106 protein-coding genes and 2 tRNA genes (2 of these 108 running past the window's edge) are annotated in these 112,339 nt (G+C 71.6%); 54 read left to right on the top strand and 54 right to left on the bottom strand.

Going from position 1 to position 112,339, the window contains the following annotated elements; genetic code table 11:
• Positions 1-743: the 5' portion of a pentapeptide repeat-containing protein gene (locus ACQP2Y_RS41825; protein WP_433721859.1), read on the bottom strand. It extends 34 nt beyond the left edge of the window; only the first 743 of its 777 coding nucleotides appear in the window; its start codon is at positions 741-743; its stop codon lies beyond the left edge, outside the window.
• Positions 744-952: 209 nt separating this feature from the next.
• Between ACQP2Y_RS41825 and ACQP2Y_RS41830 the strand changes: the two genes are divergently transcribed.
• From ACQP2Y_RS41830 to ACQP2Y_RS41845, 4 genes are all read left to right on the top strand, one after another.
• Positions 953-2,065, top strand: a complete 1,113-nt coding sequence (locus ACQP2Y_RS41830; RefSeq protein WP_433721860.1) for a lamin tail domain-containing protein — start codon at positions 953-955, stop codon at positions 2,063-2,065.
• 70 nt (positions 2,066-2,135) lie between these two features.
• Complete coding sequence (locus ACQP2Y_RS41835; protein WP_433721861.1) at positions 2,136-3,026, top strand: DUF2199 domain-containing protein; 891 nt, start codon at positions 2,136-2,138, stop codon at positions 3,024-3,026.
• 32 nt (positions 3,027-3,058) lie between these two features.
• A tRNA-Met gene (locus ACQP2Y_RS41840) sits at positions 3,059-3,132 on the top strand.
• An 83-nt stretch (positions 3,133-3,215) separates the two neighbouring features.
• Positions 3,216-4,094 (top strand): alpha/beta hydrolase fold domain-containing protein, encoded by an 879-nt coding sequence (locus ACQP2Y_RS41845; RefSeq protein WP_433721862.1) that lies wholly within the window; start codon positions 3,216-3,218, stop codon positions 4,092-4,094.
• A gap of 404 nt (positions 4,095-4,498) precedes the next feature.
• On the opposite strand, the gene ACQP2Y_RS41850 is transcribed toward ACQP2Y_RS41845, so the two are convergent.
• From ACQP2Y_RS41850 to ACQP2Y_RS41860, 3 genes are all read right to left on the bottom strand, one after another.
• A tRNA-Met gene (locus ACQP2Y_RS41850) sits at positions 4,499-4,572 on the bottom strand.
• Positions 4,573-4,690: 118 nt separating this feature from the next.
• Positions 4,691-7,657 (bottom strand): UPF0182 family membrane protein, encoded by a 2,967-nt coding sequence (locus tag ACQP2Y_RS41855; protein WP_433721863.1) that lies wholly within the window; start codon positions 7,655-7,657, stop codon positions 4,691-4,693.
• A 107-nt stretch (positions 7,658-7,764) separates the two neighbouring features.
• On the bottom strand, positions 7,765-8,793 hold the full coding sequence (locus ACQP2Y_RS41860) for a YlbL family protein (RefSeq protein WP_433721864.1): 1,029 nt from the start codon (positions 8,791-8,793) through the stop codon (positions 7,765-7,767).
• Positions 8,794-8,882: 89 nt separating this feature from the next.
• On the opposite strand from ACQP2Y_RS41860, the gene ACQP2Y_RS41865 reads away from it, so the two are divergent.
• Positions 8,883-10,142: a zinc-dependent metalloprotease gene (locus tag ACQP2Y_RS41865; protein ID WP_433721865.1), complete on the top strand. Its 1,260-nt coding sequence runs from the start codon at positions 8,883-8,885 to the stop codon at positions 10,140-10,142.
• A 271-nt stretch (positions 10,143-10,413) separates the two neighbouring features.
• Here ACQP2Y_RS41865 and ACQP2Y_RS41870 read toward each other — a convergent pair whose 3' ends face one another.
• Both ACQP2Y_RS41870 and ACQP2Y_RS41875 read right to left on the bottom strand, forming a co-directional pair.
• Positions 10,414-11,010, bottom strand: coding sequence for a hypothetical protein (locus ACQP2Y_RS41870; protein ID WP_433721866.1), 597 nt, complete (start codon positions 11,008-11,010; stop codon positions 10,414-10,416).
• A 366-nt stretch (positions 11,011-11,376) separates the two neighbouring features.
• Entirely contained in the window at positions 11,377-11,910 is a 534-nt protein-coding gene (locus ACQP2Y_RS41875) for a M48 metallopeptidase family protein (protein ID WP_433721867.1), read from the bottom strand.
• A gap of 474 nt (positions 11,911-12,384) precedes the next feature.
• On the opposite strand from ACQP2Y_RS41875, the gene ACQP2Y_RS41880 reads away from it, so the two are divergent.
• The 4 genes from ACQP2Y_RS41880 (at position 12,385) to ACQP2Y_RS41895 (ending at position 16,310) form a co-directional block, all read left to right on the top strand.
• Positions 12,385-12,546 carry a DUF5679 domain-containing protein gene (locus ACQP2Y_RS41880; RefSeq protein ID WP_015625326.1) on the top strand — a complete coding sequence of 54 codons (162 nt, stop codon included), beginning with the start codon at positions 12,385-12,387 and terminating at the stop codon, positions 12,544-12,546.
• 240 nt (positions 12,547-12,786) lie between these two features.
• Positions 12,787-13,815, top strand: coding sequence for a hypothetical protein (locus ACQP2Y_RS41885; RefSeq protein ID WP_433721868.1), 1,029 nt, complete (start codon positions 12,787-12,789; stop codon positions 13,813-13,815).
• Positions 13,816-14,426: 611 nt separating this feature from the next.
• On the top strand, positions 14,427-15,773 hold the full coding sequence (locus ACQP2Y_RS41890; protein ID WP_433721869.1) for an ABC1 kinase family protein: 1,347 nt from the start codon (positions 14,427-14,429) through the stop codon (positions 15,771-15,773).
• Positions 15,774-15,782: 9 nt separating this feature from the next.
• Positions 15,783-16,310, top strand: a complete 528-nt coding sequence (locus tag ACQP2Y_RS41895) for a GNAT family N-acetyltransferase (RefSeq protein WP_433721870.1) — start codon at positions 15,783-15,785, stop codon at positions 16,308-16,310.
• Positions 16,311-16,789: 479 nt separating this feature from the next.
• On the opposite strand, the gene ACQP2Y_RS41900 is transcribed toward ACQP2Y_RS41895, so the two are convergent.
• From ACQP2Y_RS41900 to ACQP2Y_RS41910, 3 genes are all read right to left on the bottom strand, one after another.
• A complete protein-coding gene (locus ACQP2Y_RS41900) occupies positions 16,790-17,152 on the bottom strand; it encodes a WhiB family transcriptional regulator (RefSeq protein WP_360545029.1) in 363 nt (120 codons plus the stop codon).
• 139 nt (positions 17,153-17,291) lie between these two features.
• The gene (locus ACQP2Y_RS41905; protein ID WP_246595442.1) at positions 17,292-17,573 is read right to left on the bottom strand and encodes a hypothetical protein; all 282 of its coding nucleotides are present in this window, start codon (positions 17,571-17,573) and stop codon (positions 17,292-17,294) included.
• Between the two features lie 137 nt (positions 17,574-17,710).
• The gene (locus ACQP2Y_RS41910; RefSeq protein WP_433721871.1) at positions 17,711-19,855 is read right to left on the bottom strand and encodes an ATP-dependent DNA helicase UvrD2; all 2,145 of its coding nucleotides are present in this window, start codon (positions 19,853-19,855) and stop codon (positions 17,711-17,713) included.
• 81 nt (positions 19,856-19,936) lie between these two features.
• On the opposite strand from ACQP2Y_RS41910, the gene ACQP2Y_RS41915 reads away from it, so the two are divergent.
• Entirely contained in the window at positions 19,937-20,179 is a 243-nt protein-coding gene (locus ACQP2Y_RS41915; protein ID WP_360545033.1) for a mycoredoxin, read from the top strand.
• Between the two features lie 52 nt (positions 20,180-20,231).
• Here the strand turns inward: ACQP2Y_RS41915 and ACQP2Y_RS41920 are convergent, their stop codons facing one another.
• From ACQP2Y_RS41920 to ACQP2Y_RS41935, 4 genes are all read right to left on the bottom strand, one after another.
• Complete coding sequence (locus ACQP2Y_RS41920; RefSeq protein ID WP_433721872.1) at positions 20,232-21,113, bottom strand: phytanoyl-CoA dioxygenase family protein; 882 nt, start codon at positions 21,111-21,113, stop codon at positions 20,232-20,234.
• Between the two features lie 104 nt (positions 21,114-21,217).
• On the bottom strand, positions 21,218-22,216 hold the full coding sequence (gene nudC / locus ACQP2Y_RS41925) for an NAD(+) diphosphatase (RefSeq protein WP_433721873.1): 999 nt from the start codon (positions 22,214-22,216) through the stop codon (positions 21,218-21,220).
• Complete coding sequence (locus ACQP2Y_RS41930; RefSeq protein ID WP_433721874.1) at positions 22,213-23,532, bottom strand: M16 family metallopeptidase; 1,320 nt, start codon at positions 23,530-23,532, stop codon at positions 22,213-22,215. Before ACQP2Y_RS41930 ends, nudC begins: the two co-directional genes overlap by 4 nt.
• Positions 23,529-24,824 carry a M16 family metallopeptidase gene (locus ACQP2Y_RS41935; RefSeq protein ID WP_360547032.1) on the bottom strand — a complete coding sequence of 432 codons (1,296 nt, stop codon included), beginning with the start codon at positions 24,822-24,824 and terminating at the stop codon, positions 23,529-23,531. Before ACQP2Y_RS41935 ends, ACQP2Y_RS41930 begins: the two co-directional genes overlap by 4 nt.
• 170 nt (positions 24,825-24,994) lie before the next feature.
• Here ACQP2Y_RS41935 and ACQP2Y_RS41940 point away from each other — a divergent pair, with 170 nt between their 5' ends.
• The 4 genes from ACQP2Y_RS41940 to ACQP2Y_RS41955 are packed head-to-tail and all read left to right on the top strand — an operon-like array spanning position 24,995 to position 29,140.
• Complete coding sequence (locus tag ACQP2Y_RS41940) at positions 24,995-25,348, top strand: effector-associated constant component EACC1 (RefSeq protein ID WP_433721875.1); 354 nt, start codon at positions 24,995-24,997, stop codon at positions 25,346-25,348.
• Positions 25,349-25,352: 4 nt separating this feature from the next.
• Complete coding sequence (locus ACQP2Y_RS41945) at positions 25,353-26,624, top strand: YqgE/AlgH family protein (protein ID WP_433721876.1); 1,272 nt, start codon at positions 25,353-25,355, stop codon at positions 26,622-26,624.
• Positions 26,621-28,696: an SIR2 family protein gene (locus ACQP2Y_RS41950; protein ID WP_433721877.1), complete on the top strand. Its 2,076-nt coding sequence runs from the start codon at positions 26,621-26,623 to the stop codon at positions 28,694-28,696. Before ACQP2Y_RS41945 ends, ACQP2Y_RS41950 begins: the two co-directional genes overlap by 4 nt.
• 57 nt (positions 28,697-28,753) lie before the next feature.
• Entirely contained in the window at positions 28,754-29,140 is a 387-nt protein-coding gene (locus ACQP2Y_RS41955; RefSeq protein WP_433721878.1) for a hypothetical protein, read from the top strand.
• Here ACQP2Y_RS41955 and ACQP2Y_RS41960 read toward each other — a convergent pair.
• Positions 29,121-30,338, bottom strand: a complete 1,218-nt coding sequence (locus ACQP2Y_RS41960; protein ID WP_433721879.1) for a radical SAM protein — start codon at positions 30,336-30,338, stop codon at positions 29,121-29,123. The genes ACQP2Y_RS41955 and ACQP2Y_RS41960 overlap by 20 nt on opposite strands.
• A 177-nt stretch (positions 30,339-30,515) precedes the next feature.
• On the opposite strand from ACQP2Y_RS41960, the gene ACQP2Y_RS41965 reads away from it, so the two are divergent.
• Genes ACQP2Y_RS41965 through ACQP2Y_RS41980 form a run of 4 tightly spaced genes read left to right on the top strand, consistent with a single transcriptional unit; the run spans position 30,516 to position 33,735 of the window.
• The gene (locus ACQP2Y_RS41965; protein WP_360545049.1) at positions 30,516-30,941 is read left to right on the top strand and encodes an RrF2 family transcriptional regulator; all 426 of its coding nucleotides are present in this window, start codon (positions 30,516-30,518) and stop codon (positions 30,939-30,941) included.
• A gap of 8 nt (positions 30,942-30,949) precedes the next feature.
• Entirely contained in the window at positions 30,950-32,011 is a 1,062-nt protein-coding gene (locus tag ACQP2Y_RS41970; protein WP_433721880.1) for an ABC transporter substrate-binding protein, read from the top strand.
• A 58-nt stretch (positions 32,012-32,069) separates the two neighbouring features.
• The gene (locus tag ACQP2Y_RS41975) at positions 32,070-32,852 is read left to right on the top strand and encodes an ABC transporter ATP-binding protein (RefSeq protein WP_433721881.1); all 783 of its coding nucleotides are present in this window, start codon (positions 32,070-32,072) and stop codon (positions 32,850-32,852) included.
• Positions 32,842-33,735: an ABC transporter permease gene (locus tag ACQP2Y_RS41980; protein WP_433721882.1), complete on the top strand. Its 894-nt coding sequence runs from the start codon at positions 32,842-32,844 to the stop codon at positions 33,733-33,735. The genes ACQP2Y_RS41975 and ACQP2Y_RS41980 overlap by 11 nt, the downstream gene beginning before the upstream one ends.
• On the opposite strand, the gene ACQP2Y_RS41985 is transcribed toward ACQP2Y_RS41980, so the two are convergent.
• Together ACQP2Y_RS41985 and ACQP2Y_RS41990 are read right to left on the bottom strand one after the other, a co-directional pair.
• On the bottom strand, positions 33,732-34,619 hold the full coding sequence (locus ACQP2Y_RS41985; RefSeq protein WP_433721883.1) for a hypothetical protein: 888 nt from the start codon (positions 34,617-34,619) through the stop codon (positions 33,732-33,734). The two genes, ACQP2Y_RS41980 and ACQP2Y_RS41985, sit on opposite strands and share 4 nt — an antisense overlap.
• Positions 34,620-34,653: 34 nt before the next feature.
• Positions 34,654-34,833 (bottom strand): hypothetical protein, encoded by a 180-nt coding sequence (locus tag ACQP2Y_RS41990; RefSeq protein ID WP_433721884.1) that lies wholly within the window; start codon positions 34,831-34,833, stop codon positions 34,654-34,656.
• Between the two features lie 128 nt (positions 34,834-34,961).
• Here ACQP2Y_RS41990 and ACQP2Y_RS41995 point away from each other — a divergent pair, with 128 nt between their 5' ends.
• Complete coding sequence (locus ACQP2Y_RS41995) at positions 34,962-35,693, top strand: lysophospholipid acyltransferase family protein (RefSeq protein WP_433721885.1); 732 nt, start codon at positions 34,962-34,964, stop codon at positions 35,691-35,693.
• A gap of 83 nt (positions 35,694-35,776) precedes the next feature.
• On the opposite strand, the gene cspE is transcribed toward ACQP2Y_RS41995, so the two are convergent.
• Positions 35,777-35,980 carry a transcription antiterminator/RNA stability regulator CspE gene (gene cspE, locus ACQP2Y_RS42000; protein WP_015625344.1) on the bottom strand — a complete coding sequence of 68 codons (204 nt, stop codon included), beginning with the start codon at positions 35,978-35,980 and terminating at the stop codon, positions 35,777-35,779.
• A 346-nt stretch (positions 35,981-36,326) separates the two neighbouring features.
• Between cspE and ACQP2Y_RS42005 the strand changes: the two genes are divergently transcribed.
• A complete protein-coding gene (locus ACQP2Y_RS42005) occupies positions 36,327-36,611 on the top strand; it encodes a hypothetical protein (RefSeq protein WP_433721886.1) in 285 nt (94 codons plus the stop codon).
• An 8-nt stretch (positions 36,612-36,619) separates the two neighbouring features.
• On the opposite strand, the gene ACQP2Y_RS42010 is transcribed toward ACQP2Y_RS42005, so the two are convergent.
• The 5 genes from ACQP2Y_RS42010 to ACQP2Y_RS42030 form a co-directional block, all read right to left on the bottom strand.
• Positions 36,620-40,216, bottom strand: a complete 3,597-nt coding sequence (locus ACQP2Y_RS42010; RefSeq protein WP_433721887.1) for an ATP-dependent helicase — start codon at positions 40,214-40,216, stop codon at positions 36,620-36,622.
• On the bottom strand, positions 40,213-43,929 hold the full coding sequence (locus ACQP2Y_RS42015; RefSeq protein WP_433721888.1) for an ATP-dependent helicase: 3,717 nt from the start codon (positions 43,927-43,929) through the stop codon (positions 40,213-40,215). Before ACQP2Y_RS42015 ends, ACQP2Y_RS42010 begins: the two co-directional genes overlap by 4 nt.
• Before the next feature lie 37 nt (positions 43,930-43,966).
• A complete protein-coding gene (locus ACQP2Y_RS42020; protein WP_433721889.1) occupies positions 43,967-44,986 on the bottom strand; it encodes a LacI family DNA-binding transcriptional regulator in 1,020 nt (339 codons plus the stop codon).
• A 362-nt stretch (positions 44,987-45,348) separates the two neighbouring features.
• Positions 45,349-45,897, bottom strand: a complete 549-nt coding sequence (locus ACQP2Y_RS42025) for a TIGR00730 family Rossman fold protein (protein ID WP_433721890.1) — start codon at positions 45,895-45,897, stop codon at positions 45,349-45,351.
• 1 nt (position 45,898) lies between these two features.
• Positions 45,899-46,675 (bottom strand): TIGR00730 family Rossman fold protein, encoded by a 777-nt coding sequence (locus tag ACQP2Y_RS42030; protein ID WP_433721891.1) that lies wholly within the window; start codon positions 46,673-46,675, stop codon positions 45,899-45,901.
• Positions 46,676-46,876: 201 nt separating this feature from the next.
• Between ACQP2Y_RS42030 and ACQP2Y_RS42035 the strand changes: the two genes are divergently transcribed.
• Complete coding sequence (locus tag ACQP2Y_RS42035; protein WP_212991198.1) at positions 46,877-47,044, top strand: hypothetical protein; 168 nt, start codon at positions 46,877-46,879, stop codon at positions 47,042-47,044.
• A 3-nt stretch (positions 47,045-47,047) separates the two neighbouring features.
• Here the strand turns inward: ACQP2Y_RS42035 and dapE are convergent, their stop codons facing one another.
• Complete coding sequence (dapE, locus tag ACQP2Y_RS42040) at positions 47,048-48,124, bottom strand: succinyl-diaminopimelate desuccinylase (protein WP_433721892.1); 1,077 nt, start codon at positions 48,122-48,124, stop codon at positions 47,048-47,050.
• Between the two features lie 122 nt (positions 48,125-48,246).
• Between dapE and ACQP2Y_RS42045 the strand changes: the two genes are divergently transcribed.
• The 3 genes from ACQP2Y_RS42045 to ACQP2Y_RS42055 are packed head-to-tail and all read left to right on the top strand — an operon-like array spanning position 48,247 to position 50,452.
• Positions 48,247-48,546 carry a type VII secretion target gene (locus tag ACQP2Y_RS42045; RefSeq protein ID WP_433721893.1) on the top strand — a complete coding sequence of 100 codons (300 nt, stop codon included), beginning with the start codon at positions 48,247-48,249 and terminating at the stop codon, positions 48,544-48,546.
• Positions 48,543-50,096, top strand: a complete 1,554-nt coding sequence (locus tag ACQP2Y_RS42050; RefSeq protein WP_433721894.1) for a hypothetical protein — start codon at positions 48,543-48,545, stop codon at positions 50,094-50,096. The genes ACQP2Y_RS42045 and ACQP2Y_RS42050 overlap by 4 nt, the downstream gene beginning before the upstream one ends.
• On the top strand, positions 50,093-50,452 hold the full coding sequence (locus ACQP2Y_RS42055) for a hypothetical protein (RefSeq protein ID WP_433721895.1): 360 nt from the start codon (positions 50,093-50,095) through the stop codon (positions 50,450-50,452). Before ACQP2Y_RS42050 ends, ACQP2Y_RS42055 begins: the two co-directional genes overlap by 4 nt.
• Here the strand turns inward: ACQP2Y_RS42055 and ACQP2Y_RS42060 are convergent.
• Positions 50,439-50,876, bottom strand: a complete 438-nt coding sequence (locus ACQP2Y_RS42060; protein ID WP_433721896.1) for a hypothetical protein — start codon at positions 50,874-50,876, stop codon at positions 50,439-50,441. The two genes, ACQP2Y_RS42055 and ACQP2Y_RS42060, sit on opposite strands and share 14 nt — an antisense overlap.
• Before the next feature lie 60 nt (positions 50,877-50,936).
• On the opposite strand from ACQP2Y_RS42060, the gene dapD reads away from it, so the two are divergent.
• Positions 50,937-51,884, top strand: coding sequence for a 2,3,4,5-tetrahydropyridine-2,6-dicarboxylate N-succinyltransferase (gene dapD / locus ACQP2Y_RS42065; protein ID WP_433721897.1), 948 nt, complete (start codon positions 50,937-50,939; stop codon positions 51,882-51,884).
• On the opposite strand, the gene ACQP2Y_RS42070 is transcribed toward dapD, so the two are convergent.
• The gene (locus tag ACQP2Y_RS42070) at positions 51,881-52,735 is read right to left on the bottom strand and encodes a LysR family transcriptional regulator ArgP (protein WP_433721898.1); all 855 of its coding nucleotides are present in this window, start codon (positions 52,733-52,735) and stop codon (positions 51,881-51,883) included. The two genes, dapD and ACQP2Y_RS42070, sit on opposite strands and share 4 nt — an antisense overlap.
• Positions 52,736-52,807: 72 nt before the next feature.
• Here ACQP2Y_RS42070 and ACQP2Y_RS42075 point away from each other — a divergent pair, with 72 nt between their 5' ends.
• The gene (locus ACQP2Y_RS42075; RefSeq protein ID WP_433721899.1) at positions 52,808-53,401 is read left to right on the top strand and encodes a LysE/ArgO family amino acid transporter; all 594 of its coding nucleotides are present in this window, start codon (positions 52,808-52,810) and stop codon (positions 53,399-53,401) included.
• Between the two features lie 42 nt (positions 53,402-53,443).
• The gene (locus ACQP2Y_RS42080) at positions 53,444-56,137 is read left to right on the top strand and encodes an alpha/beta hydrolase family protein (RefSeq protein ID WP_433721900.1); all 2,694 of its coding nucleotides are present in this window, start codon (positions 53,444-53,446) and stop codon (positions 56,135-56,137) included.
• Between the two features lie 79 nt (positions 56,138-56,216).
• Here the strand turns inward: ACQP2Y_RS42080 and ACQP2Y_RS42085 are convergent, their stop codons facing one another.
• Positions 56,217-56,738 (bottom strand): AAA family ATPase, encoded by a 522-nt coding sequence (locus ACQP2Y_RS42085; protein WP_433721901.1) that lies wholly within the window; start codon positions 56,736-56,738, stop codon positions 56,217-56,219.
• 75 nt (positions 56,739-56,813) lie between these two features.
• Between ACQP2Y_RS42085 and ACQP2Y_RS42090 the strand changes: the two genes are divergently transcribed.
• The 3 genes from ACQP2Y_RS42090 (at position 56,814) to ACQP2Y_RS42100 (ending at position 59,951) form a co-directional block, all read left to right on the top strand.
• On the top strand, positions 56,814-57,857 hold the full coding sequence (locus ACQP2Y_RS42090) for a MerR family transcriptional regulator (RefSeq protein ID WP_433732299.1): 1,044 nt from the start codon (positions 56,814-56,816) through the stop codon (positions 57,855-57,857).
• A gap of 40 nt (positions 57,858-57,897) precedes the next feature.
• Positions 57,898-58,962 (top strand): threonine aldolase family protein, encoded by a 1,065-nt coding sequence (locus tag ACQP2Y_RS42095; protein WP_433721902.1) that lies wholly within the window; start codon positions 57,898-57,900, stop codon positions 58,960-58,962.
• 134 nt (positions 58,963-59,096) lie between these two features.
• On the top strand, positions 59,097-59,951 hold the full coding sequence (locus ACQP2Y_RS42100; RefSeq protein ID WP_433721903.1) for an oxidoreductase: 855 nt from the start codon (positions 59,097-59,099) through the stop codon (positions 59,949-59,951).
• Here the strand turns inward: ACQP2Y_RS42100 and ACQP2Y_RS42105 are convergent.
• Positions 59,941-60,618: an alpha/beta hydrolase gene (locus tag ACQP2Y_RS42105; protein ID WP_433721904.1), complete on the bottom strand. Its 678-nt coding sequence runs from the start codon at positions 60,616-60,618 to the stop codon at positions 59,941-59,943. The genes ACQP2Y_RS42100 and ACQP2Y_RS42105 overlap by 11 nt on opposite strands.
• A gap of 64 nt (positions 60,619-60,682) precedes the next feature.
• Here ACQP2Y_RS42105 and ACQP2Y_RS42110 point away from each other — a divergent pair, with 64 nt between their 5' ends.
• The gene (locus tag ACQP2Y_RS42110; protein WP_433721905.1) at positions 60,683-61,003 is read left to right on the top strand and encodes a metalloregulator ArsR/SmtB family transcription factor; all 321 of its coding nucleotides are present in this window, start codon (positions 60,683-60,685) and stop codon (positions 61,001-61,003) included.
• The gene (locus ACQP2Y_RS42115) at positions 61,000-61,389 is read left to right on the top strand and encodes an SRPBCC family protein (protein ID WP_433721906.1); all 390 of its coding nucleotides are present in this window, start codon (positions 61,000-61,002) and stop codon (positions 61,387-61,389) included. Before ACQP2Y_RS42110 ends, ACQP2Y_RS42115 begins: the two co-directional genes overlap by 4 nt.
• A gap of 107 nt (positions 61,390-61,496) precedes the next feature.
• On the opposite strand, the gene ACQP2Y_RS42120 is transcribed toward ACQP2Y_RS42115, so the two are convergent.
• The gene (locus ACQP2Y_RS42120; protein WP_433721907.1) at positions 61,497-62,477 is read right to left on the bottom strand and encodes a hypothetical protein; all 981 of its coding nucleotides are present in this window, start codon (positions 62,475-62,477) and stop codon (positions 61,497-61,499) included.
• Between ACQP2Y_RS42120 and ACQP2Y_RS42125 the strand changes: the two genes are divergently transcribed.
• The 5 genes from ACQP2Y_RS42125 to egtD all read left to right on the top strand — a co-directional run bounded on the left by ACQP2Y_RS42125 (position 62,476) and on the right by egtD (position 67,557).
• Positions 62,476-63,216 carry a class I SAM-dependent methyltransferase gene (locus ACQP2Y_RS42125; RefSeq protein ID WP_433721908.1) on the top strand — a complete coding sequence of 247 codons (741 nt, stop codon included), beginning with the start codon at positions 62,476-62,478 and terminating at the stop codon, positions 63,214-63,216. The two genes, ACQP2Y_RS42120 and ACQP2Y_RS42125, sit on opposite strands and share 2 nt — an antisense overlap.
• An 87-nt stretch (positions 63,217-63,303) precedes the next feature.
• Positions 63,304-64,542, top strand: a complete 1,239-nt coding sequence (egtA, locus tag ACQP2Y_RS42130; protein WP_433721909.1) for an ergothioneine biosynthesis glutamate--cysteine ligase EgtA — start codon at positions 63,304-63,306, stop codon at positions 64,540-64,542.
• Positions 64,539-65,846 carry an ergothioneine biosynthesis protein EgtB gene (gene egtB / locus ACQP2Y_RS42135; RefSeq protein WP_433721910.1) on the top strand — a complete coding sequence of 436 codons (1,308 nt, stop codon included), beginning with the start codon at positions 64,539-64,541 and terminating at the stop codon, positions 65,844-65,846. Before egtA ends, egtB begins: the two co-directional genes overlap by 4 nt.
• Entirely contained in the window at positions 65,846-66,595 is a 750-nt protein-coding gene (gene egtC, locus ACQP2Y_RS42140) for an ergothioneine biosynthesis protein EgtC (RefSeq protein ID WP_433721911.1), read from the top strand. Before egtB ends, egtC begins: the two co-directional genes overlap by 1 nt.
• Positions 66,592-67,557, top strand: a complete 966-nt coding sequence (gene egtD, locus ACQP2Y_RS42145; RefSeq protein WP_433721912.1) for an L-histidine N(alpha)-methyltransferase — start codon at positions 66,592-66,594, stop codon at positions 67,555-67,557. Before egtC ends, egtD begins: the two co-directional genes overlap by 4 nt.
• A 3-nt stretch (positions 67,558-67,560) precedes the next feature.
• Here egtD and ACQP2Y_RS42150 read toward each other — a convergent pair whose 3' ends face one another.
• Entirely contained in the window at positions 67,561-68,307 is a 747-nt protein-coding gene (locus ACQP2Y_RS42150; RefSeq protein ID WP_433721913.1) for an SDR family oxidoreductase, read from the bottom strand.
• Positions 68,308-68,331: 24 nt separating this feature from the next.
• On the bottom strand, positions 68,332-69,294 hold the full coding sequence (locus ACQP2Y_RS42155) for an RNA polymerase subunit sigma-70 (RefSeq protein ID WP_433721914.1): 963 nt from the start codon (positions 69,292-69,294) through the stop codon (positions 68,332-68,334).
• Between the two features lie 120 nt (positions 69,295-69,414).
• Between ACQP2Y_RS42155 and ACQP2Y_RS42160 the strand changes: the two genes are divergently transcribed.
• Together ACQP2Y_RS42160 and ACQP2Y_RS42165 are read left to right on the top strand one after the other, a co-directional pair.
• A complete protein-coding gene (locus tag ACQP2Y_RS42160) occupies positions 69,415-69,597 on the top strand; it encodes a hypothetical protein (RefSeq protein WP_433721915.1) in 183 nt (60 codons plus the stop codon).
• A gap of 32 nt (positions 69,598-69,629) precedes the next feature.
• Positions 69,630-70,451 (top strand): tetratricopeptide repeat protein, encoded by an 822-nt coding sequence (locus ACQP2Y_RS42165; protein ID WP_433721916.1) that lies wholly within the window; start codon positions 69,630-69,632, stop codon positions 70,449-70,451.
• 72 nt (positions 70,452-70,523) lie between these two features.
• Here the strand turns inward: ACQP2Y_RS42165 and ACQP2Y_RS42170 are convergent, their stop codons facing one another.
• The 9 genes from ACQP2Y_RS42170 to ACQP2Y_RS42210 all read right to left on the bottom strand — a co-directional run bounded on the left by ACQP2Y_RS42170 (position 70,524) and on the right by ACQP2Y_RS42210 (position 81,451).
• Positions 70,524-71,477, bottom strand: a complete 954-nt coding sequence (locus tag ACQP2Y_RS42170) for an ABC transporter substrate-binding protein (RefSeq protein ID WP_433721917.1) — start codon at positions 71,475-71,477, stop codon at positions 70,524-70,526.
• Positions 71,478-71,506: 29 nt separating this feature from the next.
• The gene (locus ACQP2Y_RS42175) at positions 71,507-72,112 is read right to left on the bottom strand and encodes a GTP-binding protein (RefSeq protein WP_360547038.1); all 606 of its coding nucleotides are present in this window, start codon (positions 72,110-72,112) and stop codon (positions 71,507-71,509) included.
• Positions 72,093-72,473 (bottom strand): DUF742 domain-containing protein, encoded by a 381-nt coding sequence (locus tag ACQP2Y_RS42180; protein WP_433721918.1) that lies wholly within the window; start codon positions 72,471-72,473, stop codon positions 72,093-72,095. The genes ACQP2Y_RS42175 and ACQP2Y_RS42180 overlap by 20 nt, the downstream gene beginning before the upstream one ends.
• Positions 72,474-72,529: 56 nt before the next feature.
• Positions 72,530-72,955: a roadblock/LC7 domain-containing protein gene (locus tag ACQP2Y_RS42185; protein ID WP_125804641.1), complete on the bottom strand. Its 426-nt coding sequence runs from the start codon at positions 72,953-72,955 to the stop codon at positions 72,530-72,532.
• A 45-nt stretch (positions 72,956-73,000) separates the two neighbouring features.
• Positions 73,001-75,502 carry a nitrate- and nitrite sensing domain-containing protein gene (locus tag ACQP2Y_RS42190; RefSeq protein WP_433721919.1) on the bottom strand — a complete coding sequence of 834 codons (2,502 nt, stop codon included), beginning with the start codon at positions 75,500-75,502 and terminating at the stop codon, positions 73,001-73,003.
• 380 nt (positions 75,503-75,882) lie between these two features.
• Entirely contained in the window at positions 75,883-76,854 is a 972-nt protein-coding gene (locus tag ACQP2Y_RS42195) for an ABC transporter substrate-binding protein (protein ID WP_433721921.1), read from the bottom strand.
• Between the two features lie 59 nt (positions 76,855-76,913).
• Positions 76,914-78,800: an ABC transporter permease gene (locus ACQP2Y_RS42200; protein ID WP_433732301.1), complete on the bottom strand. Its 1,887-nt coding sequence runs from the start codon at positions 78,798-78,800 to the stop codon at positions 76,914-76,916.
• Between the two features lie 98 nt (positions 78,801-78,898).
• Positions 78,899-79,933, bottom strand: coding sequence for a quaternary amine ABC transporter ATP-binding protein (locus tag ACQP2Y_RS42205; protein WP_433721923.1), 1,035 nt, complete (start codon positions 79,931-79,933; stop codon positions 78,899-78,901).
• A 15-nt stretch (positions 79,934-79,948) separates the two neighbouring features.
• Entirely contained in the window at positions 79,949-81,451 is a 1,503-nt protein-coding gene (locus ACQP2Y_RS42210) for a GMC family oxidoreductase (RefSeq protein WP_433721925.1), read from the bottom strand.
• Positions 81,452-82,320: 869 nt separating this feature from the next.
• On the opposite strand from ACQP2Y_RS42210, the gene ACQP2Y_RS42215 reads away from it, so the two are divergent.
• The 4 genes from ACQP2Y_RS42215 to ACQP2Y_RS42230 all read left to right on the top strand — a co-directional run bounded on the left by ACQP2Y_RS42215 (position 82,321) and on the right by ACQP2Y_RS42230 (position 85,250).
• Positions 82,321-82,815, top strand: a complete 495-nt coding sequence (locus ACQP2Y_RS42215; protein ID WP_433721927.1) for a hypothetical protein — start codon at positions 82,321-82,323, stop codon at positions 82,813-82,815.
• A gap of 68 nt (positions 82,816-82,883) precedes the next feature.
• Positions 82,884-83,372 (top strand): hypothetical protein, encoded by a 489-nt coding sequence (locus tag ACQP2Y_RS42220; RefSeq protein ID WP_433721929.1) that lies wholly within the window; start codon positions 82,884-82,886, stop codon positions 83,370-83,372.
• Positions 83,369-84,040: a hypothetical protein gene (locus ACQP2Y_RS42225; protein ID WP_433721931.1), complete on the top strand. Its 672-nt coding sequence runs from the start codon at positions 83,369-83,371 to the stop codon at positions 84,038-84,040. The genes ACQP2Y_RS42220 and ACQP2Y_RS42225 overlap by 4 nt, the downstream gene beginning before the upstream one ends.
• A 532-nt stretch (positions 84,041-84,572) precedes the next feature.
• Positions 84,573-85,250: a hypothetical protein gene (locus tag ACQP2Y_RS42230; protein ID WP_433721933.1), complete on the top strand. Its 678-nt coding sequence runs from the start codon at positions 84,573-84,575 to the stop codon at positions 85,248-85,250.
• On the opposite strand, the gene ACQP2Y_RS42235 is transcribed toward ACQP2Y_RS42230, so the two are convergent.
• Together ACQP2Y_RS42235 and ACQP2Y_RS42240 are read right to left on the bottom strand one after the other, a co-directional pair.
• A complete protein-coding gene (locus ACQP2Y_RS42235) occupies positions 85,243-85,725 on the bottom strand; it encodes a 2'-5' RNA ligase family protein (RefSeq protein ID WP_433721935.1) in 483 nt (160 codons plus the stop codon). The two genes, ACQP2Y_RS42230 and ACQP2Y_RS42235, sit on opposite strands and share 8 nt — an antisense overlap.
• Positions 85,726-85,880: 155 nt before the next feature.
• Positions 85,881-87,161: a DUF4407 domain-containing protein gene (locus tag ACQP2Y_RS42240; protein WP_433721937.1), complete on the bottom strand. Its 1,281-nt coding sequence runs from the start codon at positions 87,159-87,161 to the stop codon at positions 85,881-85,883.
• A 109-nt stretch (positions 87,162-87,270) separates the two neighbouring features.
• Between ACQP2Y_RS42240 and ACQP2Y_RS42245 the strand changes: the two genes are divergently transcribed.
• Complete coding sequence (locus tag ACQP2Y_RS42245) at positions 87,271-88,125, top strand: aldo/keto reductase (RefSeq protein ID WP_433721939.1); 855 nt, start codon at positions 87,271-87,273, stop codon at positions 88,123-88,125.
• Here ACQP2Y_RS42245 and ACQP2Y_RS42250 read toward each other — a convergent pair.
• The 7 genes from ACQP2Y_RS42250 to fdxA all read right to left on the bottom strand — a co-directional run bounded on the left by ACQP2Y_RS42250 (position 88,122) and on the right by fdxA (position 94,731).
• Positions 88,122-89,321, bottom strand: a complete 1,200-nt coding sequence (locus tag ACQP2Y_RS42250; RefSeq protein WP_433721941.1) for an MFS transporter — start codon at positions 89,319-89,321, stop codon at positions 88,122-88,124. The genes ACQP2Y_RS42245 and ACQP2Y_RS42250 overlap by 4 nt on opposite strands.
• Before the next feature lie 10 nt (positions 89,322-89,331).
• Positions 89,332-89,979, bottom strand: coding sequence for an SIMPL domain-containing protein (locus tag ACQP2Y_RS42255; RefSeq protein ID WP_433721943.1), 648 nt, complete (start codon positions 89,977-89,979; stop codon positions 89,332-89,334).
• A 123-nt stretch (positions 89,980-90,102) separates the two neighbouring features.
• Positions 90,103-91,215: a S8 family serine peptidase gene (locus ACQP2Y_RS42260; RefSeq protein ID WP_433721945.1), complete on the bottom strand. Its 1,113-nt coding sequence runs from the start codon at positions 91,213-91,215 to the stop codon at positions 90,103-90,105.
• Positions 91,212-92,807: a hypothetical protein gene (locus tag ACQP2Y_RS42265; protein ID WP_433721947.1), complete on the bottom strand. Its 1,596-nt coding sequence runs from the start codon at positions 92,805-92,807 to the stop codon at positions 91,212-91,214. The genes ACQP2Y_RS42260 and ACQP2Y_RS42265 overlap by 4 nt, the downstream gene beginning before the upstream one ends.
• Positions 92,804-93,226: a hypothetical protein gene (locus ACQP2Y_RS42270; protein WP_433721949.1), complete on the bottom strand. Its 423-nt coding sequence runs from the start codon at positions 93,224-93,226 to the stop codon at positions 92,804-92,806. The genes ACQP2Y_RS42265 and ACQP2Y_RS42270 overlap by 4 nt, the downstream gene beginning before the upstream one ends.
• An 84-nt stretch (positions 93,227-93,310) precedes the next feature.
• On the bottom strand, positions 93,311-94,402 hold the full coding sequence (gene dapC, locus ACQP2Y_RS42275) for a succinyldiaminopimelate transaminase (protein WP_433721951.1): 1,092 nt from the start codon (positions 94,400-94,402) through the stop codon (positions 93,311-93,313).
• Positions 94,403-94,404: 2 nt separating this feature from the next.
• Positions 94,405-94,731 carry a ferredoxin gene (gene fdxA / locus ACQP2Y_RS42280; RefSeq protein ID WP_125804627.1) on the bottom strand — a complete coding sequence of 109 codons (327 nt, stop codon included), beginning with the start codon at positions 94,729-94,731 and terminating at the stop codon, positions 94,405-94,407.
• An 83-nt stretch (positions 94,732-94,814) separates the two neighbouring features.
• On the opposite strand from fdxA, the gene ACQP2Y_RS42285 reads away from it, so the two are divergent.
• Entirely contained in the window at positions 94,815-95,783 is a 969-nt protein-coding gene (locus ACQP2Y_RS42285) for a GNAT family N-acetyltransferase (protein ID WP_433721954.1), read from the top strand.
• 2 nt (positions 95,784-95,785) lie between these two features.
• Here ACQP2Y_RS42285 and ACQP2Y_RS42290 read toward each other — a convergent pair whose 3' ends face one another.
• Genes ACQP2Y_RS42290 through mshB form a run of 4 tightly spaced genes read right to left on the bottom strand, consistent with a single transcriptional unit; the run spans position 95,786 to position 99,350 of the window.
• Positions 95,786-96,250: a hypothetical protein gene (locus ACQP2Y_RS42290; RefSeq protein ID WP_433721956.1), complete on the bottom strand. Its 465-nt coding sequence runs from the start codon at positions 96,248-96,250 to the stop codon at positions 95,786-95,788.
• A gap of 19 nt (positions 96,251-96,269) precedes the next feature.
• Positions 96,270-98,003, bottom strand: coding sequence for a VanW family protein (locus ACQP2Y_RS42295; protein WP_433721958.1), 1,734 nt, complete (start codon positions 98,001-98,003; stop codon positions 96,270-96,272).
• Positions 98,004-98,055: 52 nt separating this feature from the next.
• The gene (locus ACQP2Y_RS42300; RefSeq protein ID WP_433721960.1) at positions 98,056-98,505 is read right to left on the bottom strand and encodes a hypothetical protein; all 450 of its coding nucleotides are present in this window, start codon (positions 98,503-98,505) and stop codon (positions 98,056-98,058) included.
• Positions 98,502-99,350 (bottom strand): N-acetyl-1-D-myo-inositol-2-amino-2-deoxy-alpha-D-glucopyranoside deacetylase, encoded by an 849-nt coding sequence (mshB, locus tag ACQP2Y_RS42305; protein ID WP_433732303.1) that lies wholly within the window; start codon positions 99,348-99,350, stop codon positions 98,502-98,504. The genes ACQP2Y_RS42300 and mshB overlap by 4 nt, the downstream gene beginning before the upstream one ends.
• Positions 99,351-99,456: 106 nt before the next feature.
• Between mshB and ACQP2Y_RS42310 the strand changes: the two genes are divergently transcribed.
• The 4 genes from ACQP2Y_RS42310 to ACQP2Y_RS42325 all read left to right on the top strand — a co-directional run bounded on the left by ACQP2Y_RS42310 (position 99,457) and on the right by ACQP2Y_RS42325 (position 103,370).
• Positions 99,457-101,214 carry a prolyl oligopeptidase family serine peptidase gene (locus ACQP2Y_RS42310; protein WP_433721962.1) on the top strand — a complete coding sequence of 586 codons (1,758 nt, stop codon included), beginning with the start codon at positions 99,457-99,459 and terminating at the stop codon, positions 101,212-101,214.
• The gene (locus tag ACQP2Y_RS42315) at positions 101,211-101,729 is read left to right on the top strand and encodes a Uma2 family endonuclease (protein ID WP_360545169.1); all 519 of its coding nucleotides are present in this window, start codon (positions 101,211-101,213) and stop codon (positions 101,727-101,729) included. Before ACQP2Y_RS42310 ends, ACQP2Y_RS42315 begins: the two co-directional genes overlap by 4 nt.
• Positions 101,730-101,754: 25 nt before the next feature.
• Positions 101,755-102,117: a Uma2 family endonuclease gene (locus tag ACQP2Y_RS42320; RefSeq protein ID WP_433721964.1), complete on the top strand. Its 363-nt coding sequence runs from the start codon at positions 101,755-101,757 to the stop codon at positions 102,115-102,117.
• Positions 102,118-102,452: 335 nt separating this feature from the next.
• A complete protein-coding gene (locus ACQP2Y_RS42325) occupies positions 102,453-103,370 on the top strand; it encodes an SDR family oxidoreductase (protein WP_433721966.1) in 918 nt (305 codons plus the stop codon).
• Here the strand turns inward: ACQP2Y_RS42325 and ACQP2Y_RS42330 are convergent.
• Both ACQP2Y_RS42330 and ACQP2Y_RS42335 read right to left on the bottom strand, forming a co-directional pair.
• Positions 103,361-104,272 (bottom strand): helix-turn-helix transcriptional regulator, encoded by a 912-nt coding sequence (locus ACQP2Y_RS42330; protein ID WP_433732305.1) that lies wholly within the window; start codon positions 104,270-104,272, stop codon positions 103,361-103,363. The two genes, ACQP2Y_RS42325 and ACQP2Y_RS42330, sit on opposite strands and share 10 nt — an antisense overlap.
• A gap of 90 nt (positions 104,273-104,362) precedes the next feature.
• Positions 104,363-105,913 (bottom strand): diguanylate cyclase, encoded by a 1,551-nt coding sequence (locus tag ACQP2Y_RS42335; RefSeq protein ID WP_433721968.1) that lies wholly within the window; start codon positions 105,911-105,913, stop codon positions 104,363-104,365.
• Positions 105,914-106,029: 116 nt separating this feature from the next.
• Between ACQP2Y_RS42335 and ACQP2Y_RS42340 the strand changes: the two genes are divergently transcribed.
• The 5 genes from ACQP2Y_RS42340 to ACQP2Y_RS42360 all read left to right on the top strand — a co-directional run.
• A complete protein-coding gene (locus tag ACQP2Y_RS42340) occupies positions 106,030-107,466 on the top strand; it encodes a TldD/PmbA family protein (RefSeq protein WP_433732307.1) in 1,437 nt (478 codons plus the stop codon).
• A complete protein-coding gene (locus ACQP2Y_RS42345; protein WP_433721970.1) occupies positions 107,463-108,842 on the top strand; it encodes a TldD/PmbA family protein in 1,380 nt (459 codons plus the stop codon). Before ACQP2Y_RS42340 ends, ACQP2Y_RS42345 begins: the two co-directional genes overlap by 4 nt.
• 828 nt (positions 108,843-109,670) lie before the next feature.
• Positions 109,671-110,144 (top strand): hypothetical protein, encoded by a 474-nt coding sequence (locus ACQP2Y_RS42350; protein WP_433721972.1) that lies wholly within the window; start codon positions 109,671-109,673, stop codon positions 110,142-110,144.
• A gap of 137 nt (positions 110,145-110,281) precedes the next feature.
• Positions 110,282-111,088: a hypothetical protein gene (locus ACQP2Y_RS42355; protein WP_360545185.1), complete on the top strand. Its 807-nt coding sequence runs from the start codon at positions 110,282-110,284 to the stop codon at positions 111,086-111,088.
• Positions 111,089-111,098: 10 nt separating this feature from the next.
• Positions 111,099-112,339, top strand: partial view of a fumarate reductase/succinate dehydrogenase flavoprotein subunit gene (locus ACQP2Y_RS42360; protein ID WP_433721974.1) — the 5' portion only. 649 nt of this gene lie beyond the right edge of the window; 1,241 of the gene's 1,890 nt are visible here — the first part of the coding sequence; the start codon lies at positions 111,099-111,101; the stop codon falls past the right edge of the window.

Genomic DNA, 112,339 nt, shown 5'->3' on the forward strand with positions numbered 1-112,339 from the left:
GCCTTCAGCTGCGCCTCGGTGAGGAAAAGCGTCCCGGTCAGGTCGGCACCGCGCAGGTCCGCCCCGCGCAGGTCGGCCCCGGTGACGTCGGCCCAGCGGAGATCGGCGCCGCGCAGGTCGGCACCGATCAGCAGAGCTCCGCGCAGGCTCGCGCCGCGCAGGTCGGCGCCCTTGAGCCGGCGACCGATGAGGTTGGCGCCGCGGTGGTCGGGGCGGCGCCCGCCGACCCCGGCCCGGGCCAGCTCACTGGCCTGCTGCAGCAGCGGGTTGACCCGCCGCCGGTGGGCGTCGACGTCCAGCGCGAGCAGCTCCTGCGGCGTGCCGGTGGTGAGGGCCGTGGTCTCGTCGAGAGCCGTGCGCAGTTTCGGGTGCAGCCGGCGCGCCGCTGTCAGCTCGAGCGCCTTGGTCACGTACCAGAGCAGCTCGTGCAGCTGGCGCATGACCGGCAGCACCGCGAACATCTGCCCGGCGATGCCGGGCGTGCCGCGCCACTCACGGCCGCCGAAGGTCACCTGGGTGACCTGCTGGCCGGCGCCGAAGCAGTCGAAGACGACGCAGCCGGGGAACCCGCGCTCGGGGAGCCGGTCGTGAATGCCGCAGCGGAAGTCGTCGGCCAGATTCGGGCACGGCTTGCCGGCCGGCTTGTTGATGGCGAAGTCGGACGACTTGGCGAAGGCCGGCGCGACGCAGCACAGGCCGGCGCACTGCCCGCAGTCCGCCCGCAGCTGTTCGGGGGTCAACACGGCTCCGACCGTATACCGAGCCGCCTTTCGGCCGCCGAGTCCGACATGGCGGTTACCTGCCGTCACTGCGCCACTTGACCGAAAGTAACTCAGAGTTGCCACCCCCCTCATCCGTCCAGGTGATAACCGGGTCCGTCCGTACGGGTGACTACGCTTTGTCATCTTCACTACGCTGCGTAAATCCCCACAGCTACGAGGAGAACTTGCTGATGCGTGCACGGAAGACGGCGGTCATGACCGCGATCGGCTGCGTCGCCGCCCTCGGCCTGGCCGCCCCCGCGAGCGCCGCCGATGCGGCGCCGACGATCTCGGCACCGGCCAGCCGCAACGGCTACGGCCCGATCACCATCACCGGTACGGCCCCCGCGGGCTCGACGGTGGAGCTCTACGAATCGGCGTACGTCTTCAACGACTTCTACCAGTCGCCGGACTACGACCACGGCGGTTACGTGTCGACGATTGCTTCCGGCTCGGGCACGTACCAGCTGAGCCGCATCGTGGATTCCGGCTTCCGCTTCTACGTCGTGGCCAACGGCGTCGCGTCCAGCCGCATCTCGGTGGCCATGGGCATCGTGCCGACCATGACGATGAGCGCCTCGAACGGCACCGTCGACGTCACCGTGTCGGCCAACCCGACCCAGCCGGGCCTGGCGGTGCACATCCAGCGCAACAATGACGGCACGTGGACGGACATCGCGGGCGGCCAGACCGTCGGCGACGCCTCGGTCTACACGACGACGCTGACCGGTCAGGGCACCGGGACGAAGTCGTACCGCGCGGTGATCGACGCCGAGCCCGACAACAACCTGCTGGCCGGGCGCACCGAGACGGTGACGCTGAACGTCGGCAGCGGAAGCGGCAGCGGCGGCGGGTCCACCCCGACCACGCCCACCCCGACTCCCACCACGCCGACCCCGAGCACACCCACGACGCCCGCGCCCAAGGCCGGCGACGTGCAGTTCACCAAGATCGTCTACAACTCGCCGGGCACCGACAACGGCAGCAACACCAGCCTCAACGCCGAGTACGTCCGGCTGACCAACCGCACCAGCAAGACGGTCAACCTCAAGGGCTGGACGATCCGCGACGCCGCCGGGCACGTCTACACCGTCTCGACCGACCACAAGCTCGGTGCCGGCAAGACCGTCTACGTGCACAGCGGCAAGGGCACCAACGGCCGGCCGGACAGCGGCCACCGCTACTGGAACCGGACCGGCTACGTCTGGAACAACTCCGGCGACACGGCGTACCTGCGCAGCCCCAGCGGCAAGTCGATCGACTCCTGCCGGTGGACCAGCAACAAGAACCAGACCTACTGCTGAACCCCCGTACGCGCTGACGGCCCTCCGGCTTCCCCCGCCGGAGGGCCGTCGTGCTGGGTAGGGTGCCCGAGTGCCTGATCATCTGCCCGACTGCCCCTGCTGCGGGGGAGCCCTGTCCCCGGTCGACTTCGCGGTCCGCTCCACCTGGCCGGACCCGATGCTCGCGCTGACCCCGCCGGAACGCGAGGCGACCTGGGGCAACGAACACCTGCGGGCCGCCGAGGGCATCGGCGCGTTCGTCCGCTGCCTGATGCCGGTACGCCTGACCGGCGGCGGCACCCTCGAATACTCGGTGTGGCTGCGGGTCCCGGCGCCGATGCTGCGGCACGCGAGCGAGATCTGGGAGGCCCCGGAGTACGCGGACCTGCGGCTCGAGGGGACGGTGGCGAACGCCGTACAGCCGTGGGCGGAGATGCTGGGCGCGCCGGCCCGGGCCGAGGTCCGCGAGCCGGATTCGATCCCGTACCTGGTCGCCGACGAGGGCACCCTGATGCACCGGATCCTGCACGACGAGTGGGACCGCGACGACGTGCTGAGCCGGCTCACGTACGCCCTGCCGACCCCGGTCCGGCAGCGGATCACCACCCGCTGGTCGCTGGACCGCTCAGCGGGCCTGGAGCTGCGCCGGCACGAGGACCGGATCTACTTCACCGGCCCCGGCCGCACGGTGCACCTCGACCCGCTGGGCACGCCCGCCGACTCGCCGCCGGCCGACGTGATCCGCGAGCTCACCGCGGACGCGCCACGGGACCGCGACGGCGAGCTCACGGAGATCAAGGACGAAACCCACCGGTACGCCTTCTGGCGCCCCGCCCTGGGCGACGGCCGCATCCTGCACAACCTGCACGGCTACGTCGCGATCCCGGGCGACGTCCTGCACCTGGTCTGCGTCTACGACGACCCGGCCGACCTGCCCTGGGCCCAGCACGTGTGGCGTTCGGTCAGCCCCGAGAAAGGCTGACGGCCGGCCCCGTGCTAGCTTTATGAAGCCGACGCGGGGTGGAGCAGCTCGGTAGCTCGCTGGGCTCATAACCCAGAGGTCGCAGGTTCAAATCCTGTCCCCGCTACAAAGCAGAACGGCCCGTCAGAGATCATCTGGCGGGCCGTTTCGCATGAGAGCCTTTTGGGAGTCGGTTTGTCGAGTTGGCAGATGAAGGGCGTAGCGGCGTTCGTCCGCGTCGCCTACAAGCGCAGATTCGCCACCGAGGCCGCCGGCCGCGCGGTGCTGGCCAAAAAGAAGGGCCCCTCAGCCCCACCCCCGGGCATCCGCAAGCGCTGCGTCGTGGCCCACCGCACGGTCAACAACCATGACGTGTACGTGGTGCGCTCCCGCCGAGCCGCCACCGGCCCGTCGGAGCACGCCGTGATCTACCTGCACGGCGGCGCGTACACCAGCGAGATCGTCCGCGAGCACTGGGCGCTGGTGGCCCACCTGGCCGAACAGACCGGCCACGACGTCCACGTCCCGATCTACGGCCTGGCCCCGCAGCACCACGCCCTGGAAGCCCTGAACCTGGTCACCACTCTGATCAAGGACCTGACCCGGGAAGGCCGCCACTGCTACCTGGCCGGCGACTCAGCCGGCGGCGGCCTGGCCCTGCTGGCAGCACAGGCATTCGCCGACGACCCGCAACGCCCGGTGGCGGGCCTGACCACGATCGCCCCCTGGCTGGACCTGACCATGTCCAACCCGGACATCCCGGCTGTGGAACGCACCGACCCCTGGCTGACCCGAGCCGGCCTGCACCCGATCGCCGCCTCCTGGGCGGGCGACGTCCCACTGACAGACCCCCGCCTGAGCCCCCTGTACGGCCGCCTGGACGACCTACCACCGATCCAGGTCCTCGTGGGCACCCGCGACATAACCCTGCCCGACTGCCGAGCCCTGAGGGACCGCGTGGCCCCCGGAACCCCGCTCACGTACCACGAAGAACCCGAAGCAATCCACGTATACCCCCTGCTACCCGTCCCAGAAGCAAAAGCCGGCCGAGAAGCAATCGCGGAACACATCCGCAAAGCCCTGCGGTAACCACGGGGCCCAGGTCACGTTCCACAAGGCCTTGAGCACTGATTGATGGCCGAGTCCACCGCGTTGGGCCGTTGGCCCGCGATGAGCGTCCTGGCCGGCTTTCCCAGGGCCGCAGGTTCGAACCCACGCCGGCGCAGGTAGGCCCGTTCGGCGCGGGCGGCGTAAGCGCAGTCGCCTGTCGCTTCGCGAATGGCCGCTGCGATGCGGACCACCGCAATGCGGGGCGGCACGAAGGGCAAGGCCCCAGAAGCGGGGGTCTAGGGGCAAGGCCCCAGAAAAGCCCGCACCGGACGCAGGCAGAGTGGGCACCGCACCGTGGGGGTCTGGGGGGCTCGGCCCCCCAGGCAGACATGCGAAAGAGTCCCCCATCCGCGCAATATGCGGATGAGGGACTCCCAGACTCGTAGCGGGGACAGGATTTGAACCTGCGACCTCTGGGTTATGAGCCCAGCGAGCTACCGAGCTGCTCCACCCCGCGTCGGTAGGTAAACCCTAGCCTGCGGGGCGCTCCACATGCAAAACGACCCCCCGTAACCTGCCCCACACATGCGCGCGGCCCGCCGGTAACCCGGCGGGCCGCGCATCATGTCACCTGGTCAGCCGCTTGGTGTCGGGGCCGGCGCCGATGGTGCGCCGGACGGTGGTGTCGACGGCGGGCCCGAGGGTCCCGTTGTCGGCGTCGTGCCCGCTGCCTTCTGCGCGTTCTGGAAGTTGGTCATCGCCGTGTCCAGGGCTTGCAGGGCCTGGCCGTACCGGACGAAGTCGCCGGATGCCTGGGCCGTCTTGACGTCCGCGATGGCCTTGTCCAGGGCGGCCGCCGCCTGGGCCAGCTGGCCGGGCAGCACCGGCGGCTGCCCGTTGCCCGTGTTCGGGGGCTGGTTGTTGGCCGGCGGCGTGGTCGTCGGGGGCTGGTTGCTCTTGCCCTGGGCGACCAGCTTGTCCAGGCCGTCCTTGAGGTTGTTGGCCAGCACCACGTACGTGCCGCCGTCGCCGTAGGACATCAGGACCTTCTGGAGCAGCGGTACGGCGTCCTGTTGCCCGCTCTTGACGTACACCGGTTCGACGTACAGCATGCCGTCGCCGACCGGTAGCGAGATCAGGTTGCCGAACAGCACCTGGGACTGGTTGCTGTTGGACAGCAGGGTCAGTTCCGAACGCACCGTCGCGTTGTTGGTCATGCGCTGGTGCACCTGGACCGGGCCCTGGATCGCTGTCTGGTCCGGTAGTTCCAGGACTTCCAGCCGGGGTTTGTTGTCGACGTACGACCCGGAGATCAGCGCCGCCAGGTTGTCCCGGTTGTTCGGGGTGACCGCCGAGGTGAGCTGGAAGCGGGTGCTGTCCTGCCCGGGCAGTTGCACGTTCAGGTAGAACGGCGGCTGCTTGACGCCGCTGTCCGGGTCGTCGGGCACGTTCGGTACCTGCCAGAAGTCCTGGCCGCTGAAGTACTCGGCCGGCTGCGTGACGTGGAACCGGGCCAGCAGGTTGCGCTGGACCTTGAACATGTCGGCCGGGTAGCGGAAGTGCGCGGCGAGCGAGGCCGGCGTCTGGGCCTTGGGGGTGATCAGCTTGCCGCCGAACGCCTTGTTCCAGGCCTTGAGGACGGGGTCCTGCTCGTCGAACTCGTACAGGGTGACCGTGCCGTCGTACGCGTCGACGGTCGCCTTCACCGAGTTGCGCATGTAGTTGATGTTGTCCCGGGCGAGCGCGACCGTGCCCCGGTTGGTGAGCTCGTCGGTCGTCTCTTCCTGCAGGTTGATCCGCTGCGCGTACGGGTACGTCGCCGCGGTCGTGTACCCGTCGAGGATCCACTTGATCCGCCCGTCGACCACGGCCGGGTACGGGTCGCCGTCGATGGTCAGGAACGGCGCGACCTTCTCCACGCGGGAGCGGGGGTCACGCACGTACATCAGCCGCGAGTCCTTGTTGACCGCGTCGGAGAGCAGGAAGTTGCTCTCGGTGTTCTTGATCGCGAAGACCATCCGGCGGAAGAACGACCCGATCGGCACACCGCCGGTGCCCTCGTAGGTGTAGCGCTCCTCGGCGTTGTTGTTGTCAGGCTGCGGACGGTCGAACTCGGTCTTCTTGTTCGCGTCCGGCTGCCCGACGATCGCGTACTCGGTCGACTGCTCACCGAAGTACACCCGGGGCTGGTCGACCTTGATCTCCTCGGAGCCCGAGGCGCAGCCCGGCTGCTGGTCGTCGCCGAGGAAGCCGGAGACGAAGTACGGCAGACCGCCGCAGACGACCTGGTTGGCGGGAGCCGCCACCATGCCGTACCCGTGGGTGAAGACCGTGTGCCGGTTCAGCCAGTTCTGCTGCTGGGTGGTCAACGCGTTGTCGTTGATCTCGCGGACGCCGACCACGTAGTCCTGCGGCTTGTTGTTGGTCAGCGTGTAGCGGTCCACGTCCAGCTTGGGGCCGAAGTCGTAGAAACCCCGGACCTGCTGCTGCTGGGTGTAGGCCTCGGAGACCAGCTGCGGGTCGATCAGCCGTACGTTCTGCGCGCTGGTGTCGGACGCCAGCGTCGCCGGCGGCACCGTGGTGGACGCCGCGTACGGCCGGATCTCCGTGCCGGCGATCCCGAACGCCGCCCTGGTGGCCTCGATCGACCGGGCGATGTACGGCGCCTCCTTGTCCGCCAGGCTCGGCTTGACCTGGAAGTTCTGCACCGCCAGCGGGTAGATGCCGCCGATCGCCACCGCGGAGATGGCCAGCAGCGCCAGCGAGACGCCGGGCCACACCAGATTTCGCATCACCGCGTTGGAGAACACGACGATCGCGATGGCCACCACGATCGAGATGTAGGCCAGGATCTCCTTGGCCGGCAGCAACGCGTTGACGTCGGTGTAACCGGCGCCGTAAAGGCCGGGCGAGACGTGCTGCTCCAGCAGCAGCGCCCGCTGGTCCAGGATGTACGCGACCGCCTTGAGCAGCACGAAGAACGCCACCAGAGTCGTCAGGTGGGCCCGCGCCGCCGCGGTCATCCGGTCGCCGACGCCCTGCAGGCGCACACCGCCGAAGATGTAGTGCACGGCCAGCGCACCGAGCACCGACAGCACGATCGTGGTGAAGCCGACGCCGAGCACGTACCGCCAGAGCGGGTACTCGAAGATGTAGAAGCCGACGTCCACGTTGTGCTCGGGGTCCCGCACGCCGAACGGCTGGGAGTTCTGGAAGAGCATCCAGTCCTTCCAGCGGCTCTGCGCGGACAGGCCGGCGAAGAAGCCGATCACCACCGCGATGATCGTGATCCAGGTGCCGAGCCGCGGCTGGATCACCATCCGGTAGCGCTCGAGGGTGGCCTGCTCGGCCGAGTGCGGCCGCAGCAGCGGCCGGAGCCGGTAGGCCAGGTAGAGGTTCGCTGCGATCACCAAAGCCATCAGCAGTCCGATGGCCAGGAACAGCAGCAGCCGGGTCACCAGTACGCCGGTGAACACACCCGTGAAGTCGACCTCGTCGTACCACAGGTAATCGGTGTACGCGTCGATGCCCCAGCCGAGCAGCGTGAAAAGAAGGAAGACCCCGACGAGGACGCCGACGGTCACGCGACCGCGCCGGCTCATCCTCGGTAGAGGACTGTTACGCATGACCAACGTGAACCCCACAAAGTCGGACCGGTATTTCACATTACGGTGTTGCGTTGTTCCGTCCGGGGCAGGTGCGCCGATTGTTACTTCACGGGGCAGGGTTTCGGCGCGCCGCCAGAGGTGAAGGTCTGCAGGGCGGTCAGGGCGTCGTCCACCGTGGCCACCTCCGCCATGGTCAGACCGGGCACAGCGTTGCGCATCGCCTCGGCGCAGTTGTCGGCGGGCACCAGGAAGAGCTTGGCGCCCGCGTCCTTCGCGCCGACCAGCTTCTGCGGGATGCCGCCGATCGGGCCCACGTTGCCCTCGTCGTCGATGGTGCCCGTACCCGCGATGATTTTGCCGCCGGTCAGATCGGCCGGCCGCAGCTTGTCGATGATGCCCAGCGTGAACATCAGCCCGGCGCTCGGCCCGCCGATCTCGTCCAGGTCGATCTCGACGTTGAACGGGTGCGGCTGCTTCTTGTCGATGGCCACGCCGATGCGCGGGGTGTTGCTGCCCGCGGCGGCCTTGGTCTTGATGGTCGCGGTGGCGGCCTTGCCGGCGCGGGTGTAGCCGACCGTCAGCGCCGTGCCGGCCGGCTTGGCCTGGACCAGCTGGGTCAGCTTGTCGGGGCTGGTCACGGGAGTGCCGTCGACGGTCGTGATGACGTCGTCCTTCTGCAACACGCCGACCGACGGGCCGTCCTTGGTCACCTCGGTGACGAAGGTCTGCACCGGGTAGCCGAGCTCGCGCAGCGCCACGGTCACCGCGCTGTACTGCGACGACTTGAACTCCTCGGCGTTCTGCTCCTCGACCTGCTGCTCACTCTGGTCCGGCGGGTAGATCAGGTCACGCGGCACGACGGCCTGCTCGTCGCTGAACCAGCCGCGGATCGCCCAGACCAGCTCCACGCTCGGCTGGACCCCTACGGTGGTCAGCCGGAGCTGACCCGCAGAGGTCGAGGTGTCCGCCTTCGTCACCTGGATGACCTCTTTGCCGTTGTCCGAACCGAGCGTGTTGACGGTCGGCCCCGGCTTCAGCACGACGTAGGGCAGGGGGAAGGCCATGACACCAACTGCCAGCAGTGCGGTGATCAGGGCGCCGAGGATGACCGTGACACCGCGACGTCTCATGCGCGTGACCGTACCAACCGACCCTGAGTTCTCTCTGAGCTGACACCGGCATTGCTCACCAGGGGCCCTGACGCGCGTACGGTTGGGGTGTGCCTGATATCCCGTTCGGCTTCAGCCTGCCGGGCGCCCAGCCGCCCGACCCCTCCGACCCGCAGCAGATGCAGCAGTTCATGAATCAGCTGCAGCAGATGTTCGCCGCGCCCGGCAGTGGCCCGGTCAACTGGGATCTGGCCCGCCAAGTGGCGGCCAGCCAGCTGAGCGCCACCGGCGATCCCGCGGTGAACGTGTACGAGCACAATGCCGTCTCCGAGGCCCTGCGCCTCGCCGACCTGTGGCTCGACCCCGCGTCCGCGCTGCCCTCCGGCATCCGCGACGCCACCGCGTGGAACAGAAACGAGTGGGTCTACAACACCCTCGAAGTGTGGAAGAAGCTGTGCGACCCGATCGCGGGCCGCATGGTGGGCGCCATGGGTGATCTGGTGCCCGAGGAGGCCCGCGCCCAGCTCGGCCCGATGCAGTCGATGGTGGCGACCCTCGGCGGCGCCCTGTTCGGCGGCCAGCTCGGCCAGGCGCTCGGCCAGCTCGCGGCCGAGGTCCTCTCGGCCGGCGACATCGGCCTGCCACTCGGCCCGGCCGGCACCGCGGCGCTGGTCCCGGCCAACATCAAGACCTACGGCGACGGCCTGGAGCTGCCCGAGGACCAGGTCCGGCTGTACGTGGCGCTCCGCGAGGCAGCCCACCAGCGGCTGTTCCAGCACGTCCCGTGGCTGCGCGCGCACGTCCTGAACGCGGTCGAGACCTACGCGAACGGCATCACGGTCAACCGCGAGGCGATCGAAGAGGCGATGAGCCGCGTCGACCCGTCCGACCCGGAGTCGATGCAGCAGATGGCGCTCGAGGGCATCTTCACGCCCGAGGACACGCCGCAGCAGAAGGCCTCCCTGGCCCGGCTGGAGACGGCGCTCGCGCTGATCGAGGGCTGGGTGGGTCACGTCGTGGACAGCGCGGCGGGCGACCGGCTGCCGTCGGTGGCCGCGCTGGGCGAGGCGTTCCGGCGCCGGCGCGCGGCCGGCGGGCCGGCGGAGCAGACGTTCGCGGCGCTGGTCGGCCTGGAGCTGCGGCCGCGGCGGCTGCGCGAGGCCGGGGCGCTGTGGGCTGCGGTCACCGAGCACCGCGGCGTCGCGGGGCGGGACGCGCTGTGGGACCACCCCGACCTGTTGCCTACGGACGAGGACTTCGCCGACCCGCAGAAGTTCGCTCGGGCTCAGCTTGACTGGGACATCTCCGAGCTGGACAACCTGGGCGGGACGGACGAGTCCGGGTCCGGGTCCGAGGAAAAGAACGAATAACGAGCAAATTCCTGTCGTGCCTGGTTGCATGGCACTGACCGTCGCTCCCGCCGATTGCCGGGTGGTTGCATGGCTTCCATCCGGCTTTCTGCTGGCCTTTTGCTGGTTGCATGGTGGGGCTTGGGGGCGGGGATGACCCACGCGGCTCGTCAGGCTTGATATCCGCGTGGGTCATCCCCGCCCCCAAGCCCTGTTGTGGTCCCGCTTGATCGGTGCCGTCTTTCTCCGCCGCGTTCTCAGCGCCTTCTCGGCCGCCTTGTCAGCCGCCTTTTCAGCCGCCCAGGATGGCTCTGGTGTTTTCCCAGCCTTCGAGGGCCGGGTCCAGGGTTGCCAGGTCGTAGGGGCCTCGTAGCCGGCGCCACTCTGCGGTTGACTCGACGAGGCTGGGTTGGGGTGCGGTTCTGCGCACTGTCATCGGTGTTGCCGTGTCCAGGTCGGTGTCCGTGAGCCACTCCGGGACCGGGAGGTTTGTGGCGAGGGCCAGCAGGCCGCTCTCCTGGCCGGTGGGGGCCACTGCCACGGGTTTGCTGCTCAGGGGGCGTAGGAGCTTGCCCAGGATCATGCCGGGGACGTCTGCGGCGTCTGCGGCCAGGACTGCGGCTTGGTTGTAGCCGTCCTTCTCGGCCGCTCTGAGCACCGGAAGCACGGTGGCCGTGGGCACCTCGTAGATCGGCATGCCCGGCCAGGCGATCTCCCGGGCCAGGTCCAGATCGTCGGCGGTGGCCGCGATGGCCGGCTCTGCCTGGGCGAGCCGGGCCAGGAGGTCGACGACGTCTTCGGCCAGGGCGGCGCGCCACTGCTCCAGCCCGGTTCCGGGCGGGCTCCAGGTCACCGGATTCAGCAGCGCCACCACGACACGTTTGGTCACGACTCGAAGGCTAGCCCCGGCCCACCTCGGCCCCGGCACGCCCGTGGCCCGGCCGATGCCCGGCGGCCCGCCGCCCGGCCCATGCCCGCCGCCCGGCCCATGCCCGCCGCCCGGCCCATGCCCGGCGGCCGACCCAAGCCCAGCGGCCGACCCAAGCCCCGCGGCCCGACCCAAGCCTTGCGGCCTGGCGGCCCGACGGCCCGGTGCAAGCCCGGCGGCCCGCCCCAAGCCCCGTCGGCCTGGCGGGCCGGTGGCCAACCCGGCGGCCCGACGCAAGCCCCGCTGCCCGGCGGCCCGGCGGCCCGGCGGCCCGGCGCAAGTCCGGCAGCCCGGCGCAGGTCCGGAGGCCCGGCGGTCGTCTGCTGGTCAGTCGTCGGCGAGGACCAGGCCGGTTGCTGCCGAGATGCCCTCCAGGTAGCCGCGGGCGCGTTCGGCTTTCGGGTAGCGGTTCACCAGCTCCCAGAACTCTGTGTTGTGGCTGGGGACGACCAGGTGGGCCAGTTCGTGCAGGAGCACGTAGTCGATCACCCAGTCCGGCATCTCCTGGATGCGGTGCGAGATGCGGATCGTGGCGTCGTCCGGGGTGCAGGAGCCCCAGCGGCCGTTCTGGTTGGTCACCCAGCGGACGCTGGCGGGCACGATGTCCCCGGCGTGGTCCGGCAGGTAGCGGGTGATCAGGCGGCGGGCGCGCATCAGCAGTTCGCTGTCCGTGCGCCGGATGCGTTCCTCGCGGGCGGCCAGGCGCTCGAGCATCCGCGCCACCCACTCGGTCTCCTCGGCCCGGGAGAACCGGTCGGGGATCAGGACGACAACGCGCTCGCCCTCCCGGTACGCGGACACCGTGCGACGCCGGCGCTGGCTGCGCCGCACTTCGACGACAGGCTTGCGCGTCCTGGCCATTACCGGCTCGCGCGGCCCAGCTCGGGGTTCACATTGCGACGTTAATGTGTCAGGGCCAGGTCAGCGCAAGGGTACGAGAAACGACACGCTCCCAAAATGTGACCTACGCCCCAGTAAATCCGAAAAATATTTCTCCGCGCACGCCGGGGCCGCCGGAAACGCCCACGGTATCCGAAGAAACGACCATACTCCGGCCGACCCAAACGTCCTGTTTCAGGCGATCTGGAGTAAATCGTCGGCGTGTCTACCCGTATGTACCTAAAAAGAATCATCTCGCCCGGCACACTCAGGCCGTCGACGACACAGTCGACGCTGCGCTGACATGGAAAGGCCCCGACCTGGGTAGTGACCGCCCCGAGCGGGTGGCCACATTCACGTGGTCGCGGAGCGGTCCAGCGCCGAACACAGATCGCGGCCTGACGCCGCGAGCCAGGCACCGGGCCGACCCGGCTGACAACATGACGAGGAGGAATCGTGGCCGACAACACGTACAACGGCTACTGCGTGAAGTGCAAGGAGAAGCGCGACTTCCAGGGCACCGTCGAGGTCTCGAAGACCGGCATGAACATGGCCAAGGGCAAGTGCCCGGTCTGTGGCACGACGGTCAACCGGATCCTGGGCAAGGCCAAGGCCTGACCGCGCCTGACAAGCAAGGACGGGGGCGACCATTTCGGTCGCCCCCGTCGGCTTTCAGACCCGCTGTCACCCGTACGGGTCCGTAACCAGTTACCACCTCAACACGTTAAGTGATTGAGCCGCTCCCCCACCTGCCTGTGGATAACTAGCAGAATCCTGTGGATAACCCTGCCCTCAGGCGGTAGGACCCTGTGGACAACCAATCCGCTGTGCGCCGAGGTCGTGACACCGTGTCATGTCATGAGCCGTACGCCGCTACCCCGGCCCACCCTGCTGCCGGGGCTCCCCCGCATCTGGCGCACTCCGCACACGCTCCAGCTGGGCCTCGATCCGGCTCACGCCGTACTCCTCGATCTGCCGGAGCCGAGAGCGGCCCGCCTGCTCGACCTGCTCGACGGCTCCCGCTCGGAGCGGCTCGCCGTGGCCCGGGCCGGCGCGCTCGGGCTGCCTCCCGACGAGGCCGCCGCCCTGCTCGACACCCTGCACGCGGCCGGCCTGGTGGTGCCCGCCCAGAGCTTGTTCCCGCCGGCGATGCCGGCCCGGCTGACCGCTGAGGCCGCCGCGCTGGCCTTCTCCGGAGCGACCACCTCACCGGCCCGCACGCTGCGCCGCCGCGCCGCGGCCCGGGTCGTGGTCACCGGTCCCGGCCGTCTCGCCGCCGGCGTCGCGGTCGCCCTGGCCGCCGCCGGCGTCAACCACGTCCACCCCGACCTGTCCGGCACGGTGACCAGCCACGAGCTCCCGGGCGGCCCGCTCACCGAGGCCGACCTCAGCAAACCCCGGGCCGAGGCGGTGGCGGCCGCCATCGAGCGCGCGGCCCCCAAAACCAGAACCCGTCCGGTACGCCGGGGAGCAGCGTCACTGGTGATCCAGCTGGCCCACGATCACCCGGCCACCCGGCCGCCCGTCACCAGCGCCCATCGCAACCGTCCCCACCTCACGGCCACGATCCGCGAAGGCACGGTGATCGTCGGCCCGCTGCTTCTGCCCGCGGCCACGCCGTGCCCGACCTGCATCGCCCTGCACCGCGCCGACCGCGACTCCACCTGGCCACGGACCGCCCCCGACCCGACGCCGGTCACCGTCGAGCCGTGCAGCGTCGCCACCCTGCTCGCGGCGGTCGGCTACCTCACCGCGGAGGCCCTGACTTACCTCGACGAGGGCACCCCACAGACCCTCGGCGCGGAAGTGGCCATCACGGCCCCGGGCCACCTCCGCCGCCGCACCTGGCCACCCCACCCGTCCTGCCGATGCAGCCGCCCCCGCTGACCTACCCACCCCATCCCTCTGGCCGACGCACCCACCCCGCTGACCCGGACAACCCCGCCCGCCGAGACACCCGACCCCGGCCGCGCCCGGACAGCCGGCCCGGCCGGCCCAATCGATGCGAGTGGCCATCACCGCCCCGGGCCACCTCCGCCATGTCACCCGGCCACTCCGGCCCTCCTGCCGATGCACCGTCCCCGCTGACCAGACCACCCACTCCGCCCGCCCAGACGGCCGGCCGGATCGACGCGGAGTGGCCATCACCGCCCCGGGCCACCTCCGCCGCCGCACCTGGCCATCCCACCCGTCTGCCGATGCAGCCGCCCCCGCTGGCCCGGACCACCCACGCCGCCCGGCCGGCCCGATCGACGCGGAGTGGCCATCACCACCTCGGATCACCGCCGCCATCCACCCGGCCACCCACTCCACCCGCCGACACACCCACCACCGCCGCCCCGGGCGGCCGACACGGCCGGGCGCGACCATCGCCGGAAAGGAGGCGTGGGTCACAGCGGGACGTCATTGATGGGCAGTGATCGGACTTTTGGCACGTCCCGGCTCGAACAGGAGCCGTGGGAGCGGTTGATCCGCGCCGCGTCGGTCACAATGATCTGGTGACCGACATTCCGCGTCGTGCAGCGTCCCGCACCGCCAAGCTCGCCGCACTGCCCCTCGGCTTCGCCGGGCGGACCGTGCTCGGCCTCGGCAAGCGGGTGACGGGCATCGCGACGGACGTCATCTCCGCCGACATCCAGCAGCGCACCGCCGAGCAACTGTTCAGCGTTCTCGGTCAGCTCAAGGGCGGGGCGATGAAGTTCGGACAGGCGCTGTCGGTCTTCGAGGCCGCGATGCCTGAGGAGATGGCCGGTCCCTACCGGCAGGCGCTCACCAAGCTGCAGGAAGCCGCCCCGCCGATGCCGGTGGCCAACGTGCACAAGGCGCTCGCCGAGCAGCTCGGTGCCGACTGGCGGGACAAGTTCGCCGAGTTCGACGACAGCCCGGCCGCCGCGGCCAGCATCGGTCAGGTGCACCGGGCGGTGTGGAAGCTGCCGCCCAGCCGCAAGGGCGCCAAGCCCAAGACGCTCGACGTCGCGGTCAAGGTGCAGTATCCGGGCGCCGGCGAGGCGCTGCTGGCCGACCTCAAGCAGCTCAGCCGGCTGGCCGGCATGTTCAAGATCATTCAGCCCGGTATGGACATGAAGCCGCTGCTCGCCGAGCTGCGCGCGCGGATCACCGAGGAGCTCGACTACGCCCTGGAGGCGGAGGCCCAGACCGCTTTCGCCGCCGGCTACGCCGATGACCCGGAGATCTTCGTGCCGCGGGTGGTCGCCTCGGCGCCCCGGGTGCTGGTCACCCAGTGGGTCGAGGGCATCCCGCTGTCGAAGGTGATCAGCGAGGGCACCCCGGAGGAACGCGACGAGGCCGGCCGGCTGATGGCGACGCTGCACTTCTCGGCGCCGGCCCGGACCGGTCTGCTGCACGCCGACCCGCACCCCGGCAACTTCCGGATCCTGCCCGACGGCCGGCTCGGCGTCATCGACTTCGGCGCGGTGGCCCGGCTGCCCGACGGCCATCCGGAGCCGATCGGCCGCCTGGTCCGGCTCGCCCTCGACGGCGACGCCCACGGGGTGGCCGAGGGGCTGCGGGACGAGGGCTTCATCAAGCCGGACGATGAGCTGGACGCCGAGGCGGTGCTCGCCTTCCTGCGCCCGATGATCGAGCCGGTGGCGGTCGACGAGTTCCGCTTCACCCGCGCCTGGATTCGCGGCGAGGCGACCCGGCTGTCCAGCCCGAAGTCACCGGCCTTCCAGCTCAGCCGCAAACTGAACCTCCCGCCGTCGTACCTGCTGATCCACCGGGTGACGCTGGGCTCGATCGGCGTGCTGTGCCAGCTCGAGGCGCAGGCGCCGTACAGGTCGATCCTGCAGAAATGGCTGCCCGGCTTCGCCCCGGTCGCGTAACGCCTTGCGGTGACCACGCGCCTGATCCAGCTCGATGACGCGCCCGCGCTGAGCGCCGCCCTGCGGGACAACCGGGACTTCCTCGGCCCGTGGGAGCCGGTGCGCGACGAGAGCTACTTCACCGAGGCGGGCCAGCAAGAGGTGATCACCTCCCTGCTACGCGGCTTCGCCGAGGCCACGACCCTGCCGCACGTCATCCTCGACGGGCGTCAGGTGGTCGGCCGGATCACGCTCACCGGCACCGTCCGCGGCCCGTTCCAGTCCGCCAACCTCGGCTACTGGGTGGTCGCGACCGCGAACGGCCGCGGCTTGGCGACCGCCGCCGTACGCGAGATCGCCCGCATCGCCTTCGCAGATCTGAAGCTGCACCGCATCGAAGCGGGCGCCCTGCTGCACAACGCGGCCTCGCAGAAGGTCCTCGCCCGCAACGGCTTCATCCGCTTCGGCACAGCCCCGAAATACCTGAAGATCGCCGGCGAGTGGCAGGACCATGCCATGTTCCAGCTCCTGACTCCCGACCCCGACGACTCGGCCTGACCTGTGAGCAGACTGGTCGCTGCCGGCGTCATCGGGGACGGTCTACGCCGCAGGCTTCGGTAAGGGGTGCCGGGCGCAGCCTGGCGAGCGCGACCATGCAAGCACCTGGCAGGGAGCGAAGCGACCGGTCCCCGCGGGAGCGACGACCCGAACCCCGACGGACCGTGGCAATGAAGATCTTGATCTCAGAGCGAGCAAAAGACAGGGCGAGCAAATGAAAGGGGGCCCGCCCGCGGGTTGCGCGGACGGGCCCATCGGGTTCATTGCTCAGAGGCGTCCACCCAGTTCACGGGCAGCCCGGTGCCGGGCCTCCATCGCGATCTGACGGGCGGGTCGGTGTGCCTCAGGGTGAAGGTCGGCCTGAGGCCGACGCATTCGTGCGCGTGAGAGCGCTTCGTGGATGAGTTTCACCTTCGAGTGTCCATTCGGGTTCACGACTGTGTTTTCCGTCTCTGGTCAGGGGTTGGTGGGTGGAAGTCTCAGGCCGCGAGGCGGACCGAGTTGCGGGACTCGAGGCCGTTCGCGGCGAGCCGCTCGTCGACCTCGACCTGGAGCTCGGCGTCGCGAGCGACGTCGACCTTGCGGGGACGGCCACGGGGCCGCTTGCGCGGCACGACGGCGCCACGCTCAAAGATCTCGCCGCCCCAGACACCCCAGGGCTCGTTCCGCTCGACCGCGCCGGCGAGGCACTCGACGCGCAGCGGGCAGTCCCCGCAGAGCGACTTGGCCAGTTCCAGCTGGGCCGGGGAGTCCGAGAACCAAAGGTCCGGGTCGAACTTCCGACAGGGCAGGTTTGCCTCGAGCTCGACGCTCACGTCGAGTGGGGCCAGCGCCAGACTCATAAAGCCCGGTCACCTCTCTCTTCTTCTCGATCTTCTGGATCGCGATACAGGTCGTGCACCGGCCGGTGAGCCGGCAAAAAAGTAGGCCGCGGATCCCGGTTACGGGTTCCGCGGCCTCGAGGTGAGCCGGATGGTCTTTTCAGACCGGCCTTCCTCGAGGCGGGACACCGCTGGCACCAGCCGTCATGCGCTTGGCGACGCCATTGCTGCCCACGAACCCAGTGGTCCCGTTGCTTCCGTCGACATCAACCAGGATCCGGACCAGCTCGGCCTGGATCTGGACCTGGTGCGCCTGCGAAACGGGAGCCCGCTCAGCGGTCAGCAGCGCCACGGGGGCGGATGCCGGCAGCCACGAGACGGACGGAGCGCAGACAGCAGCAAGCAGCGTCGACGGTCGCTCGATCGTGTAGTTGAGCTTCACCGGTGCCACCTCCTCCATCGCCTTGCGCTCGAGTCGTGCTCTTCAGACCCTTGATGAGCATGGTTGTAACCCGTGCTCGTCAAGGTGTGCCCTGAGGCTAAGCCCGGCCGCGGGGCGAGGGCAAACGAATTAACGGACTAGTTTTCAAAGATTTCTGAAGTCGGCTCCGCGAGGCTCGCGCCACCCACCAGAGCGAACACCGCGGCGCCGTACTGGCCCAGCTTGCGGGGGCCGATTCCGGCGATGGCCAGCAGCTCCGGCGGGGTGGCCGGCTTGCGTTCGGCGATCGCCACGATCGTGGCATCTGTGAACACCACGTAAGCAGGAACTTTCTGCTCCGCGGCGGTGCTCGCGCGCCAGGCCAGCAGGCGCTCGTACAGCTCCTCGTCGAGGTCCGACGGGCAGGTCGGGCAGCGGCCCAGCTTGCGGTCGGCGCCGGCCATCAGCGTCGCCCCGCAGATCCGGCAGGAGACCACCGTGCTGCGGCGATTGACGGGTTTCCGACTGCCGCCCGCAACGCTTGCCTTTTCCAGCCCGGTGCGGGTGCTGCCCAGCTGCGGCAGGAACCGGCACGGTCGCCGCGCGCGGCCGCCCGGCGACCGGCTCTGGCCGTAGGACAGCCAGAGCCACTGCCGGGCCCGGGTCACCCCGACATAGAGCAGGCGGCGTTCCTCCTCCAGCTGCTCGGGGGTTTTCGCGTACGTCGTCGGCAGCGTCCCCTCCGCCAGCCCGACGAGGAACACGGCGTCCCACTCCAGGCCCTTGGCAGAGTGCAGCGAGGCCAGCGTCACGCCCTCGACCGTGGGGGCGTGCTGCTGCTCGGCGCGGTGGGCCAGCTCCGCGCAGAACGCCGACAGGGACACGTCGTGCTGCACCGCGCCGGCCTGGCCCAGCGGCAGCAGGTCGGGCGTGCGGGCGTACTCCTCGGCCAGGGCGACCAGCGCCGCCAGGGCCTCCCACTGCTCACGCTGCGCCCCGCCCGGCGGGGGCTGGCCGGGGGCCCAGCCGGTCGCCGAGAGCGCCTCGACGACGGCCTGGACCAGTGGGGTCTCCCCCGGGGTGGACCGCACGGCCGAGCGCAGCGCGATCATCGCCTGGCGCACCTCGGTGCGCTCGAAGAAGCGCTCGGCGCCCCGCACGACGTACGGCACCTCCAGCTCGGCCAGCGCCTTCTCGTACGCCTCGGACTGCGCGTTGGTGCGGAACAGCACCGCGATCTCGCTGGCCGGGGTGCCCGCGCCGATGAGGTCGCGGCACCGGCGGGCGACCGCGACGGCCTCGGCCGGCTCGTCCGGGAAGATCTTGAGGTCCGGCTCGGCGCCGGGCGGGCGCTGGCCGACCAGTTCGAGGCGCAGCTTGGCCTCGGTGCCGCGGGCCTGCTTGATCACCGCGTTGGCCAGGCCGACGACCTGGGGGGTGGAGCGGTAGTCGCGGACCAGGCGGACGACCACCGCGTCGCGGCGCTGGCGGGGGAAGTCGACCAGGTACGCCGAGGTGGCGCCGGTGAACGAGTAGATGGTCTGGCTGGCGTCGCCGACCACGGTGATGTCGTCGCGCCCGCCCAGCCAGGCGTCGAGCAGGCGCTGCTGGAGGGGGTTGACGTCCTGGTATTCGTCGACGACGAAGTGCCGGTATTGCGAGCGGACCTGCTCGGCGACGTCGGAGTGCTCCTCGATGCCCCAGACGGCGGCGCGCAGCATGTCCTCGAAGTCGATGACGCCCTGGCGGCGCTTGAGTGCCTCGTACGCCGCGAAGACCTCGCCCACCTTGGCGGCCTCGTACGGCGGCTCGCGCAGCGCCTTGGCCGCGGCGACGACGTATTCCCCCGGCTCGACCAGGGACGACTTGGCCCACTCGATCTCGCCGGCCAGGTCCCGGGCCGCCGTGCGGTCGGCGCGGATGCCGACCCGGTTGGCCGCGAGCGCGACGAGGCGGGCCTTGCTCTCGACCAGCTCGGGCATCGCCCGGCCTTCGAGCAGCCGGGGGGCGAAGTAGCGCACCTGGCGCAGCGCCGCCGCGTGGAACGTGCGGGCCTGCACCCGGCCGGCGCCGAGGGCGGTGAGCCGGGCGCGCATCTCGGCCGCGGCCCGGGCGGTGAACGTGACAGCGAGGATGTGCCGCGGGCTGATCTCGCCCTTGAGGGTGCGGTAGGCGATCCGATGGGTGATGGCCCGGGTCTTACCCGTGCCGGCCCCGGCGAGGATGCAGACCGGCCCGGCGGGGGCGGTCACGGCCCGCCGCTGATCGGGGTCGAGCCCGGCAAGCACGCGTTCGGCTGTCACAACCGGGAATCATGGCACCCCGGTCCGACGTTTCACGTGATGGCGTACCGCCATGTGATGTCTCCGAAAGGATCCCGCGCGATGTTGACCATGTACTCGACGTCCTGGTGTGGCTACTGTCACCGGCTCAAGTCGCAGCTCGACCGGGAGGGCATCCAGTACGACGTCATCGACATCGAGCAGGACCCGGCCTCGGCCGAGTTCGTGATGGGCGTCAACGGCGGCAACCAGACCGTGCCGACCCTGCGCTTCGACGACGGGTCCGCGCTGACGAACCCGTCGATCGTGCAGGTCAAGGAGCACCTGGCCGCCATCTCCGCCTAGCGGAGCCGGAGCGCGGCGGGGGCCGGTCGCGTTGCGACCGGCCCCGTCCGCGTCACGGGATCAGCGCGGGGACGCTCGAGTCGAGAAGGCCCTGGCGCTTGAGCTCGCCGTACAGCGGGGTGGTCTCGGGGTAGTGGCCCCAGGCGTGGTCGCCACTGCCGTCGCCGGCCCCGCCGAGCAGCTGCTTCTGCACCGGCGTGAACGACGCCCACTCGGGCGTGTTGGGCAGGTCCGCGACCTCGTCGCGGCCGGCCACCCAGCGGTAGGTGTAGCCGAAGAAGGCGCCCACCCGGGTGATCGGCGAGTAGTTGTCCGAGCGCGCGTGCCACAACCGCCGGTCGAAGACGACCAGGTCGCCCGGGTTGGCGGTGATCTGCAGCGCGCCCTCGGGCTGCGGCCACGGGACGCCGCGCGACGGCGGACCCGGCAGCCAGTTGGTCAGGTGGCTGCCCGGCAGGACGGTGAAGTTGCCCCGGCCGGTCTCGCTCACGTCGGACAGCCAGTAGGCCAGCTTGACCGACATCCGCGGGCGCGGGTCGGTCTCCAGCTCACGGTTCTGCCGGCCGCCGTCCTGGTGCCAGTGCCACCATTCCTTCTGCTGCTCGTGGATCTGCGGGTGCACATCCACGTGCGAGTGGTAGACGTGCACGTTCCAGCCGAGGATCGACCAGATGTACTTGAACGCCTTGGGGTGATCCAGCAGGAACGCCAGCTCCGGGTTGTTGGTGACCGCGGAGAGCTGGTGCAGCGCGCCGTTGGCACCGAGGCCGCCCTCGCGGGCCACCTTCTCCTTGGTGCGCAGGATCGCGGTACGCGCGATCGCGACCTCGTCCTCGGTCAGCACCGCCGGGATGACCAGGAAGCCGTCGCGGTCGAACCGCTCGCGTTCCTCGGCCGTCATCGGCGTCCAGGTCTGCTCAGCAAGCAGGGACATCTATCTACCTCTTCCTCCGTGTCTGCTCTACCAGACGCTGGAGTGTCCCCCGTTCGTTGCTAAGTGAGTGTGAAGAATCCTTTGATTAGAGAAATGTGAATCTCTTATCGGGGGAAATCGCCCAACCATCGCTCAACGAGATAAAACGCGATCGAGGACCGCATGGGCAGATTCATCCGTACGCCGCTCTCCGGCTCCACGTAGTCGCCGGCGATCATCCGGGTGATGTCCTCGCGGGTGAACCAGCGCGCCTCGTCGATCTCCTCGGGATCGACCGTGATCGGCTGCTCCCGGTCCGCCACCGCGGTGTAGCCCAGCATGAGCGAGCCCGGGTACGGCCAGGACTGGCTGCCCTCGTACTGCCAGGACCGCAGCCGGACGCCGACCTCCTCCTGGACCTCGCGCACCACGGCGGCCTCCGCGGACTCGCCCGGCTCGACGTAACCGGCGAGGCAGGAGAACCGGCGGACGCCCCCGGTCTCGGGCCAGGCCGCGTTGTGGCCCAGCAGGCAGCGGCCCTGCGCTCCCGGCACACCGTCGTGCACCAGCACGATCATCGCCGGGTCGGTACGCGGCCACATGGCCCGGCCCTCGGCATCCACCCGGGACCAGCCCGCCTCGATGACCGTGGTGGGCTGGCCGTTGCGCGGCGAGAAACGGTGGCTGGCATGCCAGTTACCCAGGGCCGCGGCGGTGGTCAGGATGCCGGCGTCCCGCGGGTCGAGGCGGTCACCGATGTCGCGCAGGGTGCGCGCCTCGGCGTCGTCGGACGCGGGCAACGGGGCGTCGATCGCGAAGATCGGCACACCGGCCGGGTCGACCCCGAGGAACAGGCGCTCGCCCTCGGGCGCCGCGTCAGCGCCGACGAGCACCAGCGTCGGGGTGCCGTCCGGGCGCTCGGTGATCAGCGCCCGGCCGCCCTTGCCGATGTCGATGACCAGCACCAGGCCGGTCTTCCAGGCCTCGGCCAGCCAGTCGTCGTCGGTGCGGTGGTGCGCCGCCCGGTCCAGGCTGGTCCGGGCGAGCGGCGGGACGGCCGGCCCCGGCTGCTCCCCCACGTCGGGTTGCTCACCGGTGCCGGACGCTGCCACGGGCTCGCTCACGCGGCCCCGCGTTCCACCGGGGTCAGGGCGGCCAGCGGTGCCTCGACCTTGTCGGCGTCGCCGAGCACCACCGTGACGGCCTGCGAGGGGGCCAGATACTTGGCTGCCGCCTCGGTGACCTGCTCACGGGTGGCCGCGGCCAGCGCTGCCGAGTGCTCGCTCAGGTAGTCCAGCCGCAGGCCGAAGCTCGCGTAGATGCTGGCCAGCCCGGCCAGCCCGGCCTGGGTGGACATGCCCAGCCGCAGGGTGCCCAGGGCATAGCGGCGGGCCTGCTCCAGCTCCTCCTCGCCCGGCGGCAGGCTGGCCACCCGGCCCAGCTCGTACAGGGTCTCGAGCATCGCCGGGCCGGTCACCTCGGTGGCCACCTCGGCCGCCACCACCAGCGCGGAGCCGGCGACGAAGTGCTCGATCGAGCTGTGCGGGCCGTACGTGTAACCCTTGTCCTCGCGGATGTTCTCCACCCAGCGCGACGAGAAGTAGCCGCCGAAGACCATGTTCGCCAGCTGGAGAGCCGCATACTCCGGGTCGGTGCGGGACACCGCCGGCAGCGCCATCCGCAGCGACGACTGCACCGCGCCGGGCCGGTCGACCAGCAGCAGCGGGCCGGGCTCCAGCTCGGGCGTGGGCGGCACGTTGCCGTCGCGGCTCGGGCCGATCCAGCCACCCAGCGCCTTCTCGGCGGCGTCGATCGCCTTCTCCGGGTTGAGGTCGCCGACCAGCACCAGCACCGCGCCGTCCGGGCGGACCCGGTCGGCGTGCAGGGCGCGCAGCTGCGCCGGGCGGACACCCTTGACCTGCTCCGGCTCCGGCGTCTGCACCGCGTACGGGTGCCGGCCGTACATCCGGTGCAGCAGCGCCGTACGGGCCAGGTGGGCCGGCTGGCTCTGCGCGACCTGGATGTGGTCGACCAGGCGGTCCCGCTCGGTGGCCACCTCCTCGGCCGGGTACGTCGGGTCGGTCAGCACCGCCGCCAGGATCTCCAGCATCCGGTCGAGGCCGGCGGCCAGCGAGTTGCCGGTGACGAGCAGCCGGTCCGGGTCCAGCCCGGCCGACAGTCCGCCGCCGACGGCCTGGAGCTCGGCGGCGATGTCGATGCTGGACATCGTGGCCGTGCCGGTGAACAGCGCCTGGGACAGCAGGGTGGCCCGGGCCAGCGGCGCCCGGCCGAACGGCACCCGCAGCCGCATCTCGATCAGCGGCACCGCCTGGCGCCGGATCGCGATGACCGTCAGGCCGCTGCTGAGCTTGCGTTCGGCCTGCTTGGGCAGCTTGAGCTTGGAGTCCGGAATCAGCTCCGGAAGTTCTCGCGCAGTCACTGGTTGGCTCCCGGGATGACCTCGATGGTGGAACGGCGCTCCGGCCGCAGGGTGGCCGCGGCGGCGACGATCTGCGCCTCGGTGACCTCACCGACCAGCCGGGGCAGCTCGTTGAGCAGCTGCGGGCGGCCGCGCTGGGTCTCCAGGACGGCCATCGGCAGCGCCCGGCCGAGCACGGCGTCGGTGTCGCGCAGCAGGTGGGTGGCCATCCGGGCCTGGGTGCGGGCGAGCTCGCCGGGTGCCATGCCGCCGGTGGCGAGCCGGTCCAGCTCCTCGTCGATGGTGCGCAGCACCTTGTCCGCGTCGCCGCCCGGGGGCATGTGCGCCTGGAGCAGCATCGCGGTGGGGTTGCGGACCTGGTACTCGTCGCCCATGAAGCCGATGTAGCCGCCGACGCTGGTGACCGTACGGTCGCGCTGCACCAGCCGCTCGACCAGCCGGGACGCGTCGCCGTCGGTCAGCACCTCGGCCAGCACGACGTACGGCAGGTAGGCCTCGAACTCGGCGATCGGGTCGGGCAGCCGCCAGCCGCTGGCCACCGCGGGCAGCGGGGCGAGCCGGTCGGTGTACGCCTCCCGGCGCTCGCCGTCGATGTCGGGCTCGGCGAAGTCGGGCAGGTCGGGCTTGCCCCGGGCCGGCACGTCGCCGAAGTGCCGCTCGATCAGCGTGGTCGCCTGGGCCACGTCGAAGTCACCGGCGACCGCGAGCACCGCGTTGCCGCTGGCGTAGTACTTGTCGAAGAACTCCTCGGCGTCGGCCACGGTCGCGTGGTCCAGGTCGCCGAACGAGCCGTACCCGTCGTGGGCGTTGGCGAAGGTCTCGAACATCACCGGCGGCAGCCGCAGCCAGGGGAAACCGCCGTACGGCCTGTTCATGACGTTGACCCGGATCTCCTCCTTGACCACGTCGACCTGGTTGCGCAGGTTCTCCTCGGTCAGGCGGGGACCGCGCATGCGGTCGGCCTCCAGGAACAGCGCACGTTCGAGAGCGCCGGAGGGCAGCACCTCGAAGTAGTCGGTGTAGTCGAGGTGGGTCGAGCCGTTGAAGCTGCCGCCGGCTCCCTGCACGTGCCGGAAGTGCGCCAGCTTCTCCAGATTCTCCGAGCCCTGGAACATCAGGTGCTCGAAGAGATGGGCGAAGCCGGTGCGTCCCTCCGGTTCGGAGCGGATACCGACGTCGTAGACGACCGCCACCCCGACCACCGGGGCGCTGCGGTCGGGTGTGAGGACCACCCGCAGACCGTTGTCGAGGGTGAAGCGTTCCACCGGATACTTCGTCGCGGGAATCTTCATTTTGCGCGCCACACCAGAGAATCTAACCCCCCGGAGCGGCGCGTGTCCGATCCGTGGTCCGGCGCCCTCGATCGGCGGTGCTAGCTTTCGCGTAGTGAGTCCGTGACGCGAGGTAAATGCTTCGATATCCTGTCGCGTCCGATCCACCACCACGACGGGGAGACAGACCAGTGCCGGTACGGCTGCGCCTGGAGTGCGATTCGACCGCCGACGCGGAGTCGCTGCATCGCTGGTTGCGCCGGGAGCAGGCGGTCCGCGTCGACGGCGGCCTGGCCCTGGGCGGCGGCGACGATCCCGAGCTGATGGGCACGCTGCTCGACGTGCTGACCCTGATCATCGGCAGCGGGCTGTCCGCCGGCCAGTTGGCCCTCGCCGTGGCCAGCTGGCGCGACTCTCGCCGGCCGGCGCCCAAGGTGACGATCACCCACACCGCGGCCGACGGCTCGGTCACCCGGATCGACGTGGCCGATCCCACGTCGCTGGCCGTCGCGCTGACCGAGCTCGAGCAGCGCGAGCAGAAGTAGTCGCATGACTGACGTCACAGACCCGGCCGCGGCCCAGCTCGTCCTCATCGGGGTGTCGGCCTACCGGCGGCTCTTCGAGCTGCCCGCCGCCCGGCGCAACGTGACGGACCTGCGTGACCTCCTCCAGCACGAGGACCTGTGGGGAGTGCCGCCGGAGAACTGTCACGTGCTGCTCGACCCGGAGTCCCCGGCCGAGGTGAGCCGCGCGATCCGGCGGGCCGCTGCGGCGGCCGGCAGCGACGGGATGCTGCTGGTCTACTTCGCCGGCCACGGACTGGTCGACGTGGACGACGACAACCTCATCCTCGGGCTGCCCGGCTGTGACCCCGAGGCGCCCTACGAGCGGGGCGTCCCGTACGACTGGATCCGCCGGGCCGTCGCCGACACCCGGGCCCGCCGCCGGGTCGTGATCCTCGACTGCTGCTACTCGGGCCGGGCCGGGTCAGAGCTCGGTGGCGACGGCAGCGGCACGGACGCGGTCGCCGACAAGGCCGAGACCGAGGGCACCTGCCTGCTGGTCTCCGCGCCGGCCAACCGCCCGGCCATGGCGCCGCGCGGCGAGGTGCACACCGCGTTCACCGGTGAGCTGATCCGGCTGCTGCGCGACGGTCTGCGGCCCCCGCCGCCCGAAGCCGTGCCGGCCACGCTGACTGTCCACACCGTCTGGCGCACGATCCGCCGGGCGATGCTGCGCCGCGGCTTCGAGCGTCCCGAGCTGCGGGCCCGGGACGCCGGCGGCGAGATCGCCCTGGTGCACAACCCCGCCGCGCCCCGGCACAACCTGGCCGGCAGCGTGCTCTACGCGGCCCCCTGGTTCGTCGACGAGGACCTCGGACAGCGCGCGATCCTGGTGCTGCGGCACAACCAGACCGGTGCGCTCGGCGTGTGCATCACCCAGCCCGCCGGTGACATCCCGGACGAGTTCCCGGATGCCTGGCGCGCGCTGCTGCGCAACCCCGCGATGCTGTTCCACGGTGGTCCGGTGGCCCGCGACGGCTACATCGTGGTGACGTTGCTGCGGGCCGGCGCGCCCAAGCCCCTGCGGTTCACCCCGATCCGCGAGCGGCTCGGCACCCTGGCGTTGTCGGCTGTCCCGGAGGACGTCGCCGCCACGGTCGACACGATGCGCGTCTTCGTCGGATACCTCGGCTGGCGCGCCGGTGAGCTGGAGGAGTTCCTCGACCGCGGGGCGCTGATCGCCAGCCGGCACACCGCCCGGCAGGTCTTCACCGAACGGCCCGGCGAGCTGTGGCAGTCCCTGCAGGCGGCCCGATGACCGACCCGGGCGAAGGACTCAGCGCGGGTGAGGTGCTGCTGCTGGACCGGCTCACCGCCGGGCTGCGGGACGTCGACCAGATCACCCTGCTGCTCGGCTCCGGCGTGACGGCCGGCGTCATCCCGCGGGTGCAGGGCGTCCTGGACATCGCGGACAGCTTCGCGGCCGGGCGCAACGACGACGGCGCCCTGGAACGGGCCCTGGAGCAGGCGCGCTCGGAGCTCGTCGGGGCGCGCCCGATCGACGTGTACCGCGCCTACCGGCGGGTCTTCACCGACTGGGTGTCGGCCGGGGCGTTCGACGTGATCGCGCAGCAGGCGGTGCTGAAGGCGTACGCGGCGCCGGACCCGATGGAGTCCCCGCTGGCCACCCACGGCCTGGGCCAGCGGCTCGAACGCGGAGTCGGCGAGGGTGTGGAGAACGACCGGTTCTCGTGGCAGCTGCCCCGCGGCGTCGAGGCGCTCGGGCACCTGCTCGCCCAGGTCCCGGAGGCCTTCGACCACCGGGTGCTGACCACGAACTTCGACCCGCTGCTGGAGATCGCGATCCGCTCGGCGGGCGGCCGGGCGGTGAGCCTGCCGCTGGACCAGCGCGGCACGACCGGGACGACCCGCGGTGCCGACGGCGCTGTCCGGGTCTTCCACCTGCACGGCTTCTGGCGACCGACGCTGCACGTCCGGGGCCCGCAACTGCTGCACGACCCGGCCCGCATCGCGGAGAACAAACTGCTCATCGCCGCGACCGCCGACCTGATCCGCGGCGACACCGTCTGCGTCATCGGCAGCAGCGACTGGTCCGGCACGCTGACCGCCGCCATCGCCGCGGCCGCGCGCACCCGGCCCGTACGCGTGCTCTGGGCCCTCAACGACCCCGACGCCGCCGGCGCGCTGAGCACCGCCGAGCGCCTGCGCGAGGCGACCGGCCTGCCGGTCGAATGCTTCCCCGGCGTCGACTCCGAGCGGCTCTTCCCGGCCCTGGCCGAACGCGCGCAGGTGCCGGTGCCGCCGCGGGCGACCGGCCTGCGGCACCGGGTACGGCACCACAGCTGGGAACGCCAGCTCGTCTCCCAGCCCGGCACCCAGCCCCCGCGCGACGTGCCCGGTCTGCTGTTGCAGCTCGAACGGCGGTTCGGCTGGATCAACCAGCAGCGCGGCACGGTCGGCCCGATCCGGCTGCTCTGGCCGGTCCGGCTGCGCCCGCGCGCCTCGGTGATCCACATGGTCCAGGCGTTCGTGGCGGGCGCGCTGGCCCGGCTCGGTGTCGAGGTCCGGGTCTGCATCGACGACGTGGGCTCGCGAGACATCGACGCGGCGGCCGCGTTCCGGGCCGACCTGGACCGCTGGATCGACCACACCGGGCACGGCGCGGTCCGCGAGTTCGTCAGCCTGTCGGAGTTCCTCGACCAGGTGCAGCGGCAGCCGGCGGACACCTCGCCGGAGTCGCTGTTGCGCCCGACGGACCCCTGGTCGGTGGCGCGCACCTTCTACGGCGAGCACAACCCGTCGCTGTACAGCCTGCTGGCGGCGGTCAAGGCGGTGCCCAATCTGACCTCGTGGGACGAGCTGGAGAAGAACGCGTGGCCGATCGTGCAGTCGGTGCTGCGGACGGACGCGAACAGGCTGCTCACACCGTTGACGCTGTGGCCGTACCTGAACAGCATGCTGCTGGAGAGCGCGACCAACGACGTCATGACGCTCGGCGGGCGCGACGAGGCGATCCTGTGGGCACAGTGGCGGCAGACGTTCGGCTTCGGGCCGGGGCATCTCTACAACCCGTACATCAAGAGCCTGAAGCACGACGCGCACATGCTGCGCTGGTCGTCCGAGGAGGAGCTGCGCCGGCACCTGCTCCGGACCCGGGAGCTGCCGGGCTGGGACGCCGAGGGCAGTTATGTGCCGTGGCTGTTCCAGAACGCGTTGCTGCTGCCCGGCTACCTCAACAACGAGCCGGTGCCGGAGACCGAGGACTTCCCGCTGGACTCGTGGGCGGCGTTCGTCGCGGCGATCGAGGACGGGCGCCCGGTGCTGGACCTGCTGGCGGCCCGGGTGACCGAGCTGTTTCTGCGGCCATGAGCACGGTTGCCCGTTCGGAGGTCGCGGTCTTGGCGCGGCCGAGTTAGCGTCTCAGGTATGACTGCCACAGTTGTGGAGCGCGTCGGGCACACCTCCGTCCCTTCGTCCGTCGAGGACGACGCCGCACTGTGCGTCACCGCTCTGGGCGTGGAGCTGACGGCGTACGTGGCCGGGGCGGCTTCCGTCGCGGAGTTCGAGTCCTGGTTCGCCGGTGGGCAGCGGCCGGCCGGGCCGGTCCGGCGCCGGCTGGCCGCCGCGGCCGAGCTGGTCAACGTCTTCGAGGCCGCCAACCAGAGCGCGCTGGCCGCGGCCTGGCTGCGCGAGCTGGATCCGACCGGGTACGTCCCGGCCCGGGTGTTACGGATCTCCGAGGGCGACGAGGCGAGTGTGAAGTCGCTGCTTGAAGCGGCCGCCATCTGGGCCCTCACGCCCGCGGCAGAGTAGCGCCGACCGCCTCGGCCCACGGCGCCTGCGATCCGTTGAGGTAGCGGCCGGCGTGCCCGGCCAGGTCCACGTGGGCCCGGAAGTGCTTGAGCACGGCACCGCGGACCCCGATCCGGGGCAACGCGAAGAGACTCTTCCCGCCGTCCGCCACGTTCTCCACCGCGAGCTCGCCCTTGGCGCTGATCAGCAGCGTCGAGTTCGGCGCCCGGTGGGTGCTGGTCAGCCGGATGTCGATCGCCATACCCTCCGCCGCGGTCCGCCGGACCAGGTCGTCCAGGACGTCCTGCACACCGGCCGGCGCGAGCAGCGACGCCCGCTGCGGGTGCGCCGCCTTGCCGACCGGCACGACGACGTGCAGCACCCAGGTGGTGACCCCGAGACCGACGAGTTGATCACGCAGCGCGAGCAGTGTCGCGAGATCGCCGTTGCGCGCAGTGACGACCGTCTGGACGCTGCACGGCACGTCCGCGCGGACCGCGCGCCGGATCGCGTCCACGGCGTAGACGGCCGAGCTGGCGCCCGGCGGCAGGTGCTGCCGGTTGGCCGGGCGCAGCGCGTCGTTGCCGGCCGGATCGGCGCTGTCCAGTGACACCCGGACGTGCACCTGGTGGCGGCGCAGGGTGGGCAGCAGCCGGCTGAAGTCGCCGACGCCGGAGGTGTCCAGCACCACCGCCTTGCCGGTCTCGGCCAGCCGGGAGATGAGCCGCTCGGCGCGCTCGGCCCGGGCCAGCGGCTCCCCGCCGGTGACCACCCCGACCATCGCCGGGGTCGCCGCGGCAGCGCGCAGCACCCGGGCGAACCAGGCCTCGTTCTCCTGCTCGCGATAGCCGGTCATCAGGTCGTCGGCGTGGCAGTAGAGGCAGCGCAGCGGGCAGTGGGCGGTGGCGAAGCAGTTCACCACCAGCGGCGCGGTGATCTGCGGGAGGACGTCGAGCTGCCCGACGACGGACCGGCCGAAGAACGCGCGGCGCGGGGTGTCCGGGTCGGTCTCGCAGATGCCCAGCTCGGCCAGCGCCCGGGTCTCGGCGTCGTCGCCGGCCCGGCCGGCCCGGACCCGGCGCAGGGCGTGCAGATGGGCCGGGTCGAGCGCGAAGAAATGGTCGCGGCGGGGCACGTACGCGATGGAGTCCCGCACCCGTACGCCGGGCGCCAGGCGGACGGTCGTGGACGTGCGGCGGCGCTCGGACAGGGCGAACACGGGGCGATATTGCCACAGTCAGTAGTCGTTCATGTTTCGCCGCACCGTCACGTCCGGTCGCCGGCTTCTCACCATCCGGTTCAGGCTTGACGACCGTCCCCTACCTCGTCCACTATTCCCATCCATCAGATAGAGAAAGCAGAGTTTGCGCTCCGCCGGACCGAGAGGACATGCCCCGTGTACGTCTCGGCACGCACCGACTACGCCGTCCGGGCCATGCTGGCGATCGCCGCCGACCACCCCCACCTGGTCAAGGCGGCCGCGCTGGCCGCGGCTCAGGACATCCCGCTCAGCTTTCTCCAGGGCATCCTGCTCGACCTGCGCCGCGCCGGCCTGCTGCACAGCCACCGCGGTGTCGACGGCGGCTATTCGCTGGCCCGCCCGGCCGAGGACATCACCGTCGGGGACGTGGTCCGCTCCGTCGGCGGCGCCCTCACCACGGTGCGCGGTCTGCCCACCACGACCACGACGTACCACGGTGTCGCCACCGGGCTCAAAGACGTCTGGCTCGCGGTGGAAGAAGCCATCGAGGGTGTCGTGAACCACCGCACGCTCGCCGAACTCACTGTTTCCGCGATTCCCACCACCTTGAGAACGAACTAGGAGTGAGCATGAGCTCCCGCACAGTCCGTGCGCTTGCCCTGGCCGCCACCGCCCTGTTGTCCGCCACCGCCCTGGCCGCCTGCGGCAAGAGCGACGACACCGCCTCCGCGTCGGGCGAGGCCCCGGCGCTGCGGCTCGGCTACTTCCCGAACATCACCCACGCGCCCGCCCTGATCGGGGTGAAGAACGGCCTGTTCCAGCAGTCGCTGGGCAGCACCAAGCTGGAACCGAAGACCTTCAACGCCGGCCCGGCCGCGGTCGAGGCGCTGTTCTCCGGGGCGATCGACGCCACCTACATCGGCCCGAACCCGGCCATCAACGCCTGGGCCACCTCGAAGGGCACCGCGATCAAGATCATCGCGGGCAGCACCTCCGGCGGCGCCGGCCTGGTGGTCAAGGAGGGCATCAACGCCCCGGCCGACCTCAAGGGCAAGAAGATCGCCACCCCGCAGCTGGGCAACACCCAGGACGTCGCGCTGCGCGCCTGGCTGAAGTCCAACGGCCTCAACGCCGACCAGCAGGGCGGCGGCGACGTCTCCGTGCTCCCGCAGGACAACGCGACGGCGCTGCAGGCCTTCGCCCAGGGCGCGATCGACGGCGCCTGGGTGCCCGAGCCCAACCTGAGCCGGATGATCCTGGAGTCCAAGGGCAAGCTGCTGGTCAACGAGAAGGACCTGTGGCCGAATGGGCAGTTCGTGACCACCCACCTGATCGTCAAGCAGGAGTTCCTGAAGAAGTACCCGGCGACGGTCAAGAAGCTGCTGCAGGGCCACCTGGCCGCGGAGAAGCTCATCGCGACCGACAACGCCGGCGCCCAGAAGGCCGCCAACGAGCAGCTCGGCGCCCTGTCCGGCAAGCCGCTCAAGGACGAGATCCTGGCCTCGGCGTTCAAGAACCTGACGTTCACCAACGACCCGGTCGCCTCGTCGCTCTACACCAGTGCGCAGCACGCCCAGGACGTCGGCCTGCTCAAGCCGGTCGACCTCAAGGGCATCTACGACCTCGGCCCGCTCAACGAGTTGCTCAAGGCCGACGGCCAGCCCGCGGTCAGTGACGCCGCAGCCTCCTGATCCGCCTCCGGCCGGGTCCGCCGACGCGGGCCCGGCCGGCTTCGACCTGGGAGTTCCCATGAGCATCCTGCAAGCCACGGAAGCCCGGACCGACCGCGACGTGGTGGTCCGCCTGGACAGCGTCTCCAAGCAGTACGGCTCCGGCAGCAACGCCCTGCTCGCCCTCGACCGGGTCTCTCTGACCGTGGCGAAGGGCGAATTCGTGTGTCTGCTGGGCGCGTCCGGCTGCGGCAAGAGCACGCTACTCTCGCTGGTCGCCGGGCTGGACGAGATCAGCGGCGGCACCCTCGACATCGGCGGCCGGCACGTCTCCCTGATGTTCCAGGAGGCGGCCCTGTTCCCGTGGCTGTCCGTCCTGGGCAACGTGGAGCTGCCCATGCGCCTGCGCGGCATGGGCCGCGCCGAGCGCCGGCAACGGGCCGAGGAGCTGCTAGAGGTCGTCCGGCTCGGCGGCTTCGGCCACAAGCGCCCGCACGAGCTCTCCGGCGGCATGCGCCAGCGCGTCGCCCTCGCCCGGTCGCTGGCCCAGAACGCCGACGTCCTGCTGATGGACGAGCCGTTCGGTGCCCTGGACGCGATGACCCGCGACATCCTGCACGACGAGCTGGAGCGGATCTGGCGCGAGCAGAACCTGACCGTTCTCTTCGTCACCCACAACGTGCGCGAGGCCGTCCGCCTCGGCGACCGGGTCGTGCTGCTGAGCAGCCGCCCGGGCCGGGTCATCGAAGACTACAAGATCATGCACGAGCGCCCCCGGCGTATCGACTCCCCCGAGGTCTCCGGCCAGGCCGCCGAGATCACCGACCGGCTCCGCGCGGAGGTCGCCCGCCATGCAAGCTGAGGTTCCCGTCCAGGACAACCGCACGGCCTCGGACAACGCGGCCGCGGACCGCATCACCGGGCTCGACGCGCTGGAGCTCGGCCCCCGGCGCAGCAAGGCGGCCCTCGGCGGCCGCGTCTGGCGCAGCGCCTGGCCCAAGTTGCTGGCCATCGCGATCGTCATCCTGGCCTGGCAGACCGTGGTCTGGGCGCAGTGGAAGCCCGAGTACGTGCTGCCCGGCCCGGCCACCGTCTTCGGTGACCTGGGCACGCTGATCACCACCGGCGACTTCTGGGACGGCGTCCGGCTGACCATGCTGCGGGCGGTGACCGGCTTCGCGCTGGCCGTGCTGATCGGCACCCTCGTGGGCGCCGCGGTGTCCCGCTTCGCGCCGCTGCGGGCGGCCATCGGCTCACTGATCACCGGCCTGCAGACGATGCCGTCGATCATGTGGTTCCCGCTGGCCATCCTGCTGTTCCAGATCAGCGAGAGCGCCATCATGTTCGTGGTCATCATCGGCGCCGCCCCCTCGGTGGCGAACGGCCTGATCAGCGGCATCGACTACGTGCCGCGTACGTGGCTGCGGGTCGGCCAGGTGCTCGGCATGAAGGGCTTCGCCAAGTACCGCCACCTGATCCTGCCGGCGTCGCTGCCCTCGTTCATCTCCGGGCTCAAGCAGGGCTGGGCGTTCTCCTGGCGCAGCCTGATGGCCGGTGAGCTGCTGGTGATCGTGCCCGGCGCGCTGTCCATCGGCGTACGGATGCAGCAGGCGCGCGACCTCAGCGAGTCCAGCCTGGTCATCTCGTTCATCATCGTGGTGCTGGTGATCGGCATCCTGATCGACGTGCTCTTCAACGCCGCCGACAACGCGCTGCGCAAGCGCTGGGGCCTGACCGGTAATTAGAGCGGCCGCACCGACTCGAGGACGTCGTCGATCACCGAGTCGAACTGCTTGTGCGTGCCGGGGATCGACACGTACAGCACGGCCGCGGTCGGCTTGCCGACGTCGATGACCGCCACCGCCGACAGCTCGTCGGTGGCGGTCAGCCCGGCCGCCTTGAAGTGCAGCCGGAACTCGCTGACCCAGGCCGGCCGCCCGCCCAGCGTGGTCATCTCGTCCCGCAACGGCTCGACCGTGTTCGGCTGCGGGTAGTACTCCGCGCGTACGTCCGCGGCGACCTGGCGGCCGACACACTTGAGATCAACCGTCACCGCGTCGTTGTCGGCCGCCGGGACCGCCGCCGACAAGATCGAGGCGTGGTACGAGCCGCCGCTGTACTGCTCCGTCACGAAGTGCTGGCCGACCCGGTAGGGCACCTCGAGCGTGCCGGCCCGCCAGGTGGTGTCCCACGGGACCCACGGGGCGCCGTACTTCTTGTAGGAGATGCCCGCGTCGGGGTCGGTCGTCCGTTCCCCGGGAGCCGCCGGCGGCGGGGCGCTGGGCCGCCCGGTCGGGTCCGCGCTGGGCGCCACGGTCGGCGCGGGGCACATCTGCGCCAGCGGCGGCCGCAGGTCGGTGGGGGCGGAAGCTTTCCGGTCGAACGGGTTGCCCTCCGAGCTCAGGGCCACGATCAGGATCACCGCCAGGCCGACCGCGAGGATCACACCGGCGATGCCACCGAAGATCAACATCTGGCGCCGGCGCCGTTCCGGCCCATCGGCGGGCGGCGACTCCGGCGGGGCGGGCGGCGGCACCAGCGGGGGTACGCCCGGACTGGTCACGGTGCCCGAACCCCACGCACCACCCGGCCGCGACCAGACGGCGGGGGTCTGTGTGCTCTCGGACATCATCCCAGTGAACACCACCGGGACGCGTCATGGGTTACCGGCCGAGTGCGGCTGCGGCCTCCGGCGGGAGGGTCTGCACCACGGAGGCCCCGGCATCGCCCGGCACGACCGGTCCGTACCACGGGGCGAATGCGACGACGAGCACCAGAGCGAGCCCGAAGACGGCCAACGCCAGCACGAGGCCCAGCTCCCGGCGGGCGGACACGGTCTGCATGCGAAAGCCTCCCCAGCGAAGTCGGACCCCTCCCGGGATCCGGCACAGTCATCTCTAAGACGCCGCTGGGGCCGGATCGGTTGCATTCCTGCCAGGCAACCTTCACCCTGCCCCGGTACCGTAATCGGATGGAAATCGTTTATCCCCCCGTCATCGGCCTCGCCAAGACGATGTTCCGTGTCCTTGACCTGCGGATCCAGATCGAAGGGGCGGAGCACATCCCCGCCACGGGCGGGGCGGTGCTGGCGAGCAACCACGCCAGTTACCTCGATTTCATCTTCTGCGGCCTCGGCGCCCAGCCGGCCAAGCGGCTGGTCCGGTTCATGGCCAAGAAGTCGGTCTTCACCCACAAGGTCAGCGGGCCGCTGATGCGCGGCATGCACCACATCCCGGTGGACCGCAGGGCGGGCACCGCGGCCTTCAACGAGGCGGAGAAGGCCCTCAAGAACGGCGAGGTCGTCGGCGTCTTCCCGGAGGCCACGATCAGCGAGTCGTTCACGGTGAAGGGCCTGAAGTCGGGCGCGGCCCGGCTGGCCCAGGCGGCCGGGGTGCCGCTGATCCCGATGGCGGTCTGGGGACCGCACCGGCTCTGGACCAAGGGCCACCCGAAAGATCTGACCAAGCGGCACGTGCCGGTGATCATCAAGATCGGCGAGCCGATCCGGGCGGCGGCCGGCGCCACCGCGGAGGCGACGACGGTGGTCCTGCGGCAGCGGTTGAGCGCGCTGCTGGACGCGGCCCAGCGGGAATACCCGGAGAAGCCGTCCGGGCCGGACGACCGCTGGTGGCTGCCGGCCCACCTGGGTGGCACCGCGCCCCGGCCCGAGGGCGTCGGTGACGCGACCCCGGCGGAGGCCTGAAGACGACCACCGCGCCGGGGCGGAAACGTCACCGGCGCCGACCCCCGAGGGGACCGGCGCCGGTGGTCAGCGTGTGGCTGAGATCAGAGCGGGCGGATGTTCGCGGCCTGCGGGCCCTTCTGGCCCTGGGTCACCTCGAACTCAACCCGCTGGTTCTCGTCCAGGCTGCGGTAGCCGGAAGTCTGGATGGCGGAGAAGTGGGCGAAGACGTCGGCACCGCCGTCGTCCGGGGTGATGAACCCGAAGCCCTTGTCCGCGTTAAACCACTTCACTACGCCGGTAACCATGCTCGTCTCCTCGACGGTCGATCGTTCCCGTCCATTATGGCCAGGAACGAGGTAGTAAGACCCGCACTTCGCGGGACTCGTGTCGCCGTACTGATCGCCCGTACCGGAGAAACCCGGGTTACGACAAAGAGCGCCTGGGGCAGACTCCCCACAGGCGCTCCTAGGTACTTGGGAACCAAACTGACAACGCGATGGAGCCTAGCACGACGAAGGGAGCGCACCGGTGATCGGCGTGCAAGTAGCACAGGAGCTCAGGGAAGCCGGTCTGATCTGGAAGCCGGGGCCGGGTGACCGCTTCGCGATCCCCGACCGTGACCTGGACGAAGACGTGTTTGTACTGAGCAACATGACCATTGAGGTGTACTCGTTGCCGGAGGGCCGGGTGATCGGTTTCAACGGCACCACGGAGTGGGCGATGGACGACGTGGAGCTGGACGAGGCACTGTGGTTGCCCCGCGAGGACCAGCTTCGGGAGCTGCTCGGCGGGACGCTGCGGGCCCTGCGCCGCACGGACCGCGGCTGGGATGTGGACATCACCCTGCTGGGTGAGGATCGGACGTTCACCGCGTCGACGCCGGAGGAGGCCTACGCGGCCGCCCTGCTGCACCTGCTGGCCGCCGCCACGACCTGATCCATCGTTCAGCCGGCCTGCTCAGGCACCTCTTCGATCAACGCGGCCAGGCCCTCCGCGTCCAGCAGGTCGACCGGCCGGACCGTCACCCCGTCGCGGACGTAGTGGAAGCCGGCCCGGACCCGCGACACCGGCACCCCGGCCAGGGCGGCCCAGGCGATCCGGTACGCCGCGAGCTGCACCGCCGCGGCCGCAGCATCCGCGGCAGTGGGCCGGCGACCGGTCTTCCAGTCGATGACGTCGAACCGGTCGCCCGGGTCGGCGAAAACCGCGTCCATCCGCCCCCGCACCACCACCCCGGCGACCGTGGTCGCGAACGGCACCTCGACCTCGACCGGGGTGCGCTCGGCCCACTCCCCGGCCAGGAACGCCTCCTGCAACGCGGTCAGCTCCTCATCGGCGGCCGCGTCGTCGTCGGCCGCGCCGGGCAGCTCGTCCACGTCGAGCAGGCGGGCCGAGCCGAACCGCTGCTCCAGCCAGGCGTGGAAGGCGGTGCCCCGCCGGGCGTAGGGGGTGGGGCGTTGTGGCAACGGGCGTCGCAGGGACCGCGCCAGGGCCTGCGGGTCGCGGCGCAGGACAACGAGCTGGGAGACCGAGATGTGTGGCGGCAGGGCGACTTCGAGCGGGCCGTCGTGGCGGGCCCGCTCGTCGCGTTCGGCGAGCAGGATCCTGGCCTCCCGCCGCCAGCGGGCGATGTCCGGATCGTCCGCGGCGGCATCCGCCTCCGAGGCGCCTTCGCCACCGGCCGGTTCGGTTTGCGCTCCTGGCCGAGGGCTCGCCGGCGAGGCGCCGCCACCGGCCTTCGGCGGGGCGCTGCTGGCAGCGCTCGGCGAGCTGCCTTCCTCCCTGCCCGGCGCGGCCTCCGCCGGGGCCTCGCTGACGGCCTTCGGCGGGGTGTTGCTGGCGGCCTCCGGCAGAGCGCCGGCGGCCGGAAGGCCGATGAGGTCGGCGGCCAGGCCGGCTCGTGCGGCGATCTCCGGATCGCCCTCGGCGAGCTCCACGAAGGCCTCGGCCGCCGCCGGGTCCGGGCTCACCATCATCCGGCGGATCAGATCCGCCGCCGCTGCCATCGCCGGCCGCCGGGCCCCCAGCGGATCCGACGGCCACTCCGCGGTGGCCACCAGCTCAGCGCTCGGGTTGGTCGCGTCGGCCGCCGGCTCCGGGGTCCACTCCTCGACCACGCCGGCACCGTCGAGGCAGGTCGCCCGGACCTCCTGGAGGAAGACGGACGGACCGCGCGGCTTCTTCACACCGTCGCCCCACCAGTAGCCGGAGCAGAGCAGCAGCCGCCGGGGCCGGGTCACCGCCACGTACGCCAGCCGGCGCTCCTCCCGCTCGTCGTGCTCACGCCAAGCCTTGCTGAACGTCGTCAGCGCCCCGGCCACGTCCTTCTGATCCGCCGCCGCGGAGAGGTCCAGCGCCGGCAGGCCGTCGGCATCGCCCCGCAGCGGGAACGGCAGCACCCCGATGCCCATCAGGAAGTGGTCCGAGCCCCGGGTCATCCCCGGCCACACCCCCTTGGTCAGGCCCGCGACCGCCACCACGTCCCACTCCAGGCCCTTGGCCGCGTGCGCGGTCAGGATCTGCACCGCGCCCTCGACCACGTCGACCTGGCCGGGGGTGAGGCCGCGTTCCTCCTCCTCGGCCGCTGCGAGGAAGGCCAGGAAGCCCGCGAGCGTGCCGCCGTCCGTGTCCCCCGCATACCGGGCCGCCACGTCACCGAGGGCGTCCAGGTGGCCGCGGGCCAGGCCCGCGTCGCCGGCGCCCCAGCCGCGGACGGCCACCTCGACGTCGAGGCCGATGGTGCGTTCGATGTCGGCGACCAGGTCCGGCAGCGGCTGGTCCAGGCGGTGCCGCAACTCGGCCATTTCCCTGCTGTACGCCCGCAGCCGCGCATATCCCTCCTGCGAGTACTGCTGGGGTGCGCCGAGGTCCGCCATCGCCTCGACCAGGGTGGCGTCGTCGAGCCGGTCCGCGACGATGTCCTCGGGCTCGTCGCCGGTCGTCGCGGACACCCGGGCAGCGGCGATGGCCCGGGCGCGGCGATGCAACGCCACCAGGTCACGCGGGCCGATCCGCCAGCGGGCCCCGGTCAGCAGGCGCAACAGTGCGGCGCCGTCCGTCGGGTCGGCGAGCACCCGCAGCGTGCAGACGACGTCGCGTACCTCCGGAGTGTCGAGCAGGCCGCCCAGGCCGACCACCTCGACCGGCAGGCCCCGGGCGCGCAGCGCCTCCTCGATCGCGGCGATCTGGCTGCGGACCCGGACCAGCACCGCGCTGGTCGGGCGTTTCTCCAGCGGGATGTCACCGGGCAGGGCGTCCGGCAGCCGGGCCGCGGCCCGCCAGGCGGCCAGCATGGAGTCGGCGATCCAGGCGGCCTCCTCCGCGTACGTGGGCAGCAGTGCACACGCGACCGTGCGCCCACCCACCCGGTCGGCCACCCGCTGCGCCGGGATCAGCTCGGCGACCCGGGCGCCGGCGGCCCGCAGCGGCCGGGACAACGCGTTCGCGACCTGGAGGATCTCGGGGCGGTTGCGCCAGCTGCGGGTCAGGTTGAGCACCCACGCCTCGCGCCCGCCCGGGCCAGTGAACTCGGTGGGGAACCGGTCCAGCGTGCCGGCCGAGGCGCCCCGCCAGCCGTAGATCGACTGGCACGGGTCGCCCACCGCGGTGACCGGGTGACCGCCGCCGAAGAGGGCGTTGAGCAGCACCACCTGGGCGTGGCTGGTGTCCTGGTACTCGTCCAGCAGCACGATCTTGAACCGGCCGCGCTCGATCGCCCCGACCTCGGGATGATCCCGCGCGACCCGGGCCGCGCGGGCCATCTGGTCGCCGAAGTCCATCGCCTCGATGTCGAGTTTGCGCTGGTCGTAGAGGCGTACCAGGGGCAGCAGGGTGAGCCGGTGCCGCTGGCGCAGCAGCATGTCGTTGACGTCCTTGTAGACCCGGCCGGGCAGCGACTGCACCTCGGCGAAGAACCGCCCGGTCCACGCGGCGAGATCATCGGGCGTGACCAGATGCTCGGCCAGCTCGCCGGAGAGCGCCAGCACGTCATCGGTGACGGTGCCGGGCGCGCGGTTCAGCCCGGTCATCTCCCCCGTGTACGACCGCACCAGCGAGTCCACGATCTGCCAGCGGGCCGCCTCGGTGAGCAGCCGGGCCGACGGCTCGTACCCGGCGCGCAGGCCGTGCTCGGTGACCACGCGGGCGGCGTACGAGTGGTAGGTCGAGACGGTCGGCTCGCCGGCCAGGGCATCCTGCTGGCCGAGGCGCCGGACCAGCTGCCCGAGCCGGGTCCGGACGCGGTGCGCCAGCTCACCGGCGGCCTTGCGGGTGAAGGTGAGGCCGAGGATCTCGTCCGGGTGGGCGTACCCGTTGGCGACCAGCCAGACCACCCGCGACGCCATCGTCTCGGTCTTGCCGGAACCGGCGCCGGCGACGACCAGGACCGGCTCGACCGGCGCCGCGATGATCGCGGCCTGCTCCGGGGTCGGCGCATGCAGCCGCAAGAGTTTCGCCAGCTCGACGGGGGTGTAACGCGGCCCGGAATCAGCCCGGCGGCGCGGCCGGGCGGGGAGGTCGGTGAAGAGGCTGGGCTGGGTCACGGCTCGACGACCTGCCGGCCCTGACCGGAGATGGGACAACTGGTCTTGACTGGGCAGACCCGGCACTTGTTGTTGGCGACGGCCGAGAAGGTGGAGGCGGCCATGGTGTCGGCGGTGCGCCGGACCATCGCGTACGCCCAGTTCGGATCGGTGGCCTCGGCCAGCGGCAGCTGCATCTGCTCGCGGGCCTCCTTGGTCGGGCCGAGCTGCACCAGGGCGGCCCCGCCGCTCTCATCACCGAACTCGTCGAAAGCGCCCGCGTCGACGGCGGCCTGATAGCCCGCGAGCTGAGCATGCTCCTCGACATCACCGGTGGTGACGGTGGTGCTCTTGCCGGTCTTGAGGTCGATGACGACCAGCCGGCCCTGCTCGTCCACCTCCAGCCGGTCGACCCGCCCGGTGAGCTGAATCGGCCGGCTCGGATCGTCCAGCCGCACGGTGAACTCATGCTCGATGGCGAGCAGCCGGCGCGGATTCTTGGCCAGCCAGCGCAGCAGCTTGTCCACCATGCCCTGGGCGCGTTCCTGCTCGGGGCCGGCCAGCCAGCGGGCGGCCAGCTCGATCGCGTCGAACCGGGCCGAGACGTACTCGACCAGCCGCTCCCGGTCGGCGTTGGCGTCCTCGGCCAGCATCGCGGCGGCGTGCACCAAATTGCCGACACCCTGGGCGGGACCGGCCGGGGCAGCGCCGCCGTGGCGTTCCAGCAGCCAGCGCAGGCTGCAGCGCAGGGCGCTCTCCATCGAGGACGGGGTGACCTTGACCGGTTCGCCTTCGTCGACCAGCGGCCGGTCGTCGGAGAGCGAGCGGAGACCCCACCACTCGTCGGGATGGGCGCCGGGGACGCCGGCGGCGGCGAGGCGGGCCAGCTCGGCCGCGGCGGCATGCCGCCGGGCCGGGGAGGCGTCGGGGGCTACGACAGCGGTACGGAGCTCAGCGACGAGCGCGGAGAGGGTGAGGGCGCGGGGCGGGCGGCCTACCGGGACCTCGACGTCGTGCTCGTCGACTACGGGCTCGGCGCTTTCCGTCGGCGTCCCGTCCTCGCCGGGATCGTCCGGGCCAGGATCGTCCAGGTTTCCACCGCCACGGCCGCTCCCGTCCGGGCCGACGTCAACCGGGCCGGGTTCATCCGGGCCTGGGTCGTCCGGGCCGGGGTCTTCGGGGCCTGGGTCGTCTGGGTCGGTGGGGCCGGGGTCCGGGGGCTGCTCGGGGTCGGGGCCGCTGCGGCGGTCCGGCAGGGCCAGTTCGGCCAGGAAGCGGCTCGGTTGTTCCTCGCCGTCCGAACCGCCGACGCTGGCCGAGGCCACCGCCGTCACGATCAGTTGCCGCCGGGCCCGGGTGGCGGCCACGTAGAACAGGCGGCGTTCCTCGTCGAGCAGTGCGGAGGTCTGGCCGACGACGGCTGCCGCGCCCGCGGCGGCGCGGCCGGCCAGGAAGTCCACCAGTCGTTCCGAGCCGAGCAGGCTTCCGCGGAGCCGCAGGTCGGGCCAGATGCCTTCCTGGACGCCGGCCAGTACGACCACGTCCCACTCCAGGCCCTTGGCCGCGTGGGCGGTGAGCAGCCGGACCGCCTCGCCGCGGTCGGCGCTCGGGGCGATCGAGTCGGCGGGCAGGTCCTGGCCGAGGACGTGGTCCAGGAAGACCTCGGTGCGCGCGCCAGGCAGCCGGTCGACGAACCGGGCCGCCGCGTCGAAGAGGACCACGATCGCGTCCAGGTCACGGTCGGCTGCTTCCGCGCGCCACTGCCGAGCCCGGCCGCCCTCGCCGCCGGGCTCCACCGGGGCGCCGCGGGTGCTGAGGGCGTACCAGCGTTCGGCGAGGCCGCTCGCTCGCCAGACCGCCCACAGCACCTGCTCGGCGGTGGCGCCCGGAGCGGCGGCGGCCTCCCGGGCGACGGCGATCAGCCGGGCCACGGTCTGCGCGGGCACGGCCCAGCGGCGTTCCACGACGTCCAGTCCGGCCTGGTCGCGCAGCGCGTCGACCAGCAGCTCACCGGACGGCCGGCGGTCACCGGCAGCGAGAGCCAGGGCGCGCAGACCCTGCCGCAACCGGCGTTCGGCGAGCGGATCGGCGCCACCGAGCGGCGAGTGCAGCAGCGCGACGGCCGCTTCCTCGTCGAGGACGTCCGGCTCGAGCGCACAGCGCAGGAGCAGCAGGAACGGCGCCACGGCGGGCTGGAGGTGCAGCGGGAGATCTTCGGAATGGGTCACGGTCGGCACGCCGGAGGCGGCGAGGGCGCGCTGGACGGACGGCAGCTGCAAGGTCGTCGAACGCAGCACTACGGCCATCCGGGACCAGGGCACACCGTGCAGAAGGTGCGCCTCCCGCAGCGCATGGGCAACGTAGGCGGTCTCGCTGGTCGGCGACCGGAACGTCCGCACGACAGCACCCTCGACGAGCCGCCCGGCGCCGGACTCCTCCGGACCGTCGTCGCTGCTCGGCTGCTGCTCACTCGCCGCATCGGCGACGCCGGCCGAGCCCTCGGCCGAGGATCCGCTGGAGGCGCCCGCGTCGGCCGATCCGACTCCGACTGCGCCCGGGCCAGTCGCCTCGCTCGCCGCAGCAGATCCGGTGCTGGCCGGCGTCTCACCCGACGCTGGGTCAAGCTCCCCCGAAGCGGGCGCGGCAGGGGGCGGCGGGTGCAGGAAGCGATGGCGCGACGCACCCCGCATACGCCGCGAGACCCGGGCCGTCGCCGCCAGCACAGCCGACTCGGCCCGGTAACTCGTGTGCAGCGTGATGACCTCGGCCAACGCCCCCGAAGCAGTGCGGAAGCGCTGCGGGAACGAGCTCACCGCCTCCGGGTCCGCGCCGCGGAAGCCGTACACGGACGAGTCCGGGTCGCCGAACGCCACCAGCGGGGTGCCGCCGCCCGCGACCAGGGACAGCAGCTCTATCTGGGCCGGGTCGGTGTCGGCCAGCTCGTCCACGTACACGTACGCCAGGCGGCGGCGTTCCGCGGCCAGCAGTTGCGGGTCGTCGGCCAGCAGGCCGGATGCCGCCCGGACCAGCTCCGCCGGATCGTAGGCCGTCGAGCCGCGGGTGGTCGCGTCGCGCAGGGCCAGCACCGCGACGTACTCCCGGATGAACCGGGCTGCTGCCGGCCAGTCGTCGCGGCCGAGGCGTTCACCCAGGCGGGCGAGCTCGATCGGGCCGACACCGCGCTCGGCCGCGCGTTGCATCAGGTCGCGGAGCTGCTGGGCGAAGGCACGGGTGGGCAGCGCCGGGCGTAGCGAGTCGGGCCAGCGGACCGTGTCCTCGGCGTCGGCCTCGCCGACCACGGCGAGCAGCTCGCGGATGATCAGGTCCTGCTCGGGGCCGGTGAGGAGGCGTGGTGACGGTTCTCCGCGGTCGGCGGCGGCGCGGCGGAGCAGACCGAAGGCGTACGCGTGGAATGTGCGTACCAGTGGCTCGTGATAGGTCGGTCCCGCGATGCGGGCCTCGATCCGGTCCCGGAGCGCGCCCGCGCCGCGGCGGCCGAAGGTCAGCACCAGGATGCGTTCCGGGTCCACGCCCTCGGCGATGCGGGCCGCGACCGCCTCGACCAGCACCGTTGTCTTGCCGGTGCCGGGGCCGCCGACCACCAGCAGCGGGCCGTCGGTGTGGCGGACGACATACCGCTGCAGCGGGTCGTCGCGCAGCGTGTCCGCCGGGGTGGCGGCCCGGCGGACGAGCCGGTACGCCGGCCGGCGCACCGCCGCGGGGGTCGAGGTCACGGCACCAATGAGACCACGCGGGTACGACGGAATCCCCTCAGGGCTGACCCATCGACGCCCGGAACCGGACCGGCATCGGCACCCGGCGCACCTCGGGCTCGGTCCGGCCGGCCGCGTCCAGCAGTGTCTCCACCGCCTGCCAGCCCAGCTGGTAGTGCGGCAGCGAGATGCTGGTCAGTTGGGGACGCAGCCAGGCGGCCAGGTCGGAGTCGTCGAAGGAGAGCACCGAGACGTCGCCGGGGATGCTCAGGCCGGCCTCGCGCAGCGCCTGGTACGCACCCAGCGCCACCCGGTCGTTGAGGCAGATCAGCACCTTTGGCGGCGGTTTCCCGGCCAGCGCCGCGCTGACTGCCTCGTACGCGGAGTCCGGCCACCATTCGCAGTCGATGGTCCCGGCCAGCTTGATGCCGGCCGCGCCGAAGCCCTCGCGGATGCCGGCCAGGCGCTCGCGGGCGGCGAAGACGTGGTGGGCCAGGTTGCCGACCAGGTGGATGCCCTCGCGGTGACCGGCCTCGATGACCACCTTGGCGGCGCTCCAGCCGGCCCCGACCTCGTCCGGGATGATCGAGTGGTGCGCCGGTTTCGCGGCCCGGGTCAGGCAGTTGAGCAGCACCACCGGCCGGCCCTTGAGCAGCTTGGGCACGCGTACGTAGCGGGTGAACATGCTCGCGTACACGAAGGCGTCGACCTGCCGGTCCAGGAAGTCGGAGATCAGCTTCTCCTCGATCACGGACTCGCCCTCGGTCTCGCCGATGAACAGCAGGTGGCCGTGGGCGACGGCGGCGGCGAGGGCGCCGTGGATGGCCCGGCCGGCGTACGGGTCGGAGGCGAGCGTGTCGGAGACCAGCGCGATGGTCTTGGTGACCTTGGTGCGCAGGCTGCGGGCCATCAGGTTGGGCCGGTAGTCCAGCTCCTGGGCCGCCCGGAGCACTCGTTGCCGGGCGTCCTCGGAGATGCGCATGTCCACGTGGCGTCCGGCGAGGACGAACGACGCCGTACTGCGGGACACGCCGGCCCGTTGTGCGACCTGCAGCAGGGTCGCCCGTTGCGGCGGCATGACCGAAGTCTTCCACGCGCCGGCCAACTGACGGCCGCCGATGCGCGCCTTTGGCGAAATCGGGACCCTTGACGGGCGGCGGACGGAGGAGCAACGTCACGCTAAACCCATCTAGCAGCTGGTTCCACCCGGAGCCCCCTGCCGGACCGGCAGCCCGTGTCGCACCGGTCCGGCAGGGCCGGGACACCGGACCTGCCTCGGCAGCATCGAAGCCGCCGCGCGGTCCCGGGGCGATGCGCGGGCGCCGCGCGCGAGCGGCGTGCCTCGGCGTGCCCCCGAGTCGCCCGGCGGGCTGCCGAGGTCCTGGTCACGCCGGGGCGGGTCTTCCTGCCCCGGCGTGACGTCTCCCCGGGATCCGTCGGTCACGACCGGGTGGCGGCCTCGACCGTGTCCAGCGCAGCTTCGATCGAGCTCACCACGGTCACCTGGGCCAGGGCCGGGCGGCGGACGAACTCCGTGTCGGCCAGGCCGGACAGCCAGCTCCACAGGCCGTCGTAGAAGCCCGTCGGGTCGAGCAGGACGATCGGTTTGCGGTGCAGGTCGAGGGTCGCGGTCGTCCAGACCTCGAAGAGCTCGTCCAGCGTGCCCAGGCCACCGGGCAGGGTGATGAACGCGTCCGAGCGTTCGATCATGATGTTCTTGCGGGCGCCCATGTCCGTGGTGACGACGAGCTCGTCCGACCGGGTGTCCGCGACCTCCAGGTCGACCAGCGTCTGCGGGATCACGCCCAGCGTGTGGGCTCCCCCGGCCCGGGCACCGTCGGCGACCGCGCCCATCATGCCGACGCAGCCACCGCCGGAGACCAGGCTGTGGCCGCGGGGGCCGAGGGACTTGCCGAGCTGGGTCGCGAGGTCGAGCCACTGCTGGTCGAGGGTGCTGGACGACGCGCAGAACACGCAGATCGCCGCCACGTCACCTGGTCCCGTTCTCGGCCAGTGCGGCGTCGGCGTCCACGATGAACTGCACGGCCTCCTCCACGTCGTCGGTCAGGATGAGCAGGTCCATGTCCTCCGGGCTGACCTTGCCGTCGACGAGCAGCCGGCCCTTGATCCAGTCGAGCAGGCCACCCCAGTACTCCGTACCGATCAGGATCACCGGGAAGCGGGTGACCTTCTTGGTCTGCACCAGGGTGATCGCCTCGAACAGCTCGTCGAGCGTGCCGAAGCCGCCGGGTAGCACGACGAACGCCTGCGCGTACTTGACAAACATCGTCTTGCGCACGAAGAAGTACCGGAAATCGATGCCGATGTCGACCCAGTCGTTGAGACCCTGCTCGAACGGCAGCTCGATGCCCAGCCCGACCGACATGCCACCGGCCTCGGTCGCGCCGCGGTTCGCCGCCTCCATCACGCCCGGCCCGCCGCCGGTGATCACCGCGTAACCGGCCTCGGCCAGGGCCGCGCCCAGGTCCGCGGCCAGCTCACACTCGGGGCTGTCCGGGGTGCTGCGGGCCGAGCCGAAGACACTCACCGCCGGCGGCAGGTCGGCGAGGGTGTCGAAGCCCTCGACGAACTCCGACAGAATGCGCAGCGCCCGCCACGCGTCCTTGGTCTTCCACTCACCGCGATGGTGCGAGTCGAGCAGTTTCTCGTCGGCGGTGCTCAAGGGCATCGATTCACGCCGGAGCGTGACGGCGCCGCGATGACGCTCCGGGGGTACGCGCCTGCGACCGTTGGTGCTGTCCGTCATGGCAACCACGGTAGTGCGGACGGTCCGTAACCGGTGAATAACCGGTTGGGTTTCGGCAAGAGGATTGCGACGAGGCGGCCTTTTTGCCAGATTGAAGCAACGGACGGTAGCTCTGGAGCGTCTGTACAGTTACCGAACCCCGCACGGCGCAGGCACGGCGCCCGGCTGACCGCCGGGCATCTGGGCAGAGGAGCCACCGTGATGACCCGTTACGAGCGTATGAAGATGCAGCGCCGCATGCAGCGGCGCATCCGGCTGGTGGTCGAGGAACGCCGGATGGCTCTCGCCCTTCCCCCGCCGGGGGCGGACCCGGCCTTCGACCCGGAGACCACCGTGGAGATACCCCGGCCCGCTGCCGACCCGGCCTGACCCCTACTCGTACGCGGTGAGCCATCGGTGCAGCGTGGCGGCACCATCGCGGATCTTGCCGATCTCGACATGCTCGTCCGGCGCATGGGCGAGCGCCGGGTCACCGGGCCCGTAGTTCAGCGCCGGGATGCCCAGCGCCGCGAACCGCGAAACGTCGGTCCAGCCCAGCTTCGCGGCCGGCTCGGCACCGACGGCGGTGAGGAACTCCCGCGCCGGCGCCGCACCGAGCCCCGGCAGCGCCCCCGGCGCCGAGTCGGTCACCTCGATGTCGAAATCCGCGAAGACCTCGTGCACGTGATCGAGCGCCTGCTTCTCGGAACGGTCCGGGGCGAAGCGCAGATTGACCTCGACCTCACACTCGTCCGGGACCACGTTGCCGGCCACGCCGCCGGCGATCCGTACGGCGTTCAGCCCCTCACGGTATGTGCACCCATCGATGGTCACCGTGCGCGGCCGGTAGTCGTCGAGCCGGCGCAGCACCTCCCCGGCCGCGTGGATCGCGTTCACTCCGCGCCACGCCCGCGCGGTGTGCGCCCGCCGACCGTGGGTGCGGATCTGCGCCCGCAACGTGCCCTGGCAGCCCGCCTCGACCACGCCGTACGTGGGCTCCAGCAGCACCGCGAAGTCGGCTCGCAGCCACTCCGGATGCTCCTGCGAGACCAGGTGCAGGCCGTTGAACTGCGACTCGATCTCCTCCGCCTCGTAGAAGAGGTAGGTGACGTCGTAGCCGGGCTCGGGCAGGGTCGCCGCCAGGTGCAGGGCCAGGGCCACGCCGGACTTCATGTCGGAGGTGCCGCAGCCGTAGATCAGGTCGTCGACCACGGTGGACGGGAAGTTGCCGTTGATCGGCACGGTGTCCAGGTGGCCGGCGAGGATGACGCGCTGCTCGCGGCCCAGCCCGGTGCGGGCCATGACCGTGTTGCCGTACCGCTCGGTGTGCAGGTGCGGCGACTGCCGCAGGACGTCCTCGACGCAGTCGGCGATGACCTTCTCGTCGCGGGAGACGGACTCGATGTCGACCAGCGTGCGGGTGAGCACGACGGGGTCGACGAGCACGTCAGGGGTAAGCGGGTTCGCCATGAGCGGCACATTACCGCCCGGACATGAAGCCGTACGCCGATGCGCGGAGCGAGACCGGACGCACACGGGCGGTGTTTTCCCACTAGGCTTTCGGGTCCGGAACCTGGGGAGGCGCACGGACGATGCAGGTCGACACGACACAGCTACGGGCAGCCGCGACGAAGCTGCGGGACGAGGTGGCCGAGCACCTGCGCCGGGCCGGGATCCAGGCCGGCGGACCCGAACGGGACTTCCGGGTCGCCGGGGCCTTCGACACGTACACGACAGCGGGCCCGTACCGGTCGGCGATCGCCGCCTGGGAGAAGGAGATGGAGGTTCTCGCCGAGGCAGCCCGGCAGCTGGCCGACGCTCTCGACGCGGCCGCCGCCGACTACGACGCGTCGGACGCCCGCGGCGCCGGCCGGCTGGCCGGCAGCCGATGAGCGACGAGCTGGACCGGCTGCAGGACCTGCAGGACGACATCCACGACGCGCACGGCGTGTGGGGCGCGAACGAGCTGGCGGACGCCTGCGCGGCCGCCGCGGCCGTGCCGACCTTCGGCGGGGACGCGGACGCGCTGCGCCTGATCTCGGACGACTGCCGGACGGTGGCGCAGTCGGTGGAGAAGGCCCTGGACGCGGCCGACGTGCTGCGCGAGCAGGGCATCAGCGACGTATGGGCCGGCGACACCCACGTCACCGCGAACGACGCGCTGCGGGCGCTCGCCGACGACATGTTCCGCGCGCTGACGGCGTTCCGGCAGATCAGCGACCAGGTACGGCAGCACGCCGACCTGGTCCAGCAGGAGCCCGGCGACCGCGGCAACGCGGCCTCGCTGGCCGAGATCGCCACCACGGTCGGCGCGATGAGCTGGGGCCCGGTGCCCAACCTCGAGTACGAGGGCGAGATCATGCGCGACCAGCACGCGCAGGCGATCGCGCACATCGACGGCCGGGTCGACAAGCACATCTCGATGCGCAACGCCGCGGAGGACTTCGCCACGGCCATGCACGAGATCGAGACGCAGGCCCGCACCGGCCGGCTCAGCGACTCGCCGCTGTCGGCGGTCGACGAGGTGGTGATCGCGGGCGCCGGCTGGACCCGGACCATGGTGCCGCTGACGCCGGTGCTGACCCCGGCGATGGACCAGCGGGCGGCCGAGGCGCTGGCGGGGCTGAACGATGAGGACCGGGAACGGATGACCGGGCTGCTGGCGACGGCTTACTCGCCGGAGCATCGGGCTTACCTGCTGAAGACGTTGGCGGCGGGGTATTCGGTGGCTGAGGTGGCGGGGTTCGACCAGTTGATCGCCGGGCACGGTGGCGATCCGGGGTGGCTGCGGGAGCATCTGAGTCCGCTGTCCCTGGACGTCGAGAACCCGATGCCCGGCACGCAGTCCAACCGCTTCGGTGCGGCGGAATGGCAGCAAGGTCCGCTGCCGACCTGCGTCGCCTCATCGACGGTGACGGCCCGGGCGCAGGTCGACCCGCTCTACGCCCTGCAGCTCACCACCGGCGGTCATCCCGGCGACCCGCAGTTCGACAATCCCGCCGCGTTCGCGGACCGGCTGCGCGACGAGCAGGTCCAGGTCTACGACGACGGCCGCGGCTGGTGGCAGGAGACGTTCCACAGCGCGGGTATGACCGACGAGCAGTCCGAGACGATCGCCAACGAGGAGATCGCACCGCGCACGGGCACCCGCTACGACGACGTGCAGACCCGGGACGCCGAGTCGCGGGCGAGCGTGCTGCCGCAGATCGAGCGCGCGGTGGACGAGGGCCGGCCGGTCCCGCTGTCGGTCGATGAGGGACCGGAGGGCCACCAGCTGCTGGTCATCGGGCATTCGGGCAACCAGCTGCAGATTTACAACCCCTGGGGCTACACCTACTGGATCACCGAGCGGGAGTTCACCGACGGTCACGTCGATGCCATCGACCCGGAGATCCCGCGCGAGCCGACCTCCGTGCGCCTGCCCGCGGCGGCCGGCCGATGAGCCGCGCCGGGTTGCGCACCGATGACGACCTGCTGACCGTCGACGTCGCCGAGGTGGTGGCCGCGGCCCTGCGCACGGCCGATCCGGCCCGGCAGCTGTTGATCGGCGCCGCCGTTCCGGCCGCCGTGCAGGTCGCTCGGGCGGGCGGGCAACCGGCGTCCGTCCAGTTCCTGGCCGAGGTCGTGCGGCGCGGTGGCATCGCCTTCGCCGCGGGTCTGCCCGAGCCGATGCCGACGCCGGAGCAGACCGAGGTGGTCCGTCCCTGGCTGGTGGTCGCGCACGGCGACGATCAGCTCTTCGCCGGCTGGCTCGACGCCGTTGCGGCGATCATCGAGGCCCGGCTCAGCCGACCGTGACTGTCCAGGTCACCTCGCGGGAGAGGCTCCGCGAGTCATCGTCGCGACAGCCTTGGAAGCAGTTGGCCAGCGTCACCCGCACCGTGCCGGGCGCCTCGGCGGTGTAGATGAAGTAGCGGGTGCCGGCGCCGCCGCCTGCTTCTGGACCGAAGACGCGGTCCCAGACGCTGCTCATGACCTTGCGGTCCTCGACGGCGGCCACGACGCCGTCCGGCGTGACGGTCGCCGACCACGCGTCGCCGACGGAGGCGCCGCGGTCCGGGACCGCCAGGGAGAAGCGGTCGCCCTCGTCGACCTCGACGGTCAGGTCTGCCTCGGTGATCTTGGTGCCGAAGGTCGCGCGCTCGTGCAGGGCCAGGCCGCCCCAGACCGCGGCGGCCAGCAGGATCGCTACGGCGAGCGACCACGACAACACCCTTCTCACCGGCCGGACCCTACTGAACCGGCGCCACGGGCGCTGCCCCCTCCTAGTAGGGTTCGCTGCGTGAGTACCGCGATTTCGACCTCGCCTGCCTGGGGCATCGGCCTCGCCACCGTCACCGCCGAGGGTCAGGTGCTCGACACCTGGTTCCCGAGCGGTTTCCTCGGTCTCGGCACCGTTCCCGAGCAGGAGCCCACGCTGCCCGCCGGTCTCACCGGGCCCAAGGCGCTGGCCGGGCTGGCCACGGTCGAGGTGCGGGTGGAGGTCGGTTCGCTGGCCGACCCGATCAAGGACGCCTCGGACGCGTACCTGCGGTTGCACCTGTTGTCGCACCGGCTGGTGCGGCCGAACGAGCAGAATCTCGACGGCATCTTCGGCATGCTGGCCAACGTCGCCTGGACGTCGGCCGGGCCGTGCCCGCCGGACCGGGTGGACGAGCTGCGCTTCATCGAGCGCGCCGCCGGCCGGCACCTCGCCGTCTACGGGGTCGACAAGTTCCCGCGGATGACCGACTACGTGACGCCTTCCGGGGTGCGGATCGCCGACGCCGACCGGGTACGGCTCGGCGCGCATCTGGCCAGCGGCACCACCGTCATGCACGAGGGCTTCTGCAACTTCAACGCCGGCACGCTCGGCACCTCGATGGTCGAGGGCCGCATCGTGCAGGGTGTGGTCGTCGGTGACAGTTCCGACGTCGGTGCCGGCTCCTCGATCATGGGGACGCTCTCCGGCGGCGGCAAGGACAAGGTGTCCATCGGTGAGCGCAGCCTGCTCGGGGCCAACGCCGGCATCGGCATCTCGCTCGGTGACGACTGTGTGGTCGAGGCCGGTTGTTACATCACCGCGGGGTCGAAGCTGACGCTGCCGGACGGCCGGGTGGTCAAGGCGCGCGAGCTGTCGGGCGTCAACGGCCTGCTCTTCTGGCGCAACTCGGTGACCGGCGCCCTGGAGGCCCGGCCGCGCAAGGGTACGGGCATCGAGCTCAACGCCGCCCTGCACGCCAACGACTAACGCAGCGCCCCGGCCGCGACGGCCTTGACCGCACTGGTCAGGGCCGTCAGTACCGTCGACTCCATCCGCCAGTACTGCCAGTAGAGCGGGATGTCCAGGTGCCGGCCCGGCGCCAGGTCCACACCGCGGCCCGCCGCGATGTCCTCGCGGGCCGTCTGCTCCGGCAGCATGCCCCAGCCCAGACCCAGCCGGATCGCCTCGACGAAGGCCTGCGACGCCGGGATGTAGGTGATCGGCGGTTCCAGGTCGCCGCGGCCCAGCGCCTCCAGGAAGCGGTGCTGGAGGCGATCCTTGCGGTTGAAGACGAGCATCGGCGTGGTGGCGAAACCGGTGAAGTGGCCCGGGGCGGCCACCGCCAGGTAGCGCATCGCGCCGAGCTTCTCCACGCGGCAACCCTGGACGGCCACGTGTTGTGCGGTCACCGCGGCCATCGCCGTACCCGCGCGCAGCAGCTCCGCGGTGTGGTCCTGGTCGTCCTGGTGCAGTTCGAAGCTCAGCGCCGGCTCGGCCGGCAGCGCGGCCAGCGCGGGCAGGAACCAGGTGTGCAGCGAGTCGGCGTTGACCACCACCGAGATCCGGGTCCGGCCGTCGCCGCCGGGCACGCCCCGGGCCGCCGCCAGGGCCTCGCGTTCGAGCAGCGCGATCTGACCGGCCAGCCGGACCAGCGCCTGTCCCGCCTCGGTGGCTTCGCAGGGTTTGGCCCGACGGACCAGGACCTGCCCGACGTCCTGCTCGAGGGCCTTGATCCGCTGGCTCACCGCGGACGGGGTGACGTGCAGCGTACGGGCGGCGGCCTCGAAGCTGCCGCCCTCGATCACCGCCTGGAACGTCGCCAGCTGCACCGCGTCCACGTACAGATTTCCTAATCTTCGTGAAGAATCTTTAGCTGGAGTACATCACGCATCCGTCCTAGCGTCGATGGTGTGCTCACCTCCACCGTCGCCGGCTTTGCTGCCTCGCTCGTGCTCATCGTCGCCATCGGCGCCCAGAACGCGTTTGTCCTGCGCCAGGGTCTGCGCCGTGAGCACGTACTCCCGGTGGTTCTGATCTGTGCCGTCTCGGACCTGATGTTGATCGCGGCCGGAATCGCCGGGCTCGGCGCGGTGGTGACCGCGCGGCCGACGGCCGTGACCGTCATCCGCTGGGCCGGGGCCGCGTTCCTGTTCACCTACGCCGTACTGGCCGCGAAGCGGGCATGGCGGCCCGGCACGCTGAAGCCGACCGACCAGGTCCCCGCCACCCTGCGCGCGACCCTGCTGACCTGCCTGGCTCTGACCTACCTCAACCCGCACGTGTACCTCGACACCGTGCTGCTGCTCGGGTCGGTGGCCCAGCAGCACCCGCACCGGTGGCTGTTCGGGATCGGGGCGGCGGTGGCGAGCGGGGTGTGGTTCTCCGCGCTGGGCCTGGGTGCGCACCGGCTGGCCCCGGTGCTGTCCCGGCCGGCAGCCTGGCGGGTGCTGGACGGCCTGATCGCCGTGGTGATGGCCGGCGTGGCCACCACCCTGCTTGTTTAGTCATCAATCGAACCATTTGCATGTATTCGGTATACACGGGGCATGCGAAGACTCCTCGTATCGGCGGCGCTGGCCGCGGCACTACTGGTGAGCGGGGCGGGGCAGGCCTGGGCCGCGCCACCCGCTCCGGCAGCCGACGACGGCTGGTCCGTGACCGACGGTCAGCTGACCTGGCGGTCCGGTGAGCGGATCCCGATGGGCGACGCGGCGGTCGAGTTCTACGCCGGTGACCGGCTGCTGGGGCGGCCGCGCGCGGCGGCCGACGACCGTACCTTCCGGTTGCCGCTGGAGCACGCCAAGGACCTGCGTGACCTCCAGGTACGCGCGGGTGGCAAGCGGCTCGACGTCGACGCCCCGGCCCCGGCGCGCAAGCGGGCGGCCGCGGTGCCGACAACCCCGGCGCTGCCCGCGAACAAGGTCGATCCCGGCGTCAAGGGGCCGTACCGGACTGTCACCGGCGAGTACTCGCTGGCCGGGGTCAAGCTGCCGGACTTCCCGGAGCCCGTGGAGATGCAGGGCGTCGTGGTCGCCCCGCAGGGAGCGCCCGGCAACCGCCCGCTCGCGTTGTTCCTGCACGGGCGGCACTACACCTGCTTCAAGGGCGCCGACGAGGAAGCGCTGACCGGCGACTGGCCGTGCGGCGCGGGCACCGAGCCGGTGCCCAGCCACCGCGGCTACCTCCAGGCCCAGCAACTGCTGGCCTCACAGGGCTACGTCACGGTCTCGATCTCGGCCAACGGCATCAACGGCCAGGACTTCGCCGCCGCCGACGGCGGCGCCCAGGCCCGCTCGTCGCTGGTCCGCCAGCACCTCGCCCGCTGGGCCGACTGGGCCGGCGCCGGACGGGCGAACGCCCCCGCCGTCGTGAAGTCCGCGCCGCGGGCCGACCTGTCCAAGGTGTTCCTGATGGGTCACTCCCGGGGCGGCGAGGGCGTCAGCCGCGCCGCGATGGACAGCCTGACCCCGCCGCCGGCAGCCGCCGACGGTTACCACGGCAAGGTCCGCTGGACGATCCGCGGCCTGCTGCTCATCGGCCCGACGATCTTCGGCCAGAACCCGGTGCCGGACGTGCCGTCCGCGACGATCCTGCCCGGCTGCGACGGCGACGTCTCCGACCTGCAGGGACAGATCTTCGTCGACGCCACCCGCGGCGTGAGCCGGGGCAAGGCACTGCACAGCTCCCTGTACGCGATCGGCGCCAACCACAACTTCTTCAACACCGAGTGGACACCGGGACAGTCGCAGGCACCGTCCTTCGACGACTTCTTCACCGGGGACGAGCCCGATCCGGTGTGCTCGCCCGGCACCGCGACGCGGCTCACGGCCCAGCAGGAGCAGACGGTCGGTGCGACGTACATCGCGGCTGCCGCGCGGCTCTTCGTCGGCGGCGATGACCGGGTCCGGCCGCTGCTCGACGGCACCGGCGTACGCGCCCCGTCGGCCGGCCCCGCCCGGGTGCTCAGTCACGCCATCGGCGCCGGACGCACGGCGGCGCTGATCCCCGACGAGTCCGTCAAGGTCACCGGCGGCCGGCTCTGCGAGCAGGTCACCGACGACGCCACCAAGGCGTGCCTGACCACGGAGAGCTGGTTCAGCCCATCGCCGCACTTCGTGCCGTTCGGCTTCGCCCGTGAGCCGGGCCGCTACGCCGTCGACCTGAAGTGGTCCGCCCCGGGTAGGGCGGTCACGCTGCGGCCGAGCCGGCCGGTCAGCGTCTCCGGCGCCCGTGAGCTGGCCCTGCGGCTCGTGGTGCCGCCCAACACGACCGGCAACCGGTTCGGCGTGGCCGTCACCGACACCGCCGGCCGCCGCACCGCCCTCGGTGAGGTACGCCTCGACGGCCTGCCCGGCAGCCAGAACACGACCTCGTACTGGGGTCAGGAGGTCCGGGTGCCGCTCAAGCACGTCCGCGGCAAGGTGGCCAAGCTGGAGCTGATTCCGCGCAGTGCCACCGGCGAGGCCTGGCTGATCGACGCGTGGGGCTGGCGGCCGGGCACTCCGGCGGCGCGGCCCGTCGCCCTGCCCCGCATCGACATCGGCGAGCTGAACGTCGTCGAGGGCGACTCGGGCAGCCGCACGTACGAGGTGCCGGTCAAGGTGACCGGGCGCGGCAACGGTCAGGTGCAGCTGTTCCTGACCGACTCGGCCACGTACGAGACGAAGTCCTGGCTGGCCACCGTCCGGCCCGGCAGCAGCACGATCCGGGTGCCGGTCAAGATCGCCGGGGACACGCTCTTCGGCACCGGCGAGGCCTCCACCCTCAACGCCAAGGCCGTCCGCGGCACGGTGATCGGCGACTACCAGGGCGCGGTCATCGCCGCCAACGACGACCCCGCCCCGAAGATCACCGTCGAGCCGGTCGCCGACCGGGTCGCCGAGGGCGGAACGCTCACCTGGCGGATCCGGCTCTCCACCATCGCCGAGACCCCGATCTGGGTCGAGGCCGACATCGAGCCGCCGGCCACCGGGACCGAGCTGTCCAGCACGGACGTCGACCCGACCTGGTTCACCGACAACTCGGGCGAGGACCCGCTGCCGTCCCGGCCGCTGTCGGAGACCTATGTGATGCCGTGGACCGGGGTGCAGGCCGGTGAGCTGACCGCCGACCTGACCATCCCGACCGTCACGGACTCCGCGGACGAGCCGGACGAGGTGGTGCAGCTGCACCCGACGGTGTTCGGCTGGGAAGAGGAAGCGCCCGAGCTGGGCACGGTGACCGGAACAGTCACCGACTGACGCTGGTTCCGCTACCCCTCGGAGAACCTGACCATGTTCCCCGAGGGGTCGCGGAAGGCGCAGGCGCGGCGGAGCCGGTTCAGCTCGTCCACAGGGCCGCCCGTACGTCGTCGGCGAGGGCGCGGATGTCCACCGTACGAGCCGTGTCGACCCGGATGACCGGGCCCAGGGCCAGGGGTTCGGCGGCCGCCGCCCAGCCGGTCCACTCGGTGGCCAGCTTCTCCGCGTCGGCGTGCACCGCGTGCCGCTTGCGCGAGATGTAGCGGGAGTGGGCCAGCTCGGCGGGCACGTCGCACCAGATCTCGACGGTCGCCTTCGCACCCGACCGGGCGAGGCCGGCGCGGGCCTGCTCGAGGTCACGTGGCCGGAACCACCACGAGTCCACGACCACCATGCCGCTCACCGCCGCGGCCAGGGTCCACACCGTGTCCATCGCCACCGCGCCCAGCTGCGGCACCTCGGTCACCACCGCGTCGGCCAGGGCCTCCTTGATCCGATCCTTGCCGAGGCAAGCGGCGTCGAGCGCGGCCGCGAGCCGGGGTGCCAGGCTGCTCTTGCCCGATCCCGGCAGACCGTTCACCATCACCACGTCACGTGCCATGCCTGCACGATCGCACAGGCGCTTGACCCTCGAGCAGGTCGAGGCAGCAGGGTTCCAGGTGTGGAGAGCGACGACATGTACGGCATCGGGGAGATCTCGCGGGCCAGCGGGCTGAGCATCAGCGCGCTGCGGTTCTACGACGGCGCCGGCGTCCTGGTGCCGGCCGAGGTCGATGCCCTGACCGGCTACCGCCGCTACAGCGACGAGCAGCTGCGGGCCGCCCGCCTGGTGGCCGGCCTGCGCCGGGTGGGGATGCCGGTCGCCGGGATCACCCGCGCGGTCGCCGAGCTGAGCAATCCCCCGGCGGTCCGCAAGCTGCTCGACGAGCACCTGCGCCGGCTGGAGGACGGCCTCGCCGACGCCCGTCGTGAGCTCTCCCGCGTCCACGCCCTGCTGGATCCCGAGGAGACCACCATGACCCGGATCACCCTGCCCGCCGCCGCCCTGGCCGCCGCGCTCGACGCCGTCCGTTTCGCCGCCTGCACCGACCCCGAGCTGCCCATCCTCGGCGGCGTGCTGTTCGAGACCGAGACCGCCGCGCTGACCGTGGTGACGACGGACCGCTACCGGCTGGCCGTCGCCGAGGCTGCCGCCGCCGTCTCGGGGCCACCGGCCAGGCTCGTCGCTCCCCTGCCGTTCGTCGACGAGCTGCGCCGGCTGCTCAGCCGCGACGACGAGGCGGTGCTGTTGCTGACCCCCGAGCTGCTCGGGGCCGAGGTCGGCGGCCGGCGCATCGAGGGCAAGCCGCTGGACGTCGGCTTCCCCGACCACCACCGCCTGGTCGACCTCGGCGCGGCCGGCAGCCGCCAGGTGACGGTCGACGTGGCGGCCCTGCGCGCGGCGGTCGAGGAGGTGCCGGCCGTGTCGCGTGAGCACAACGGCAAGCCGTTCGACCTGACCGTGCTGGCGGTGGACCCGGCCGGTTCGCTGCGGGTGGCGGCCGAGGCGGAGTGGGCGGCCGATGAGGAGGCGCACGTGGCGGTCAACCGCGAGTTCCTGCTCCAGGCCCTCGACGCCGGCGGCGCGGGCCAGCTGGTCCTCGAGCTGGACGGACCGATCAAACCCCTCGCCGTACGAGGCAGCGGCACGTTCTCGATCCTCATGCCGGTGCGCCGCTGACCCGCCTGACACGAGCACGGGAACACGACACACTGGCCCGGTGGATGACGACATCAGCGCCCGGCGTGCCGCCTGCACCGACTCCCTGCTCGGCAACGGGCTGGTGCGGCCGCCGGAGCTGCTCGCCTCGATCGACCCCGAAGCCCGCCCCGACCTGTACGGCGAGGGCGGCGTGGTGGCCGAGCTCGAGGAGCACGTCGCCGCGCTGCTGGGCAAGCCGGCTGCCGTGTTCCTGCCCAGCGGCACGATGGCTCAGGGCGCCGTCCTGCGGGTCCACGCCGATCAGCGGACCAGCCGCACGATCGTCTGGCATCCGTACTCGCACCTCGAACGGCACGAGGGGCAGGGCTACGCGCGGCTGCACCAGCTCGTCGGGCGGCCGGTCGGCGACTTCGAACGGCTGATCCGCCGCAGCGACCTGCTGAGCGTGGCCGAGCCGGTGGCGGCGCTCGTGCTGGAGTTGCCGCAACGGGATCTCGGCGGGACGCTGCCGCCGTGGGACGACCTGGTCGCGCAGACCTCGTGGGCCCGCGACCGGGGAGCGGCCGTGCACCTCGACGGCGCCCGGCTCTGGGAGGCCGCCGCCGGCTACGAACGGTCGCCCGCCGAGATCGCCGAGCTGTTCGACACCGTGTACGTCTCGTTCTACAAGGGCGTCGGGGCGCTGCCGGGCTGCTGCGTCGCCGGGCCGGAGGAGGACATCGCCCAGGTGCGCGAGTGGCGTGGGCGGCTGGGCGGGACACTGTTCGCGATGTGGCCGGCGGCGTCGTCGGCGCTCGGGCTGCTGGACGCGACGCTGGCCGAGATGCCGGCCCGGCTGGCCCACGCCCGAGCCATCGCGGCGGCGCTGACCGCGGTGCCCGAGGTGCGGGTGGTGCCGGATCCGCCGCAGACGCCGATGATGCATCTGCTGTTCGCGACCACGGCGGAACGCTTCCGGATGAACGCCAAGCGGATCTCCGAGGAGACCGGGCTGTGGGTGTGGCCGAACGCGGTCGAGACGGGTGACCCGGAGGTGGTGCGGTGCGAGCTGTCGGTCGGGCGGGCGACCCTGCGGCACAAGCCCGAGACGATCACGGAGATCCTGGCCGGCCTCTGCGGCTGACGCCGCGCCCGGCTCCCGCGGTTGCGGCCGGTCGGCCTCGGCGGTTGCGGCCGGTCGGCCTCGGCGGCTGACAGCGGGGTCGGGCATTTCGGCGTCGCCTGGCGGAATCGGGTGGGAATCGTAGAGTGAGGGTCGTGACTGATGACACCTTTCCGCTCGGTGACCGTTCGGTGCGACGGATCGGCTTCGGCGCGATGCAGCTCGCCGGGCCCGGGGCCTTCGGGCCACCGCGTGACCGCGACGCCGCCCTGGACGTCCTCCGCAAGGCTGTGGAGCTGGGCGCCAACCACATCGACACCGCGCAGTACTACGGGCCGGACGTGGTCAACGACCTGATCCGGGAGGCGCTGCGGCCGTACCCGGAGGATCTGGTCCTGGTCAGCAAGGTCGGTGCGGCCCGCGACAGCACCGGGCGCTGGCTGCCCGCGATGGAGCCCGAGCAGCTGCGGGCCGGCGTGCTGGACAACCTGCGCTCGCTGGGGGTCGACCGGCTCGACGCGGTCAACCTGCGGCTGATGGACGGCGGCGGCGCGTTCGACGAGCAGCTCGACGCGATGATCGCCCTGCGCGACGAGGGTCTGATCGCCGGCATCGGGCTGAGCAACGTGACCCGCGAGCAGCTTGTGCACGCCGTCCAGCGCACCGAGATCGTCTGCGTGCAGAACTCGCTGAATCTGCTGGCCCGGGAGTCGCTGCCGCTGCTGCGGGAGTGCCAGGAGCTCGGCATCGCGTTCGTCCCGTTCTTCCCGCTCGGCTCGGCCTTCGGCGGGGTCAACCGGCTGCTCACCCACCCGGACCTGATCGCCGTCGCGGAACGCCTGGACGCGGAGCCCTCCCAGGTGGCGCTGGCCTGGCTGCTCGAGCTGGCCCCGAACGTGCTGCTCATCCCCGGCACCTCGTCGCTGGGCCACCTGATCGACAACATGACGGCCCGCCGGGTCCACCTGGACGACGACGCCCGCAAGATCCTGGACACGATCAGCGAGTGACCCCCGCGGCGGCGCGGATCTCGGCCGCCACCAGCTCCGGGTGCGACAGCATCGGGTGGTGGCCGGTGGGCAGTTCCACCGTACGGCGGGCCCGGGCGGCCTGGGAGCGCTGCAGCTCCGGCGGGGTCGCGCGGTCCTCGGCGCACACCAGGTAGGTGCTCGGGATGTCCTGCCAGGCCGCGGCGGTGACGGGTGTGGCCACCACCGACGCCGACTGGCGGGTCAGCCGGGCCTGGGCGCCCTCGACCGCCGCGGCGTCGCAGTCCTGCAGGAACAGCTCCTCGGTCAGCTCGCGGCGGACGCCGAAGGTGCCGTCGGCGGCGAAGTCCAGGAACGGGGCCGGCTCGCTGCCGGCGAAGGTCGCCAGGGACTCCCCGACCTTCGGCAGGAACGACGTGATGTAGACGAGCTGCCGCACATCCTGGGTGGCCGCCGCCTCGGTTGCGACGACTCCGCCGTACGAGTGGGCCACGATGATCGCCGGACCCGTCCCGCTCAGAATGTGCCGCACGGCGGCGACGTCATCCGCCAGACCCGCCTGCCCGGCCGCCGCGCCGCAGCTGGGCAGCGGTGCCGCGATGCTGGCCAACGGCAGCAGGGCAGCCACCCGGGACCACCACCAGGCGCCGTCCTCGACGCAGGAGCCGTGCACGAAAACCAAATCCATACCTCGACCCTAATGCGTCGGAGATTGTTGACATGTCGGGGATCTCCGACGCATTATGGGCGGCATGCCTGACGGTGACGTGTTCGCGGCGCTGGCCAACCCGGTCCGGCGCCGGCTGCTGGTCGCCCTCCGGGACGGCCCCCGTGCGGCCGGCGAGCTGGCCGGGCACTTCGAGCTGAGCCGTCCCGCCGTCTCCGAGCACCTCGCGGTCCTGCGCCAGGCCGGCCTCGTCCGCGAGGAGCCGCGCGGCCGGCACCGCTACTACCACCTGGCCGCCGAGCCGCTCGCCGACGTTCAGGAGTGGCTGCATCCGTTCGAGCGCTACTGGCGGGACCGCCTGGTCGCGCTGCGTGATCTCGTCGAGGAAGAGGGAGACGACCGGTGACCGACAAGACCGACATCGAACTGGACCAGTTCATCGCCCGGGAGCCCGCCGCCGTCTGGCGCGCGCTGACCGAGCCCGAGCTGCTGGCCCGGTGGTGGGCCGCGGGCGACATCAAGCCGATCGTAGGCCACCGCTTCACGATGGACATGGGCAGCTGGGGGCAGCAGCCGTGCGAGGTGCTGGAGGTCGAGCCGGAGCGGCTGCTGGTGTACACGTTCGCCGAGGGCAGCCTCGACACCACGATCACTTGGCGGCTCGAGCCGGAGGGCTCCGGGACCCGGCTGTTCCTGCGGCATGCCGGTTTTGTCGCGGGCAGCATCTCGCTCAAGGGCATGGGCAGCGGCTGGCCGGGCCTGCTCCGCCGCATCGAGCCCGCCCTGACCTGAGCCGCCGCGAGCCGGCCAGGCCTGCGCGACCGGGCGGCCGCGCGAGCAGGTCAGGCCGGCGCGAGCAGGTCAGGCCGGCACGAGCAGGTCAGGCCGGCACGAGCAGGTCAGGCCGGCGCCGGGACGGTTGTCGGGACGGCGGAGACGAGGTCGGCCAGCACCTGCCCGGCCAGCGTGCGCGGATCCGGCGGCGTCGGATAGCGCGCCGTGATCTCCCTGTTCAGAGCCTCGAACCGCCCCGGCAGCGCCGCCAGGAAATCGTCCAGCCCGCGCTGCACCGGCCCCTTGACCAGCGGCGTGAGCAGCCCGACAAGCGGCCGCAGCCACCCCACCCCGCGAGCACTCGCCCGGGTGGTCACCGACCAGCGGCCCGGCTCGGCCGCGGCCACCGTCAGCTCCCCGCTCCCCTGCGCCCGCGGGTGGGTCACCGTCGCGACCAGCTGCGGCTCCTCGTTCCCGTACGGCGGCAGCCGGCTCGCATCGACCGACATCCGCACGCCCACCACCCCACTGAGCAGCCCCCGCGCCCCGAGCCAGTCCGGCACCTCCAGCAGCAGGCCGACCGGCCCCGGGGACAGCTCGACCCGCGCCCGGGTGTCCGTGTCGGTGTGGTGCACCGTGAAACACGTCCGTTCCCGCTCGTCGGCTTCGAGCGTGATCGCGTACGTGTGCCAGGTTGTCGCCACCAGCCCGGTGGCCCGGGCCGCCGCGATCCGGCCGCGCTCCCACTCGGTCGCGGCCATCGCGTCGGCGTGCACCAGCCGGGCCGCGACCGCCGCCTCCTCCGCCGTCGGCGCCGGCACCTCGTCCTCGCGCAGCACCAGCCGGTAGGCCACCCCCGGGTACGGATGCCGGCCGTCGATCACGCGCAGCCCGCCGTGGGCCCGCTCGGTGACCGGATGCCGGACCACGCCGTCGACGAAGACCAGCGCGCGCCACCCGGCCAGCAGCTCGGGCAGGGCGGCGAGGAACGGTCGCGCATCGATCGCTGCAACTTCCGTCCGACCGCCGAGGCGCACCATGTCCGGATCGTAGACCGGGCGTATCCCGGTCGCGCCGGCCGGAGCCATCCGGTTACCGTCGGGCATGCGTTCTTCTGCGGAGTACGACCACCTCGTCGGCGAGGCCGCCGGGGTGCCGATCACCGGGTGGGAGTTCGCTTGGCTCGACGGCCGCGCGGTCGGCTCGGATCCGTCCTGGTCCTATCCGGATCTGGCCCGTCCCCTGCTGCGGCCGGCGCGCAGCCTGCTGGACCTGGACACCGGCGGTGGTGAGCTGCTCGTGGAGCTGGCGCCGCTGCCCGCGCACACCGTCGCGGTGGAGGGCTGGGCGCCGAATGTGCCGGTTGCGCGGGACCGGCTGGCGCCGTTCGGGGTGTCGGTGCTCACCGAGCTGCCGGGCGGGGAGAACGAGTTCGACGTGGTGCTGAGCCGGCACGGCCGGTTGCCCGCTGAGGACATCGCCCGCCTGCTCAAGCCCGGTGGGACACTGCTGAGTCAGCAGGTCGGCAGCGACGATCTGCGGGATCTGAACGCCGAACTGGGCGCCCCGCCGCCGTACGCGACGAGCTGGACGGCGACGGAGGCGGTCGCGGCGCTGGAGGCGGCCGGGCTGGTCGTGACCGACGTACGCGAGGAACGCCCCCCGCTGACCTTCCACGACATCGGTGCACTGGTCTACCAGCTGCGCGCGGTGCCGTGGCAGATCCGCGATTTCACTCCCCAGCGGTACGAGCGCGCCCTGCGCCGGATAGACGCGACGATCCGCACCCACGGCCACTACACCGCCACCGCGCACCGGTTCCTGGTGCAGGCGGCCCGCCCCTGAACAATCGGTAAAAGTGGCGCAGCCCACCTACCGGGACTGATCCGTTGTAGGTAATGTCCGGATGGATTGACTACTCGGGGGAGGGGCATGGCTACCTTCAGTGCGGAGCGCCCGTTGTCCGAAGGCGTCCTGCGGCATCTCGCCCAGGCCGCCGATCACATCTCCGGCATCTGCTTCAAGACCGGCCCACCTCGGCGCATCGGCGTCGAGCTGGAATGGACCGTTCATCGCTCGGATGCTCCGGCGGCCTATCTGGAAGCCGTGGACCTCCGCACAGCCCTAGGCACGTACGCACCACCCGCACTCGGCAATCCCCACCCCGGCGCATTGTTACCCGGCGGTGGCGCGGTGACCGTCGAGCCCGGCGGCCAGCTCGAGATCTCCTCGGCGCCGGCCGGCTCCCTCACCGAGTTGTACGAATCCCTCAGCGCCGATCAGGCGCACCTCACCGCCCTGCTCGCCCGTTCGGGCCTGGTCCTGGGCGACACCGGCCTCGATCCGCACCGGGCACCCCGGCGCATGCTGCAGACCCCGCGGTACGCCGCCATGCAGCGCAGCTTCGACGCCCGCGGCCGGCACGGCCGGACCATGATGTGCAGCACCGCCGGCCTGCAGATCTGTCTCGACGCCGGCACCGAGCAGCAGCTACCGCACCGCTGGGGAGCCCTGCACGAGGTGGGGCCGGCGTTGCTGGCCGCCTTCGCCACCTCAGGCCGGCACGCGGGCCGCGACACCGGCTGGGCCTCGGCCCGGATGGCCACCTGGTACGGCATCGACCCGCGCCGCACCAGACCGGTCGGCACCCCCGGCGATCTGGCCACCGGCTGGGCCGACTACGCCCTCGCCGCACCCCTGCTGTGTGTGCGCCGCGGCGAGGAGTCGTGGGACGTGCCGGCGAGGGTGACCTTCGCCGACTGGATCGACGGCGCCCTGCCCGGCCCGCCCCGGGTGGACGACCTGGACTATCACCTCAGCACGCTGTTCCCGCCGGTCCGCCCGCGCGGCTATCTCGAGGTCCGCTACCTCGACACACAGCCCGGCACGGAGTGGATCGCCCCGGCCGCAGTCATGGCGGCCCTGCTCGCCGACGACGAGACCACCGACGCGGCCCGGGCCGTCGCGGCGGCCACCGCCGGCCAGTGGGTGACCGCCGCCCGCGCCGGGCTGGCTGATCCCGACATCCGGCGCACCGCCACCGACCTGCTGGATCTCGCCTGCCGCAACCTCGACAGCACCGGCCTGCCGCCCGCGCTGCGGGACGTGGTCACCGACATCGTCGACCGGCGCCTGCACCGCGCCGGCACCCGGAAGGACGCGCACCGATGACTCAGGACCTGCGCCTCGCCGTCGCCGCCGAGCTGGAGCGCGCCCGCGCCCGCACGGCGCTGCTGACCGACGCCGTGGACGACGCCGACCTCGTCCGGCAGCACTCACCGATCATGTCCCCGCTGGTCTGGGACCTCGCGCACGTCGGCAACCAGGAGGAGCTCTGGCTGGTCCGCGACGTGGGCGGCCGCGAGCCGGTACGCCGCGACATCGACGAGCTCTACGACGCGTTCAAGCACCCGCGCAGTGACCGGCCCGCGTTGCCGCTGCTCGGTCCGGCCGAGGCCCGCGCCTACGTGGAGCAGGTACGCGACAAGGCCCTCGACGTGCTGGACCGGGTCCGGCTGGACGAGAGCCGGCCGTTGCTGGCCGACGGGTTCGCCTTCGGCATGATCGTGCAGCACGAGCAGCAGCACGACGAGACGATGCTGGCCACCCACCAGCTGCGGACCGGCGCGCCGGTGCTGACGGCCGATCCCCCGCCACCGGCCCGGGTGCCCGTCGCCGGCGAGGTGCTGATCCCGGGCGGCCCGTTCGCCATGGGCACCGACACCGAGCCGTGGGCGCTGGACAACGAACGGCCCGCGCACACAGTGGACGTGCCCGCCTTCTTCATCGACGCGGCCCCGGTGACCAACGGCCGGTACGCGGAGTTCATCGACGCGGGCGGCTACGACGATCCGCAATGGTGGAGCGAGCGGGGCTGGGCACACCGGCAGGCGGCCGGGCTGACCGCGCCGCTGCACTGGCAGCGTGACGGGGACGGCTGGGCGGCCACGGCGTTCGGGCGTACCGAGCGGATCGTGCCGGACGAGCCGGTGGTGCACGTGTGCTTCTTCGAGGCGGAGGCGTACGCGGCCTGGGCCGGGCGCCGGCTGCCCACCGAGGCCGAGTGGGAGAAGGCGGCCCGGCACGATCCGGCGACCGGCCGCTCCCGGCGCTTCCCGTGGGGCGACGAGGCGCCGGAGGCCCGGCACGCCAACCTCGGCCAGCGCCACCTGTCGCCCGCGCCCGTCGGTGCCTATCCGGACGGTGCCTCACCGCTGGGCGTGCACCAGCTCATCGGCGACGTGTGGGAGTGGACGAGTTCCGGCTTCCACCCGTACCCGGGCTTCGCCGTGTTCCCGTACGAGGAGTATTCGCAGGTGTTCTTCGGCGGCGACTACCGGGTGCTGCGCGGTGGCTCGTTCGGCACCGACCGGGCCGCCTGCCGGGGCACCTTCCGCAACTGGGACCACCCGATCCGGCGGCAGATCTTCAGCGGCTTCCGCTGTGCCCGCGATGCCGGGCCCGGCACCCACTGATGTGCCGGCACCTGGCCTATCTCGGATCACCCGTACCGCTGGCGGAGCTGCTGTTCGAGGCGCCGCACGCCCTCGCCCGGCAGGCGTGGGCGCCGCAGGACATGCGCGGCGGCGGCACCATCAACGCCGACGGCTTCGGCGTGGCCTGGTATCCGGGCGGCGACGCCGATCCGGTGCGCTACCGCAGCGCGGCCCCGCTCTGGTCGGACGCCGCCCTGCCGGCGCTCGCCGCCCACACCGTGGCGGGCGGTGTGCTGGCAGCGGTCCGCTCCGCCACGGTCGGCATGCCGGTGGTCGAGACGGCGGCCGCGCCGTTCGCCGAAGGACCGTGGTTGTTCAGCCACAACGGCGTCGTGCGGGGCTGGCCCGACTCGGTGGCCGGGCCGGCCGCCCGGCTGCCGGTGCGCGACCTGCTGACCCTCGACGCCCCGACCGACGCGGCGCTGCTCTGGGCGCTGGTCCGCGACCGGCTGCGGTCCGGGGTGCCGGCCGCGCGGGCGCTGGCCGAGACGGTCGTGGAGGTCTCGGCGGCCGCGCCCGGCTCCAGGCTCAACCTGCTGCTCACCGACGGTCGGCAGATCGTCGCCAGCACCGCCGGCCACGCCCTGTCCGTGCGCACCGGCCCCGCGTCCGTGCTGGTCAGTTCCGAACCCCTTGATCCCGGCCCGGCCTGGCGAGCCGTGCCGGACGGCAGTCTGCTCGTCGCCACCCCGTCCGGTCTGGACATCACCGTCTTAGGGAGATCATGAGCGCGCTGGAGATCCATCTCGACGACCAGGACCTCGACCGTACGCTGCGCAGCGACGTGGCCGCCGGGCTGACCGCGACCCCGAAGTGGCTGCCCCCGAAATGGTTCTACGACGCCCGGGGCAGCGAGCTGTTCGAGGACATCACCCGGCTGCCCGAGTACTACCCGACCCGTACGGAACGCGCGATCCTCACCGAGCACGCCGCCGCGATCGCCCGCATAACCGAGGCCAAGACCCTGGTTGAGCTGGGCTCGGGCTCCTCGGAGAAGACGGTGCTGCTGCTGGACGCGCTGCTCGCGCACGGCACGCTGGGCGCTTTCGTCCCGCTCGACGTGTCGGCGTCCGCGCTGGGCGAGGCCGTCGACCGGCTCGCCGTGCGCTACCCCGGGCTGGCGGTCCGCGGCGTCGTCGGCGACCTGACCCGGCACCTGGCGCACATCCCGGACGGCGACAACCGGATGGTGGCGTTCCTCGGCGGCACCATCGGCAACCTGGTCCCGGCCGAACGCGCCGAGTTCCTGTCCCGGCTGCGGGCCGTGCTGCAACCCGGCGAATGGCTGCTGCTCGGCACCGACCTGGTCAAGGACCCGGCGGTCGTGGTGCCGGCGTACGACGACGCGGCCGGGGTCACCGCCGAGTTCAACCGCAACGTGCTGCGGGTGGTCAACCACCGGCTCGGCGCCGACTTCGACGTGGACGCGTTCGCCCACGTCGCGCTCTGGAACGCCGAGCAGGAGTGGATCGAGATGCGGCTGCGGGCCGGCTCGGCGCAGCGCGTGCACATCCGCGATCTGGACCTGACCGTGGACTTCGCCGCCGGCGAGGAGCTGCGCACCGAGATCTCGGCGAAGTTCCGCCGGGACGGGCTGTCCGCCGAGCTGGCCGCGGCCGGCTTCGCCCTGGGGCACTTCTGGACCGACCCGGCGGACCTCTTCGCGGTGTCCCTGATCCAGGCGGCCTAGCCCTTAATCCAGGACGGCGCCGCACGTGATGTTGAGGGCGGCGCCGGTGATCGTGCGGGCCCAGTCCGAGGCGGCGAAGACCGCCACCTGTCCGACGTCCTCGAGGGTCGCCGTGCGGCCGAGCAGAGTCTGCCCCGTCAGCTCCGCCTCGATCGCCGCGCGGCCCTCGAAGGCCGCCGGGATGGCCTCCGGCACGCCGCTGGTCTGCAGGGTCAGCACCCGGATCCCGTACGGGCCCAGCTCGGTGGCGAGCTGCCGGCGCATCGCCTCGATCGCCTCGAAGCCGGTCACCAGGCCGCCGAGCAGATACCGGCCCGCGGCGGTGCGGTCGCCGGAGCCACCGAAGGTCAGGATCACCCCGGAGCGCCGGGGCTTCATGTGCCGGGCGGCGGCCCGGGCGGTCAGGAACTTCGAGCGTACGGAGGTGACGACCGGGCTCAGATAGTCCTCGACCGGCATGTCGACCATGGCCGTACCCTGCACGTCGCTGTCGGCGATCACGTTGACCGAGATGTCGATGCCGCCGGTGGCCGCGGCCACTTCGTCGGCGTGCGCGTCGACCGCGCGCTCGTCCAGGGCGTCGACCTCGGCGATCTCCGCACCGATCGGTCCGGCCACCGCGGCGAGGGTGGCGCGGGTCCGGCCGGCGAGGAAGACCCGGGCGCCCTGGGCCGCGTACGCCCGGGCGATCGCGCCGCCGATGGATCCGCCGCCGCCGTAGATGATCGCTGTTCTGCCGTCGAGCATCATGTGTCGTCTCCTTCTCTCTCCCCTCTACAACCCGGGCCGGGCCGCGAACTCATCGGGCAGCTCGAATTCGCGGTGCAACCCGTCGGTGAGGAACGAGACCACCTCGGCGATGCCCGTCCCGTCGAGCCGCAGCACGTCGAGCCCGGCCCAGACGTACGCCTGCCGTTTCTCGTCCCACAGGTACGTGCCGAAGGCGAGCTGGCCGTTGGCGTGCGCGGGCCGGAAGAGCCAACTGTGTCGCAACGGACCGGCCAGGAGGAACTCGCGGATGGCGGCCGGGCCGCGGTACCACTCGGGCAGCGGTGGCATCGAGTACGTGGCGTCGTCGGTCAGCAGGGCCACGATCGTGTCGACGTCCGCGGCTTGCCACGCGGACGCGTACCGGTCAGCCAGGTCTTTGATCTTGTCGGCCGGAATCGGATCGCCGGGCGCGGGCCGCCGCTCGGCCAGGGCGGCGCGGGCGCGCTGCAGGCTGCTGTTGACGGCCGCCACGGTGGTGTCGAGCTGGGCCGCGACCTCGGCGGCGGAGAAGCCGAGCACCTCACGCAGCAGCAACGCGGCCCGCTGCGGCCCGGAGAGGTGCTGCAGCGCGGCGACGAACGCCAGCCCGATGCTCTCCCGCTGCTCGGCGGTCGCCGCCGGGCCGAGCCGCCGGTCCGGGTACGGCTCCAGCCAGGCCACCTCGGTGAGCGGCGCCCCCGGCCCGAGATCGGCGGGCAGCTCCCGCCGGGCCCGCTGCTCGATGAGGGTGAGACAACGGTTGGTGGCGATCCGGAAGAGCCACGGCCGCAGGGTGCCGGCCCGGAACGTGGACAGCCCGCGCCACGCCCGCACGAGCGACTCCTGCAGGGCGTCCTCGGCGTCGTGCAGGGAGCCGAGCATCCGGTAGCAGTGCGCGAGCAGCTCGGCGCGGTGTCCGCCGACGAGCCGCCCGAAGGCGTCGGCGTCGCCCGAGCGGGCGGCCGCGAGCAGGGCCGTCTGATCCATCCGACCATGGAACCAGAGCACAACGAGCGGACCGCCGGCCGAGTCGCGCCGAAAGAGGTCAGATCTTTTTGGTTCTTTCACCCGATCGACCCCGGCGGCGGCCGCCGCGAGACTGGACCGGTGTCGGAATCCTCATGGTACGACCCCGAGCCCGTCCGGCCGCGACACCACGTCCGCCGGCGCGACAAGGTGGAGCTCGCCGTCGCTGTCCTGCTGCTCACCAGCCTGCTCGGCCTGCTCGCCGTCGGCGTGGCCTGCGACCGGCCGGGTTCCCCCCGGCCGGCCTCGAGCCCCTCACCCTGAGCCCGGCCGGTGGTGACCACTATGGTGTGCGCTTGGACACCACGGAGAACGCGGTAGCGCGAGCCAAGCAGCTCGTGGAATCCGGGCAGTACGCCGCGGCACTGCCGGTGCTGCGCGCGCACCTCGACGACCATCCCGAGGATGCCCAGGCCTGGCACCGGCTGGCGGGCGCGCTGATCGGCGCGGACGACTGGCCCGCGGCGATCGAGGCCGCCGACCGGGCCCTGGCCATCGAGCCGGACAACGGCATCGCCTACCGCATGCGGGCCGTCGCCGACCTCTCCCTGCAGCGGTGGCCGGACCTGCGGGACGACGCCCGCCAGGCGGTGCGGCTACGGCCGGACGACGTGGAGGCGCTCACGCTGCTCGCGTTCGGCCTGATCCAGGCGGACCGCGACACCGCGCAGGCCCGGACGCTGCTCCGGCAGGCGCGCAAGCTCGACCCGGGACATCCGGCGGTCCGCCGCCTCGACCAGCACTTCGGCCCGGCTTGGATCCGTCCGCTGCTGCTCGCCGGCCCCGCGTTCGGGGTGGCGGGCTTTGCGCTGCTGGCCGGCCTCCTCGCCTTCAGCCCGAGCCGGACCGGCGAGCTCGAACACCTGGTGTGGACGGCGATCGCCGCTCTGGGCCTGGCGCTGCTGCCGCTGCTCGCGACAATCGGCGGGCGGTACGAGGGGATCGCACCGCGGCCCGCGGCTGTGATTGCGGCGGCAGTGGCCGGCGCGGTGGCGGCCGGCGTCGGCATGGGAGTCATCGTCGGGCTGGCGGGTCAGGCCCTGGCGGTGGCCGGGGTCGGACTGGTGCTCGCGCTCCTCATCGCGCTGCGATTGCTCGTCCGGCGCCGCGCCACTTAACCAGGGTGGCGGGCGGGACCCTGCGATGGACACTCGGCCACCGCGTGATCCCGCCCCTCAGCCGATCGGTGCTCAGCGGGCCGGCAGCCACTCCTGCCAGGTGGCCCGGTTCGCGTCCAGCCAGCGCTTGGCCGCGTCGTCGCGGGACAGCTTCTTGACCGTGATGTCCCGGGCGACCTCGTTCTGGTCGTCGTTGGTCCACCGGAAGTTCTTGATCAGGTCGGCCGCCGGGCTGCCCGAGTCGACGAACGACTTGCGGGCGATCTTGTCGAGGTCGTACGGCTGGTAGTCGCACGCCACCGTCTTGGGGTCGGAGTCGCAGCCGGGCTTGTAGATCGGCAGCGGGATGTGCACCAGCTTGATCTCCGACAGCAGCCACTGCGGCGTGTAGAAGTAGCCGATCAGTGGCTTCTTGTCCTTCTCCGCCCGCTGGAACTCCGCGATGAGCGCGTCCTCGCTGCCCGCGTAGACCACCGAGAAGTCCAGCTTCAGGTTCTTGATCAGTGCCGCGTCGTTGGTGACGAACGACGGGTCACCGCCGAGCAGCTGACCCTTGCCGTCGGACTTGCTCGTCTTGAACTTGTCGGCGTACTTGTTGAGGTTCTTCCACTTCGTGATGTCCGGGTATTCCTTGGCCATCCACGGCGGCACGTACCAGCCGATGACGCCCTTGTTGCCGGTGAGACCCTGCTCGACCGCGACCTTCTTGTCGTCGATGTAGGTCTTCTTGAGGTCGTCGTGTCCCCAGTTCTCCAGGATGGCGTCGACCTCGCCGCTGGCCAGGCCCTCCCACGAGGCGTCCTCGGTGAGGTCCTTCTCCACCACCGTGCAGCCCAGCTCCTGCTTGAGCAGGTAGCTGACCACCGCGACGTTGGCGGCGTACCCGACCCAGGGGTTCACCGCGATCGACACGGTGCCGCAGGGGGTGCGCTCGACGCCGGGCGGGGCGACGATCGCCTCGGACGAGTTGCCGCAGGCGGTCAGGGCCAGCACGCTCACCAGGGCGGCCGCGGTGCGTGCGCGCATCGTTCTCCGTTTCACAGTCATCAGCGGCTTCACCACGTCGGCACCGGCCGTTCCCGGCTCAGCCGCTTGGCCAGGACCTCCTCGGTCAGCGCGACCAGGATGTGCTTCACCGACTCGCGGTAGCGCGCGTCGCACTCCAGCACCGGCACGCTCGGGTCGATGCCCAGCGCGTCGCGGACCTCCTCGAGGTCGAAGCGCTGCGACTGGTCGAAGGTGTTGACCCCGATCAGGAACGGGATGTCATGCTCCTCGAAGTAGTCGATCGCCGGGAAGCAGTCCTCGATGCGCCGGGTGTCCAGCAGCACGATCGCACCCAGCGCGCCGTCGACCAGGTCGTCCCAGAGGAAGGCGAACCGGTCCTGCCCGGGCGTGCCGAACAGGTAGAGCAGCAGCGCGTCGTCAAGGGTGATGCGGCCGAAGTCGAGGGCCACCGTGGTGGTGGTCTTGCCCGACACCGCCGAGGTGTCGTCGATGCCGATCGACCGCTCGGTCATCTCGGCCTCGGTGACCAGCGGCTCGATCTCCGAGATGGCACCGACGAAGGTGGTCTTGCCGACACCGAAACCGCCACTGATGACGATCTTGACCGCCACCGGCGGCAGCGGCGCCGGCTCACTAGAGCGCCCGAACACGATCCCTGATCCTCTCGATCAATGCGATGGGGAGCTCCCCGAGCTGCTCCTCGATCCGCAGGTAGCCGTCCGTCACCAGGTCGGCGACGATGACCCGGACCACGCCGAGCGGCACCCGCAGAGCCACCGAGAGGTCCGCGATGGACATCGGTGCCTGACACAATTCGACGATGCGCCGCGACTCGAAGCGCAGCGGAGCCGACAACGCGGCCGGGGCCGCGTGCAGCAGGGTCTCGATCCGCAGCCCGTCGTGCAGCGGGCGGGTGCGCCCGCCGGTCAGCATGAAGGGGCGGACGACCAGGTCGTCACCCGGTTCCGCGGCCGCGTGGGCCGGCGCGGGCGGGGGCTCCCGACGGGAGGGCACGACCGGCTCCGCGTACGGGATCATGCGAGGGTCCGGCCCCCACTCCCCCCGATGGCTCATCGCGGCAGGTACTGCCGGGATTCGGAGATCAGCGCCGGGGTGAGCAGGGCGCCGAACCTCTCCGCCAACAGGGATATCTCGTAGCCGACGAGACCCACGTCGCTGTCGCCACCCGCGACGACACCCAGGCAGCTGCCGCCGGCGATGACCGACACCAGCAGGAAGCCCCGCCGCATCTCGATCATGATGAGCTTGAGCCCGTCGAAGTCGTAGCGCCGGGAGGCGCTGCGCGCCACGCTGGCCAGGCTCGACACGATCGCCGCCAGATGGTCGGCCTCGGCCCGGCTCAGCCCGTCGGAGCTGGCGATGAGCAGGCCGTCGGAGGACACCGCGACCGCGTCGCGGACCCCGTCGGTCTGGTGGACGAAGTTGCCCAGCAGCCAGTTGAACTGGTGCCGGTCGGCAGACGTGTCAACGCTCATGGGAACTTCTTTCGGCCTCGTCGCGGGGGTGGGGAGGGGCGGCGGTCATGGTCGGTCGGTGGCGTCGTTGCTGCCGCGCTGCATGCCGCTGCGGAAGGCGGTGAGCCGGGCGCGCACCTCGTCCGGCGAGTCGCTGACGGGAGCGGGTCGCTCGGCCGTCCGGGTGGGGACCGCGCCGGCGGGCTGATCGGGTGCCGACGCTGCCTTGCGGGCCCGCGGTGCTCGCTTCTTCAGGCCGTTCGGGGTGCGGTCGGCCTGGTCCGGCGGTGGCGCGAAGGAGTACATGTCCATGCCGAGCGTCGAGGCGGTCATCGCCTCCTCGTAGCGCGCGGTCGGCGAACCCGCCGCGGCCGGTTGCTGCTGCTCGGCGGGAGACGGCGGCTGACGCCGTACGGCTGGGCTGCCGGCCACCGTGACGTACTCGATCTTGCCGGGCCGGATCCGGCCGTCCGTCGCGGGCGGCGGCGGCGCGGCCGGCGGCAGGGTGAGGACCTGCGTCGCCGCCGGGTCCGACGCTTCCAGTGCCCGCGGCGCTTCCAGCGGCCGGCGCTCCTCCGGGGTCAGCCGGGGCTGGGGCGCCGGGGCACTGACGGCCTGGGCACCGGCCACGATGGACGGCGGCAGCACGATGCGAGCGGTCACACCGGTCACCGGGGACGGCGCCAGCTGCACGTCGATGTCCATGTCGGTTGCCAGCCGGCCGACCACGTAGTGGCCGAGGAAGCGGGTGGGCGCGGTGATGAAGTCGCCCTCGCCGCGCAGTCGCTGGTTGGCCAGTTCCAGGTCGGCGCGGCTCATGCCGATGCCCTGGTCGGTGATGGCGATCAGGTAGCTGTCGCCGATCCGCCGGCCCTGGATCTCCACGTCGGCGTCCGGCGGGGAGAAGGCGAGCCCGTTCTCGACCAGCTCGGCGAGCATGTGGGCGACACCGCTGACGACCGCGCCGGCCACGAGCGCGTCGTCGACGCGGCGCAGGGCGACCCGGCGGTACTCCTCGACCTCGGAGACGGCGGCGCGGATGACGTCGGCGATGGGCAGCGGCTCGGACCACTGCCGCGGGCTGGCCGCGCCGACGAGGACCAGCAGGCTCTCCGCGTTACGGCGCATGCGGGTGGCCAGGTGGTCGAGCTCGAAGAGGTTGGCCAGCCCGGTCGGGTCGGACTCCTCGCGTTCCAGGCTGGTGATGAAGCCCAGCTGGCGGCGCAGCAGGTTCTGGTTGCGGCGGCCCAGGTTGGCCAGCGACTCGGTGGTGCTGCGCCGCAGCATCGCCTGCTCGGTGGCCAGCGAGTATGCGGTGGCCTGGACCCGGTCCAGCGCGTCGGCGACGAGCCGGACCTCGTCGCTGGCGCCCGCGGGTACCGCGACGGTCAGCGGCGGCGCGTCGTCGTCGCCGGAGGTCGCCTTGCGGACCGCCTCGGGCAGCCGCTCGCCGGCCAGCCGGTTGGCCTCGTCGGCCAGGGTGGCCAGCGGCGCGGCGATCGAGCGCGACGCGATCGTGGCCAGGTACACCGAGCCGATGAAGCAGATGATCACGGCGCCGAGCAGCAGGCCCATGCGCTGCGTGGCGTCGTCCTGAAGCGTGGCGGCCCGGGCCCGGATGACCGAGCCGACGTGCTGCTGCAGCTGGAGCATGTCGTCCAGCACGGTGGTCTGCGACGACCACCAGGACTGCGGATTGACCTGGAGGTTGCGGCCGTCGCCGGCGTTGAGCGCGACCTGCTCGAAGTAGGTGGCGGTCTGCGCGGCGCCGGTGCCGAGCACGTAGTCCTTGGCCTTGCGCTGGGTGTCGTCCGCGTAGCGGGTGAACGTGGCCAGCGCCGCGTCCTTGGCCGAGCGCATCGTCACGAACTGCAGGAACTCACCGCGGTTGAAGCCGCTGGCCGAGAACACACCGTTGAGGAAGGCCCGCTCCTGGGCGGTGCTCTCCTTGGCGTCGCCGAGGGCCTCCAGCGCGGAGACACCGCGGCGCAGGGCGGGGTCGGCCGAGCTGTCCAGGCCGTAGTCGACGTTGCTCAGCTCGGCGATGCGACCGGTGTAGAAGGTGAAGGTCGGGGCGCGGTCGGCGGCTCCGGCGTCGGTGCCGGCCCGGACGCCGGCGAGGCCGTCGAGCTCACGGACGGCGGTGGCGACCCGGTCCTGGGCGACGCCGCCCTCGGAGATCAGATCCTCGACCTTGGCGCGCTGGTCGTCGACACGCTTGCGGGCCGGGGCCAGCTCGGCGCGGAAGCCGACGTTGCCACCGAGCAGACCGGCGGTGAGACCACGCTCGGTCTGCAGCTCCTGCACGAGGTCCTGCACCGCGAGGACGAGGGTGACGGCGCGCGCGGAGGCGGCAGCCGTGCGGTAGTTGTCGACCTCGGTGACGGTGATGACGCCCAGCAGCACGAGGACCGCGACGACGGGCAGGGTCAGCGTACGGACGACGCGGCGGCGGATCGTGCCGCCGGAGCGGGCCGGCCGGGGGGCCGGAGCGCCGGTCTCTGTCCCGGTCACGGGCGCGACGGTGTCGGCGTCGTGGTGGGCCTGGCGCGGGCGGGGGATCTTCATCGACGATCCGTTCCAGGAGCAATGCGGCCGGCGGTGAGGTCTACGACCGGACGACTCCGTGCGGACACGCGATTTCTCCTTCGTCGGGTGGCGGCGGTCTCTGTGTGCCGCGATGGGGGGAACCGTAGCGATGAGCTGAGTCGTAAGTCCACTATGTACCGCGGCGGAATGCGGGATTCCCGCATTCGTACCGGCGCAAGATCAGCTTGAGGACCGGTGGGTAGATCGGATCATTGATGAAGGGCATCAGGGTCCTGCCGGAAGGTTGCAATCAGATTTCGATCACGAAGCAAAGCGACATCGTCACTCCGGCGGGGCCCCTCGGGGGTCGCGAGTGAGCACAGCACAGCACTCGCGGCCCCCGTCGGACAGTGCGTCTGTCAGCTGGTCGCCGGAATCCACGGCTTCCAGGTGGCCTCGTGCTCGTTGACCCATTTCTCGCCGGCGGCTTCGGCGGTCATGCCCTGGTTGGTGATGTAGTCCGAGACCAGGTTCTGGTCGTCATTGGTCCACTTGAAATTCTTGATGAGCTGGAACGCCGGGCTGTTGGTGTCGGCGAACTTCTTGCTGACGATCTTGTCCAGGATGTAGTCCGGGTAGTCACAGGCGACCTTCTTCGGGTCGGCGTCACAACCGGCGGTGTACGCGGGCAGCTTCACCCGGGCGTACTTCTCCTTGGCGAACAGCCACTGCGGCTCGTAGAAGTAGAACAGCAGCGGCTTCTTCTGGGCCGTGGCCTGCTGGGCGGCCTTGATGATGGCGGCCTCGCTGCCGGAGTAGACGACCTTGTAGTTCAGCTTCAGATTCGCCACCAGGGCGACGTCATTGGTGACGAACGACGGGTCGCCCGCGAGGAACTGGCCCTTGTCGCCCGACTCGGAGGTCTTGAACAGATCCGCGTACTTGTTCAGATTCGCGCCGTCGGTGATGTCCGGATATTTGTCCACCATCCACTGCGGCACGTACCAGCCGATCACGCCTTTGTTGCCGGTCGGACCGAGGTCGACGGCGACCTTCTTGTCGGTGATGTAGGTCTTCTTCAGGTCGTCGTGGCCCCAGTTCTCCACGACCGCGTCGACCTCACCGGTCTCGAAGCCCTGCCAGGAGATCTCCTCCTTGAGGTTCTTCTTGTCCACGGTGTAGCCGAGCTTCTTCTCCAGCAGATGACCGAGCACCGCGGCATTCGCCTCGTAACCCACCCACGGGTTGATGGCGAGCTTGACCGTGCCCTTCGAACCGGCCGCCGGCGCGTCCGAGGATCCGGCGTCGGACTTCGCACCGCCACAACCGGCCACGGCCATGCTCAATGCCGCGGCTACCGCGGTGAGCCGGAGCAATTTCAGGTGTCTCATCAGGATTTCCTTCCGGATGGTGCTTACCGCCGGACGGCGGCAGAGGGGAGAGCAGAAACTCAGGTCGCCGGCCGGCGCAGGCGGTTGTCGTCGGCGCGCCGGCCCGCGCCCTGGGTGAGCCGGTCGAGCAGGATGCCGAGCAGCACGATCGCGAAGCCGGCGGCCAGACCCTTGCCGAAGTCCTCGCGCTGGGCGAACCCGGCGACCACGTCGTAGCCCAGGGCGCCGGCACCGACCAGGCCGCCGACGACCACCATCGCCAGGACCATCACGATGCCCTGGTTCGCGGCCAGCAGCAGGCCTCGGCGGGCCATCGGCAGTTGCACCTTCCACAGCAGCTGGCGCGGCGTCGACCCCGACGACACGGCTGCCTCGACCACCGTCGCCGGCACGTCGCGCACGCCGCGTTCGACCAGGCGCACCACCGGCGGCACCGCGTAGATCACCGCCGCCACGATGGCCGTGAACCGGCTGGCCCCGAACAGGGCCACCGCGGGTAGCAGGTAGACGAACGACGGCATGGTCTGCGCCGCGTCCAGCACAGGACGCATGACCAGGGCGAAACGGTCGTGCCGCGCGCCGAGCACGCCGAAGACGATGCCGAACGCCATCGTGGCGACGGTGGCGACCAGAACGGTGGCCAGCGTCTGCATCGCGTGCTGCCACAGACCCAGACCCACCAGCCCGGCCACGGCCACCCCGGCGATCGCGGCAGCCCGCGGGCCGCTGCTCAGTGTGCCGAAGATCAGTACGGTCACCAGGAACAGCCACCACGGCGTCGTGGTCAGGACGGTCTCGATCGGGTCGAGCAGAACGGCACTGACGACGTTCTTCAGGGCTTCGGTCGCGTCGTACCAGTGGAACTCGACCCACCGCGTCGCCTCGTTGACCGGGACGGCGAACGAGGCCCGCCAGCCGGCCGGGAACTCCGCGCCCCACGACGACATCCGGCCCAGCACCGTCACCGCCACGACCGCGACGACGGCCACCAGCGGCCCGGCCGCCCGCAGCCGGGCGGACCGGTGGTTGGTCGGTACGGCCCGCTTCGCGGCGTGGGTGGTGATCCGGTCGAGCACCACCGCGAGCACGACGATGGCCAGGCCGGCGTCGAAGGCGGCGCCCACGTTGACCCGTTCCAGGGCCTGCACGATGGTCTGCCCCAGGCCGGGCGCGTCGATCAGCGCGGTGATCACCACCATCGACAGCGCCATCATGATCGCCTGGTTGACGGCCAGCACGATGGTCGGCCGGGCCAGCGGCAGGCGGACCTTGCCCAGCAGCTGCCAACGGGTGGAGCCGAGCGCGGTCGCCGCCTCCACGGTGGACTTCGACACCTCGGTGATGCCCAGCGCGGTGATCCGGATCGCCGGCGGGATGGCGTAGATCAGGGTGGCGATGGTGGCCGCGGGCGAGCCGATCAGGAAGAGCAGCGTCATCGGGGCCAGGTAGGCGAACGTCGGCATGATCTGCATGACGTCGAGCACCGGCCGCAGCGCCGAGCCGACCGCCGGCACCCGGGCGGCGAGCACCCCGAGCGGTACGCCGATCAGCACCGCCAGCAGCACAGCGGACAGCGTCAGCACCAACGTGTCGACGCTCTCCTCCCACAGCCCCAGCACACCGAAGCTGAGGAAACCGGCAACGGCCAGCAGCGCGATCCGCCAACCGGCCACCACCGCGGCGAGCGCACCGGCGGCCGCCACCAGTCCGGCCCAGCCGAGCCCGTACAGCGCGCCGTGCACCGTGTCGACCAGCATCGAGACGCCGAGGCGCAGGTAGTTGAAGCCGTACAGGAAAAGCGGGCTGGTGTCCCGGTTGGCGTCCACCCAGTCCCGCAGCTCGCCGAAGAACCGGAACGCCCAGGCGTTGTCATCGTCGGCCGGGGCCGAGGTCCGCACGACCAGATACACGGCCGCGGTGGCCAGGGCCAGCAGCAGGACCAGCATCCGGCGGCCGGGCAGCTTCCGGCGCGGCCCGCGAGCAGCGGCGTCCGGTGCCGGGTCGGCCGCCTCGGCCGGAACCGGAACGTCCGTGACGACGGTACTCATGCCGGCACCGGCGGACGATGCCCGATCAACGCGGGCAGCAGCTGCTCGGCGTCGACGACCCCGATCCGCTCCTCGCCGTCGACGACCGGGATCGGATGCGGGGCCCGCAGCACCCGCTCGATCGTGTCGCGGATGACCGTGCCGGCCGGCAACGGCTGGTCCTCGAGCACCTCGTCCGGTGCGGCGGCCCGGGTGATCCAGCGCAGGGTCAGCACGTCGGCGCGGGGCACCTCGCGGACGAAGTCGGCCACGTAGTCGTCGGCGGGCGCACCGACCAGTTCCTCCGGGGTGCCGACCTGCACGAGGGCGCCGTCGCGCATGACCGCGATGCGGTCACCGAGACTCAGCGCCTCGGCCAGGTCGTGGGTGATGAAGACCAGCGTCTTGCCGACCTCGGCGTGCAGGCGCCGCACCTCGGCCTGCATGTCCCGGCGGATCAACGGGTCCAGCGCACTGAACGGCTCGTCGAACAGCAGCACCGCCGGGTCGGTGGCCAGCGCCCGGGCCAGGCCGACCCGCTGCTGCATGCCACCGGACAACTGGTCGGGGTACTGATTCTCGTGACCGTCGAGACCCACCAGGGTCAGGACCTCGGCGGCCCGGCGGTGCCGTTCGGCCTTGCCGACACCCTGGATCTCCAACCCGTACGCGATGTTGTCGACCACCTGCCGGTGCGGGAGCAGCCCGAAGTGCTGGAACACCATCGCGATCCCGTGCCGGCGCAGCTCGCGGAGGCGTTTAGGGCTCATCGCCCGTACCGCCTCACCGTCGATGTGCACCTCGCCGGCGGTCGGCTCGATCAGCCGGGTCAGGCACCGCACCAGCGTGGACTTGCCGCTGCCGGACAGTCCCATCACGACGAAGACCTCGCCGGGCTCGACCGCGAAGCTCACGTCCCGGACGGCGGCCAGGCAGCCGGTCTTCGCCCGCAGCTCGGCCCGGGACAGGTCCGCCAGTGGCGTGCCGACGACCTTGTCGGCCTTGGGGCCGAAGACTTTCCACAAGTGGTCGACAGCAATCGTGGGCGGCATGGCGGGCCTCGCTGTTCAACTAGAGGATTCGGCGATGAGGTCGGCGGCGCGTTCGCCGATCATCAGCACGGTCACGACCGGGTTGACCGAGGTCATGGCCGGGAAGACGGACGCGTCGGCGATCCGTACGTTGGCCAGGCCGCGCACCCGCAGCTGCGGGTCCACGACGGCGCCCGGATCGTCGGCGGCGCCCATCCGGCACGTGCCGGCCGGGTGGTAGACGGTGTGGTGCGCGGCCCGCCCGTACGCCGAGAGCTCCGCGTCGGTCTGCAGCTCCGGACCCGGCGCGATCTCCCTGGCGATCCACGACTTGAACGGCTCGGTGGCCGCCACCTGCCGGGCGATCCGCAGACCGTCAACGATGGTCTGCTCGTCGTAGCCGTCCGGGTCGGTGAAGTAGCCGAAGTCCAGCGCCGGCTTGACCTGCGGATCGGCGCTGGTCAGCCACAGCCGGCCGTGACCGCGCGGGCGCGGGATGTTGGGCGTCATCCCGAAGCCGTGCGCGGGCACGTCGTAGCCGAGCCGCTCGGTGTTGGTGGTGAACGGGATCTGGTAGAGGTGGAACATCAGGTCGGGCCGCGGATCACTCTCGTCGCGGCGGACGAAGAGACCGGCGTCGGAGTCCATGGCGGTCTCCGGCGGCACCGGCCGGGCGGCCTCCCAGAGGATCAGTGACTCGGGATGGTCCAGCAGGTGCTCACCCACCCCCGGCAGGTCCAGCGCGACCTCGATGCCGAGCGAGCTGAGCTGCTCGGCCGGCCCGATCCCGGAGAGCAGCAGGAGCCGCGGCGTGTCGATCGCACCGGCCGACAGCACGTACTCGTGGGCGGCGGTCAGCGTGCTCTCGACGCCGTCCTTGTCCCGGACCCGCACGCCGGTGACCCGGCCACCGTCGGTGTCGAGGTGATAGGCCCAGGTGTCGGTGCGGACAGTCAAATTCGGGCGATCCAGGTACGGGTGCAGGTAAGCCACCGACGAGGACGACCGCACACCCGTCTCGGGGTAATAGGCCACCGGGAAGAAGCCGGTGCCGTCGGCGAACGGCTCGGCGTTGAAATCATCGCGGACCGGCACACCCAGCGCGGTGTGGCAGGAGGCGACAAAAGCCTCGGTCAACGCGTTCCGGTCCTTGGGGGCGACCGGCTGGACCTGGATGAGCAGCCGCTTCCACAGCGGCAGCATCTCCTCGTACGACCACCCCTGCGCCCCGGCGTCGACCCAGTCCCGGAAGTCCTCGGGCGGCGGCAGGAAGCTGATCATCGTGTTGTGCGAGGAGCATCCGCCGAGCACCTTGGCCCGCGAGTGCCGGATGAAGGAGTTGCCGCGCGGCTGCTCGACCGTCGGGTAGTCGTAGTCGTACTCCGACTCCAGCAGGCTCAGCCAGTTCTTGAGCTGAAGCACCCGGTCGTCACCGACGTCCGACGGGCCACCCTCGATCAGGCACACCCGCGTCCCCGGGTCGGCCGACAGCCGTGAGGCGACGACCGCGCCGGCCGTACCGCCGCCGACAACGACCACGTCGAAATCCTGTGGTGCCGAGGTCTCCAGTGCCCTGCTCCTGCCGCTCACTCACAGTGGATCACGGATCCACCTGTATCGACGGCTGAGAAACGGCACAACCGCCGAACCGCCGCCATAGGATTGAGGGGTCGGCCCACAGTGGTCAATGCCGACGCGAGAGTTTTACCAGAGCGCAATGAGTGTTTCGGCCCTTAACATGGCGGAATCAAGCCGGTAAACATGCCCTGAGCTGGGCCTGCGTCAAGATCTGGTACCGCCCGGTAGCGGCGCCGACATCTTTCACCATGCGCGCGGCCGGCGCCGGACGGCCGCTCCACGGGGCCGGCCGCTATCGTTGAGCCAGGCCCATCCGCCGGTGTCCCGCCCCGGCCCCCCTCAGCAACAGAACCGTCCGCGTGACGCCTCTTTCAGGTGACCACCCGGTCAATCAGGCTAATCCGTTGGTGAAAAAGCGCACGAGAATGCTGCGCCGAGGCGCCTGAGTAGTGCTGGGAAAATTACCGATACGGTCCCTTGGTGCTGGCCTGGCCGCCCAGCCGAGTTGTGATCTACGGCGGCGCCTGATAGCCACAGCTTGTTCCCAGGTAGGCCACATAGCCGCAGGTGGTGGTGGGGATGGAGCGGCTCGGTCTTTCACATTGCGGTCAGCCGTTGGGATTAGTCCGGATAGCGCGAACCAGCGGTATCGCCGTCTCGGATAGGACAAACGGAAGCACTATCGCCGCGCTGCCCAGAATCGGCCATCTTTGTCGCAGCGCCGGAACGCCACTGGTTCGGCGCCACAAACAATCAACAAGTGCACCGGACGTCGACTTTCCGCGACGTTGCGGAAGTCGCACGACCAGCCGTTCCAGGAGGAACTCCCCATGCGCAAGATCACCAAGCGTTCCGCTGCCATCCTCACCGCCTCGATCGTGGGGGTCGGAGCACTCGGCGGCGTCGCGATGGCGAACGGCTGGCTGGTCGGCGGTAAGGGTTACGCCTCCGCGGCCGGCTCCACCGTCACCCCCATGCGGGCGGACATCACGCTCAGCGGTCGCATCTTCCCCGGCGCTGTCCTCAACGCCAACGCCCAGGTGGACAACCCGAACGAGTTCCCCGTCAAGCTGACCACCATCAAGAACCCGGCCATCACCGCCACCAAGGGCGGCGCCGCCAATCCCACCTGCGTGACTGACCTGGGCACAGCGGGAGCGGCGTCGGTCACGCCCACCCTGCCCACGTCGGCACCTGTCATCCCCGCGGGCGCAGAGAACGCGTCGATCGTCCTCCCGCTCACCATCAAGCAGACCTTCCCGCAGTCGTGCGCGGACACGCTGATCAACCTGACCTTCGACTTCGAAGGCACCAGCGCCGTCTAGCCCGCCAACGGCGGCGGGCGAGGCCATAGCTTCGCCCGCCGCATCCACGCCGACCCTGGGGAGTGACCGTGCATCGCTGGAAGATCGCCGTCGGAACGGCGGGCACGCTCGCCGCGTTCACCCTCGCGGCCAGCGCCGGCGTTCGAGACGCGTCCGAGAGCGAGTCCATGGTCATCACCGCGGCACACGGAGACATGCGCGGCTACGACAATCAGCAGCCTTTCGGCATCGCCATGGGCGGAAAGGCCCCCAAGGGCCTGTACCCCGGTGTGGTGAGAGAGATGAAGTTGACGCTGCGAAACCCCTACGACTTCGCCCTCAGCGTGAAGAGCCTCCGCGGGGAGGTCGTCGCCTCATCCAAGCGGAAGTGCAAGCCGGTGGCGGCGAACCTAGTCCCCCGCAGCTACACCGGAAAGCTGCCCATCGTCATCCCGCCGCGAGGCAGGTTGGACGCTAAGTCCATTCCGCTCTACATGCCGCCGGCCGCCAGTCAGGCATGCTCGGGCGCTGTCTTCACGATCCGGCTGAGCGGCACCGCAACGAAGGCGTATCGATGAAACACATGACAAAGGTGTCGCTGGTCGTCGTCACCGCCGCCGCCGTCACCTTCGGCGGCAGCGTGTACGCCTTCGCGGACTGGATCATCGACACCCCGCGCGCGGTTCTGAAGATGCGAACGGCAGCCATGCCGGCGGGGAACAGCCCGAGTGTTGCGAAGAACGGGAAGAACGCGGCGATCGATTGGGTGGGCAACAAGATCCTTGCTGGTGTGCCGGCAGAGAGTTACATAGTGACCCGCTTCGGGGCCGGCGATCCGGTGGTGGTCTGCGATCACGTCACCGCTACGACCTGTAAAGACAAGGCGGTTCCCGGCGGCACGTGGACGTGGAAGGTGCAGCCGGTCTTGAAGACCTGGATCGGCGACCACAGCCCGCCCAGCGTCGCGCTCACCTTCAGTGGGTCGCCACCCACTGCGGCGGAGCTGGTCAGCGCTACCTCGTCGGCCGCGCCCCTCGCGACCCCCGTTGCACCCACCGGCGGAACCGCACCCGGCAGTGACACCAAAGCGGTGACGTCGCCGCCGGCAGCGCCGGCCACCACTGACGAGCCACCTGCTGCTACCGCCCCTGAGCCTGAGGAGCCCGACGCTCCGCCGCCGGTTGCGGAGGAGAGCACTCCAGTCGATCCGGCCCAGTCGGTCACTCCGGCGGAAGACCAGAAGTAGTTCATGAGTTCCCGTGGCCCTCGGCGTCGTACATGGCGTCGGGGGCTACGTGCGTTTCGTGGGCCGGACACGGACGGGTTAGGCCCATTCCCCCGCGGCGATGGACGGTTGTCCCATTCCGCGGCGCCCTCCTTCTGCCGCATGGTGGACGGGCGGATATGAACAGCTTTCCGGCACCCAGCGGAGACAGTGACCGTCGGCGGTTTGCTGTGGCGCGCTTCCGGTGCTAGCGGGGCATAGTGCCTGACCTGCGCGTTTACCGATCTTTAGGTGAATCGGGAGGGCGGGCGGTTTCGCGTTCCGGCGTACCCCCTGCGGGTTAAGCCGGACAGACTCTCCTGCCCGATTTATGCGCCGGGAACGGCGGACGGATCACCGATCACGGCGCACCGGTATTTGCGGGAACGTGGTAACTGCAATTGAGGCTCTCGCACCATCGCAGGAGGATGCTCCGTATGCGCAAGCTCAGCAGACGGTTCGCCGCCGCTCCGGTCGCCGCTGTTCGCAGGTTCGGCGCCGGCGAGGTGGCGCCGTGATCCGTGATGAGCTGACCAGGCGCGAGGTTTTTCACCGGCGCGAGGACGACGTCCGGCCGCCGGACGTGGTCCCGGTGAGAAGCTCCGCTGTCGAGGAAATGCGGGCTGTCGAGGAAATGCGGGCCTTCGATGACGAGCCCACCGGTGACGTGGTCGCCGCCGCCCGGCCGCAGGGGTTCCTGAGCCGGCTCGACGCGCGTACCCGGTCGATCCTCACCGCCGCCGCGGTTGCCGCCGTGCTGGTCAACGCCGGCGCGGTCTGGGCCTACTGGCAGATCACCGGCTCCGGGACGGGCCGGGCGAACGCCGGTGCGGTTGTCGAGCTCAACCTGCGCGGCCGGTCCGATCTGAACAAGCCGCTCACCCCGGGCAGCACCGGCAACCTGACGGTGACGCTGACCAACGACAACGACTTCCCGATCCGGATCACCTCGGTCTCGCCCGCCCCCGGCACGATCATGGCGGACGACGAGCACCGGGAGAACGGCTGCGTCAACCACGGCGTCACGGTCGCGCAGGACGCGTTCAAGGTGCGGTGGGACGTCACGCGTAACAACGTCGCCGCGTTCACCGTGCCGGGTGGGCTGGCGATGGCCGCGACGTCCGACCCGGCCTGCGCGGGTGCCGTCTTCACGGTCCCGGTGCTGGTCGGCGGCGTCGCGGGAGTCAGCTGAGCGCTGTGACCGTACGCGTAGCACTGTTGTAGGTCCGGGCCTGCACGAAGCGTCCCCGGGCGACCGGCAGGTCGCGCAGCTCGGCCGCGTAGCGGGAATGGTCCTTGGCCCGCAGGGCCAGGCTCACGTGCGGCGTCCAGGCGCCCGGCGCGTGTTGCGGATTACGCTCCGTGCCCGTCAGCGCCCGCCACACCTCGGCCTGGAGGTCACGCAACGCGTCGGTTGCCGCCACCCGCCAGACCACCGCGCGTTCGAAGAAGATCAGGCCGTCGAGCACCGCCTCGACCGGCAGCCCGGCGAGCGCGGTCGTGACCTCGGGTGTCAGCCGGTCGGCCGCGGCCAGCGTCAGGTGCGGCCGGTTGGTGGGGTGCCGGTGGGTGGCCAGGCTGGGCAGACCCGCTGCGTGCAGGCGCTGCCAGACCGAACGGACCTGGCCGTCGAGGGCGGGATCCAGGGTGAGCTCGACCGTGTGCATCACGCCACGGTGTCACGGCGGCGGCGGCGATCAACCCGCCGCCTCCGCCGCACCTGATGACACCCGGGCCGAGGCCCGGTCGGCGCGCCGCCGGTAACAGAGCGTGGGCAGGCGGTACGCCGGAGTGAAATAATAGCGCCGATCTGCAACTTGCACTACGCCCGCAGCCGGTCCACGTTGCGCAGCGTGCGTGGGGCTCCCGGGTGCCGCTCGATCAGCGGGACCGGGGGCAGTGGTGGCAGGGAGCTACCGGTGACCGAGTCGTAGAGGTGCGCGCGGGCGCGTTCGATCGCCACGTCGGTGAGCTGCTCGTCGCGGGACGCCTTGCCGATGCCCTCGGCCATCACCCGTGAGGTGGCCTCCGCGTACCGGCGCATGTCCTTGAGGCCCTGCTCGTAGCCGATCGCCGCCTCGTGCTCGTGGCCGCGGGCCTGGCGGGCCTCCTCGCGCTCGTACGCGTTGCCGTGCGAGACGAACTTGAGCCCCACCGCCGCGCAGTCCAGGGCCACCAGCAGCAACGCGATGCCCAGGTAGAACACGCCGATGCCCCAGAAGTCGCTGGTCACGAGGTACCACATCGCCTTGGTGCGGGCCCCGAAGCCGGCGTCGGCCCGGATCGCCGCCGCGTTGACCGTACGCTGCTCGGCGATCTTGGCCGTGAGATCGGCCTGTTCCGCGGCGCGCGCGGTCCGGGCGGCCTTCTGGGTGTCCTGCAGCCGCGCGGCCTGCGCGTCCAGCCGGGCGGCCTGGTCGTCCAGCCCGCGCGAACGCTTGACCAGCGTGTCGCAATAGCCGCCCACCGGGCAGCCAGCCTTGCGGGAGACGCCGTCGCCCTCGGAGTCGGCGATGGCCTGCTGGTAGAGCTTGCGGGCGTCGCGGCGCTTCTCCGCGGCCCGGGTGTTCAGCGCCTGCACCGCCTGGTCCTCGGCGACCGTCTGCTTCTTCAGCTCCTGCAACCGGGCGTCGTACGCGGCGATCGCCCCGCCGACCTCGATCACGCTGATCTGCTGGTTGTGCACGTCGTTGAGCCGGTTGTCGATCTCGCCCTGGTAGCGCGCCAGCATCAGCGGCTCCGTGATGATCACCGCGAACAGCAGCGCCAGCGTGATCCGGCCGGCGTACAGGCCGAAGGTCGGGCGGCGCAGCAGGTCCTTGGGGTCGGGCGAGTCCAGGCGCTCGTAGTTGATCGCCACCCGGCCGACCACCGCCCGGTCGTACGCCACCACCCCGGTCGCCACCAGCGGCCCGACCAGCCACTGCCACCAGGGATGGGTGTAGTTCGCGCTGGCGTCGACGAAGGCGGCACCGCCCACGGTCGCGTACACGAAGTACAGCACGATGAACACGCCGATCGAGCTGTACAGCACCCGGTCGGAATGGGTCGTCACGCTGTCCGGGTTCACGTTGGCGATCCGGAGCAGCAAGCGACGACGCATAGAGCCGAGTCTCGCCGATCACAGTGGCGCGCGGGCCGAAACGGGTGGATCGCGGCGGGCCGGGGGTAAACCTGGTAGTACGCAACGGCCGACCCTCCCGAGGAGCAGCATGGCTTCCGCAGTACCAGACATCACTCTCAACGACGGCCGTACCATTCCCCAGCTGGGCTTCGGCGTCTTCCAGGTGCCGCAGGCCGAGACCCAGGCGGCGGTCGAGACCGCCATCGAGATCGGCTACCGGCACATCGACACTGCCCAGATGTACGGCAACGAGCACGGCGTCGGCGCGGCCATCGCCGCGTCCGGGCTGAGCCGCGACGAGTTCTTCGTGACCAGCAAGCTCAACAACGGCGCGCACCTGCCGGACGACGCCCGGCGCGAGTTCGACGCCACGCTCAAGGCGCTGGGCAGCGACTACGTCGACCTCTTCCTGATCCACTGGCCGCTGCCGGGCCGCTACGACGGCGACTTCAGCCAGACGTGGCGCACGCTGGAGGAGTTCTACCGCGACGGGCGGGCCCGCTCGATCGGCGTCTCCAATTTCACCCAGCACCACCTGGGCCGGCTGTTCGCCGAGACCACGGTGCGGCCGGCGGTGAACCAGATCGAGATCCACCCGTACCTGAACAACGACGCGTTGCGCGCCTTCAACACCGACCACGAGATCGCCAACGAGGCGTACTCGCCGATCGCCCAGGGCGCGGTGCTCGACGACCCGGCGATCGTGGCCATCGCCAACGAGGCCGGCAAGACCCCGGCCCAGGTGGTGCTGCGCTGGCACATCCAGCGTGGGGACATCATCTTCCCGAAGTCGAACACCGCCGAGCGGGTCCGGGAGAACTTCGAGATCTTCGACTTCGAGCTCGACGGCGGCGCGATGGGCACCATCACGGCGCTCGACCGCGGCGAGCGCGGCCGCACCGGCGCCAACCCCGACACCATGAACTGGGTGCCGGAAAGCTAGGACCGGACCTGGGCCGGGCGGGTCCGGCCCAGGCCGTGGGCCCAGATGCCCAGACCCAGGAGCGGCAGGAGTACGCCGAGAGCGCAGACGCCGGTCCACCCGTACGCGCCGTAGAGCACGCCGGTGACCGCCGACGAGATCGCGCCCCCGACGAAGATCGTGCTGACGAAAACGGTGTTGAGCCGGGCACGGGCGTCTGCGCGCAACGCGTAGACCTCGTGCTGGCTCAGCACCTGGTGGCACTGCACGGCGAAGTCCAGCAGCACGGCGGCGGTCGCGAGCAGCACGACACTGCGCTGCCCGGCCAGTGCGAGCGCGAAGGACAGGGCGGCGAGCAGCAGGGCGGCGCCGCTCGCGCTGCGGCCGTACCCCCGGTCGGCGAGCCGGCCCGCGATCGGGGCCGCCGCCGCGCCACCCGCGCCGACCAGCGCGAAGACCGCGATCTGCCCCTGGCCGAAGCCGTGCTCGGCGATGAGCTGGTAGGCGATCGCGGTCCAGAAGGCGCTGAACGCCCCGAACATCGTCGCCTGGCAGAGCGCCCGCCGCCGCAGCACCGGCTCGTGCCGGATCAGCCCACCGAGGCTGCCCAGCAGCGACCGGTAGCCGGCCGGATGATCGGGGCGGCGCAGCGGCAGCACCCGGCGGAGCACGAGGGCGAGCCCGAGCATCAGGACCGCCGAGATGACGTAGATGGCGCGCCAGCCCCACAGCTCCGCGACCAGGCTGGCCACCGTGCGGGCGAGCAGGATGCCGAGCAGCAGACCGCTCATCACCTGGCCGACCACCTTGCCGCGGTCCTCGGGCGGAGCGAGGTGAGTGGCCAGCGGCACCAGCACCTGAGCGACCACCGAGGTGACGCCGACCAGCACCGACACAACCAGGAACACGGCGAAGACCGGCGAGAACGCGGCGAGCAGCAGGGCCGCCGCAGTGCCGAGCAAGGTGCGGCTGGCCAGCGTCCGGTTTTCCAGCAGGTCGCCCAGTGGCAGCACGAACAGCAGGCCGAGCGCGTAACCCGCCTGGGTCAACGTGACGACGACCGCCGCCGCGCTGCGGCTGACCCCGAACGACGTCGCGATCAGGTCGAGCAGCGGCTGCGAGTAGTACAGGTTGGCGACGGTCAGCCCGCAGGCGGCCGCCAGCACCACCGTGACGGCCCGGCTGAGCCGCGGCGACGCCGCGGTGTGAATCGTCATGCTCCGGCGGCTACTTCAGGGCGGTGGGCTCGGTGATCGTCACTCGGACGAGCACCGACGCGTGCACGGTCTGCACCTGCGGGTCGACCTCGAGCGCCAGGTCGGCCTCCGGAGCCCCACCGAACGCGGCCATCCGCATCATCGGCTGCCCACCCCCGCCGGCGTTCTCATCGGCGATCTCGACCAGCCGATCCACCTGCGCGCCGACCGCCTCGGCATACTCCCGGGCGCGACCGAGCGCGTCGGCGATGGCCGCCCGGCGCACCTCCGCTCCCGCCCGGCTGCCCGGCCGAAGCTGCCACCAGGGCCCGGACAACGACGTCTGATCCCGGTCAGCCAGGCGCAACAGCAGCTCGCCGAGCACAGTGAAGTCGGTCACCGTCACGGTCGTGGTGACGCTCCCGGTGTACGCCGAGATGCGCTCGCCGCCGCGTTTGAGCTCAGGGTGGACCTGCACGCCGGAGGTCTCGCGCCGCTCGATCGCGTCGGGGAAATCGTCGAGGTGGGTGCGCAGCTCGGCGGCCCGCTCGGTGAGCCGGGTCAGCGCGGTCTGCCGGTCCTTGTCCCGCGCGGAGACGGTCACGGAGAAGATCGCCAGCTCGGGCGGAACCTCCCGGGTCGCTTCACCACGGACGACGATCATCGGTTGCTCGGCCATGCCCCGACGCTACCCGCCGGGTCCGACAACCCGGCCGAATGCGAGCCTCCACTTGGCCTTGGCCCCCGGACCTCACCGCCGAACCGGCCCTCGGACCCGGACCTGACCCTGGCCGGCCGGTCGCTACCCGGCAGCCCGACGGGATCGGGCAAACACAGCAACGCCCGCCCCGACCGCGCCCAGAAGCAGCACCACCCCCGCAGCCACGAACACGAGCGGCGGGATACCACTGTCCTCATCGGCCGGTGCAGCGTCCGGGACCACCACGGGAGCCGCGGCCACCGGCGGCGTGCTGGCCGAAGCCCCAGGCTGCGGGGCCGTCAACGCAGCCAGCAGATCGAGCTGCCCAGCCCCGTAGTAGTCGTCCCGGCCCTTGTCCCCCCGGTCGATCGCCGTCGCGGTGAGCCGCTGCACGACGTCCGCGGCCGAAAGGTCCGGATACTTCGCCCGGATCAGCGCCGCCGCACCGGCAACGATCGCGGCCGCGCCGCTGCTACCCGTGCCGGTCACGTACTTGTCGTCGGGGGCGGGCGCCGGGATGTCAACACCAGGGGCCACCAGGTCGACCTGCGGCCCGTGGTTGGAGAACTTCGCCACCTTGTTCGCGCGGTCCACCGCGCCGACCGTGAGCACCTGCGGGTACGCGCCCGGGAACTCCACCTCGTTGCCCTTGTCGCCGCTGTTGCCGGACGTGCCGACCAGCACCACGTCAGCCGCCGCTGCCTCGCTCACCGCGGCCCGCAGGCTCTCGCCGTCGGGGATCCCGAAGGCCATGACGATGACCTTGGCGCCGTGGTCGGCGGCCCAGCGGATGCCCTGCCCGACGAAGAACGTGTCGTTGGCCGGGGCGATCGGCATGATCTTCGCCCGCGGCGCAATGCCCAGTACGCCATCGTCGCCGCCGTGCCCGCGTCCGGCGATGATGCCGGCCATCCCGGTGCCGTGCCCGTTGGTGTCCAGGTCGCCCACCGGCTTGTTCTGCACGACCTGCCGGCCGGGCAGCACGGCACCGCCCAGGTCCTGGTGGGTGCCGTCCACCCCGCTGTCGAGCACTGCGACGACCACGCCGTCGCCCTTGCTGATCCGCTGGGCCTGCGCGACCTTGAGCGGCGCGAAGAACCACTGCTTGTCCCGGGCCGGGTCGGCCGTGGCCGGGACCGCCGAGCCGGACACGACCGCCAGAGCGGTGAGACCGGCCAGGAAGCCCTGCACGGTACGGCCACCTGCCAGGGTCACCCGTGCCGTCCGATGACGTTCGGGCCCGGGTCGTGCCGCGCGGTGTCGGAGCCCGGTGCGATCACCGGGTCCACGCCTTCAGCCACGCCCCAGGGGTTGTCCGGGTCGAACGGCGGCTGCTCGCCGTCGCCCGCCCGACGACCGCCGCGGGCACCGCCCGGCATTCCTGGCATGCCACCCGCCCCGGTCGCACGGGCCGTGCCGACGGGCTCGTCCGGCAGCCAGGACGGTCGGGGCGGCCGCACCGGCTCGGCCCCACGCCGCTGGCCGGGAGCACGTCCGGCCACGCCTCGGGCAGCACCGCCCGGTCCACCGACCCCGCCCAGGCCCGCACTGCCTCGCCTAGCACCGCCGACACCGCCCAAGCCCGCGCCGCCCAGACCCGCGCCGCCTCGCCCAGCACCGCCGCCGGGGCCCCGGCCCTCGCCGGCCACCGTCTCGCCGATGACCGCACCCGAGGGCAGCGCCTGCCGCCCAGCAGCTCCCGGACGGGCACCCGGTCGAGCTCCCCGGCCAATTCCACCCGGGCCGAGACCGCCGGCGCCCAGTCCACCGGCGCCCAGTCCACCGGTGCCCCCGCCGGCGCCCCCGCCGGCGCCGGTGGCACGCACGCCGGGCTCGATGCCGCCCACACCCGTGCCGCCGACACCCGTACGGCCCACACCCGTACCGCGCACGCCGGCCGGGGCACGGCCCGGCGATCCACCCGTGCCCAACGGCCCCGCGCCGCCAACACCTGGACCGACGACCGGACCGACCGGCGGCACGAGGCCCGGGCCGCTGCCGCCAGGCGGAAGCCCTCCAGGCGTACTCACCGGTCCCGGATTGACCACCGGCGGGTTGATGACCTCCGCGAGCCCAGGACCGTTACCACCGCCGGCCGATCCCTCCGGGACGATCGGATCGTGACCGGGCAGCGGCGGCACCGGATCATGCGGCACCGGGACGCTCACCCCGCCACCACCACCACCACGTCCTCCGGACGATCCGGTCGCTCCCACGGCGCCCGACGAGCCGCTGCCCGAGCGGTCGTCGTCCGGCAGCGTCTCCCGCTCATAGCGCGGATCGATCGGATCCAGCACGTACGGGTCCGGAACGCGCAGCCGGCCCACGTTGTCCTGCACAACCTGCTCAGCCGTGATCATGTGGGACTGGGCCTGCTTGTCCAGCTCCTCCTCGGCGTTGTCCCACCACGCCGGAACCAGGTCGTCGCTCTTCTGCTTGTACTGCTCCCAGAGCGGCTCGATGTTCCGCTTCGCCTGGCGCAGGGCCTCCAGGATGTTCGCCAGCCCGGTGGCCGTGTCGTCGGCCTCGGTCTTGGCCGCGTCCATCCGGCCGATCAGCTTGTCGACCTCGGCCACGAACGCCGCCGCCGAGTTGTTCTGCTCCGGCGGCCAGGCGGTCACCAGTGCCTCGCGGGCCTTGAGCAGCAGCGCCCGCTGGTCCTTCATGGCACCCGAGATCTCGCCCCAGGCGGACACCTGGCGCCAGGCCTCCGGGTCGTCCTCGTCCTTGACCATCGCCCACAGCCGAGGCGTGTTGTACGACCCCCAGGCCGTGCACCAGCTGCTGGTCAGCACCGGCTCGGTCACAGGGCCACCGCCTTGCCGTTCGGGTAGCGCGGATGGGCGGCCTGCTCGGCGGCGATGCGGGCGCGGCGGGCCTCCTCGGCGGCGCTGAACAGGGCCTGCTCGACGCGCTTGGTGCCCTCGGCCGAACGGGCGTCGGTGGCGTCGAACTCGGCGGCCACCTTCTCCGCCGCGGCGGCGAGCAGGCGGGCGGCGGCCAGGAAGTTGCTGAGGTTCTCGGTGGACGCGCTCAGGCTGCGGGCGTACCGCTCCTTGGCGGCGTGGACGCCGCCGCCGGCGTTCTGCGCGCCGAACGGCACGCTGTCGAGCGGGAGGGTCGCCCGGCCCACCGCCGGCTCGGTGATGTTGTCGACATCCGCCCGTACGTCGGTGGCGAACTTGGTGAGCCCGCCCGTCTCCACATTGATGCCAGGATCGCCCACGACGCCTCCCCGTAGCCCCGTCGTCACAACGCCATGAGCGTAGCGACCACGAGCGATGCGCGGGACCCCAGATCCGGGCGGGGGTCAGCCGGCGGTGAGGCGGGTGACGGCCGCGGCGACGCGTTCGTCGGTGGCGGTCAGGGCGATCCGTACGTGCCGGGCCGCGGCCGGGCCGTAGAACGCGCCCGGTGCTGCCAGGATGCCGCGCTGGGCGAGCCAGTCCACTGTCGCCCAGCAGTCCTCGCCGCGGGTCGACCAGAGGTAGAGCCCGGCGGCCGAATGCTCGATCTCGAAGCCCGCCTTGAGCAGCGCCTCCCGCAGCGACTCCCGGCGCGCCGCGTAGAGCGCCCGCTGGGCCGTTACATGCGACTCGTCGCCGAGGGCGGCCACCATCGCCGCCTGCACGGGGGCGGGCACGATCATGCCGGCGTGCTTGCGGACCGCCAGCAGCTCGGCGATCAGCGCCGGGTCGCCGCCGAGGAAGCCGGCCCGGTAGCCGGCCAGGTTCGACCGTTTGGACAGTGAGTGCACGGAGATGACGCCGGTGTAGTCGCCGCCGCAGACTTCGTCCGAGAGCACCGACACGGGCTGCTCGTCCCAGCCCAGCGTCAGGTAGCACTCGTCGCTGACCACGACAGCACCGCGCTCGCGCGCCCAGTCGACCACCTTGCGCAGGTGGCCGGCCGGGAGCACGCGGCCGGTCGGGTTCGACGGCGAGTTGATCCAGACCATCTTCACCCGGGGGTCGGGCCCCAGGGCGAGCGTGGAGTCCGAGCGGACCACCTCGGCGCCGGCCAGGCGCACCCCGACCTCGTACGTCGGGTAGCAGACCTGGGGGATCACCACGACGTCGCCGCGGCCGATCCCGAGCAGCGTCGGCAGCCACGCCACCAGCTCCTTGGAGCCGATCGTGGGCAGCACGCCGAGCCGGCCGGTGGCGCCGCAGGTCCGGGCCAGCCAGTCGGCCATGGCCGTGCGCAGCGCCGGGGTGCCGGCCGTGAGCGGGTAGCCCGGCGCGTCGGCGGCCTCGGTCAGCGCCGCCCGGATCAGCGGCGGGACCGGGTCGACCGGGGTGCCGATCGACAGGTCCACGATGCCGTCCGGGTGGCCCGCCGCAACCTGCTTGGCGGGCTGCAGCAGGTCCCAGGGGAAATCGGGCAGCGAGGCCGACAGCACGGTCAGTGCGCGTCCCCGCGCGGCGGCTGCGCCGTCACGAACGGGGTGTCCTTGTCGATCTTGCCAACCTTGGAGGCGCCACCCGGCGAGCCGAGATCCTCGAAGAACTCGTAGTTCGCGTTCGTGTAGTCCTTCCACTGCTCCGGCACGTCATCCTCGTAGAAGATGGCCTCCACCGGGCAGACCGGCTCACAGGCTCCGCAGTCGACACACTCATCGGGGTGGATGTAGAGCATCCGATTGCCCTCGTAGATGCAGTCGACCGGGCACTCTTCGATGCATGCCTTGTCGAGCACATCGACGCAGGGCTCAGCGATGATGTAGGTCACGGATCTTTCCCTTCCAGAGCCACGCCGCGGGACACCGCGGCGTTACGAGCAGAGCCTAGTATCTCGCCGGGAGGAGGTGGCACGTGCTCCGACGGCAGGATGTGGGACACCGGGTGGTGGTCCGCCGAATTGTAGGTGTTTCCCAGGATCGCCCACTTTTCACGGACGCGCTCGGCGAGCTGGTCGAATTGACCGAGACGGAACTCACTCTCGCCACCGCCCAGGGCACTCTGCGCGTACCGCTGCGGGAGGTGCACCGCGCCAAGCGGGTGCCCGCCGCCCGCCGGCCGCCCGCCGCCGACGTGATCGCCCTCGAGCTGGCGGCGAACGACGCCTGGCCGGCGCCGACCCAGGCCCGGCTGGGCAGCTGGATCCTGCGCGCGGCGGACAGCTGGACCGGCCGGGCCAACGCGGCCCTGCCGATCGGCGACCCGGACCGCACGCTGGAGGCCGCCATCGACGCGGTCGAGCAGTGGTACGCGGCCAAGGGCCAGCAGCCGATGATCAACACGCCGATGCCGCTGGCCGCCCCGGTCAACGCCGCCCTGGACGCCCGCGGTTGGACCTCCCGCCCGCTGGTGCTGGTGCAGACCGGCGCGGTGCAGTCGCTGATCAGCGATGTCGAGGCCCGGCGGGACCTGCCTCCGGTGGAGCTGGCCGACTCCCCCACGGACGCCTGGCTGGCGATGGTCTCGGCGCACAAGGGCCGCCTACCCGCTGCGGCCCGGCACATTCTCACCGCCGTGGAGGATGTCGTCTTCGCCTCTGTGCAGGACGAGGACGGCACCCTGCTCGGGGTCGCCCGCGGTGCGGTGACCGGTCCCGGCCCGGGCCGCTGGCTCGGCGTCTCGCTGGTGCAGACGGCACCCGCGGCCCGCCGGCGCGGGCTGGGCCGGCACGTGATGCGCGCGGTGGCGCAGTGGGCGACCCAGCGCGGCGCCGTGCGCGCCTACCTCCAGGTGGAGGAGCGCAACACCGCCGCGGTGGCGCTCTATCAGGGCCTGGGCTTCACCACCCACCACACGTATCTGACGCGCGAAGCCCCGCTCTAGCTCTAGCGGCGGACCACCCGGCGCGGCTTGGTCAGCTTGGCCTTGGCGAAGGCCGCCAGCGACTTGGAGCGGTAGTCGCGGCCCAGCATCGTGGCCAGCCAGTAGCCGAGCAGCGTGCCCACGATGGCGAAGCCGCCGTAGAGCCACACCTGGGAGAAGAAGTTGCCGGCGCCGCCGGAGAACGGGCCGTCGCCGCTGACCAACGGGCCGACCAGGATGGTCAGCAGCATGCCGCCGATCGCCGCGGCCGCCAGCTCGGGCAGCCAGCTGCTCGGGGGCACCCGCTGGGACCGGAAGAAGGTGACGGTCGCCAGCACCAGCCCGATCACGGCGAACATGACGATGGAGACCCTGTTCTGGGCCGTGTCGTCCTCGTTGAACCCGATGCGGATCACCACTCGCGCGATCACGTTGATCGCGAACAGAGCCGCGGCCAACGAAGCGATCTGCACCCAACGCTGCCTCATTGCGTCCTCCCCGGACGTGCTACGGCTTCGCGCCGCAGATGAATCTAGGCTCGGGATCGTAGCGCCAGGTGAACTTCTCGCGCTCGACCTCTTTCCCATCCTTGCGGATGACGCGCCATGCGTCCTGCGTGAAACCTGGGAGTCCGCTGGAAGTGATGCACTTCGGGCCCGGCTCGCGGTAGACGGTCGGCGGTGAGGTGATGTTGCGGCGCGGGCTGCGTACGGTCTTGACGCTGTCGTAGACCTTGGTGCTCCACATCGACACGGTCACCGACTTGCTGGTGTACGAGGTGTCGATCAGGATCCCGTACGGCGTGGTGTTCTTGAACTTCAGATCGAGGGTCGGATAGAAGATCGTCGACTCGATGACCGCCGGATAGCGGGAGAAGTAGAACGAGTGCGGCTTGTGCTCGACGTCCTCGAGCCCCGCGTAGTAGGCGGCGTTGAACAGCGTGGTGGTGAACTGCGAGGCCCCGCCGCCGACGCCGGGCTCCAGCTTGCCGCCCACGATGACCGGCGCGTCCTTGTAGCCGGCCGCGTACGTCCGTTCGCCGGTGTGCTTGTTCAGCGAGAAGGTCTCGCCCGGCTGGACCACGCCGCCGTCGACGGCCCGGGCGATGGTCATGATGTTCTGGCTGCGCGGCGACTTGCTGCCACCGGTGAAGTAGGTGGTGAAGGTCGAGACCTTCTCCTTGACGCCGAGCTTGGCCAGGTCGCTCTCGGTGGTGGCGCCCTCCTGCCGGGACAGCTCCGCATCGACCGTGCGAGGCGCCGGGTTGGGCAGCACGGCGAGCAGGGCCGGCCCGAGCTTGGCCAGGTCGACCAGGTCGCCGGGCGTACCCGCGACGATCTTCGGCTTGCCGCCGGCGACGGTGATCGTCGCCTGCTCCGGCTCCCGCTCGACCGCCGCGAACGCCTTGGCCGCCGCGGCGTGCAGCTTGGGGCCGTCGATCGCCGGGGTGAGCCGGCCGTCGTCGTCGGCCCGGAAGACCAGGCCCTCGGCGATCGCCTTCGGGCTCAGCGTCAGCGACTTGTCCCCCACCGCCACGGTCACCGGCGCGGCGACGGCCGGGACGGCCAGGTCCGCGACCAGCGCGTCGACCTGCTCTTTGGTGGTCGCCGGCGGCCGGGGCACCAGCGCGATCGTGGCGATGCCGCCGACCAGCCAGGACTGCCGGACCGCGGCCGCGGCGGCCGGCACGTCCAGGCCCTGCCCGGCCGCCGGGTAGGTGGGCTTCGGGACCAGTCCCGCGTACGTGATGCCGGGCTTCTTGAGGGTGATTTTCTCCGGGTCGAGGCGCTCGCGCAGCGCCTTCTCCAGCCTCGCCTCGTCCAGCTCGATCACCGGCGGCACGCTGCGGGTGCCGGTCAGCCGCGGGCTGCCCTTGATCGCCTTGCCGACGCTCAGGTCGACGTTCAGCCGCAGCCCGAGGTCGGCGGCCGCCAGCGAGAACCGCTCCCCGGCCAGGTCGATCGCGACCGGGGCGCCGGTGCGCGGACCCACCGCGTCGGTCAGCGCCCGTTCGGCCTCGGTGCGGGACTTGCCGCCGAGCTCGACACCGAGGATCTCGGTGCCCCGGGGGACGTCACCGCCGTACGCCCAGGCGGCCGCGCCGGCCCCGGCGATGAGCACGACGGCCACGGTGCCGACCGCGACGATCCGCTTGCGGCTGACCGGGCCGTCCGCCGGTGGCGCGGCCGGCGGGGACACCGTCGCGGAGGCCTGGCCGGTGGGGGTCTCAGAGGCGAACACGGCGCAAGTGTGCAGGCCGGGGCGCCGCACCGACAACCAACACGAGTGGTCGTCACTGCTTTGTGACAGGCGGCCTCTTCAAGATCAAACGGTACGTGTAGACCGCGAAGGTCAGGCTGCCGACCAGGATCATCACCAGCGCGACCCAGTCCTCGCCACTGATCAGATAGTCGCCCTCGGTGGTCCGCATGCCCGCCGCGAAGAACATGATCAATGTCCAGAGCGCCCACGGCACCGCCAGCGCCCAGCGCCGGCCCACCGTGGTCACGGCGAACCAGCAGAGCGCCAGATTGGCCAGCACGGCCGCCGGGACGGCGACACCGATCGGCACCCCGCCGAGCCGCAACGGCGACAGGAAGATCTCCAGCGCCGCGGTGAGCACCGTGGCCAGCACGGCGATGACCACTCCGGCGACCCGGAAGATCAGCTCCAGCGCCCGGCCGGGCGGAGCGGGCGGCGGCGGGTCAGCCGTCGGGGAGACCGAGGGGGCTTCGAGAGTCATCGCCCCACCACGTTGCTGAACAGGTCGTCCTCCCACTTGTGCGGGCCACTCACCTCGCCACGCTCGCCCTTGACCAGGGTGAAGTACTCCACGCCCATGAACTCGCCGCCGAAGTCGCCGGCGATGCCGTACAGCCAGGAGTTGTCCGGGATCTGGGTGGCGTGCGCGCGCATCGCGGCCACCTTCTGCTCGTAGAAGTCGGTGCCGTCGATCCGGGCGGCGATCTCGTCGTCCGGGTGGCCGAACGGGAAGTCCTCGACGTTGTCCACGTCGGCGAACGGATTGTCGTCCATCCCCTTGAACGCCTCCATGCCGCCCTCGAGCACGCTGCGGGGCATGGCGGTCCAGTAGATCTTCTCCGGGCCGAAACCCTCGGCCTCGGCGAGCTCGGCCGCCCGCATCGCGACCCGGTGCGCCTGGATGTGGTCCGGGTGGCCGTAGAAGCCGTTCTCGTCGTACGTGATCAGCACCTGCGGGCGTACCTCCCGCATGGTCTCCAGGCACTGCCGGGCCGCCTCCTCCAGGTCGGCCTGCCAGAACGCCCGGGGATGGTTGTTGGTCTCCAGCCCCATCATCCCGGAGTCGCGGTAGCGGCCCGCGCCGCCGAGGAAGCGGTGGTCGGTGACGCCGAGGGCGGCACAGGCCCGCTCCAGCTCGACGATGCGCCAGCCGCCGAGCTGGTCGGCCTGGCGCGCCTCCAGCTGCGCCAGCGCGGGCACGTGGATCTCGCCCTCCTCACCCAGCGTGCAGGTCACCAGGGTCACCTGGGCGCCCTCGGCGGCATACCGGGCCATGGTGGCGCCGGTGCCGGTGACCTCGTCGTCGGGATGGGCATGCACGAGCATCAGGCGGCGTGCGGGCAGCGCGTTCGTCACGCGCGCCACTCTACGCGCGAGCGCCCGGCGGCCTCGCGTGTGCGGTTTGCCGGGCGCGAGGGGCGGGTGATCAGCGATGCTGGTCAGCGTGGAGTATCCCGAACTCGCGGACCGCACCGGCCGGTTCCGCTTCGGCGCCCCGCACGCCTTGACGGTCGGTGACGACGGCGCGCGGGTGGCCTTCCTGCGCTCCGCCGGCCCGTACGACCCCGCGCCGGCGTTGTGGGTGCTCAACGTGGCCACCGCCGCCCTCACCGAGGTGACGCCGGGGCCGGTCGACTCGTACGCCGGGTCGGCAACGCTCGACGTGCTGGCCTGGGCCCACGACGGGCAGCTGTCCTCCAGCACCGCGGGCCCGATCGCCACCGCCGCTGCGGTGCACGACCCGCGGCCGGACCCGACCGGGCAGCACATCGGGTACGTGACGGCGGACGGCAGCCTGCGCGTGGTCACGGACGGCAACGACGAACTCCTGGCCGGGGAGCCCGGCAGCGGCGTGACCTGGGGCGTGGCCGGGCCGGTGGCCGAGGAGTTCGGGCGCGACCGCGGCTGGTGGTGGGCCCCGGACGGGACCCGGATCCTGGCCGTACGCGGCGCCGGCCCGTCGAACAGCCTGCACCTGCTCGACCTGTACGGCGGCTGGGTCGACGTGCACTGGGACCGCGAGACGTACCCGTACCTGGTCGACGTGCACTGGCACGGTCCCGGCAACGCCCTGATCACCGTGCTGCGCCGGACCCAGCAGCACGGCCTGGTGCTGTCCGTCGACCCGCGCACCGGGGAGACCCAGGTGCACGCCGAGCTGGCGGACGCGCGGTGGGTGGAGCCCGTACCCGGAACTCCCCGGCAGCTGCCCGACGGCCGGGTCCTGGTCGGCGGCGAGCTGGCGCACGACGGCTTCGACGCCCGCTGCCTGTTCGCCGACGGCAGCCTGATCACCCCGCCCGGCCTCTACGTCCGGCGCGTCGCCGGGGTGCTGCCGCGCCCGTCCGGCGGCCCCGAGCTGATCATCGAGGGCACCGACGGCGAACCCTCCGAGCAGCACGTCTTCGCGGTCCGTACCGCGCTGGGCGGCGGCAGCGCGAGCGCCCGCCGGCTCAGCACCACGCCGGGCTGGCACACCGCCGCGGTCGGCGGCGACGTGCTGGTCCTCGACCGGACGGTCGTCCGCGGCGCGGCGGACGTGGCGACCCTGCCCTCGCTGGCCGAACCGCTGCCCTACCAACCGGAGCCGCTCCTGGAGCGGGTGACCGACCGCCGGCTGCCGGCCGCGGTGCTGTATCCCACCGGCCACGTCACCGGGACCCGCCTACCGGTCCTGCTCGACCTGGGCGCGGGGCCGGGCCACCAGCACGTCGTGGCCGACGCGGCCGCCTGGCAGGACCGGCAGTGGTGGGCCGACGCCGGCTTCGTCGTGGTCAGCGTCGACTCCCGGGGTACGCCCGGAGTGGCGCCCAGCTTCGAGAAGGTGGTCTACCGCCGGCTCGCCGACGTGGCCCTCACCGACCAGATCGACGCGCTGCACGCCCTCACCGGCAAACACCCCGACCTGGACCTGACCCGGGTAGCGGTCCACGGCACCAGCCTCGGCGGCTGGCTCGCGGCGCTGGCCCTGACCCGCCGGCCCGACCTGTTCCGCTGCGGCGTCGCCCGCGACCCGGTCACCGACTGGACCACGCTGCCGCCCGCGTACGCCGAGCGCTACCTGGGCAGCCGCACCGACAACTCCGATGTCTACGACCACCACAGCGTCACCCCGCCGGCGACGCTCCTGATCTCCCCCGACGGGGACCTGTCCGCAGAACTCGCATTCGTGACCCGGGAGTGTGCATGACGTCAGCCCTGATCGGCCGCAGCCTGCCCATGGAAGCCCTGGCGACGACCGAGTCCGACTACCTCCAGCTCGGCGAGACGTCGGCGCGCACAGAGCTGTGGGACGGCGGCGTGCTGACGTGTCCCAGAGACACGCCGCGCCACCAGCTGATCCTGAACGCCCTGGCCAACGCGCTGCGAGCCAACCGCACGGACCTGAACGTGATCTCCGGCGTACCGGTGCGCCTGGGCCCGGGCCGGATCGCGGTCCCGGACCTGATCATCGCGGGCACGATCGACCTGGACCAGCCGCTGGTGGAGGCCCAGTCGGTCCGCCTGGTCTGCGAGATCACCTCCCCGGCAAGCGCGACGGTGGACTGGACACTGAAGATGCACGCGTACGCCCAGGCCCGGATCCCGTGCTACCTGGTGGCCGAACCGGAACGCGGCCTGCTGCACAGCAACATGCTGTCGGCGCAGGGGTACGTGGAACAGTCAGTGATGCAACTCGTCCGCGTCACCGGCCTCGATCTCTGACACCCGGACTGGCACGATCGACGGCATGCGCCTGCTCGGCCCCGTCAACCTGCGACTCGGCCCGCAGCGGGTGGCCAATCCCGACATGATCATGACCCGGGCCATCAACCTCGACGACCAACTCGTCGACTCGTGCGCGGCCGTCCTCGTGGCCGAGGTGGCGTCGCGGTCCGACGAGGTGAGCCGCGTCCTCAAGCGCCACTATTACGCGGCGGCCGGCATCCCCTGGTATCTCCTCGTCGAGCAGGAGAGCGCCACGCTGCACCTCTATGAGCTGCGCGGCAACCACTACGTCGAGCGTTCCGTCACCAGGCCCGGCGGGGTGCTGGATCTTGCGGAGCCGTTGACCGCCGATCTCGCACCCGAGGATCTCCTGCCGCCGGATTAGAAGACGCCTGGACTGCGAGATCACCTCGCCGGCGAGCGCGACGGTGGACTGGACGCTGAAGATGTAAATCGTCCGCGCCACCGGCCTCGATCCCTGAGGCCTTCAATGGAGCGTTCGTCGCACTATTGATACGAACGCTCCACGTCGAGACGCACTGCGGTGGGCCTCGCCCGCCAGATGTTCGACCCGATCCTGGATGTGACAGCGACTGGGGGTCTCAGATCCGTCGGCGCGGACCTGGACCCCGGAGTGACTTTCAGCAGAGTTATGCCGTAAACGCCAAAAACACAAAAACCAGACGGGACCTGTCAGGTTTTGCGGACAGCATCGGCGGTATGACGAAGCAATCACTGACCGGAAAAGTCGCTCTTGTGGCCGGCGCGACGCGGGGTGCCGGGCGGCAGATCGCGGTGCAGCTCGGCGCCGCCGGCGCCACGGTCTACGCCACCGGCCGCAGCACGCGCACCCAGCGGTCCGAGATGAACCGGCCCGAGACCATCGAGGAGACCGCCGAGCTCATCACGGCCGCCGGTGGCACCGGCATCGCGGTGCCCGTCGACCATCTGGTCCCTGAGCAGGTCGAGGCCCTCGTACAACGCATCGACACCGAGCAGGGCCGGCTGGATGTGCTGGTCAACGACGTGTGGGGTGGCGATCCGCTGGCCACCTGGCACAAGCCGGTCTGGGAGCAGCCGCTGGACCCGGGGCTGCGGCTGCTCCGGCTCGCGGTCGACACGCACATCATCACCAGCCATTTCGCGTTGCCGCTGCTGATCCGTACGCCGGGCGGCCTGGTCGTGGAGATGGGTGACGGCACCACCGCCTACAACACGGTCAACTACCGGCTGTCGGTCTTCTACGACCTGGCCAAGTGGTCGGTGAACCGGCTCGCTTTCGCCTGGTCGCAGGAGCTGGCGGAGCACGGCGCGACCGCGGTGGCGCTGACCCCGGGCTGGCTGCGGTCGGAGATGATGCTCGACATCTACGGCGTCACCGAGGAGAACTGGCAGGACGCCACCGAGCGCGAGCCGCACTTCGCCATCTCGGAGACCCCGGCCTTCGTCGGGCGCGCGGTCGTCGCGCTGGCCGCCGACGGCGACCGGGCCCGGTGGAACGGCCGTTCCGTGTCCAGCGGTGAGCTGGCCCAGGTGTACGGCTTCACCGACCTCGACGGCAGCCGGCCCGACGCGTGGCGTTACCTGGTCGAGGTGCAGGATCCCGGCAAGCCCGCCGACGTGACCGGCTACCGGTAGAGCGAGCGCGTCCGCTCCGCGGCCGCGGCGATCCGGGACCGCAGCTCCGGCGGATCGATCACTTCCACCTCCGGGCCGAGGCTCAGAACGTACGTGTACGCCACGTCCGGCGACTCGACCGGCAGCCGGGTCCGGATCCAGCCGTCCGGGTCCGGCTCGCCGGCTGCCTGCTCGGCCTCCTGGCGGGCGATGGGCTCGACCACGTACCGCAGCAGCCGCCGGCCGTGCGGGCTGAGCCGGACCGTGATGGTCTCGCGCAGCATCTGCCGGACAAAGTCCGCGGCCCGGTCCGCCCAGAACGACGGCAGGTCGAAGTCCGGATCCCGCTCGAAAGTGTCTCCGGCCGGCTCCGCCGCGACGACCCGGTCCGCGCGATAGACCCGTAGGTCCGCGCCGACCTTGCCGACGAGGTACCAGACGCCGTTCTTGAGGACCAGACCGTATGGCGCGACGGTGCGGGTCACCTCGTCACGGCTGCGGTACCGCAGGGTCAGGACCTGGTCGTGCCAGACCGCCCGGGCCAGGTCGGCCAGCAGTGGCGGCGGGTCGGTGTCGCCGAACCAGCCCGGCGCGTCCAGGTGGAACCGCTGGCCGGCGCTCTGCGAGGCGTCCCGCAGCACCGGCGGCAGGGCGGCGAGCACTTTGCGCCGTACCGTCCGTACCGGCTCGGCCAGGCCCATGTCCCGCGCCGGACCGGGGAGCCCGGCCAGGAACAATGCCTCGGCCTCGGCCGGGCTCAGCCCGGTCAGCCGGGTGCGATAGCCGCCGACCAGGCGGTATCCGCCGGTGCGGCCCTGCTCGGCGTAGACCGGCACACCGGCCGCCGACAACGCCAGCACGTCGCGGTACACGGTCCGCTCCGAGACCTCCAGCTCGGCGGCCAGTTCGGCAGCGGTCAGCATGCCGCGCGACTGCAGCAGCAGTACGAGGTTGATCAGCCGGGCAGCACGCACGGACCGATTCTGCACCCGGCACCGGGGTGCCGGGGCGGCTCAGGCGGCGGCGAGCTGGTTCCGGCCGGCCCGTTTGGCCGTGTAGAGGTGGGCGTCCGCGCGGTCGTAGAGGTCGCGGCCGCGTTCGCCGCTGTGGCAGGCGGCCAGGCCCATGCTCAACGTCACGGTCAGGCCGGGCGCGATCGTGCTCCAGTCCCGGGCCAGGATCACCCGGCGGATGCGTTCGGCGATCTGCCGGGCCTCGTCCTCGCCGGTGGTCAGGAACATGGCGAACTCGTCCCCGCCGAAGCGGATGGCCACCTCGTCATGCCGGCAGTGGGCGCGCAGCACCGCCGCGATCTCGCCCAGCACCCGGTCGCCGACGCCGTGCGAGAACCGGTCGTTGATGTCCTTGAAGCGGTCCACGTCGATCAGCAGCAGGGAGCCGCCGTCCGCGACCGTGTCGATCCGGCGGTCGAACATCCGGCGGTTGCCCAGCCCGGTCAGCGCGTCCGAGGTGGCGGCCAGGTCGGCGGTCGTACGCGCGGCCTCCAGCTCCACCCGGCGGTACGCCTGCCGCAGCATCGTGCGCCGGTCCAGCCGCAGCTGCCAGAGCGCCTCGACGTGGCTGCGCAGCGATTCCAGCGCCGCCTGCGTCGCGTCGCCGGGGAACTCCTGCACGGCGGTGATGGCCAGCTCGTACTGGAACAGCAGCCGCTGCGACCGCAGCACGGACAGTTCCAGGGCGGCCCGGAACTCCCGGCGGGCGGCCCGCCACTGACCGGTGGCCCGCAGGGCCAGCCCGTGCGCGAGGTGCAGCAGGCGGGCCTCGTGCTGCTGGCCGGCCTCCCGCATCTCCAGCAGCAGCTGGTCGACCAGGGCGAACGCCTGCACGACCCGGCCGCTCTTGGCGTGACAGACCGCGAGCAGCGCCGCCCCGACCGGGGAATCGATGCCTTGGTCGACCCAGTACTGCAGCACGGCCCCGCTCTTGTCGACCAGCGCGGCCGACTCCTCGGTCCGGCCCACCTGCTCCAGCCGCAGCGCCCACTCCAGCCACGTCTCGGCGTGGGTCAGCTCGGCGGCGGACCGGTACAGGTCGTCCGGCGACTCGAACGACTCCACGCACAGGCGCATGGCATGGTCGGCGAGCTCGAAGAGCTCCGCGCTGCGGGCGGCCTCACCCAGCGACGACATGGCCGAGAAGTACCGCAGCCCCTTGCGCGGCACCACGTCCAGCACGGCCATGGCCCGGGCGACGTAGTGCAGGCCGTCGTCGATGCGCCCCAGGTGGATGAGCACCTCGGCGGTGTCGGCCATGATCTTGGCGTCGGTGGCCCGCGGGCCACTGAGCTCGGCCGGATCGCTGACGAGCTCCTCGGCGATGGCCAGGGCCTCGTCGAGGCGGCCGAGGGCGCTCAGGGCGTACATCCGGCCCAGCCGGCTGACCCGGTAGGTGCGGCGGTCGCCGAGCAGCAGCGTGACCGCTTCCGCCTCGTCGGCGGCGAGCAAAGTCTCCGTGTGGTGGCCTCGGATGGTCAGGTCGTGCACGTGCAGCGCGAGGCCGGCGAAGGGACCGTACGGCGAGACCAGCACCGGCAGGCGGTTCATCGTCGTTCCCCGTTCCCCATGGCCCTATGGTCGGCCGATCCGCCCCCGATGTGAGGGGTCCACGCCGAGCCGGGCAGAGATTGTCGGAGGGTTCGCCTAGGGTCTCGGGCATGAGCGTGGATCACTTCGACGAGGCCGGCACGGCGGTCCAGGCCGCTCTCGACGCCGGGGCCCGGTATGCGGACGCACGGGTGATGCTGCGGCGCACCGAGACCATGAGCGCCCGGGACGGCGAGGTCGAGGACCTCAGTTCCGACGAGAGCGCGGGCATCGGCGTGCGCGCGCTGGTCGGGTCGAGCTGGGGGTTCTACGCCGTACCCGACCTGTCCGACGCGGCCGCCCGCGCGGCCGGCCGCCGGGCCGCCGAGATCGCCGCCGCCAGTGCTCTGGTGCCCGGTCCGGCGATCGACCTGGTCCCGACCGGCGCCGGCACGGCCAGCTGGGCCAGCCGGTGCGAGATCGACCCGCTCTCGGTGCCCCTGTCCGTCAAGGGGGACCTGCTGGTCGCGGCCACCGCGGCGGCCCGCGACGCGGGCGCCGACCTGGCCGAGGGCATCTACCAGATCTGGGACACCCGCAAGTGGTTCGCCTCCAGCGACGGTCACCGCATCGACCAGCACATCCGCGAGTGCGGCGCGGGCATCACCGCGAGCGCGTACGGCGACGGCGAGATCCAGCGCCGGTCCTGGCCCTCGCACCGCGGGCAGTACGGCACCCGCGGCTGGGAGCTGGTCGACGAGCTGGCCCTGACCGACAACGCCGCCCGGATGGCCGACGAGGCCCGGGCACTGCTGACTGCGCCGCTCTGCCCGTCCGGTGAGACCACCCTGATCCTCGGCGGTGAGCAGCTCGCCCTGCAGATCCACGAGTCGGTGGGCCACGCCATCGAGCTCGACCGCATCCTCGGCTGGGAGGCGGCCTTCGCCGGCACCTCCTGGCTCGACCTGGACCAGCTCGGCACCCTGCGGTACGGCTCCGACCTGATGAACATCACCATCGACCCGACGATCCCGGGCGCGCTGGGCAGCTTCGGCTACGACGACGAGGGCTCACCCGCGGTCAAGCGCGACGCGGTCCGCAACGGCCGCTGGGTGGGCGTGCTGGCCGGACGTGACTCCGCGGCGATGGCCGGGCTGGACTACGCCGGCAGCGTGCGCTCCGACGGCTGGGCGCGGCTGCCGATGGTGCGGATGACCAACGTCGGCCTGGAGCCGGGCCCGCACACCCTCGACGAGATCATCGCGGCGACCGACGACGGCGTGCTGATGGACATCAACCGGTCCTGGTCGATCGACGACCGCCGGCTCAACTTCCAGTTCGGCTGCGAGATCGGGTACGAGGTGAAGAACGGCAAGCGGGGGCGGATGCTGCGCAACCCGACGTACACGGGGATCGGCCCGAAGTTCTGGCAGTCCATGGACATGCTGTCCTCCGAGACGGTCGCCTGGGGCACGCCGAACTGCGGCAAGGGTCAGCCCGGTCAGATCGGGCACACCGGCCACCCGGCCGCCCCGGCCCGGTTCACCGGCGTACGCGTGGGGGTGCGGGGATGAGCGCCGAGCTTGATCTGGCGGCCCGGGTCGTCGAGCTGACCCGGCGGCTGGCCGGACCCGGCACCGAGGCGGAGGTGGTCGCGGCCCACTCCGCCGAGGCCCTGACCCGCTTCGCGAACTCGGCGATCCACCAGAACGTCGCCGACGCCACCACAACCGTGCGCCTGCGCCTGCACCTCGACGGCCGCACGGCCGGTGGCTCCACCACGGTGACCGACGCCGCGGGCCTGCAGTCGCTGGTCGAGCGCACGATCGCCGCCTCCCGTCTGTCCCCGCCCGACCAGGCCTGGCCCGGCCTCACCGCACCCACGCCGCTGCGGGATTCCCCCGCCTTCGACGAGGCCACCGCCGCCGCGGGCCCGCACGAGCGCGCCGCCCGTGTCCGCGACTTCGTCCGGGCCGCTGACGGGTTGGAGACGGCCGGCTTCTGCCGCACGACGTATGCCTCGGGCGGCTTCGCAAACACGGCCGGCCAAGCCGTCGAGGGCCGGGCCGCCGAAGCCGCGATGGACGGCATCGCCCGCCTCGCCGGAGCGGACGGCGTGGCCCGCCGCGCGAGCAGCCGCCTGACCGACCTGGACGGCACCGCGCTGGGCACCCGGGCAGCGGCGAAGGCCCGCGCCGGCGGCCGCCCGATCGAGCTTCCCCCGGGCCGCTACGAGGTGGTCCTGGAGCCGACCGCGGTCGCCGACATCCTCGACAACCTGGCCACCTTCGGCTTCAACGGCAAGTCGTTCGCGCAGCACCAGTCCTTCGCGGAGCTGGGCGCGCCGCAGTTCGACCGGGCGGTGACCATCCTCGACGAGCCGCTGGGCGCGACCCTGCCGTTCGACCAGGAAGGCACGCCGCGCGACACCCTGGTCCTGGTCGACGCGGGCACCACCACGGCGGTCAGCCACGACCGCACCTCAGCGGCCGAAGCCGGCTCGACCTCCACCGGCCACGCCGGTGCGGCATCCCGCTCCTGGGGTCCGATCGCCTCCAACCTGCGCCTGGCCGCCGGGCCGGGCAGTGACGCCTCTTCCCCGGAGACCGGCGAAGGCCCGACGGCGGCGTCGGCCCGCGCCCTGGTCAGCGGCATGCGGCGGGGTCTGCTCATCACCGACTTCTGGTACACCCGGGTGCTGGACCAGAAGAGCCTGGTCATCACGGGCCTGACCCGCAACGGCGTCTGGCTGGTGGAGGACGGCGAGGTGACGGCGGCGGTGGGGAACATGCGGTTCACGCAGTCCTATCCGCAGGCTCTGGGGCCGGGAGCGGTGCTGGGCGTGGGGGCCGAGGGGGTGGCGCTGCCGGACCGGTGGTCCGGGGTTCGTTACACGGCTCCGGCCCTGCACCTGCAGTCCTGGAACCTGACCGGCAACGCCTCCGGCTGACCCGGCGCCGGCGCGGTTTCTGACGCCGACGCGGTTTCTGGCGCCGGGTTGACCTGACCGCCGCCGCCGCCGCCGCCGCCGCCGCCAGAGCCCGCAGCGGGACGCCACACCGCAAGGTTCTGCCGTCTCGCTCGCGAGTGGACCCGCGCCCGGAAATTCCACCGGCTCGGCGCCGCCGGAGACCCGCCGGGCTGCCCGGCCGCGGTCGCCGCGTCGTTCGAGGACGCGCCGGGTCGGCATCCCGTCCTTGGGATCGACGTTGCCGTAGATGGAGCGTCGGCGGGGCCACCGGGCCTGCCCTGGGCGGAGAGGTCCACGTCGCGCCACTGGGCGGGGCATTGACCGGCGTGTTTCACTGGGCCGGTGAGCGCTGGATCGATGAGTGACGGGCCGCGTGACCAGGAGTCCGACGGCTACCGCACGGCCGACGAGCCGACCACCGGCCCGCCCGCCGGTGCTGTCTCCGCGTCCGCCTTCGACGCCGACACGACGTCGGAGACCCAAGCCGTGCCCCGAGCCACGAGCGGAACCGGGAGCGCGAGTGGCGCCGGAAGTGCGAGTGGAGCAGGGACCGGGAGCGGCGCCGGCAGCGCCAGCAGAGCCGGGACCGGGAGCGGCACCGGGAGCGGGGCTGAGCAATCCGGTTCCGGCGCGGACGACGCCACAGGCGGCGCGTCGATTGGACGGGACAGCCGGCTCAGCTCCGGGACCAGGCCCCGGGCGAGGACGACGAGGACGCCGGGCAGCCGCCTCAGCGCCGGGCAGCCGACTGAGGCCGAGGCCAAAGCCGAGGCCGAGACCAAGAAGCGGCGCCGACGCCGACTGTTCGTGGCCGGGATCTCCGTGGCCGCCGCCGTCATCGTCATCGTGCTCTGCGCCGGCGGGCTCGCCGTGCTGCGCGCCGTTTCCGGCTTCCGGGACGACGCCGCTGATGCCCGGGAGGATCGGCGGCTCCGCGACGGCGCCTGCCTCGAGCTCGAAGACCGGCTCAACCGGCTCGTTCCGCCCGGCGCCACCGCCACCCCGCAGGCGCGGGCCGTCGCGGTCAGGGATGAGAACGCCGCCACCCGGATCTATGTCGGGCGGTTGGACGATCAGCGGGTCGAGGACAGCTGGCGGGAGCTGCTCGATGCGCGTACCGCCTTCGCCGAGGGGCTTGATGCGCAGGTCAAGTCCCGTACCCCGGCGTTTTTTGTCGCTCCCGCGCCCCGCGACGGGGTCTCGCTGACCGATCAGCTGGCCCGGTGGTCGCCCGCCGCCTGCGCCGGGCCGATCCGCCGACTCGCCGCGCCCGACCTGTAGCCGGTGGTAAGCCTTCCCTTACACGGCAGGAAGCTGACCTTCGTTGTAACGTGTGCCACACATTGCGGACGCACACCCCAAACAGGCGCGCCCGCCGGCAGATGCAGGCCACTGTCAGCACCGTCAGGGAGACGTCAATGACGACGACGGCAACGAGGTCGGATCCGGGGCGCTCGCGCGCTGCGATCGCGGCGAAGACGTTGCGTACGGACCGGTGGTGGTTCCCACCGCTGATCACCTTCGTGGGGTTGTCGGCGTGGGTGATCTACGCCACCGTCCGTGTGTTCATGCACAAGTGGTACTTCATCGAGGAGCACCACTACCTGACCCCGTTCTACTCACCGTGTCTGACCGACCGGTGCGTCGAGGGGTCGGCCTTGTTCGGCACCCCGCTGCCCAGCTTCTGGCTCCTGCCGGAAGCGGCGCTCACTCTGCCGTTCCTGCTGCTCTTCCGCCTCACCTGCTACTACTACCGCAAGGCCTACTACCGGGCCTTCTGGTTGTCGCCGCCGGCCTGTGCCGTCCCCGACGCGCACGAGAAGTACACCGGTGAGACGCGGTTCCCGCTGATCTTCCAGAACCTGCACCGGTACGCGTTCTACGCCGCCGCCATCATCTCCGTCATCAACACCTGGGACGCGATCATCGCCTTCCGGTCCGGTGACGAGTTCGGCTTCGGGCTGGGCAACGTCATCCTGGTCGGCAACGTGGTGATGCTGTGGGCGTACACGTTGTCCTGCCACTCCTGCCGGCACATCGCCGGCGGCCGGCTGAAGCACTTCTCCAAGCACCCGGTGCGGTACCGCTTCTGGACCTTCGTGTCGAAGCTCAACGCCCGGCACATGCTGCTCGCGTGGATCACGCTGGGCACCCTCGCCCTGACCGACTTCTACATCATGGCGCTCGCGGCCGGCTGGTGGCCCGACCTGCGCTTCATCAACTAGAGGGCCCCCCATGACAACCCGAATCGAACGACACCACTACGACGTCGTCGTGATCGGCGCCGGCGGCGCCGGGCTGCGGGCGGCCATCGAGGCCCGGCTCGCCGGCAAGCGCACCGCGATCATCTCCAAGTCGCTGTTCGGCAAGGCGCACACGGTCATGGCCGAGGGCGGCGCGGCCGCGGCCATGGGCAACGTGAACAGCCGCGACAACTGGATGGTGCACTTCCGCGACACCATGCGCGGCGGCAAGTTCCTGAACAACTTCCGGATGGCCGAGCTGCACGCCAAGGAGGCGCCGGAGCGGATCTGGGAGCTGGAGACCTACGGTGCGCTGTTCGACCGCACCAAGGACGGCAAGATCTCCCAGCGCAACTTCGGCGGCCACGAGTATCCACGGCTCGCGCACGTCGGCGACCGGACCGGCCTGGAGCTGATCCGCACCCTGCAGCAGAAGATCGTCTCGCTGCAGCAGGAGGACTTCGCGGAGACCGGCAACTACGACGCCAAGATCCGGGTCTTCTCCGAGACCACGATCACCGAGCTGCTGCTCGAGGGCGACCGGATCGCCGGGGCGTTCGGCTACTACCGCGAGTCCGGCGAGTTCATCCTGCTCGAGGCGCCCGCGGTCGTGCTGGCCACCGGCGGCGTCGGCCGCTCGTACAAGGTGACCTCGAACTCGTGGGAGTACACCGGGGACGGGCACGCGCTGGCCCTGCGGTCCGGCGCCACGCTGATCAACATGGAGTTCCTGCAGTTCCACCCGACCGGCATGGTGTGGCCGCCCAGCGTCAAGGGCATCCTGGTCACCGAGTCGGTCCGCGGTGACGGCGGCGTGCTCAAGAACACCGACGGCAAGCGGTTCATGTTCAACTACGTCCCCGACGTCTTCCGCAAGCAGTACGCGGAGACCGAGGAGGAGGCGGACCGCTGGTACAAGGACCCGGACAACAACCGGCGCCCGCCCGAGCTGCTGCCCCGCGACGAGGTCGCCCGGGCGATCAACAGCGAGGTCAAGGCCGGCCGGGGTACGAAGGCCGGCGGCGTCCTGCTCGACATCGCCAGCCGGCTCCCCGCCGAGGAGGTCCAGCGGCGGCTGCCGTCGATGTACCACCAGTTCAAGGAGCTGGCGGACGTCGACATCACCAAGGAGCCGATGGAGGTCGGACCGACCTGTCACTACGTGATGGGCGGCGTCGAGGTCGACCCCGACTCGGCGGCGGCGTTCGGCCGGGTCGAGGGCCTGTTCGCGGC

The sequence above is a fragment of the Actinoplanes sp. CA-051413 genome (assembly GCF_050955795.1).
Lineage (GTDB): Bacteria > Actinomycetota > Actinomycetes > Mycobacteriales > Micromonosporaceae > Actinoplanes.

Excerpts from the sequence above, each read along its gene's own strand:
- ACQP2Y_RS42335 (WP_433721968.1), bottom strand. The coding sequence starts at position 105,913 with ATGAACCGCCTGCCGGTGCTGGTCTCGCCGTACGGTCCCTTCGCCGGC.
- ACQP2Y_RS41935 (WP_360547032.1), bottom strand. The coding sequence starts at position 24,824 with ATGAAGATTCCCGCGACGAAGTATCCGGTGGAACGCTTCACCCTCGAC.
- egtD (WP_433721912.1), top strand. The coding sequence starts at position 66,592 with ATGAGCGCGCTGGAGATCCATCTCGACGACCAGGACCTCGACCGTACG.
- ACQP2Y_RS42195 (WP_433721921.1), bottom strand. The coding sequence starts at position 76,854 with ATGAGACACCTGAAATTGCTCCGGCTCACCGCGGTAGCCGCGGCATTG.
- ACQP2Y_RS42090 (WP_433732299.1), top strand. The coding sequence starts at position 56,814 with ATGTACGGCATCGGGGAGATCTCGCGGGCCAGCGGGCTGAGCATCAGC.
- cspE (WP_015625344.1), bottom strand. The coding sequence starts at position 35,980 with ATGGTTACCGGCGTAGTGAAGTGGTTTAACGCGGACAAGGGCTTCGGG.
- ACQP2Y_RS42300 (WP_433721960.1), bottom strand. The coding sequence starts at position 98,505 with ATGACTCTCGAAGCCCCCTCGGTCTCCCCGACGGCTGACCCGCCGCCG.
- ACQP2Y_RS42240 (WP_433721937.1), bottom strand. The coding sequence starts at position 87,161 with ATGCGTCGTCGCTTGCTGCTCCGGATCGCCAACGTGAACCCGGACAGC.
- egtB (WP_433721910.1), top strand. The coding sequence starts at position 64,539 with ATGACTCAGGACCTGCGCCTCGCCGTCGCCGCCGAGCTGGAGCGCGCC.
- ACQP2Y_RS42120 (WP_433721907.1), bottom strand. The coding sequence starts at position 62,477 with ATGCCCGACGGTAACCGGATGGCTCCGGCCGGCGCGACCGGGATACGC.
- ACQP2Y_RS41900 (WP_360545029.1), bottom strand. The coding sequence starts at position 17,152 with ATGAGTCTGGCGCTGGCCCCACTCGACGTGAGCGTCGAGCTCGAGGCA.
- ACQP2Y_RS41855 (WP_433721863.1), bottom strand. The coding sequence starts at position 7,657 with ATGAGCCGGCGCGGTCGCGTGACCGTCGGCGTCCTCGTCGGGGTCTTC.
- egtC (WP_433721911.1), top strand. The coding sequence starts at position 65,846 with ATGTGCCGGCACCTGGCCTATCTCGGATCACCCGTACCGCTGGCGGAG.
- ACQP2Y_RS42110 (WP_433721905.1), top strand. The coding sequence starts at position 60,683 with ATGCCTGACGGTGACGTGTTCGCGGCGCTGGCCAACCCGGTCCGGCGC.
- ACQP2Y_RS41950 (WP_433721877.1), top strand. The coding sequence starts at position 26,621 with ATGACCGACCCGGGCGAAGGACTCAGCGCGGGTGAGGTGCTGCTGCTG.
- ACQP2Y_RS42005 (WP_433721886.1), top strand. The coding sequence starts at position 36,327 with ATGACCATTGAGGTGTACTCGTTGCCGGAGGGCCGGGTGATCGGTTTC.
- ACQP2Y_RS41995 (WP_433721885.1), top strand. The coding sequence starts at position 34,962 with ATGGAAATCGTTTATCCCCCCGTCATCGGCCTCGCCAAGACGATGTTC.
- ACQP2Y_RS41985 (WP_433721883.1), bottom strand. The coding sequence starts at position 34,619 with ATGTCCGAGAGCACACAGACCCCCGCCGTCTGGTCGCGGCCGGGTGGT.
- ACQP2Y_RS42330 (WP_433732305.1), bottom strand. The coding sequence starts at position 104,272 with ATGCTGACCGCTGCCGAACTGGCCGCCGAGCTGGAGGTCTCGGAGCGG.
- ACQP2Y_RS42315 (WP_360545169.1), top strand. The coding sequence starts at position 101,211 with ATGACGTCAGCCCTGATCGGCCGCAGCCTGCCCATGGAAGCCCTGGCG.
- ACQP2Y_RS42190 (WP_433721919.1), bottom strand. The coding sequence starts at position 75,502 with ATGAAGATCCCCCGCCCGCGCCAGGCCCACCACGACGCCGACACCGTC.
- ACQP2Y_RS42255 (WP_433721943.1), bottom strand. The coding sequence starts at position 89,979 with ATGGCCGAGCAACCGATGATCGTCGTCCGTGGTGAAGCGACCCGGGAG.
- ACQP2Y_RS42310 (WP_433721962.1), top strand. The coding sequence starts at position 99,457 with ATGCTGGTCAGCGTGGAGTATCCCGAACTCGCGGACCGCACCGGCCGG.
- ACQP2Y_RS41990 (WP_433721884.1), bottom strand. The coding sequence starts at position 34,833 with ATGCAGACCGTGTCCGCCCGCCGGGAGCTGGGCCTCGTGCTGGCGTTG.
- ACQP2Y_RS42045 (WP_433721893.1), top strand. The coding sequence starts at position 48,247 with ATGCAGGTCGACACGACACAGCTACGGGCAGCCGCGACGAAGCTGCGG.
- ACQP2Y_RS42050 (WP_433721894.1), top strand. The coding sequence starts at position 48,543 with ATGAGCGACGAGCTGGACCGGCTGCAGGACCTGCAGGACGACATCCAC.
- ACQP2Y_RS42290 (WP_433721956.1), bottom strand. The coding sequence starts at position 96,250 with ATGAGGCAGCGTTGGGTGCAGATCGCTTCGTTGGCCGCGGCTCTGTTC.
- mshB (WP_433732303.1), bottom strand. The coding sequence starts at position 99,350 with ATGCTCGTGCATGCCCATCCCGACGACGAGGTCACCGGCACCGGCGCC.
- ACQP2Y_RS42125 (WP_433721908.1), top strand. The coding sequence starts at position 62,476 with ATGCGTTCTTCTGCGGAGTACGACCACCTCGTCGGCGAGGCCGCCGGG.
- ACQP2Y_RS42055 (WP_433721895.1), top strand. The coding sequence starts at position 50,093 with ATGAGCCGCGCCGGGTTGCGCACCGATGACGACCTGCTGACCGTCGAC.
- ACQP2Y_RS42185 (WP_125804641.1), bottom strand. The coding sequence starts at position 72,955 with ATGAGCGTTGACACGTCTGCCGACCGGCACCAGTTCAACTGGCTGCTG.
- dapE (WP_433721892.1), bottom strand. The coding sequence starts at position 48,124 with ATGGCGAACCCGCTTACCCCTGACGTGCTCGTCGACCCCGTCGTGCTC.
- ACQP2Y_RS42250 (WP_433721941.1), bottom strand. The coding sequence starts at position 89,321 with ATGACGATTCACACCGCGGCGTCGCCGCGGCTCAGCCGGGCCGTCACG.
- ACQP2Y_RS42215 (WP_433721927.1), top strand. The coding sequence starts at position 82,321 with ATGCGCAAGATCACCAAGCGTTCCGCTGCCATCCTCACCGCCTCGATC.
- ACQP2Y_RS42170 (WP_433721917.1), bottom strand. The coding sequence starts at position 71,477 with ATGCGCGCACGCACCGCGGCCGCCCTGGTGAGCGTGCTGGCCCTGACC.
- ACQP2Y_RS41975 (WP_433721881.1), top strand. The coding sequence starts at position 32,070 with ATGAGCATCCTGCAAGCCACGGAAGCCCGGACCGACCGCGACGTGGTG.
- ACQP2Y_RS42030 (WP_433721891.1), bottom strand. The coding sequence starts at position 46,675 with ATGACGGACAGCACCAACGGTCGCAGGCGCGTACCCCCGGAGCGTCAT.
- ACQP2Y_RS42150 (WP_433721913.1), bottom strand. The coding sequence starts at position 68,307 with ATGATGCTCGACGGCAGAACAGCGATCATCTACGGCGGCGGCGGATCC.
- ACQP2Y_RS41845 (WP_433721862.1), top strand. The coding sequence starts at position 3,216 with ATGAAGGGCGTAGCGGCGTTCGTCCGCGTCGCCTACAAGCGCAGATTC.
- ACQP2Y_RS42035 (WP_212991198.1), top strand. The coding sequence starts at position 46,877 with ATGACCCGTTACGAGCGTATGAAGATGCAGCGCCGCATGCAGCGGCGC.
- ACQP2Y_RS42325 (WP_433721966.1), top strand. The coding sequence starts at position 102,453 with ATGACGAAGCAATCACTGACCGGAAAAGTCGCTCTTGTGGCCGGCGCG.
- ACQP2Y_RS42085 (WP_433721901.1), bottom strand. The coding sequence starts at position 56,738 with ATGGCACGTGACGTGGTGATGGTGAACGGTCTGCCGGGATCGGGCAAG.
- ACQP2Y_RS42020 (WP_433721889.1), bottom strand. The coding sequence starts at position 44,986 with ATGCCGCCGCAACGGGCGACCCTGCTGCAGGTCGCACAACGGGCCGGC.
- ACQP2Y_RS41955 (WP_433721878.1), top strand. The coding sequence starts at position 28,754 with ATGACTGCCACAGTTGTGGAGCGCGTCGGGCACACCTCCGTCCCTTCG.
- egtA (WP_433721909.1), top strand. The coding sequence starts at position 63,304 with ATGGCTACCTTCAGTGCGGAGCGCCCGTTGTCCGAAGGCGTCCTGCGG.
- ACQP2Y_RS42105 (WP_433721904.1), bottom strand. The coding sequence starts at position 60,618 with ATGGATTTGGTTTTCGTGCACGGCTCCTGCGTCGAGGACGGCGCCTGG.
- ACQP2Y_RS41980 (WP_433721882.1), top strand. The coding sequence starts at position 32,842 with ATGCAAGCTGAGGTTCCCGTCCAGGACAACCGCACGGCCTCGGACAAC.
- ACQP2Y_RS42080 (WP_433721900.1), top strand. The coding sequence starts at position 53,444 with ATGCGAAGACTCCTCGTATCGGCGGCGCTGGCCGCGGCACTACTGGTG.
- ACQP2Y_RS41830 (WP_433721860.1), top strand. The coding sequence starts at position 953 with ATGCGTGCACGGAAGACGGCGGTCATGACCGCGATCGGCTGCGTCGCC.
- ACQP2Y_RS42235 (WP_433721935.1), bottom strand. The coding sequence starts at position 85,725 with ATGCACACGGTCGAGCTCACCCTGGATCCCGCCCTCGACGGCCAGGTC.
- ACQP2Y_RS42355 (WP_360545185.1), top strand. The coding sequence starts at position 110,282 with ATGACGACGACGGCAACGAGGTCGGATCCGGGGCGCTCGCGCGCTGCG.
- ACQP2Y_RS42245 (WP_433721939.1), top strand. The coding sequence starts at position 87,271 with ATGGCTTCCGCAGTACCAGACATCACTCTCAACGACGGCCGTACCATT.
- ACQP2Y_RS41920 (WP_433721872.1), bottom strand. The coding sequence starts at position 21,113 with ATGTCCCTGCTTGCTGAGCAGACCTGGACGCCGATGACGGCCGAGGAA.
- ACQP2Y_RS41945 (WP_433721876.1), top strand. The coding sequence starts at position 25,353 with ATGACTGACGTCACAGACCCGGCCGCGGCCCAGCTCGTCCTCATCGGG.
- ACQP2Y_RS41860 (WP_433721864.1), bottom strand. The coding sequence starts at position 8,793 with ATGAGACGTCGCGGTGTCACGGTCATCCTCGGCGCCCTGATCACCGCA.
- ACQP2Y_RS42225 (WP_433721931.1), top strand. The coding sequence starts at position 83,369 with ATGAAACACATGACAAAGGTGTCGCTGGTCGTCGTCACCGCCGCCGCC.
- ACQP2Y_RS42205 (WP_433721923.1), bottom strand. The coding sequence starts at position 79,933 with ATGCCGCCCACGATTGCTGTCGACCACTTGTGGAAAGTCTTCGGCCCC.
- ACQP2Y_RS41885 (WP_433721868.1), top strand. The coding sequence starts at position 12,787 with ATGAGCCGTACGCCGCTACCCCGGCCCACCCTGCTGCCGGGGCTCCCC.
- ACQP2Y_RS42345 (WP_433721970.1), top strand. The coding sequence starts at position 107,463 with ATGAGCGCCGAGCTTGATCTGGCGGCCCGGGTCGTCGAGCTGACCCGG.
- ACQP2Y_RS41875 (WP_433721867.1), bottom strand. The coding sequence starts at position 11,910 with ATGGCCAGGACGCGCAAGCCTGTCGTCGAAGTGCGGCGCAGCCAGCGC.
- ACQP2Y_RS41915 (WP_360545033.1), top strand. The coding sequence starts at position 19,937 with ATGTTGACCATGTACTCGACGTCCTGGTGTGGCTACTGTCACCGGCTC.
- ACQP2Y_RS41970 (WP_433721880.1), top strand. The coding sequence starts at position 30,950 with ATGAGCTCCCGCACAGTCCGTGCGCTTGCCCTGGCCGCCACCGCCCTG.
- ACQP2Y_RS42200 (WP_433732301.1), bottom strand. The coding sequence starts at position 78,800 with ATGCTGGTCCTGCTGCTGGCCCTGGCCACCGCGGCCGTGTATCTGGTC.
- ACQP2Y_RS42320 (WP_433721964.1), top strand. The coding sequence starts at position 101,755 with ATGCGCCTGCTCGGCCCCGTCAACCTGCGACTCGGCCCGCAGCGGGTG.
- ACQP2Y_RS42155 (WP_433721914.1), bottom strand. The coding sequence starts at position 69,294 with ATGGATCAGACGGCCCTGCTCGCGGCCGCCCGCTCGGGCGACGCCGAC.